The organism is Streptomyces sp. NPDC038135 (assembly GCF_055601245.1).
The window spans coordinates 576845-691624 of record NZ_JBVJXS010000001.1 but is presented as its reverse complement, the minus strand read 5'-3'; the positions used below and the strand labels follow the sequence as shown (position 1 = coordinate 691624).

Here is a 114780-nt window from a genome sequence, read left to right as displayed (position 1 = left end):
TGGCCGGGCGGACGGACGCCGGGGTGCACGCGCGCGGCCAGGTCGCGCACGTCGACCTGCCCGCCGAACTGTGGGCGGAGCACCGCGAGAAGCTGCTGAAGCGGCTCGCCGGACGGCTGTCCAAGGACGTCCGGGTGTGGCGGCTCAGCGAGGCGCCGGCCGGGTTCAACGCCCGGTTCTCGGCGGTCTGGCGGCGCTACGCGTACCGCGTCACCGACAACCCCGGCGGCGTGGACCCGCTGCTGCGGGGGCACGTCCTGTGGCACGACTGGCCGCTCGACGTGGACGCGATGAACGAGGCCGCGCGGGCGCTCGTCGGCGAGCACGACTTCGCCGCCTACTGCAAGCGGCGCGAGGGCGCGACCACGATCCGCACCCTCCAGGAGCTGAGCCTGGTGCGCGGCGCGGACGGGGTGGTCACGGCCACGGTCCGGGCCGACGCCTTCTGCCACAACATGGTGCGCTCGCTGATCGGCGCGCTGCTGTTCGTGGGGGACGGGCACCGGGGCCCGGAGTGGCCCGGCAAGGTGCTGGCCGCCGGGGTGCGGGACAGCGCCGTGCACGTCGTACGGCCGCACGGGCTGACCCTCGAGGAGGTCGGCTATCCCGCCGACGAGCTGCTGGCCGCCCGGAACAAGGAGGCCCGGAACAAGCGGTCGCTTCCGTCGGCGGGGTGCTGCTGAGCTACCGGTTCGCCGCCGCGGAGGCCTGTGCCTGGCCGCGGCGGTGGATCTGGTTGACGGTGAACTGGGCCAGGTCGTCGCCGGTGCGGAACACCTTGGTGTCCTTGGTGGTGACGTTCTTGCCGCCGGTGAAGCCGCTGATCGTGAAGTAGGCGTAGCGGCCGTAGGCGTTCGTGGTCGTCCGGCAGATCGCGGAGTCGCAGAAGTCCTTGATGCCCTTGCCCGCCAGGGAGTTCACCAGGCTCTTCTTGCTGCCGGCCTGGGACTTCACCTTCGTGGCCTGCGCCTCGTCGTCGAAGACCGCGACGCCGACCGTGACGGCGATGTCGCCGTTGGCGTAGCTCACCCGCATCAGCCGGGTGCAGCCGTTGGCGGTCAGGATCTTCGGCAGGTTGCCGCCGGTCGCCGAGGCGCAGTTCCTCGTGTCGGCGGTGGCGCCCTTCTTGTACACCGTCTGGCCCATGGTGAGCTGCGTGCCCGGGAACAGCGTCTCCGGGCTGAGCGGGGCGGTGTCCTTCTTGGCGCTGGCTATGAAGTCCTTCGGGTCCAGCGGCGGCGGGGCGCTGGTGGGCGCGAAGGACGGCGCGGTGGCCGAGCCGCTGGGCAGGGAGGCGCTGGCGGGCAGCCCGGTGGGCTTGCCGGAGGCGCCGTCGTCGCCGTTCGCGGAGACCACGGCCATGGCGACGGCCGTGCCGACGCCGATCGTGGCGAGCGCGCCGCCGCCGATGAACAGCAGCCGGCGACGCTTGTTCCGCGTCTCGGACGCCTCGGCGAGCGCGGCCCAGTCGGGGGTTCCGTCGTCACCGCCGCTGCTCCAGGGCTGCTGGGAATTAGGTTTCCAGGGATCCCACTGAGACTGGGGTCCCCCCTGCCCGTAACTCATGGGGCGCATCTTAGACGTGGGGCGGGCGATACTGGAGCGCGAGCGGCGGCATGCGACCTTTGTCCGTCGGCATGCCTCGTTTTGACCCGTCCGGGGGCGTCCAGGTAACCTGCTTCTTCGTTGTGTATTGGCTTGCTCATTCTCACGGGACGGGCCCTTACACCGGTCCACCGGGCCGATGACCAGCAACCCCACGTACGCGGTATGCGTCGCCGCAGTGGCTCAGGCTGTCGTGATCGTTTCGGTGACCTGTTCAGGACCATTCACTCGAAGCGAAGGCTACGAACCGTGCGTACGTACAGCCCCAAGCCCGGCGATGTGACGCGCCAGTGGCACGTCATCGACGCCCAGGACGTTGTTCTGGGCCGTCTCGCCACCACCGCAGCGACCCTCCTCCGGGGCAAGCACAAGCCGATCTACGCGCCGCACGTCGACGCTGGTGACTTCGTCATCATCATCAACGCCGACAAGGTGCACCTGTCGGGCAACAAGCGGACCCAGAAGATGGCGTACCGCCACTCCGGCTACCCGGGTGGTCTGCGCTCCGTCCGCTACGACGAGCTGCTGGACAAGAACCCGGAGAAGGCCATCGAGAAGGCCGTCAAGGGCATGCTCCCCAAGAACTCCCTGGGCCGTCAGATGCTCTCGAAGCTGAAGGTCTACAAGGGTGACGTGCACCCGCACGCTGCGCAGCAGCCGGTGCCGTTCGAGATCACCCAGGTCGCGCAGTAAGTCCGGCCACCCCCTAAGACTGACAGAGAATCTGAGGAGAATCGTGGCCGAGACCACTGCCGAGCAGCCGCTCGAAGAGCTTGACATCGACAGCTACACCACCGAGTCCGAGGTCCCCGTCGAGGGCGAGTACACCTCGGAGTCCATGGCCTCCCGCTTCGGCGAGCCCCAGCCGGCCGCCGGCCTGGGCCGTCGCAAGAACGCCATCGCCCGCGTCCGGATCGTCCCGGGCACCGGCAAGTGGAAGATCAACGGTCGCACCCTCGAGGACTACTTCCCGAACAAGGTGCACCAGCAGGAAGTCAACGAGCCCTTCAAGGTGCTCGAGCTCGAGGGCCGCTACGACGTCATCGCCCGTATCGCGGGTGGCGGCGTCTCCGGTCAGGCCGGTGCGCTCCGTCTCGGTGTCGCCCGTGCGCTGAACGAGGCCGACGTCGACAACAACCGCGGCCCGCTGAAGAAGGCCGGCTTCCTCAAGCGCGACGACCGTGCGGTCGAGCGCAAGAAGGCCGGTCTGAAGAAGGCCCGCAAGGCCCCGCAGTACAGCAAGCGCTAATCACCGCTGCCTGCTCGTACTCCGAACGCCCCGGCGGCACGCCTCTGTGCCGCCGGGGCGTTCGTTTATCCCAGCCCAAGGGCGTATAACGACACAAGACGCTCAAAGGCTTGTGTGATCGGATGTCGTGGCGTCTGCCATGATTCCCGGCAGCATGGACGCTTCCTCAGGAGGACAAGTGGGACGACTCTTCGGTACGGACGGCGTGCGCGGTGTCGCCAACGCGGACCTGACGGCCGAGATGGCGCTCGGCCTGTCCGTGGCGGCGGCCCACGTGCTGGCCGAGGCGGGCACCTTCGAGGGCCACCGGCCGACGGCCGTGGTCGGACGGGACCCGCGCGCGTCCGGGGAGTTCCTGGAGGCGGCGGTGGTCGCGGGCCTGGCCAGCGCGGGCGTGGACGTCCTGCGGGTCGGCGTGCTGCCGACGCCCGCGGTGGCGTTCCTGACCGGCGCGCTCGGCGCCGACCTCGGCGTGATGCTCTCCGCCAGCCACAACGCCATGCCGGACAACGGCATCAAGTTCTTCGCCCGCGGCGGCCACAAACTCGCCGACGAGCTCGAGGACCGGATCGAGTCGGTGTACGACTCCCACCGCCACGGCGAGCCCTGGGAGCGGCCCACGGGCGCCGGGGTCGGACGGGCCCGTCCGTACGACGAGGGCTTCGAGCGCTACGTCGGCCACCTGCTCGGCGCGCTGCCGAACCGGCTCGACGGCCTGAAGATCGTCCTGGACGAGGCGCACGGCGCGGCCTCGGGGGTCTCGCCGGAGGCGTTCTCGCGGGCCGGCGCCCAGGTCGTCACGATCGGCGCCGAGCCGGACGGGCTCAACATCAACGACGGCTGCGGCTCCACCCACCTGGAGAAGCTGAAGGCGGCCGTCGTCGAGCAGGGCGCCGACCTCGGCATCGCGCACGACGGCGACGCCGACCGCTGCCTCGCCGTGGACCACACCGGCGAGGAGGTCGACGGGGACCAGATCCTCGCCGTGCTCGCGCTGGCGATGCGGGAACGCTCCGAGCTGCGCTCCGACACCGTCGTCGCGACGGTCATGTCGAACCTGGGCTTCAAGCTGGCGATGGAGCGCGAGGGCATGCACCTGGTGCAGACCGCCGTCGGCGACCGGTACGTGCTGGAGGAGATGAAGGAGAAGGGCTACGCCCTCGGCGGCGAGCAGTCCGGCCACGTGATCATCCTCGACCACGCGACGACCGGCGACGGCACGCTGACCGGGCTGCTGCTGGCGGCGCGGGTCGCGCAGACCGGCCGTACGCTGCGTGAGCTGGCGTCGGTGATGGAGCGCCTGCCGCAGGTCCTGATCAACGTCCCGGACGTGGACAAGTCCCGGGTGAAGACCTCCGCCGACCTGGCCGCCGCGGTCGCCGAGGCGGAGCGTGAGCTGGGCGAGACCGGCCGCGTGCTGCTGCGTCCCTCGGGGACCGAGCCGCTGGTGCGGGTGATGGTCGAGGCGGCCGACATCGACCAGGCCCGCTCCGTCGCCGGACGCCTCGCCGACGCCGTGAAGTCGGCCCTGGGCTAGGCCCTGTCTGACAATTCCCGCCTGCCGCGCGACGCCATGCACGCGCTCTCGCCGCACCGGCCCCAGACCCGAGTACGTCCAGTACGCGGCCCTGGAGCCGGCCCGCCGAGAGCACGCACCTGACGCCGCGCGGCCGCCCTTCGGGCGACGGCGCGAATGGTCAGACAGGCCCTAGGCCCGTTCGGGGCCAGGGCCGTTCGGCGGCAAGGCCTCAGGACCGTCCGACGTTCGGCCGCTGCTGCCGCTGCCTGGCCCAGAACCACTTCTGGGTCAGCAGGGTCAGGATGCCGGCCAGGACGATGCCCAGCAGGTTCAGCAGGAGCTGGTTCGTGGAGCCGATCGTCTGGGCCGTGTCGCCGTAGGCGAGGGCCACGGCCGCGTTGGCGGCGGCGGGCACCGTCGTCACCGAGATGGCCACGCCGACCAGCGCGCCCGACTTGGCGGAGGTCAGGGACAGGGTGCCGGCGATCCCGGCCAGCACCGCCACGACGAACGAGAAGGCGTCGGGCGCGTAGACGAACGCCGTGTTGGGGCGCGCGCCCTCCAGCCCGGACCGGTGGAACAGCCCGACGGCGTCCATGAACAGGCTGAAGCCGACCGTGACCGCCATCGCCGCCGCGAAGCCCACGAGCAGCGCCGTCACCGAGCGCAGCGCCAGGCGCGGGCGGCGCTGCACCAGGGCCGTGCAGATGCCGGCCAGCGGACCGAACTCCGGGCCGACCGCCATGGCCCCCACGATCAGCACCGCGTTGTCCAGCACCACGCCGCAGGCCGCGATCATGGTGGCGAGGGTGAGGAACGCGACGTAGGTGACCGACAGGGTCGACTCCTCGTGCGTCGCCTCCGTCAGGTGCTCCCACAGCACCGCGTCCGCGGCCTCGCCGGGCGCCTCCTCCTCGGCCCGGTCGGCCCGCCGGGACAGCGAGAGGTCGATGTTCTCGACCGCGATGGAGCCCGTCCGCTCCAGGTCCAACTTCTGCAGCGCGCTGAGGAGTTCGTCGCCCGCCTCGCGGGCCACGTCGCACTGGACGACGTCCCCGGCCGGGTTCCGGGCGGCGCCCGGCAGCACGACGAGGTGGGCCGTGCCGACCGTCGTCTCGATCAGCCGCACCACCTCGTCCGTCGTGTCGGCCGGGGTGATCAGGCGCAGATGCAGCATGGCGCCTTTCTAACAGGCTTCCATGCACACGTCACATGGACACGTCGCCCCTAGAGCTTGCGCAGGCGCAGCCGCTGCACCTTGTGGTCGGCGCCCTTGCGGACGACGAGGGTGGCGCGGCCGCGGGTGGGCGCGATGTTCTCGACCAGGTTGGGCTTGTTGATCGTGCGCCACAGGGTGCGGGCGTAGTCGAGGGCCTCCTCCTCGGACACCTGGGTGTACTTGCGGAAGTACGAGTCCGGGTTCTGGAAGGCGGTCCGGCGCAGCTTGCGGAAGCGGCTGAGGTACCAGCTCTCGATGTCCTCGGCGCTCGCGTCGACGTACACGCTGAAGTCGAAGTAGTCGGCGAGACCGACCCGGGTGCGCCCGTCCTTGCCGGGCAGGGCGGGCTGCAGGACGTTGAGCCCCTCGACGATCAGGATGTCCGGGCGGCGCACGGTGAGCCGGCTGTCCGGGACGATGTCGTAGATCAGGTGGGAGTAGACGGGGGCCGTCACCTCGTCCTTGCCCGCCTTGATGTCGGCGACGAAGCGGGTCAGCGCCCGGCGGTCGTAGGACTCGGGGAAACCCTTGCGCGACATCAGGCCGCGCGACTCCAGCTCCCTGGTGGGCAGCAGGAACCCGTCGGTCGTCACCAGTTCGACGCGCGGGTGCTCGGGCCAGCGGGACAGCAGGGCCTGCAGCAGCCGGGCGACGGTGGACTTGCCGACCGCCACCGAGCCGGCGACGCCTATCACGAACGGGGTGCCGGACTGGGAACCCTGTTCGCCGAGGAAGGTGTTGAGCGCGCTGCGCAGGCCGTCCGTGGCGCCGACGTAGAGGTTGAGCAGGCGCGACAGCGGGAGGTAGATGTCCCGCACCTCGTCGAGGTCGATGACGTCGCCGAGCCCGCGCAGCTTCTCCACCTCCTCGGCGGTGAGCGGCAGCGGCGTCTTGTCCCGCAGCGCACTCCATTCGGCGCGCGTGAGGTCGACGTAGGGAGTCGCCTCCGGCCTGGACCGGTGGGCGCTCCTGGGCATCGGGGAGACCGGTGAGATCACAGTCCATTGTTAACGGAGTTTGAACAGGGCCGCGGGGTGGGGTACGTCACGTGCGGGCCCGGCCGCGGACCCGGGCCGGGCCTCCTGCCGCGGTGGGAATTTCTGATTTCGGGCACGCGGCGGCTCTTTCGAGAGGCCGGTCGCCCGTAGGCTGCGGCACATGTGCGGAATCGTGGGATACGTGGGGTCGCAGTCGGCGCTCGATGTCGTGATGGCCGGGCTGAAGCGGCTGGAGTACCGGGGCTACGACTCGGCGGGCGTCGCCGTGCTCGCGGACGGCGGGCTGGCCGCGGGGAAGAAGGCCGGGAAGCTGGTCAACCTGGAGAAGGAGCTCGTCGACCGGCCGCTGCCGGCGGGCACGACGGGTATCGGCCACACGCGCTGGGCCACCCACGGCGGTCCCACGGACGCGAACGCGCACCCGCACCTCGACAACGCGGGCCGGGTCGCCGTCGTGCACAACGGCATCATCGAGAACTTCGCCGCGCTGCGGGCCGAGCTGACGGAGCGCGGGCACGAGCTCGCGTCCGAGACGGACACCGAGGTCGTCGCGCACCTGCTGGCGGAGGAGTTCTCCTCCTGCGCCGACCTCGCCGAGGCCATGCGGCTGGTGTGCCGGCGCCTGGACGGCGCGTTCACGCTGGTCGCGGTGCACGCCGACGCGCCGGACGTGGTCGTCGGCGCCCGCCGCAACTCGCCCCTGGTGGTGGGAGTCGGCGAGGGCGAGGCGTTCCTGGCCTCCGACGTCGCCGCGTTCATCGAGCACACCCGCTCGGCGGTCGAGCTGGGCCAGGACCAGGTGGTGGAGCTGCGCCGGGACGGTGTCACGGTGACCGGCTTCGACGGCCGTCCCGCCGAGGTGCGTTCGTACCACGTGGACTGGGACGCGTCGGCCGCGGAGAAGGGCGGCTACGACTACTTCATGCTCAAGGAGATCGCCGAGCAGCCCAAGGCGGTCGCCGACACCCTGCTCGGGCGCATCGACGCGGCCGGCTCCCTGACGCTGGACGAGGTCCGGATCACGCCCTCGGAGCTGCGCGAGGTGGACAAGGTCGTCATCGTCGCGTGCGGCACGGCCTTCCACGCCGGCATGATCGCCAAGTACGCCATCGAGCACTGGACCCGCATCCCGTGCGAGGTGGAGCTGGCGAGCGAGTTCCGCTACCGCGACCCCATCCTCGATGGCCGCTCCCTGGTCATCGCCATCTCGCAGTCCGGCGAGACCATGGACACCCTGATGGCGCTGCGGCACGCGCGCGAGCAGGGCTCCAAGGTGCTGGCGATCTGCAACACCAACGGCTCCACCATCCCGCGCGAGTCGGACGCGGTGCTGTACACCCACGCCGGGCCGGAGGTGGCCGTCGCCTCCACCAAGGCGTTCCTCACCCAGTTGGTGGCGTGCTACCTGGTGGCCCTGTACCTGGGCCAGGTGCGCGGCACCAAGTGGGGCGACGAGATCAGCGCCGTCATCAGGGACCTGTCCCACATCGCGGGCGCGGTCGACCGGGTGCTGGAGACCATGGAGCCGGTACGGGCGCTCGCGCGGTCGCTGGCGGACAAGGACACGGTGCTGTTCCTGGGCCGGCACGTGGGCTACCCGGTCGCCCTGGAGGGCGCGCTCAAGCTCAAGGAGCTCGCCTACATGCACGCCGAGGGCTTCGCGGCGGGCGAGCTGAAGCACGGCCCGATCGCCCTGATCGAGGAGGACCTGCCCGTGGTGGTGGTCGTGCCGTCGCCGCGCGGCCGGTCGGTGCTCTACGACAAGATCGTCTCCAACATCCAGGAGATCCGGGCGCGCGGGGCACGGACCATCGTGATCGCGGAGGAGGGCGACGAGGCCGTGGTCCCCTACGCCGACCACCTGATCCGCATCCCGGCCACGCCCACGCTGCTGCAGCCGCTGGTGGCCACGGTGCCGCTCCAGGTCTTCGCCTGCGAACTGGCCACGGCCCGGGGCAACGAGGTGGACCAGCCGCGCAACCTGGCGAAGTCCGTCACGGTGGAGTGACCTGCCGACGGCCGCGCACCGGCGCCCCGTAGGGTCTGCCCCATGAGCATCATCGGGGTCGGTATCGACGTCGCCGAGATCGACCGGTTCCGGGCGTCGCTCGACCGGACGCCTGGACTGGCCGGCCGGCTGTTCGTCGACAGTGAGTTGCTGCTGCCCAGCGGGGAGCGGCGCGGCATCGCGTCCCTCGCGGCGCGGTTCGCCGCCAAGGAGGCGCTGGCCAAGGCGCTGGGCGCGCCGCCGGGCCTGCACTGGACCGACGCCGAGGTGTACGTCGAGGACAGCGGTCAGCCGCGGCTGCGGGTGAAGGGGACCGTCGCCGCGAAGGCGGCGGAACTCGGGGTGCGCTCCTGGCACGTGTCGCTGAGTCACGACGCCGGGATCGCCTCGGCCGTGGTGGTCGCCGAGGGCTGAGCGCCGCGGGCGGCTCCGTGGCGCGGGTGTGGCGGACGGCGTTCGCGGGGCACACTCGAACCCATGCGTACTGCGTACAACGTGGAGACGGTGAGGGCGGCCGAGCGGGAGCTGATGGCACGGCTACCGGAGGGCGCGCTGATGCAGCGGGCCGCCGCCGGGCTGGCCGCTGCCTGCGCCGACCTGCTCGGGCGGGTCTACGGCCGGCGGGTGGTGCTGCTCGTCGGCAGCGGGGACAACGGCGGGGACGCGTTGTACGCGGGCGCCCGGCTGGCGCGGCGGGGCGCGGGCGTCACGGCGGTGCTGCTGGCGCCGCCCGAGCGCACCCACCCGGGCGGTCTGGCGGCGCTGCGCCGGGCGGGCGGCTCCGTCACGGCGCCCGGCGGCGCCGAACGGTGGATCGCACGGGCCGACCTCGTGGTGGACGGCATCGTCGGCATCGGCGGCAGGGGCGGGCTGCGGCCGGAGGCCGAGGCCCTGGCGGACGCCGTCGAGCGGTCGGGCGCGGCCGTCGTCGCGGTGGACCTGCCGAGCGGGGTGGAGGCCGACACCGGGGAGGTGCGGGGCGCGGCGGTCCGGGCCGACCTCACCGTCACCTTCGGCACGCACAAGCCGGGGCTGCTGATCGACCCGGCGCGCGAGTACGCCGGAAGCGTGCGGCTGGTCGGCATCGGTCTGGTCCTGCCGCCCGTCGCCGAGCTGGAGGCGCTGCAACACGCGGACGTGGCCCGGCTGTTGCCGCGTCCGGCGGCGGAGAGCGACAAGTACCGGCGGGGCGTGGTCGGGATCGCCGCCGGGTCGGCGCGCTATCCGGGGGCCGCCGTGCTGGCCGTCTCCGGGGCGCTGCGCGGCGGGGCGGGCGCCGTGCGGTACGTCGGGCCGGCCGCGGACGCGGTGATCGCCCGGTTCCCGGAGACGCTCGTGTCCGACCGGGGCCCGGCGAAGGCCGGGCGGGTGCAGGCGTGGGTGGTCGGGCCCGGCGCCGGGGACGACGCGGCGACCGTGGCGGAGGTGCTGGACACCGACGTGCCGGTGCTGCTCGACGCCGACGGGCTGCGGCTGGCGGAGCGGGACGCGGTGCGCGGGCGTGCGGCGCCGACGCTGATGACCCCGCACGCGGGGGAGGCGGCCGCGCTGCTCGGGGTGCGCCGCGAGGAGGTCGAGGGGGCCAGGCTGGCCGCGGTGCGGGAACTGGCGGCGGTGTACCGGGCGACCGTGCTGCTGAAGGGGTCGACGACGCTGGTCGCCGACCCGCGGGGCGGCGCGGTGCGGGTGAACGCCACGGGCACGGGCTGGCTGGCCACCGCCGGGAGCGGTGACGTGCTGTCGGGGCTCGCCGGGTCGCTGCTGGCTACCGGGCTGCCCGCGCGGGACGCCGGGAGCGCGGCGGCGTATCTGCACGGCCTGGCCGGGCGGTTCGCCGCTTCGGGGGCGCCGGCCGGGGCCCACGACATCGCGGAGCGGCTGCCCGAGGCGTGGCGCGACGTGCGGGACGCCCTGGGCTGAGCCCCGCGACCGGGGGCCCGGCGCGCCGCCGGTGCGGCGCGCCGGCCCCTGTCGGTGTCCGGCTCAACGCACGGTGAAGGCCGGGGACTTGCCGGTGATCGGGGTGACGGTGCCGAGCAGGTTCCGCGCGTCGCCGCGGTACACGATCCGGTACGTGCCCGGGGCGGTGTCCTGCGGGATGTCCCAGGTGACGGTGACCTTGGAGGCGGCGACGCCGTAGCGCTCCCAGTGGAACCTGGTCGCCCAGTCGCCGTCGTCCGCCATCCGGCGCCAGGCGCCGCCGGGGTCCTGGCGCTGGATCTCCAGGTACGTGCCGCCCCGGTGCAGGTCGTTGCCCGGGTGGGCGCCGGCGAAGACGACCCGCGCCCGGTCGCCGGCCCGGTAGCCGTCCTGGGGCGTCTCCAGCACGTCCCCGAACGACTTGAGGACCGGCGGCGCGTCCAGCACCACGCCGGGCTGAAGAGCGAGGACCGTGCCGGACAGGTCCGGGGCCTCGGGGCCGAGGGGCAGCTCGGTGCCGTCGCGCAGCGCGGTGGCGAGAGCGGCCGCCGTCTGCTGCAGCGCCGGGAGCTGCCAGCGGCCGAACAGGGTGCTGCCGCCCTCGTACTGCTGGGAGTCGTACTCCTCCGGGGTGGTCAGGTAGTGGAAGTACGCGTTGGCGTATCCGGCGACCAGCACGTCCTCGAGGTCGGCGCCGACGATCTCCGCGACCGTGCGCCGCAGCCGCAGGCCCGCGCAGATGGTGACCTCGCCCGGGATGCCGACGAGGTACAGCCGGCCGATGCGCACCAGCATCACCGGCACCCGCTCCTGGACCCACGGGTAGACGCGGTTCATCTCGCCGATGGGCACGAAGACGTCCTTGGGCGCCTGCGCCTCCTTCAGCTCCGGCGAGACGGTGTAGATCACGGAGTCGGACACCGCGTCCCAGAAGGGGTTCTCGCCTTCCTGGAATCCCGGGAAGGCCGGCCCGTCCTCCATGCTCCCGGCGGCCATGGAGGCGCCGATGCAGGGCTTGGAGGTGCGGTGGGTCCGCCCGTCGCCGGTGAACTCGGGGCGCACCGCGACGTCGGAGAGGTCGACGTAGACCAGCCGGGAGTCCACCGGGCCGGTCAGCGTGACGCCCGGCTCGTGCAACTGCGCCGCGGCGGCCTCGTACTGCCGCAGCCCGCTGGCGTGGGTGTGGGCGAAGTCCTCCGGCGTGGTCGGGGGCGACAGGTCCAGGTTGGGGGACATGTCGCCGCTGTTGGTCTGCGCGAACGCCGAGACGAACGCCGGGGAGCCGTCGGCCAGGTAGTCGACGCCGTTGACCTCGCGCTCCCAGTGGTAGGCGGCGAACCCCTTGTTGTCCGCGCTGATCAGCCGGTTGTCCCCGGACATGCTGGTGCCGTGCACCGGGAACCAGTTGACGGCGCCCACCGCCCGGCCCTCCCGCTCCACCCGCAGCAGCGTGGTGTGCGGGTCGACGGCGTCCGGGAAGTGGTCGCGGTCGGCCTTCGGGTTGCGGTCGAAGGCCACCCGGGAGCGGTTGGCGCTGGCCCCGGTCAGGGTCCCGTGGCTGAGGACCAGGCCGGAGGGCGCCAGGTCGTCGTGGGCGCGCCGGGCGGCCTCGACTAGACCGTCCGCCACGGCCTCGAAGGTCTTGCGGTGGAACCCGAACGTGGTCGCGTTGTACAGCAGATGGTGCGAGTAGCCGCCGGGACCGGCGTGGGTGTGGGTGGCGGTGATGAGCACGTTCTGCTCGGTGTAGAGGTCGCCGTACCGCGCGGCGAGACGCCGCAGCACCTCCTGGTGCACGCTCTCGAAGATCATCGGAGAGTCCGCGACGATCAGCAGGACGCGCCGGCCGGTGGCCCGGTCCACCACCACGAACCCGCGGGCCCGCAGACGCGTGTGCAGCCCGGCGGCCTGCTGGTCGAACCGGCCGTAGCCCATCATGCCGACCTCGGCGACCTCGCCGGTGGCGTCGGCGACGCCCCGCCCGACGAGGTAGGCGGTGTCACCGCCGGACGGGGTGTCACCCGCGGACGCCGTGCCGTCGGCGGTCGCGGCGCCGGCCGGCGCCGGCCCGGCCAACTGGGCGCCGGCCAGGCCGAGGCCGGTGAGGGCTCCCGCGGCCAGGACGGTACGCCGGCTGCGGGCGGGGCGTTCCGTGGACATCTGCTGCTCCTCGGCTCGGTGGGGGGGTGCGAACGCGAAGTGGAGAACGGGAAGTGCCGAACACGCCGGGAAGGAACTTGAACAATGTTCAAGTTTTCCGTGCGCCATTGCTACACCTGCCGCCGCGGGCGCCGCAATACCCGTGCGGCAACCTCCACGCGGTCGCCGTGCCTTCGCTGCGACGCCCGCGCAGGACGGCCTTCGGCGGCCCTCCGGACGGTGCGCCCGGGGGCCGCCGCGGTCCTCTGAGACACTGGGGGCGCCATGAGTGAGACTGTTGCTGAGCCGACCGCGCCTCTGCGGGCCCGGGCCGAGATCGATCTGGCCGCCCTGCGCGCCAATGTGCGGGTCCTGCGGGCCCGGGCGCGGGGCGCGGCCCTGATGGCCGTCGTCAAGTCCGACGCGTACGGCCACGGGGCGCTGCCGTGTGCCCGCGCCGCCGTCGAGGCGGGCGCGACCTGGCTGGGCACGGCCACCCCGGAGGAGGCGCTCGCGCTGCGCGCCGCCGGCCTGGACACCCGCGTCCTGTGCTGGCTCTGGGTGCCCGGCGGGCCCTGGCGGCAGGCCGTCGAGGCGGACATCGACGTCTCCCTCAGCGGGATGTGGGCGCTGCGCGAGGTCACCGAGGCCGCCCGGCAGGCGGGCCGGCCCGCGCGGGTGCAGCTCAAGGCCGACACCGGGCTCGGACGCAACGGCTGCCAGCCCGCCGACTGGCCCGAACTGGTCGACGCGGCCCTGCGGGCCGAGGCCGAGGGCCTGCTCCGGGTCACCGGTCTGTGGTCGCACTTCGCCTGCGCCGACGAGCCGGGGCACCCGTCCATCGCCGCCCAGCTCACCCGTTTCCGGGAGATGGTGGCGTACGCCGAGGAGCGGGGCGTGTGCCCCGAGGTCCGCCACATCGCCAACTCCCCGGCCACGCTGACCCTTCCGGAGACCCACTTCGACCTCGTCCGGCCGGGCATCGCGATGTACGGCATCTCGCCCAGCCCGGAGATCGGCACCCCGGCCGACTTCGGCCTGCGCCCGGTGATGACGCTGAGCGCGTCGCTGGCACTGGTCAAGCACGTCCCGGCCGGACACGGCGTCAGTTACGGCCACCACTACGTCACCCCGGGCGCGACCACCCTCGGCCTCGTCCCCGTCGGCTACGCGGACGGCATCCCCCGGCACGCCTCCGGCACCGGCCCGGTGCTGGTGGACGGCAAGTGGCGGACCGTCGCGGGGCGGGTGGCCATGGACCAGTTCGTGGTGGACCTCGGCGGGGACGAGCCCGAGGCCGGCGCGCAGGCGGTGCTGTTCGGTCCCGGCGACCGCGGCGAGCCCACCGCCGAGGACTGGGCGCAGGCCTGCGGCACGATCGCGTACGAGATCGTCACCCGGATCGGAACGCGTGTTCCCCGCGTCCATGTGAACGGGGCCCAGGCGGGGTAACCCCTTCAGGGGGCGGATATCCATGCCCGGTTACTCCTGCCGCCGCCGGTAACACGGACACCACCGGCACCACCGGCACCACGGCACCAGCCCCGGCACCACCCGTTTCACCCACCCAGCGAACTGCAGTACGGCGAAGAGGAGCGGAAGTGAGCGAGAGCAGCGCGGAGGCCCTGGTGGACGCCGTCGCCTCGGCGGCCGCCGCCTCCGCGGCGGGGGCGGCCGGCAACTGGCGCAGGACGACCGGCATCGCCGGTGCCGCGATAGGCGTCCTGGCCGCGGGCGCGGCCGCCGGGGTGGCCGTCGAGCGGATGACCGTGGGCCGTGGGATGCGCCGCAGGGCCCGGCTCGTGCTCGACTCGGCCGGCCCCTACGGCACCCTGCGCGGCACCCCCGGCAAGGCGTACGCCGACGACGGCACGGAGTTGTACTACGAGGTCGACGACGTCGAGCCCGACCCGGGTCCGAACGTCTCCCCGCGCCGCCGCAGGCTCTTCGGCCGCAAGGCCCCCGCCCCCGTCACCGTTGTCTTCTGCCACGGCTACTGCCTCAGCCAGGACTCCTTCCACTTCCAGCGGGCGGCCCTGCGCGGGGTCGTGCGCACCGTGTACTGGGACCAGCGCAGCCACGGCCGCTCCGGACGCGGGGTGGCCCAGACCCAGGACGGCGTGCCCCTCACCATCGACCAGCTCGGCCGCGATCTGAAGGCCGTCCTCGACGCGGCCGTGCCGGACGGGCCGATCGTGCTGGTCGGGCACTCCATGGGCGGGATGACGATCATGGCGCTGGCCGCCCACTTCCCGGAGCTGATCCGCGACCGGGTCGTGGCCACCGCCTTCATCGGCACCTCCTCCGGACGGCTCGGCGAGGTCAACTTCGGGCTGCCGGTGGCCGGCGTCAACGCGGTGCGCCGGATACTCCCCGGAGTGCTGAGGGCGCTCGGGCAGCAGGCGGAACTGGTCGAGAAGGGGCGCCGGGCCACCGCCGACCTGTTCGCCGGGGTCATCAAGCGGTACTCGTTCGCGTCCCGGGACGTCGATCCCGCCGTGGAGCGGTTCGCCGAACGGATGATCGAGTCGACGCCGATCGACGTGGTCGCCGAGTTCTACCCGGCCTTCACCGAGCACGACAAGACCGAGGCGCTGCTCTGCTTCCGGGACTTCCCCGTGCTGGTGCTGGCCGGGGTGCAGGACCTGGTCACGCCCAGCGAGCACAGCGAGGCCATCGCCGACCTCCTCCCGGACGCCGAACTGGTGCTCGTGCCGGACGCCGGGCACCTCGTGATGCTGGAACACCCCGAAGTGGTCACCGACCGCCTGGCCGACCTGCTCACCCGCGCGGGCGCGGTGCCGGCAGGGGCTACCGTAAGTGGCTATGGAACAGCCAGCAGCACCAGCAGCACCGCACGACCCCGCTGAGACCCGGCTGACCATCACCTCTCCCGAGCAGATGCGGGAGCTGGGCCGCCGCCTGGCCAAGCTGCTGCGCTCGGGTGACCTGGTGATGCTCAGCGGCGAGCTGGGCGCGGGCAAGACCACGCTGACCCGCGGGCTCGGGGAGGGGCTCGGCGTGCGCGGCGCGGTCACCTCGCCGACCTTCGTGATCGCCCGGGTGCACCCCTCCCTGGGCGACGGGCCGCCGCTCGTCCACGTGGACGCCTACCGGCTCTCCGGCGGTCTCGACGAGATGGAGGACCTCGACCTCGACGTCTCCCTGCCCGACTCGGTGATCGTCGTGGAGTGGGGCGAGGGCAAGGTCGAGGAGCTGACCGACGAGCGGCTCCAGGTCGTCATCCATCGGGCCGTCGGCGACACGACCGACGAGGTCCGGCACGTGACGGTCACCGGGCTCGGGCAGCGGTGGGCGAGCGCGGACCTGGACACGCTCGCGGCCTGACGACGACCTCTTTCCGACAAGGCGTCGGTAACATATTGCGCAGGATGTCCCGGGCGTGGTCACATGGAGTCCCCGCTCGTGGTTAGGCATACCTAACCGCGTCCGCCCCCGCACGTGAGGAGGCGTCCATGTCCGCTTCTCGGTCCACGGAGCCGCCGGTCGAGCCGCCCGTGGCCGGCGGGGTGTCGATGCGTGAGCTGCTGGCGTCGTGCGAGGCCGCCCGCGCCGTCTCCCGGCCCCCGTGCGAGCCGGCCCCGTCCCGGCCGGAACACCCGGTGGGACCGGAGCGGCGCCGGGCCGCGTGACCGGCGTCCCGTAGCCGCGGGACGAGTGCCGCCGGGAGCGGCACGGGTGAGCGCGGCCGCGTCCGGCGAGCCGGTCCCGGCGGCGGCCCCGCGCACCTGCGGGCGCCGGGTGGTCCGCCCCGCGAACGTCAGCGGATCACCACCACGGGTACGCCGATCGTGGCGAATTTCCACATCGCCTCGCCGTCCTCGCGCCGCTCCCGGATGCCGCCCGTCTTCACGCCGTCCCCCGTGACGGGGTCCCCGCCCCGCACCGCCGCGCTGAAGCCGATCACCACCCCGTCCACGCTGGTGAACCGCACGACGTGCTCGATGGGCAGGCCGTCCGTGCCGGTGACCGCGTTCGAGCGGGACGTGACCCAGTACCTGCCCGCCGGTGGGTCCACGGTGCCGGGTCTCACCCCGAAGCTGCGCTGGACCCGGTTGTGGTCGTCGACCAGCCAGACTCTGTCGTCGTCCACCGAGTACACGACCCGTTCACCCGTTCCGGAACCGCTCGGCAGGGCGCCCGGGTGGAGCCGGTCGCGCGGCGCCTTCCCGGTCGCCGAGGCGGACGCCGCGTTCGGCCCGGGCCTGCCGCTCAGGTTCGGCGGGACGGTCGCCTGTGCCTGGTAGGTGAGGAATCCGACGACGCCGATGGCCACCGCGGTGAGGCCGGCCACGATCCCCGAGCTGGTCCCTGCCACGCGCGCCCACCTCTGTTTCGTGCCATATGTCGTACTTCGTACGAACCGTAGCAGTCGGTCACCGCCGCACCCGTACGGCGATGCGAGCGGCGCGAGCGCCGTAGGCTGTTCGCGTGCTCTTGCTCGCTCTGGATACCGCCACCCCCGCCGTCACCGTCGCGCTGCACGACGGAACGGACGTCATCGCGTCGTCGAGCCAGGTGGACGCCCGCCGGCACGGAGAGCTGCTGCTGCCGGCCGTCGACCGGGTGCTCGCCGAGGCCGGGCTCAAGCTTGAGGCCGTCACCGGCATCGTCGTCGGCGCCGGGCCCGGGCCGTACACCGGTCTGCGGGTCGGCCTGATGACCGCCGACACCTTCGGCCTCGCGCTCGGCGTCCCGGTGCACGGCCTGTGCACCCTGGACGGCCTCGCCTACGCCGCCGACATCGAGAAGGGCCCCTTCGTCGTGGCGACCGACGCCCGGCGCAAGGAGGTCTACTGGGCGACCTACGCCGACTCCCGCACCCGCCTGACCGACCCGGCCGTCGACCGCCCCGCCGACATCGCCGAGCGGGTCGCCGGACTGCCCGCGGTCGGCGCCGGCGCGCTGCTCTACCCGGACACGTTCCCGAGCGCCCACGAGCCGGAGCACGTGTCCGCCGCCGCCCTCGCCGCGCTGGCGGCCGAGAGGCTGGCCGCGGGCGAGGAGCTGCCGGCGCCGCGCCCGCTGTACCTGCGCCGCCCCGACGCGCAGGTCCCCAAGAACTACAAGGTGGTCACCCCGAAGTGACGGAACCTCGACTGCGTGAGATGCGCTGGTGGGACATCGACCCGGTCCTCGGGCTGGAACGGGAGCTGTTCCCCGACGACGCCTGGTCGAGGGGCATGTTCTGGTCCGAGCTGGCCCACGCCCGGGGCGGCGAGGCCAACCGGCGGTACCTCGTGGCCGAGGAGGACGGCCGGATCGTCGGGTACGCGGGCCTCGCGGCCTCAGGCGACGTGGGCGACATCCAGACCATCGCCGTCGCCCGCTCCCACCAGGGCACCGGCCTCGGCGGCCGCCTGCTGACCGAGCTGCTGAAGGCGGCCACCGCCTTCGAGTGCGCCGAGGTCATGCTCGAGTGCCGGGTCGACAACCTGGCCGCCCAGAAGCTCTACGAGCGCTTCGGCTTCGTGCCCATCGGCTTCAGGCGCGGCTACTACCAGCCGGGGAACGTCGACGCCCTGGTGATGCGCCTGACCACAGCATCCGACAGCGGCCCCGCCGCGGACTCACCCCCAGTACAAGGAACCGAGATCAATGGCTGACGAACCTCTCGTCCTCGGCATCGAGACCTCCTGCGACGAGACCGGCGTCGGCATCGTCCGCGGCACCACCCTGCTGGCGGACGCCGTCGCCTCCAGTGTCGACGAGCACGCCCGCTTCGGCGGCGTGGTGCCCGAGGTGGCCTCCCGGGCGCACCTGGAGGCGATGGTCCCGACCATCGACCGCGCGCTGAAGGAGGCGGGCGTCACCGCGAAGGACCTCGACGGCATCGCGGTCACCGCCGGCCCCGGACTCGCCGGCGCCCTGCTGGTCGGCGTCTCGGCCGCCAAGGCCTACGCCTACGCCCTCGGCAAGCCCCTCTACGGCGTCAACCACCTGGCCTCGCACATCTGCGTGGACCAGCTGGAGCACGGCCCGCTGCCCGAGCCGACCATGGCCCTGCTGGTCTCCGGCGGACACTCCTCGCTGCTGCTGTCCGAGGACATCACCTCCGACGTCCGCCCCATGGGCGCCACCATCGACGACGCGGCCGGCGAGGCCTTCGACAAGATCGCCCGGGTGCTGGACCTGGGCTTCCCCGGCGGTCCGGTCATCGACCGCTACGCCCGTGAGGGCGACCCGTCGGCGATCGCCTTCCCGCGCGGCCTGACCGGCCCGCGCGACCCCGCGTACGACTTCTCCTTCTCCGGTCTGAAGACCGCCGTGGCCCGCTGGATCGAGGCGCGGCGGGCGGCCGGCGAGGAGGTCCCGGTCCGGGACGTGGCCGCGTCCTTCCAGGAGGCCGTGGTCGACGTGCTGACCCGCAAGGCCGTCCGCGCCTGCAAGGACCAGGGGGTCGACCATCTGATGATCGGCGGCGGCGTCGCGGCCAACTCCCGGCTGCGCGTCCTGGCCCAGGAGCGCTGCGAGGCGGCCGGCATCCGGCTGCGCGTCCCGCGTCCCAAGCTCTGCACGGACAACGGAGCGATGGTCGCGGCCCTCGGCGCCGAGATGGTCTCCCGCAACCGCGCCGCCTCCGACTGGGACCTGTCCGCCGACTCCTCGCTGCCGGTGACCGACCCGCACGTGCCGGGGCAGAGCCATGCCCACGCGCACGAGACCGGCACGGAGAACCTGTACTCATGACGGTCGCCCTGATGTGGGAGGCCCGGGCGGCCGCGGGCCGGGGCGCGGAACTGCTGGCCTGGGCGCGTGCGCAGGACCTCGCAGGGGAGCCGCTGCGCCGGGAGACGTTCCGGGCCCCGCAGGACCGGGTGCTGGTCGTCACCTGGTGGGACGCGCCGTACGACGCCGAGCTGCCGGAACTGCCCGAACCGGACGGGGGGCTGGTGACGCGGGCGGTCCACCGGTGGCGGTTCGAGCGGGTGGACGGGGAAGCGGAAGGCTGAGGTGGCGCGCGGGCCCGATCCCGCGCTATGATCATCACACGCGAACGGCCGGAAACCCGGTCCGGACGCAGTGCGTTGGTGGTCCAAGGAAAGACGCCCCACTTCCTGTGGGGAGATGCAGGTGCAAGGCCTGCCCGGCGCTCCATCGAACACCCCGTCACCGGTTCTCCCGCGGCGGGGTGTTCGCGTTCACCCCGCCTCGGTCACCTCCACCTCGCAGCGCAGCGTCCGCTCGGGCCCGACCACCCGCACCGGACCGGTCAGCCGCAGCCGGGCGGTGTGCCGTACCTCCGCGCTGGACGGCCCGAGCCGCAGCTCCAGCGCGCCCGGCTCCACCACGCGGGCGCCGGTGCGGTCGGTGAAGGACGACAGGTCGGCGTGGAAGCGGAAGGTCAGCCGGCGGGACTCGCCGGGGGACAGCTCCAGTCGCCGGTAGCCGGTCAGCCGGACGTCCGGGCGGGTCACCGACGCCACCGGGTCGTGCAGATAGAGCTGGACCACCTCGGCGCCCGCCCGGTCGCCGGTGTTGCGGACGGTCAGCGAGAGGTCGTACGAGCCGTCCGTGCCGATCTCCGTGACGTCGCCGCCGGTGAAGCCCTCCCAGGCGAACGTCGTGTACGAGCGGCCGTGGCCGAAGGGGAACAGCGGGGTCGGGTCCAGATTGCTGACCTCGCCGGCCAGGCCCAGCGGGGGCTGGAGATAGGTCCAGGGCTGGCCGCCGGGCGCCCGCGGGACGCTCACCGGCAGGCGCCCCGAGGGGTTCACCCGGCCGGACAGGACGCCCGCGAGGGCCGGGCCGCCCTCCTCGCCCGGAAAGAAGGCCTGGACGGCCGCGCCCAGCCGGCCGTGCCAGCGGCCCAGTGCGTACGGGCGGCCGGTGAGCAGAACCAGGACGACGGGGACGCCGGTGGCGACCAGCGCGTCCAGCAACTCGCCCTGGACGCCCGGCAGCCGCAGGTCCGCCACGTCGCAGCCCTCGCCCGAGGTGCCCCGGCCGAACAGGCCCGCGCGGTCGCCGAGGACCGCCACGCACACGTCCGCCTCCGCCGCCCGGGCCACCGCCTCCGCGAAGCCCGAGGCGTCCGGGTCGGAGACCCCGCAGCCCTCGGCGAACGTCACCTTGGCGTCGGGGAGTTCGGCGCGCAGGGCCTCCAGGACGGTCGGGATCGGGATGCCGAGCGGCACCTCGGGATGGTGGGGGAGCACATGGGAGGGGAAGGAGTAGCAGCCGAGCATCGCCAGGGCGTCCGCCGCGCGGGGGCCCACCACCGCGATCCGGGTGTCGGGGGCCAGCGGAAGCAGCCCGTCGGGGTTGTCGAGCAGGACCACCGACTCCTGCGCCAGCCGGCCGGCCAGGGCCCGGTTGGGGGCCGAGTCCAGGTCGACCGGGCCGTCCGGCTCCGGCCGCCAGTCCTCGTCCAGCAGACCCAGCTCGCACTTCTGCAGCAGGACCCGCCGGGCCGCGCGGTCCACCAGCGACTCCGGGATCCGGCCCGCCCGCACCGCGCCGACGAGCGGGGCGCCGTAGCACTTCAGGGTGGGCAGTTCGACGTCGATGCCCGCCGCGAGGGCCAGGTGCGCCGCGCCGGCCTCGTCCTCCGCGACCCGGTGCTGGCTCTGCAGGAAGCCCACGCCGAAGTAGTCGGCGACCACCGTGCCGGTGAACCCCCACTCGCCGCGCAGGAGTTCGTCGAGCAGCCGGGGGTCGGCGGAGACCGGCACGCCGTCGGTCTCGGTGTAGGAGGCCATCACCGAGCGCGCCCCGCCCTCGCGCAGCGCCATCTCGAACGGCGGCAGGGTCACGTCCGCGAACTCCCGCACGCCCGCCCGTACGGGGGCGAGGTTGCGGGCGCCCACCGAGGAGGCGTACCCCGCGAAGTGCTTGAGGGTGGCGACCACCCCGGCCGACTCCAGACCGCGCACGTAGGCCGCGCCGACCGTGCCGACGAGGTACGGGTCCTCGCCGATCGTCTCCTCCACCCGGCCCCAGCGCGGGTCGCGGACCACGTCCAGCACGGGGGCGAGGCCCTGGTGGACGCCGACCGAGCGCAGGTCGCGGCCGATGTGCCGGCCCAGCTCGGCGACGAGCTCCGGGTCGAAGGACGCGCCCCAGGCGAGCGGCACCGGGTACGCGGTCGCGCCCCAGGCCGTGAAGCCCGCCAGGCACTCCTCGTGGGCGACCGCCGGGATGCCGAAGCGGCCCGCCCCGGCGATGCGGCGCTGGGCGCGGGCCAGCGCCTGCGCGCCCAGCGCCGGGTCCACGGGGGCGGTGCCGAAGGAGCGGGTCAACTGGCCGAGGCCGTGGGTGATCAGCTCGTCCCAGTCGTAGTCGGCGGTCATCTCGCGCTGCAGCGGGGCGACTCCGTCGCCGTCCGTGGCGGCGCCCACCCACACTCCGTAGAGCTGCGCGGTCTTCTCCTCGAGGGTCAGGCGGGAGAGCAGGTCGTCGACGCGCGCGGCGGCGGGCAGGGCGGGGTCGCGCCAAGGAGCGGTGGTCATGGAACTCCCGTCGGAAGGGTCGGGACGCCGGGCGGTACCCCGTTCGTCGGCACACTCTCGGGCTCTCGGGCGGTGGACTCTCGACTCCGCTCACGAATGTTTCGGAAAGGGCATCGAATGTTCCGGAAACCTATGGCGCGACAACACCTTCGTCAAGAGGTGCCGCAGGGATACGATCGCGGGCATGAAGCCTTCGAAGCCCGCAGAAACGCAGACGGCGACCCTCGCCGAAATCGCCAGGGAGGCCGGGGTCTCCGCTCCGACTGTTTCGAAGGTCCTCAACGGCCGGGCCGACGTGGCCCCGGCCACCCGCACCCGGGTCGAGGAGCTGCTGCGCGTCTACGGCTACCGCCGCCGGCGTGCCGAGGCCTCCCGTTCCCCGCTGATCGACCTGGTCTTCCACGAGCTGGAGAGCGCCTGGGCGATGGAGGTCATCCGGGGCGTGGAGAACGTGGCCCGGGACGCGGGGCTGAGCGTGGTGCTGTCCGAGTCGGCCGGGCGGCTCACCCCGGGCCGCACCTGGGCCGACCAGGTCGCCGCCCGCCGGCCGCACGGCGTGGTCCTGGTCCTCTCCCACCTCGACGAGTCCCAGCGCGCCCTGCTGACCAGCCGTTCCATCCCGTTCGTGGTGATGGACCCGGCCGGCGACCCGGGCCCGGACGTGCCCTCGATCGGCGCCACCAACTGGCAGGGCGGCCTCGCCGCGACCCGCCACCTGGTGGAGCTCGGCCACACCCGGATCGGCGCCATCAGCGGGCCGTCCCGGATGATGTGCAGCCGGGCCCGCGTCGACGGCTACCGGGCCGCGCTGGAGACGGCGGGCCTGCCGGTCGACCCCTCGCTCGTGGTCACCGGCGACTTCCACCACGACGCCGGCTACCGGCTGGGGCTGGAGCTGCTGCGCCGCCCGGACCGGCCCACCGCCGTCTTCGCCGGCAACGACCTCCAGGCGCTCGGCCTGTTCGAGGCCGCGCGGGAGCTGGGGCTGCGCGTCCCGGAGGATCTCAGCGTGGTCGGCTTCGACGATCTGCCGGTGGCCCGCTGGGTCGGGCCGCCGCTGACGACCGTGCGCCAGCCGCTGACCGAGATGGCCGAGGCCGCGGCCCGGCTGGTGCTGGAACTGGGCCGCGCGCAGGACGAGCGGGCGGCGACCCGGGTGGAGCTGGCGACCAGCCTGGTGGTGCGCAGCAGCACGGCGGCCCCGGCCGCCGGGTGATATGCGTGGCCGGAAGTTGACGTTTTGACCGGTGGGGCGTGCGCGCCCACACTCCTCCGAAGTCAATCGGTTGTACGGCCGAAACTTTCGGAGGCACCCCCCGCCATGAGAACCTCCAGAACCCCCCTTACGCGCCTGCCCGGCCGCCCTGGTCGCCGCCGCGGCCCTGCACACGGCCGGCGTCGGCACCGCCCGCGCCGCCGACCCGCCGCTGCGCGACCTCGCCGCGGCCAGTGGCAGGGTCACGGCTCTGACCCTTTCCGCCGCCCGTCGCGGACGGCCGGAGAAGTTCTCCGGAAGATTTTTCCGCGCGGCTGTCGATCCGGCCGTCTCCCGTTCGACGCATGGGTGAGCGGCGGGGAACGGCCCCGCCGCCCGGACCGAGGAGTCACCATGCCCCGTTACCTGTCGCTCGTGCGCATCGACGAGGCCTCCGCCCCCGCCGAGGGCCCCAGCGAGGAACTGATGCGGCGGATGGGCGAGCTGATCGAGGAGATCACCAAGGCCGGCGTCATGCTCGACACCGCCGGGCTCACCCCCTCCGCCCAGGGCTCCCGGGTGCGCTGGGAGGGCGGGAAGATCTCCGTCACCGACGGGCCCTTCACCGAGTCCAAGGAGGTCGTCGGCGGCTACGCGCTCATGCAGTGCAAGGACATGGCCGAGGCCGTGGAGTGGACCAAGCGGTTCCTGAAGACCCACGAGGAGTTCTGGACCGTCACCTGTGAGGTCCGGGAGATCGCCGAGGGCTGAGGCCGCTTGGCTCCGGCGGCCCGAGGGGTGTTGCATGGTGGGCTGTGGAAGCACAGCCCACCGCGGCACACGCCATCGAGACCGTCTTCCGGCTGGAGTCCCCGCGCGTCGTCGCCGGCGTCGCCCGGATCGTGCGGGATGTCGGCCTCGCCGAGGAACTCGCGCAGGACGCGCTGGTCGCCGCCCTGGAGCGGTGGCCCCGGGACGGCGTGCCCGACAACCCCGGCGCCTGGCTCATGGCCACCGCCCGGCACCGCGCCGTCGACCTGGTCCGGCGCCGCGAGACCTACGCCCGCAAGCTCGCGGAGGTCGGCCGGACCCTGCCGGACACGGTCCCGGCGCAAGAGCCCGCCGACCCGGACGGCATCGACGACGACCTGCTGCGGCTCGTCTTCACCACCTGCCACCCGGTGCTGTCGCCCGAGGCCCGCATCGCCCTCACCCTGCGCCTGCTCGGCGGCCTCACCACGGCGGAGATCGCCCGCGCCCACCTGGTCCCGGAGGCGACGGTCGCCCAGCGCATCGTCCGCGCCAAACGCACCCTCGCGACCCGCGGCGTCGCCTTCGAGGTGCCGTACGGACCCGACCGCGAGGCCCGCCTCGGCTCGGTCCTCGACGTCATCTACCTGATCTTCAACGAGGGCTACGCGGCCACCGCCGGCGACGACCTGCTGCGCCCCGGGCTCTGTGAGGACGCCCTGCGGCTGGCCCGGCTGCTGTCCGCCCTGATGCCCAAGGAACCGGAGGTGCACGGCCTGACCGCACTGCTGGAGTTCCAGGCCTCGCGCACCGCCGCCCGCACCGCCCCCGACGGCACCCCGGTCCTGCTGAAGGACCAGAACCGGCGCCGCTGGAACCGCATGCTCGTCACCCGCGGCATCGAGGCCCTCGCCCGCGCCGACGCCACCGCCGCCGGCGCACCCGGCCCCTACGCCCTCCAGGCGGCCATCGCCGCCTGCCACGCGCACGCGTACTCCTACGCGGAGACCGACTGGCGGACCATCGCCACCCTCTACGCGCTGCTCGCCGCCCGCGCCCCGTCGCCGGTCGTCGAGCTCAACCGCGCGGTCGCCGTGTCGATGGCCGAGGGACCGGCCGAAGCGCTCGGGCTCGTCGACGCCCTGGCCGCCGAACCCGCCCTGCGCGACTACCACCTGCTGCCCAGCGTCCGCGCCGACCTGCTGTCCCGCCTCGGCCGCACGGCGGAGGCCCGCGCGGAGTTCGAACGCGCCGCCTCCCTCACCCGCAACGAACGCGAACGCGCCCTGCTGCTGGCCCGGGCCGCGGAGGCCGGCTGAGGGCCCGGACGCGGCGCTCAGCGCGCCGGCCGGCCGACCAGCATCGTCGGGGCTCCCGCCACCCGGGTCAGGAAGACCGTGGCCGAGTGGGGGCCCTGCGGTTTGACCTTTCTGCGCAGCTCCTCCGGCTCGACCGCCGAGCCCCGCTTCTTCACGGTCAGGATGCCGACCTCGCGCTCGCGCAGCAGCGCCTTCAGCTTCTTGACGTTGAACGGGAGCCGGTCGGTGATCTCGTAGGCGGTGGCGTACGGGGTGCCGTGCAGCTCGTCGGAGGTGACGTAGGCGATGGTCGGGTCGATCAGACCACCGTCCAGATCCTCGGCCACCTCGGCGACCAGGTGGGCGCGGATCACGGCGCCGTCGGGCTCGTACAGGTACCGGCCCACCGGGCGTACCCCGGGGTCGGGCAGGCCCCGGCCGGGCAGGGTGCGCGGGCCCGGCAGCAGGGTGGCCCGCACGGTGCCGGGCGCCCCGGCGCCGAACCACAGCACCGCCTCCTTGACGTCCCCGCCGTCCGAGATCCACTCGGCCTCCGCCTCGGCCGGGATCGCCTCGTGCGGGACGCCGGGCGCGATCTTCAGGGCGGCCCGCGGCGCCTTCAGGGCCGCTCCGACGGCCCACGACAGCGGCGGCGAGTAGGCCTCGGGGTCGAAGACGCGGCCCCGGCCGCCGCGCCGGGCGGGGTCCACGAACACGGCGTCGTGGCCGCCCGTGTCCACGTCGGTCACGTCCGCCTCCCGCACCTCGATCAGCCCGGCGAGCCCCAGCGCCTCGGCGTTGGCCCGGGCCGCGGCCGCCGTCAGCGGGTCGCGGTCCACCGCCAGCACGCGGATCCCGGCCCGGGCCAGGGCGATCGCGTCGCCGCCGATCCCGCAGCACAGGTCGGCGACCGAGGTCACCCCCAGCCCCTTCATCCGCTCGGCGCGGTACGCGGCCACGCTCGCGCGGGTCGACTGCTCGACCCCGTTGGGCGTGAAGAACATCCGACCCGCGTCCTCGGCCCCGAACTTGGCCACCGCCCGCTGCCGCAGCCGCGCCTGGCCCAGCGCCGCCGACACCAGCTCGGCGGGGTGGTCCCGGCGCAGCCGGGTGGCGACGGCCAGTTCGTGCGCGGGGTCGGTGTCACGCACCTCGTCGAGCAGGGCGCGGCCTTCGGGGGTGAGGAGGAGGGCGAGGTCGTTCACCGGGTCATTGTGGGCCAGTCGGTGGATGGTGCGCCTCCTGCGGCGGTGTCGGGCCGGGTTCGGCGCCGGGGCCTGCGAGGATCCGACGCCATGCGAGAAGTAGTACAAAATGACAAAAAGCGGTCGTATGCCGGGCGTTCGTGCCTTCGGGGGGCCGCCCTCCGCTGCGGGGCGGCCGCCCTGGCCTCGGCCGCCCTCGTCGCCGGCTGCGGCTCCCCCGGCCAGAGTTCCGGCGCCCACCACGGACCCGGCCACGGCTCCGGCCAGGGCGGCCCCGCCCAGGCGCTCAGCCCCGAGGCGCGCCGCGCCGCCGAACAGGCCCGGCTGGCGGCCGCCGCCCGGCGCTGGAAGCTGGCCCGGGTGCCGCTCACACCCCCGGCTCCGCCGGCCGTCAAGCCGAAGATCACCCCGCGCGACGGCTTCGAGGTGGACGGCCAGGAGGAGGAGAACCTGCCCCCGGTCTTCACCACCGTCCCCACCGGCAAGAAGGTCGTCTTCCTCACCATCGACGACGGCGCCGAGAAGGACCCGGCGTTCCTGCGCATGATGAGCGACCTGAAGATCCCCTACTCGGCCTTCCTCAGCAACTACCTGGTGAAGGACGACTACGGCTACTTCCGCCGGATGCAGTCCGAGGGCCACACCCTCAACAACCACACCCTCACCCACCCGTATCTGCCCGGCCTCTCCTACGAGCAGCAGCGGGACGAGATCTGCGGCATGCAGGACATCATGAAGAAGCAGTTCGGCAAGGCGCCCACGATCTTCCGGCCGCCCTACGGCAACTACAACGGCGACACCCTGCGCGCCGCCAAGTCATGCGGGATCAAGTACGCGCCGATCTGGGACGAGGAGGTCTTCGTCGACCACTGGGAGTACCGCGACTGGGACCGCAGCCTGCACCCCGGCGACATCGTGCTCACCCACTTCCGCGGCCGCGACGACTGGGACGGCACGATGGTCGACGACATGCGCAGGTTCCTCGACAAGGTCACGCGCGAGGGATACGCCGTGGCGCGCCTGGAGGACTACCTGTGAGGCGCCGGGGGCGGCCGGCGGGCGGCCCGGTGCGAGCGCGGGCCGCCCCGGCGGCCGCGCTCGCCGCGGTCCTCCTGCTCGCCGGCTGCGCCCAGTCGGTCGACCCCATCGAGCGCCTGGGCAAGCGGGCGGCCCAGGGGGCCCGGCCGCCGAGCCCGGCCGCCGGCCAGGCGCACCGCCGCTGGGGCCTGGCCGCCCCGCTCGCCGTCCCGCCCAGCCACCCGGCCCGGCCGCCCGTCGCCCGCCGGGCGGACGCCCCGCCGCCGGTCGTGGACCACGTCGACACCACCGACCGGGTCGTCTTCCTCACCTACGACGACGGCGCCGGGCGGGACCCGCGGTTCGCCGACATGGTCCGCGAACTCCGGCTGCCGGTCAGCCTCTTCCTCGCCGACGGCGTGACGGACCCCGGCCACGGACGGTTCGCCCGGCTGCGCGCGGCCGGCGCCGCGATCGAGAACCGCGCCCCCGGCCACCCCGCGCTGCTCGGACTGCCCTACGCCGAACAGCGCGCCGAGATCTGCGGCCGGCGGGACAGGATCGGCTCCCGCTTCGGCGTCCGCCCCCGGCTCCTGCGGCCGCCCCGCGGCGCCTACGACACCACCACCCTGCGCGCCGCCGCCGCCTGCGGCGTCTCCGCCGTCGTCCTGTGGCGCGCCGCCCTCGGCCCCGACGGCGTCGTCCACCGCAGGGGTGCAGGGCGCCTGACCCCGGGCGACATCGTCCTCGTGGGCCCCGGCGAGGACGGCGGCCCCACCCTGACGGAACGCACCGCCCGCCTGCTGCGCCGCGCCCAGCGCCAGGGCCTGACGGTGGCCCGCCTCGAGGACTACCTGGCCTGACCACGCCCGCCCGGGGCACCCCCCACCGGCCCCGGCCGGCCGACGCGCCGCACCGCCATTGGCACTCCGCTTGACCGAGTGCTAATCGCGGTCATAGTCTCGGCTCTGGCACTCGGCAGATGAGAGTGCCAACCAGCGACGGGCAGGTCCGGCACCCGCGACGACGGATCCACCTGGTCGCCACCCCAGACAGTTAACCCCGTGAGATCTCCGAAGGGGGAGGTCGGACCGTGACGACCACCAGCTCCAAGGTTGCCATCAAGCCGCTCGAGGACCGCATCGTGGTCCAGCCGCTCGACGCCGAGCAGACCACCGCCTCTGGCCTGGTCATCCCGGACACCGCGAAGGAGAAGCCCCAGGAGGGCGCCGTCCTCGCCGTGGGCCCGGGCCGCTTCGAGAACGGCGAGCGCCTGCCGCTCGACGTCAAGGTCGGCGACGTCGTCCTGTACAGCAAGTACGGCGGCACCGAGGTGAAGTACAACGGCGAGGAGTACCTCGTCCTCTCGGCTCGCGACGTCCTCGCGATCATCGAGAAGTAAGTCACCTCGAGCACTTTTGATGCTTGACGCTGCGCCCCTGGCCCCCGCGACCACATAAGAGCCGGGCGCCCGGGGCGCAGTGCCTTTTTCACCCACAGATTTCCGAGAGGGCTCCCGCTGTCATGGCGAAGATCCTGAAGTTCGACGAGGACGCCCGTCGCGCCCTCGAGCGCGGCGTCAACAAGCTGGCCGACACGGTGAAGGTGACGATCGGCCCCAAGGGCCGCAACGTCGTCATCGACAAGAAGTTCGGCGCGCCCACCATCACCAACGACGGTGTCACGATCGCCCGTGAGGTCGAGATCGAGGACCCGTACGAGAACCTCGGCGCCCAGCTGGTGAAGGAGGTGGCGACCAAGACCAACGACATCGCTGGTGACGGCACCACCACCGCCACCGTGCTGGCCCAGGCGCTGGTGCGCGAGGGTCTGCGCAACGTCGCCGCCGGCGCCTCCCCGGCCCTGCTCAAGAAGGGCATCGACGCCGCGGTCAAGGCCGTCTCCGAGGACCTGCTCGCCTCGGCGCGCCCGATCGACGAGAAGTCCGACATCGCCGCCGTCGCCGCGCTGTCCGCCCAGGACCAGCAGGTCGGCGAGCTGATCGCCGAGGCCATGGACAAGGTCGGCAAGGACGGTGTCATCACCGTCGAGGAGTCCAACACCTTCGGTCTGGAGCTGGACTTCACCGAGGGCATGGCCTTCGACAAGGGCTACCTGTCGCCGTACTTCGTCACCGACCAGGAGCGTATGGAGGCCGTCCTCGACGACCCGTACATCCTGATCAACCAGGGCAAGATCAGCTCCATCCAGGACCTGCTGCCGCTGCTGGAGAAGGTCATCCAGTCGGGCGCCTCCAAGCCGCTGCTGATCATCGCCGAGGACGTCGACGGCGAGGCCCTGTCGACCCTGGTCGTCAACAAGATCCGCGGCACCTTCAACGCCGTCGCGGTGAAGGCCCCGGGCTTCGGCGACCGCCGCAAGGCCATGCTCCAGGACATCGCCACCCTCACCGGCGGCACCGTCATCTCCGAAGAGGTCGGCCTCAAGCTCGACCAGGTCGGTCTGGACGTGCTCGGCTCCGCCCGCCGCGTGACCGTCACCAAGGACGACACCACGATCGTCGACGGCGGCGGCAACTCCGGCGACGTCGCGGGCCGCGTCGCGCAGATCAAGGCCGAGATCGAGAACACCGACTCCGACTGGGACCGCGAGAAGCTCCAGGAGCGCCTCGCGAAGCTGGCCGGCGGCGTGTGCGTGATCAAGGTCGGCGCCGCCACCGAGGTGGAGCTGAAGGAGAAGAAGCACCGTCTGGAGGACGCCATCTCCGCGACCCGCGCCGCGGTCGAGGAGGGCATCGTCTCCGGTGGTGGCTCCGCTCTGGTCCACGCCGTCAAGGTCCTCGAGGGCAACCTCGACAAGACCGGCGACGAGGCCACCGGTGTCGCGGTCGTCCGCCGCGCCGCCGTCGAGCCGCTGCGCTGGATCGCGGAGAACGCCGGCCTGGAGGGTTACGTCATCACCTCCAAGGTCGCCGAGCTCGACAAGGGCCAGGGCTTCAACGCCGCCACCGGCGAGTACGGCGACCTGGTCAAGGCCGGCGTCATCGACCCGGTCAAGGTCACCCGCTCCGCCCTGGAGAACGCCGCCTCCATCGCCTCCCTCCTGCTCACGACCGAGACCCTGGTCGTCGAGAAGAAGGAAGAGGAGGAGCCGGCCGCGGCGGGCCACGGCCACGGCCACGCCCACTGAGGCACATCGGCGACGAGGCCCGGCACCCTTCGGGGTGCCGGGCCTCCCGCGTTCTCCGGCCCGAAAGCCCGCCGATCAGCTCGTCAGGGTGTCGAACATCCCCGGCTCGTACGAACCCCCGGGGTTGTGCACGATCACGTTCATCCGGGTGGACGCGTTGATCAGGGCGACCACGCAGACCAGCGCGCCGATCTGCTCGTCGTCGAAGTGCCTGCGCACCTCGGCCCACGTCTCGTCGGACACGCCCCGGTCGCCGAGCAGGGTGCCCTCCTCGGCGAGCGCCAGCGCGGCCCGCTCCGCCTCGGTGAACACGGTGGAGTGGCGCCAGGCGGCGACCAGGTGCAGCCGGAGCGCGGACTCACCGGCGGCCGCGGCCTCCTTGGTGTGGATGTCGACGCAGAAGCCGCAGCCGTTGAGCTGACCGACCCTCAGCTCCACCAGCTCCCGCAGGGCCTTCGGCAGCGTCGAATCCTCCAGAGCCAGCGACGTGCCGTAGAAGCGCTTGACGACCTTCGCGGCGGTCGGGCTGTCGAGCAGGTTGAAACGGGGTTCCATGGCCTTGTCCTCACTCGTGCGGTACCGCCGCGCGGATCGTTCGCGGCGTCCTGACGACCACGAGACGCCGCCCGCCCGGACCGTGTGACAGCCCCGGCGTGTGACGCGGTCCACCCGCCGTGGTGTCACACTCCGGCCGGTCGCGGCGTCTTGTGCGTGACACGGACGAGAGCCGACAGGGGAGTGGGCCATGACCGAGCAGAGCGCGCACACGGACGAGACCACCGGGCCGTCCGCCGGCCCGGACCCCGCCACGGAGACCTTCGTCGCGCACCGCAACCTGCTGTTCACCGTCGCCTACGAGATGCTCGGCTCGGCCGCCGACGCCGAGGACGTCCTCCAGGAGACCTGGCTGCGCTGGGCCGGCGTCGACCTCGGCGCGGTGCGCGACCGGCGTGCCTACCTGGTCCGCGTCACCACCCGCCAGGCGCTGACCCGGCTGCGCACGCTCCGCCGCCGCAAGGAGTCCTACGTCGGCCCCTGGCTCCCCGAGCCGCTGCTGACCGCGCCGGACGTGGCCGAGGACGTCGAGCTGGCCGACAGCGTCTCCATGGCGATGCTGCTGGTGCTGGAGACGCTGTCGCCGACCGAGCGCGCGGTGTTCGTCCTGCGCGAGGTGTTCGACCTGGGGTACGACGAGATCGCCGAGGCCGTCGACAAGAACCCGGCCGCGGTCCGCCAGATCGCCCACCGGGCACGGGCCCACGTGGCGGCCCGCCGTCCCCGCGAGGCCGTCTCCCCGGACCACGCCCGCGACGCGCTCGCGGCGTTCCGGCGGGCCGTCGAGACCGGGGAGCCGAGGGGCCTGCTCGACCTGATCGCACCGGACGTCGTCCTGCTGACCGACGGCGGCGGAGCCGTACCGGCCGCCCTGCGGCCCGTGGTGGGAGCCGCCGAGGTCATCCGGGTCCTGAACCGGATCGACACCGGGGTCTCCGTGCGACCGGCCCAGGTCAACGGCCACCCGGCCCTGCTCCTGCACCGCGGCGACGAACTCGACACCGTCATCGCCCTCCGCCTCGACGCCGGCCTCGTCACGGGCCTCTACGCGGTCCGCAACCCGGAGAAGCTGTCCCGGATCGGCCGGGAGACGGCGATCAGCCGGTGAGCAGCGGCGGGACGGGGGCGCCGGAGGCGCGCGCCGGCACGTGTGGGCCAGTACGTCACCTCGCCCGGGAAGCCGTCCGCCCCGACCCGCTCCGCCGGGGGACCGGCGAGGCGCCTGCCGCAGCACGGACAGGGGACGGCGTACGCCTCGGGCGCCCGCCCGTCGCTCTCCTCCCGCCCGCTCAGCGCCTGCCCGGGCCCGCGGGGCGGATCCGCCCGTAGGCCGCCCATCCGCGCACCGCGGCGGCGTCCGTGCCGCAGGCCAGCAGTCGCCAGGCCCGCGGTGTCCAGGCGAAGATCGCGTCCTGGTGGAAGCGGCGGCCGAGGTCACGCGCCGCGTGGTCGCTCAGGCCGACGAGGGCGACGCTCTCCTCACGGTGTGCGCCGCCCGCGTCGCCGCCCACGGCGGGCCACCAGGGGAGACCACGGCGGCGGAGCTCGTCGAGCAACCGGGACTGGGCGCGGCCGTTGTCGCGGTCCGACGCGGTACGGCCCAGCGGGTTCCACGCGGTCACCACGTGGATGGTGGCGCCGTCGGCCGCCGCCGGGAAGGCGCCCTCGGCCGTGCCCGAGGGGCGGGGTTCGACGCGGACGGTACGGTCCGGGAAGCGGATGTCGACGACCGCGGTCTCGTAGTGGATCCAGTTACGGGGCGCGCCGGCTGCGTCGATGTGCACAAGGGCCTCCTGAGGAACGAAGACCCCCTTGCCCGTCGCAGGGAGATCGGTGCTTGAACCCGGCCCGGCCGTGCTCGACCGGGCGGCCGGGCGGCAAGATCTCATGATCGCCGGCCCGGAGGCAAGGGGGTCGTGAAGATCTCGCGGTCGGTGCGAGCCCGGTGCTACCGCTCGACCGCCGCCTACTGCTCCAGCTCGTCCAGCGCCCCGAGCTGCTGCATGAGGCCGAGCTGGTCGTGCTGCCACCAGGTCTCGGTGATCTTGCCGTGGGCGTCGAAGCGGAAGAGGGTCATGCCGGTCATGGTGACCTGGCGGCCGGTCGCCGGGATGCCCAGGAAGTCGCCCGTGTGGGTCGCGTGCCAGGTCCAGCGCGCACAGGCCTGGTCGCCCTGGGCCAGCACGTCGTCGACGGTGAAGGCGAAGTCGAAGGCGGCGCGCCACATCCGGTACTCGCCGCGCACGCTGTCGAGACCGATGGTGTCCTGCGGGTTCACCGGGTCGTGGCTGTGGATGTCCTCGTCCAGCAGGTCGTTGAGCGGCGGCAGCTCGCCCTCGCTCTCCAGCGCCGCGAAGAGCCGCCGTACGGCGTCGAGGCCCAGCTGCTCGTCCCTGACGACGTCCAGGTCGGTGAACGTCGGGGTCTCGTCGCAGAGGGCGGCCATGTCCCGGAAGATCCTTCCGGTCTCCGGGAGGCTCGAGTTCCGCATCGCCTCCTCGTACGACGGGACCTCCACCACCTCGACGATGTGCGACGCGTCCGAGCGGTCCTTGGCGACCACCGCGTGCGTCGCCGTGCGCCGTCCCTTGCTCTGGGTGACCCAGTCGTCCATCAGCCGGTTCATCTCGTCCAGCCGGCTCGTCCTGCACTCGATGAGCTGTACGAAGGTCATGTCACCGCCTCCGGCCCCCCTGGTCGGGTACCGACCCGACCATCCTCCCACCGGATCGGCGGCGCCACCCGTGCTACTGGGGCCCGTACTTGCGGCCCGTCCGCGAGCTGACCCCGCCCAGCAGACCGCGCGGGGTGACCTTCACCAGCCCCATCAGCGCCTTGTAGCGCGGGTCCGGGATGGACACCGACTTCCCGCGCGCGAGGTCGGCCAGCGCCGCCGCGACCAGCTTGTCCGCGTCCAGCCACATCCAGCCTGGGATGTTGTCCGTGCCCATCCCGGCCCGCTCGTGGAACTCGGTGCGCACGAAGCCGGGGCACAGCGCCATCAGCCGGACCCCGCTGCCGGCCAGGTCCTTCGCCGCGCCCTGGGTGAACTGCACGACCCACGCCTTCGAGGCGCCGTAGGTGCCCCGGGGCAGGAAGGCGGCCACCGACGCCACGTTGACCACACCGCCCCGGCCGCGCTCGCGCATCGGCCCGGCGGCCGCAGCGGTCAGCCGCAGCACCGCCTCGCAGTGCACCTTGAGCATCCTCAGCTCGTCGGCCATGGGCACGTCGAGGAAGCGGCCCTTGTTGCCGAAGCCGGCGTTGTTGATCAGCAGGTCGACCGGGTTGCGCCGGTCACCGAGCCGGTCGGCCACCCGCTCGATGCCCTTGTCCTCGGCGAGGTCGGCGGTCAGCACCTCCACCTCGACGCCGTGCCGGTCGTGCAGCTCGGTCGCCTGCTCGCGCAGCCGCTTGGTGTCCCGCGCCACCAGGACGAGGTCGTGCCCGTCCGCCGCGAGGCGGCGCGCGAACGCGGCACCGATCCCCGCCGTCGATCCCGTAATCAGAGCCGTTGTCATGGCCCAAGCGTAGTGACCCGGAGCGGCCGCGTCCGCCGGCGGTGACGGCCGCTCAGCGGGCCCGGTCGGCGACGTACTTCCGGGCCGCGGCCAGGGTCTCGGCGTGCAGCGCCTCGCCGGCCGCGAGCAGCCCGGGCAGCAGTTCCCGCTCGGTGGTGACCGCGCGGAACTGCGTCGCCACGGTCACCCCGTGGTCCGGCCGGTGCAGGATCTCGACGGAGTCGCCCGCCCGTATCTCTCCCGGCTCGATCACCCGCAGGTAGGCGCCGGTCGCGCCCTTCCGGGTGAATCTCCTCACCCATCCCCGTTCGGCCAGATGGCCCTGGAAAGTGCGGCACGGGATGCGTCCGGAGGTGACTTCCAGTACGACCCCCGAACCGATCCGCCAGCGCTCACCGATCAGCGCCCCGGACACGTCCAGGCCGCCCGTCGTCAGGTTCTCGCCGAAGCAGCCGTTGGGCAGCGTCCGGCCCAGCTCGCGCTCCCACTCGTCGAGGTCCTCGCGCGCGAAGGCGTACACCGCCTGGTCGTCACCGCCGTGGTGCCGGGTGTCGCACACCGCGTCCCCGGCGACACCGCTCGCGCCGGTCCCCTTGGGGCCGGGCGCCGCCACCCGCACCGGCCCGTCGGCGGGCCGCTTGTCGATGCCCGTCAGGCCCTGCGGCTGGTCCGTGTACGGCACCGCCCGTGGGCTGCCCAGGTTGACCGAGAGAAGCTTCATGCCGGCACGGTACGGGAGCGGACCCCAAAGCGTCGACGCGATATCGGGTGCCGCACCCAAGCCCGGCTTATGCTTAGGAGGTGATCGAGGCCCGTCATCTCCGCGTCCTGCGCGCCGTCGCCACCACCGGCTCCTTCTCCGCCGCGGGGCGCGAGCTGGGCTGCACCCAGCCCGCCGTCAGCCAGCAGATGAAGGCCCTCGAAGGCTCGGTCGGCACCCCGCTGCTGGTCCGCAGCGGCCGCGAGATGCGGCTGACCCAGGCCGGCGAGGCCCTGGTCCGGCACGCCTCCGGCATCCTCGCCGGGCTCACCGCGGCCGAGGAGGAGGTCGCCGCGATCGCGGGCCTGCGTGCCGGCCGGGTCCGGCTCGTCTCCTTCCCCAGCGGCAGCTCCACCCTGGTGCCCACCGCCCTGGCCGCCCTGCGCGCCGCCCACCCGGGCACCCGCGTCTCCCTGGAGGAGGCCGAGCCGCCGAGATCCGTGGAGCTGCTGCGCGAGGGCGACTGCGACCTGGCGCTCGCCTTCCGCTACGAGGGCGCGGCGGTCGCCGAGGAGTGGGACGACCTCGTCGTACGGCCCCTGCTGACGGACCGCCTGGTCGCCCTGGTGCCCGAGCGGCACCCGCTCGCGCGCGCGGAGTCCGTCGGCATCGGGGAGCTGGCCCGGGAGCCCTGGATCGCGGGCTGCCCGCGCTGTCGCGGCCAGTTGGTCGAGGTGTGCGAGAGCGCCGGCTTCACGCCACGCATCGACTTCGCCACCGACGACTACCCGGCGGTGGTCGGCCTGGTGGGCGCGGGACTCGGGGTCGCCGTCCTGCCGCAGCTCGCGGTGGAGTCGGTACGGCCGAGAGGGGTGCGCACGGTGGGCCTGGAACCGGCGGTCCGGCGGCAGATCGTCGCCCTCACCCTGCCCGACCTGGCACAGGTGCCGGCCGTGGCGGCGACGCTGGAGCAGCTCGCCCGGGCGGCGGGGCGGGAGTAGGGGTACGGCGGCAGAGTCACGGGCACGCGGTCGGCGTGCCCGGTGGGGGGATGGGAAGCACCCGGTGGTCTGTGGGTGCAGAAACGTTTCCTTCAGTGATGAGGGGCGGTGTCGCCGCTGGTGGTCGAGGCCGCCACCAGACGGTTGCGGGCCCGCCCCATCAACTCCTCACGCTCGTCCTCGGTCAGGCCGCCCCAGACTCCGTACGGCTCGCGTACCGCCAGCGCATGCGCGGCGCACTCCGCACGGACCGGGCACCTCATGCAGACCTCCTTGGCCGAGTTCTCTCGAGCGCTCCGAGCCGCCCCGCGCTCGCCCTCAGGGTGAAAGAAGAGCGAGCTGTCCACTCCGCGGCAGGCAGCCAGCAGCTGCCAGTCCCACAGGTCCGCGTTCGGTCCGGGAAGGCGGGAGAAATCTGCCATTACGTGACCCCTTGTAGCCGTTCTGGGCGGATCCGGTGCCAACGACCGTACATCTCCGGTCTAAGGAGATGAAAATATGACTCATTGCGAATCTAGCTCCAGACACTGAGAAATGGGAGCAAAAGCGACTAAATGGGGCATAGGTTGTGATGAAAAGTTGAGAGTCCGTTGGGCATGTCTGCACCGTGTCGAGACCCTCACGTAGAGTGCCGAAGACGGCATGTAGCCCCGTAACTCTTTCGAGTGACCGTCGTTGAGAGTGCGGAGGCGGTTGAAAACACAAGCGCTCGGGCAGGCGTCCGAGGCGGTCGACCGCACAGGTGACGATTCCGTACCAGCCTGGAGGCTCAAGGTGACGCGCATCAGCTGCGGAGGGCGGTCATGACTTCCGTCCTCGTCTGCGACGACTCCCCGCTTGCCCGAGAGGCGCTGCGCCGCGCGGTGGCGACCGTGCCCGGCGTCGAGCGCGTGACCACGGCGGCCAACGGCGAGGAAGTCCTCCGCCGCTGGGGCGCCGACCGCTCCGACCTGATCCTGATGGACGTGCGCATGCCCGGCCTGGGCGGCGTCGAGACCGTGCGCCGCCTGCTGTCCGCCGACCCGGGCGCGCGCATCATCATGCTGACGGTCGCCGAGGACCTCGACGGTGTGGCCCTCGCGGTCGCCGCCGGCGCCCGCGGCTACCTGCACAAGGACGCCTCGCGCGCGGAGCTGCGCGCCACGGTGACGCAGGCCCTCGCCGACCCCACCTGGCGGCTGGCGCCGCGCCGTCTGCGCTCGGCGGAGATGGGCGCGGCGCCCACCCTCACCGCACGCGAGATCCAGGTGCTGGAGGGCATGAGCCACGGCCGCTCCAACGCCGAGATCGGCCGTGAGCTGTTCCTCTCCGAGGACACCGTGAAGACGCACGCCCGCCGCCTGTTCAAGAAGCTCGGCGCCTCGGACCGGGCCCACGCGGTGGCACTCGGCTTCCGCTGGGGACTGGTCCGGTAGCGCGCGCCGCGGCACACGGCCGCGGCCGGCCCCCGGCGGTCCCCGTCGGCATGCGGCGGACGGGCCGAAGCGCGGCCGGGGGCGAGGCGGTGCGGTGGCGGGACGGCGGGCGGGTGCGAGTGCCGCTCGGCGACCTGTCGGCAGCCGCCCGCGGCGCGGTCCGCTACCCGTGTCCGTGGCCGGAGGTCATGCGACCGAAGGGCGCGCAGCCGTTCGAGCGAGGCTGTTGTCCCGTCGTGTGCGTGGTGACTGTGGGTGACGGGTCCGGCCTCCGCCGGACTCCGGTGCCGGTCCTCCGGTCGCCTCCCCGGCGATCGGCCGGTCGGCCGCCATCCGCCGCGACGGCTCGGCCGCTCGCCGCCGGTCCGCCGACCGGGGTGCGAAGCGCGCGGGCACGGGCTGCCGGCGGGCGGTGGGAGGCGCGTGGACGGAGCCGGGCGAGGCGGTCCGCGGACGCCCGCTGCTCGTTTCGGCGCGGATGCCGCATCCTTGAGTTGTGGAGTCTCTCGGGGACGAGTCGGTCGAGCGGAAGGGGAGGGCGCAGGGGATGAGTGCCGGCGCACCTACTCATAACGCTTCGGTGCACAACCACGGGCACGATGCGACGGACCCATCGGCCGCAGGGCACCATGGACCGATGCGCGACGACGAGGCGGGCACGGCCCCTGGGGCGTTCGGTGCGCTCGTGCATCGCGCCGTCGACGGCGACGCCCAGGCCACGCACGACCTGCTCGCGCACGTCCACCCCCTGGCGCTGCGCTACTGCCGCACCCGGCTGTCCCGGCTGCCCGGCGACGCGCGCCACTTCGTGGAGGACCTCGCCCAGGAGGTCTGCGTCGCGGTGCTGCTCGCCCTGCCCCGCTACCGGGACACCGGCCGCCCCTTCGAGGCCTTCGTCTTCGCCATCGCCTCGCACAAGGTGGCCGATCTCCAGCGCGCCGCGATGCGCCACCCGGGCTCCACGGCCGTCCCCTCGGACGAGATGCCGGAGCGCCCCGACGACTCCCTCGGCCCCGAGGAGCGCGCCCTGCTCAGCAGCGACGCCGAGTGGGCCAAGAAACTGCTGGCCAACCTGCCCGAGAACCAGCGGGAGCTGCTCCTGCTGCGCATCGCCGTGGGCTTGACCGCGGAGGAGACGGGGCAGATGTTGGGAATGTCACCCGGCGCGGTCCGGGTCGCCCAGCACAGGGCGCTCAGCCGCCTGCGCGCGCTGGCCGAGCAGTAACCCCCCTGGACGGAGCCGTCGGAGCTCCCTCCGCTGAACGGGCACGCCCCCGTTCCCGTACGAACATACGAAGCCTGAAGCGGCGCCCTGACGTGGAATTTGCTAGCGAAGCTTGCCGTTAGCATGGACATCCGCACCGATCAAGGCCATTTGGGGAAGGTGTCATGACTGCAAACGTCGACGGAGTGCCCGGAAAATTCGCGACACTCGGGCTGACCTACGACGACGTGCTGCTGCTGCCGGGCGCATCCGAGGTGCTCCCCAACGCGGTCGACACCTCGTCCCGCATCTCCCGCAACGTCCGGGTGAACATCCCGCTGCTCTCGGCGGCGATGGACAAGGTGACCGAGTCCCGCATGGCGATCGCGATGGCGCGGCTGGGCGGCGTCGGCGTGCTGCACCGCAACCTCTCCGTCGAGGACCAGGTCAACCAGGTCGACCTGGTGAAGCGGTCCGAGTCCGGCATGGTCACCGACCCGATCACGGTGCACCCCGAGGCCACGCTCGCCGAGGCGGACGCGCTGTGCGCCAAGTTCCGCATCAGCGGTGTGCCGGTCACCAACCCCGCCGGCAAGCTGCTCGGCATCGTGACCAACCGCGACATGGCCTTCGAGAGCGACCGCACCCGCCGCGTGCACGAGGTCATGACCCCGATGCCGCTGGTCACCGGCAAGGTCGGCATCTCCGGCCCGGAGGCCATGGAGCTGCTGCGGAAGCACAAGATCGAGAAGCTGCCGCTGGTGGACGACGAGGGCGTCCTCAAGGGCCTGATCACGGTCAAGGACTTCGTCAAGGCCGAGAAGTACCCCAACGCCGCGAAGGACGCCGAGGGCCGGCTGCTCGTCGGCGCGGCGGTCGGCGCCAGCCCCGAGGCGCTGGAGCGCGCCCAGGCGCTGGCCGGGGCCGGTGTGGACTTCCTGGTCGTCGACACCTCGCACGGCCACAACAGCAACGCCCTGAGCTGGATGTCCAAGATCAAGTCGAGCGTGAACGTCGACGTGGTCGGCGGCAACGTCGCCACCCGCGACGGCGCCCAGGCGCTGATCGACGCCGGTGTGGACGGCATCAAGGTGGGCGTCGGCCCGGGCTCGATCTGCACCACCCGAGTCGTCGCCGGCATCGGCGTCCCGCAGGTCACCGCCATCTACGAGGCCTCCCTTGCGGCCCGTTCCGCCGGTGTCCCGCTGATCGGCGACGGCGGCCTGCAGTACTCCGGCGACATCGGCAAGGCGCTGGCCGCCGGCGCCGACACGGTGATGCTGGGCAGCCTCCTCGCCGGCTGTGAGGAGTCCCCGGGCGAGCTGCTCTTCATCAACGGCAAGCAGTTCAAGTCGTACCGCGGCATGGGCTCGCTGGGCGCCATGCAGTCCCGCGGCCAGGGCCGGTCGTACTCCAAGGACCGCTACTTCCAGGCCGACGTCACCGCCGACGAGAAGCTCGTGCCCGAGGGCGTCGAGGGCCAGGTGCCCTACCGCGGCCCGCTCGCCAACGTGCTGCACCAGCTCGTCGGCGGCCTGCGCCAGACCATGGGCTACGTGGGCGCCGCCACCATCGAGGAGATGGAGTCCAAGGGCCGCTTCGTGCGGATCACCTCGGCGGGTCTGAAGGAGAGCCACCCGCACGACATCCAGATGACGGTCGAGGCGCCGAACTACAGCAACAAGAAGTGACGCACGCGCGCGCGTGACGGGTATCGGCGGCGGCCCCGGAACCTCCGGGGCCGCCGTTGCCGTGCCCGTCGGCGATACTGGAAGACGCTGAACGCATCAGGGAAAGGCCAAGACGTGACTGAGATCGAGATCGGGCGCGGCAAGCGCGGCCGCCGGGCGTACGCCTTCGACGACATCGCCGTCGTCCCCAGCCGCCGTACGCGGGACCCGAAGGAGGTCTCGATCGCCTGGCAGATCGACGCCTACCGGTTCGAGCTGCCGTTCCTGGCCGCCCCCATGGACTCGGTCGTCTCCCCGGCCACCGCGATCCGCATCGGCGAGCTGGGCGGTCTGGGCGTACTGAACCTCGAGGGCCTGTGGACGCGGCACGAGAACCCGCAGCCGCTGCTCGACGAGATCGCCGAGCTGCCCGCCGAGCGGGCGACCCGCCGCCTCCAGGAGATCTACGCGGCTCCCGTCAAGGAGGAGCTGATCGGCGCCCGCATCAAGGAGGTGCGCGACTCCGGCGTGGTCACGGCGGCCGCGCTCTCCCCGCAGCGCACCGCCGAGTTCTCCAAGGCGGTCGTGGACGCGGGCGTGGACATCTTCGTCATCCGCGGAACGACGGTCTCCGCGGAGCACGTGTCGTCCTCGCACGAGCCGCTGAACCTCAAGCAGTTCATCTACGAGCTGGACGTCCCGGTGATCGTGGGCGGCTGCGCCACCTACACCGCGGCCCTGCACCTGATGCGCACCGGCGCGGCGGGCGTGCTGGTGGGCTTCGGCGGCGGCGCCGCGCACACCACGCGCAACGTGCTCGGCATCCAGGTCCCGATGGCGACGGCGGTCGCCGACGTGGCCGCGGCCCGCCGCGACTACATGGACGAGTCCGGCGGCCGGTACGTGCACGTGATCGCCGACGGCGGCGTCGGCTGGTCCGGCGACCTGCCCAAGGCGATCGCCTGCGGCGCCGACTCCGTGATGATGGGCTCCCCGCTGGCCCGCGGCACGGACGCGCCCGGCAAGGGCCACCACTGGGGCATGGAGGCCGTCAACGAGGAGCTGCCCCGCGGCCAGAAGGTCGACCTGGGCACGGTCGGCACCATCGAGGAGATCCTCACCGGCCCGTCCCACACCCCCGACGGCTCCATGAACTTCTTCGGCGCCCTGCGCCGCGCCATGGCCACCACCGGCTACAGCGAGCTGAAGGAGTTCCAGCGGGTCGAGGTGACGGTCGCGGACAGCCAGCACCGCCGCTGAGCCTTCTGAGCACCGCAAGGGCCGGCCGTCCAGCAGGACGACCGGCCCTTTCGTGTCTCCGTGCGCACCCGCAGCCGCGGTCCCGCCCCTCATGCCGCCGGCGCGCTCCTCTTCACAACCGGTGCGCCGCCCCCGTGGGGGCCGCGCCCCTGGTGTCCAGGAGGAGTTGCGCCTTCACCGACAGGCCCTGCAGGTCGTAGGTGCGGTGGTGCTGGAGCAGGATCGTCAGGTCGGCGTCGGCGACCGCCTCGTACAGGGCGTCGGCCCGCGGGACCGGGCGGTCGAGGACGCTCCACGCGTGCACGTACGGGTCGTGGAAGCTCACGGACGCGCCCAGCTCGGTCAGCCGCACCGCGATCTCGCGCGCGGGCGTGCCCTGGAGGTCGGCGATGTCGGGCTTGTAGGTGACGCCGAGCAGCAGCACGCGGGCCCCGCGCGCGGACTTGCCGTGCTCGTTGAGGAGGGTGGCGGCGCGCCGGACGACGTACTCGGGCATGCGGTCGTTGACCTGCTGGGCGAGTTCCACCATGCGCAGGGTGCGGGTCGCGTGGCCGGTCAGGTCCTGGGGGAGGCCGTGGCCGCCGACGCCCGGGCCCGGCCGGAAGGCCTGGAAGCCGAACGGCTTGGTCTCCGCGCAGCGCAGGACGTCCCACAGGTCGACGCCCAGCTCGTGGCAGAGCACGGCCATCTCGTTGACCAGCGCGATGTTCACGTGCCGGTAGTTCGTCTCCAGCAACTGCACCGTCTCCGCCTCGCGCAGCCCGCGCGCGCGGACCACCTTGTCGGTCAGCCGCCCGTAGAAGGCGGCGGCCGACTCGGTGCAGGCCGGGGTGAGGCCGCCGATGACCTTGGGCGTGTTGACGGGGTTGCGGTCGCGGTTGCCGGGGTCGACCCGGCTGGGCGAGTAGGCGAGGTGGAAGTCGCGTCCGGCGCGGAGCCCGGATCCCTCTTCCAGCAGGGGGCGCAGGAACTCCTCGGTGGTGCCGGGCAGCACGGGTGACTCCAGGATGACCGTGGTGTGCGGGCGGAGCCGCTGGGCGAGCGTGCGGGCGGCACCCTCCACCTGACCGAGGTCCATCCCGCCGTCGGCGCCGCGCGGAGTGGGCGCGCAGATCACCGCGGTGCGCACCCGGCCGAGCTGGGCCGGGTCGGTGCCCGGCAGGAATCCGGTGGAGCGCATCCGGCGCAGCTCGGCGGGGCTGAGCGAGCCGGCCTCGGGGCCGGTGGCGTACCCGATGGTCGGGATGCCTGCGGCGACGGCGGCCTGGGCGAGCGGCAGGCCGTACGGACCGAGTCCGATCACGGCGAGGTCTGCGGGCATGGGGCGTGGGCCGTCCTTCCCAGTAGCCGAAGCGGAACAGGTGCGCAACCGCTGTGAGCAGCATGTACGAGCGCACTGTCACACTAGGAGTAAATATGACCGTTATGTGGGATTGTGTTCGTGTGTCTCCCGGGTCGTTGCGCGGACGTTGTCCACAGGTCGCGGGCGCGTGGTGGCCGGTGCAGGACGAGCCGGTCAGAATTTGGGCATGAGGAGGGGGTGAACGGGCTTCGCCCACCGCGGGTGCGGCCGACGCGGAGCGAGACGTCCGACAGCGGGAGGCAGCGGTGAGGACAGCGACTCTGGGCCCGGAGCGGCGCGCCGAGGCACTGGCGGCGATGGCGGAACGCGAACTGGACGTGCTGGTGGTCGGCGGCGGAGTGGTGGGCGCCGGCACCGCGCTGGACGCCGTCACCCGTGGTCTGTCCACCGGCCTGGTCGAGGCCCGCGACTGGGCGTCCGGCACCTCCAGCCGGTCCAGCAAGCTCATCCACGGCGGCCTGCGCTACCTGGAGATGCTCGACTTCGCCCTCGTCCGCGAGGCGCTGAAGGAACGCGGCCTGCTGCTGGAGCGGCTCGCCCCGCACCTGGTCAAACCGGTGCCGTTCCTCTACCCGCTCCAGCACAAGGGCTGGGAGCGGGTGTACGCCGGGTCCGGCGTCGCGCTCTACGACGCGATGTCGATGGCCCGCGGGCACGGCCGGGGCCTGCCCCTGCACCGGCACCTGACCCGCCGTCACGCCCTGCGCGTCGCGCCGTGCCTGAAGAAGGACGCCCTGGTCGGCGCGCTGCAGTACTACGACGCCCAGATGGACGACGCCCGCTTCGTCACCAACCTGGTGCGCACGGCGGTGTCCTACGGCGCGCGGGTCGCCAACCGGGCCCGCGTCACCGGGTTCCTGCGTGAGGGCGAGCGGGTCGTCGGCGCCCGGGTGCAGGACGTGGAGGGCGGCGGGGAGTACGAGATCCGCGCCAAGCAGGTCGTCAACGCCACCGGTGTGTGGACGGACGACACCCAGGCCATGGTGGGGGAGCGGGGCCAGTTCCACGTCCGCGCCTCCAAGGGCATCCACCTGGTCGTGCCCAAGGACCGCATCCACTCCACCACCGGTCTGATCCTGCGCACCGAGAAGTCGGTCCTGTTCGTCATCCCCTGGGGCCGGCACTGGATCGTCGGCACCACGGACACCGGCTGGGACCTCGACAAGGCCCACCCGGCCGCCTCCAGCGCCGACATCGACTACCTGCTGGAGCACGTCAACTCGGTGCTCGCCGTGCCGCTCAGCCGGGACGACGTGCAAGGGGTGTACGCCGGACTGCGCCCGCTGCTGGCCGGCGAGTCGGACGCCACCAGCAAGCTGTCCCGCGAGCACACCGTGGCGCATCCCGCGCCCGGCCTGGTGGTCGTGGCGGGCGGCAAGTACACGACGTACCGGGTGATGGCGAAGGACGCCGTCGACGAGGCCGTGCACGGGCTCGACACGCGCGTCGCCGACTGCGTCACCGAGGAGATCCCGCTGCTCGGCGCCGAGGGGTACCGGGCGATGTGGAACGGCCGGGCGCGGATAGCCGCCCGCACCGGTCTGCACGTGGTCCGGGTGGAGCACCTGCTGAACCGGTACGGCTCCATGGCGGAGGAGGTCCTGGACCTCATCGCCGCCGACCCGACGCTGGGCGAGCCGCTGCGGGCCGCCGACGACTATCTGCGCGCCGAGGTCGTGTACGCCGCCTCGCACGAGGGCGCCCGGCACCTGGACGACGTGCTCACCCGCCGCACCCGCATCTCCATCGAGACCTTCGACCGGGGCACCCGCAGCGCCCGCGAGGCCGCCGAGCTGATGGCGCCCGTCCTCGGCTGGGACAAGGGCCAGATCGAGCGCGAGGTGGAGCACTACGAGAAGCGGGTGGAGGCCGAGCGGGAGTCCCAGCTCCAGCCGGACGACCTGACGGCGGACGCGGCCCGGCTGGGAGCGCCGGACATCGTGCCGCTGTAGCCGGAACCGGTGCGGCCGGAACCACCCGGACGAGTGAGCCGGGCCGGGATCTCCGCCGCCGGCCCGGCCGTTGTACCCGGTGCGAGGACGGATCCGGCGGCGCGCGGGGCGGGTCCGGGCGCCTGGTGCGCCGGGGTTCTGCGGGTGCCGGAAAGGATGTCGGAGAGCGGCCGGGGCGGGCTGGGAGGGGCGAGTGGGGCGCATGGTCTGACGCGGACTCAAGGTGACGGTGCGGCGGGTGTTCCGGTGTGCGCGGCCCCCGGCGCGGCAGTGGGCACCCTGGGCGTCGGGCACTTGTCGGGTGAGAGACAATGGAGGCTCTGTCAGGGCGGGTTGCATGAGGGGACGCATGTCGGAGGCGGAGCGGGCGGGAACATCCCGTCAGGAGACTCGTCAGGGCAAGAACGAGGGTCGTCTCCTCGCCGGGCGGTACCGGCTGGGAGACGTGCTGGGCCGCGGCGGCATGGGCACGGTGTGGCGCGCCGAGGACGAGACCCTCGGTCGCACGGTCGCCGTCAAGGAGCTGCGGTTCCCGTCGAACATCGACGAGGAGGAGAAGCGGCGTCTGATCACGCGCACCCTGCGCGAGGCCAAGGCGATCGCCCGGATCCGCAACAACAGCGCGGTGACGGTCTTCGACGTGGTCGAGGAGGACGACCGGCCGTGGATCGTCATGGAGCTGGTCGAGGGCAAGTCCCTGGCCGAGGTCATCCGTGAGGACGGCCTGCTGGAGCCCAAACGAGCGGCCGAGGTGGGCCTCGCCGTCCTCGACGTGCTGCGCTCCGCGCACCGCCAGGGCATCCTGCACCGGGACGTGAAGCCGTCCAACGTGCTGATCGCCGAGGACGGCCGGGTCGTGCTCACCGACTTCGGCATCGCGCAGGTCGAGGGCGACCCGTCCATCACCTCCACCGGCATGCTGGTCGGCGCCCCCTCCTACATCTCCCCGGAGCGCGCCCGCGGGCACAAGCCCGGTCCCGCGGCCGACCTGTGGTCCCTGGGCGGCCTGCTGTACGCGTCCGTCGAGGGTCTGCCGCCGTACGACAAGGGCTCGGCGATCGCCACGCTGACCGCGGTGATGACCGAGCCCCTGGAGGAGCCCAAGAACGCCGGCCCGCTCAGGGACGTCATCTACGGCCTGCTCAACAAGGACCCGGCGCAGCGGCTCGACGACGCCGGCGCCCGGACCATGCTCAACGCGGTGATCCACGCGCCGGAGCCCGAGCCGATGGACGCCACCCGTGTCGTCCCGCTGCCGGCGCAGCCCGGCGCCCCGGAAGGCAAGCCGGGCCAGGAGGCCGGGGAGAAGCTGCGCGGAGCCCTGCGCTCGGTCCGCAAGGCGGCCGGGGCGGCCACCGCGGCGGCGGCCGTGCGGGCGAAGAGCAACAGCGGGACGGCCGCTTCGGGTACCGGCGCCGCGGACACCGAGGGCGGTGCGGGCGCCGCGGAGCGCGGTCGGACCGGCGCCGCCGCGGGTGCGGGCGCCGGCGCCGGCGCGCGGGGGCGGCAGGCCGGCCCCGCCCAGGGCTCCCCGTCCGCGCCGAACTCCGATGCGACCAAGCCCAGTTCCGGGTGGCCCGTGGTGCCGCCGCCGGACCTGGACCTGCCGCCGCGGCCGGTGCCCAGAGCGCCGCTCACCGACGTGGTGCCCAGGCGGACCCTGGTGATCATCGCGGTCGTGGTCGCGCTGGCGGTGATCGGCACCGTACTGGCCGTCGTGTTCGGCGGCGGTGACGACAAGAGCGGCGACCGCGGCAGCGGCGCCAAGGCGGCGCCGAGCGCGAGTGCCTCCACCAAGGAGGACAAGAACACGGGCGGCGAGAGCAGCCCCGGCGACGGCGCCCGGACCGACGGGAGCGCCTCGGCCTCCGCGTCGTCCGGCTCGTCGTCGGACGACGGGGCGAGCGCGAGCGCCTCCGGCGACAGCGGGGACTCCGGCTCGTCCGGCTCGAAGGGCGGCGGCAGCGCGCCCGTCGCGTCGACCCACAAGGGCGGCCAGGGGTACTCGATCGGGCTGCCCAAGGGCTGGAAGTACGAGTCCACCGGACGGGCCGGGGACCGCTACACGGGTCCCGACGGACAGACGCTGCTGGTGGCTTGGACCAGCACGCCCAAGAACGACCCGGTGGCGGACTGGAAGAGCCAGGAGCGCTACATGGTGCGTTCCCAGTACCAGCGGATCCGCATAGAGAAGGTCGACTACCGCGACTGGAACACCGCCGACTGGGAGTTCACCTACTCCGACAACGGCACGCGGTACCGCACGATCGACCGCGGTTTCGTGGTGAACGGGCATCTCGGCCACGCGCTGATGTACACCGCCAAGGCCGGGAAGTGGCAGAGCGACCTGCGCAAGGACACCTGGCGGACGCTGACGAAGTCCTTCGAGCCCAAGTCGTGACATGACCGAGCCCGGTTCGGATCCGTGAGAATCCGTCATCCCCTCAATGCGGGTTGCCTCCGGCACGTATCGTGAATGGTTGCGGACCGTACGGAGCCGGATGCGGACGCGGAACGGACCGTAGTGGAACGGATCTGAACGACCAGGCGGCCGGGGGAGGCAACGTGGACGACTACGCGGGCCGGGTGCTCGCGGACCGCTACCGCCTGCCGCTGCCGCCGTCCGACGAGTACGAACTGACCGAGACCCGGGCGTTCGACACCTACAGCGGCCAGGAGGTGCTGGTCCGTCAGGTGCCGCTGCCCGAGGTCGTCGAGGCCGAGGTGCTCGACTCCGAGGGGCTGCCCGAGGGCTTCACGGCCCGCGAGCGCGGCGGCCGCCGCTCACCCGCCGCCCGCACGGCCACCCGCCGCCCGTCGGACCCCGCGGTGCGGCGCGCCGTCGAGGCCGCGCAGGCGGCGGCCCGCATCCCCGACCATCCGCGGCTCGACCAGGTCTTCGACGTGTTCGCCGAGGGCGGCTCGCTGTGGATCGTCAGCGAGTGGGTGGCCGCCCGGCCCCTGTCCGCGCTGCTGGCCGAGCAGCCGCTGGCGCCGTACCGGGCGGCCGAGGTCGCCTCCGACGTCCTCATGGCACTGCGCGTGCTGCACGCCCACGGCTGGACGCACCGCAACATCACCGCCCGCACGGTCCTCGTCTGCGACGACGGCCGGGTGATGCTGACCGGACTCGCGGTCGGCGCGGCGGAGGAGGCGCTGTGCGGGTACGACCCGGTGCCGGCCCAGGACGGGCCGCAGGACCCGCTCGGGCCGGCCGGTGACGGCGGCGGTACGGACGTCCGGGCCCCCGGCGGACACCTTCCCGGCGCCCCGGGCAGCTCAGGAAGTCAGGGGTTCGGCGGCGCGCCCGGGCCCGCCGAGCCGGTTCCGTCCCCCGACGCCGATCCCGAGGCCGCGCGGCGTGCCGCGATCCAGGCGCGGGCGGCCGGCGGGCTGCCGGTGCCGGGCGGTGCTCCCCCGGGGACTGTCGCGGTGCCGCCGTCCGGACGCCGGGCCCTGGAGAGCGGCGACGACGTCCGTGCCGCCCGCGCCGGGGCGATAGCCGCCTACCGCGCCGGCACCCGTGCCGCCGCCCGGGTGCAGGAGGCCCAGCAGAACGGCCGCGCCGCGCTGCCCGGCGCCCGTCCGCCCGCCGAGGGCGACACCGGGGCCGCGGGCGCGGCGCAGCAGCCGTACTCAGCCGGCCGGACCGCGATCCCGCCCGGCCGGACGGCCGACCCCCACGGCGCGCCCGGCACCGCCTGGCACGGCGCCGCACCCCGCACCGCCCCGGCCGGCGACCCGCAGCGACCGGGACTGCCGTCCGGCGACGACACGGCCTCCGGCTCGGGGCGCCTGCCGTTGCCCGGCCAGGCGCCCCCGCCCGGATACGGGAGCGCCGGCTCCGGCCAGTCGCCCGCGCCCACGTCGTACGGGGCTCCTGGCCCTGGTCAGCCATTCGCCTCTGGGCACGGGGCTTCCGGCCCCGGCGCCATGGTCCCGGGTCAGTCGTCCGCGCCCGGATACGGCGCACCCGGCCCCGGTCACGACGTCGCCCCGCGCGGCAACCCCTCCGCAGCGGGCTCCGGGTGGGACGACCCCGGGGCCGGGAGTGGCGCCGCGCGGCGTGGCCCCGGCACCGCGCTCGCCGCCGAGCGGGCCCGGCAGGTGCGGATGACCGTGGTCGGGCCGGTCACCGAGCGCTGGGCGCCGGAGCAGGCGGGCCCCGTGCACGAGAACTGGCAGTTGGCCGCGCCGATCGGGCCCGCCACCGACCTCTGGGCGCTGGGCGCGCTGCTCTTCCGCGCCGTCCAGGGACACGCCCCCTATCCCGAGGAGTCCACGGCCGAGCTGGTGCAGCTCGTGTGCGCGGAGCCGCCCGCCTTCGCCGAGGAGTGCGGGCCGCTGCGCCCGGTCGTGGAGTCGCTGCTGCGTCAGGACCCCACCGACCGGCCGGACTTCGAGGAGCTGAGCGGCTGGCTGCGCTCCCTGGTGCGCTCGGCGCCCGAGCCGGACGCCGGCGCCCATGTGGTGCCCGTGCCGCCCGCCGACCCCAACCGCCTGCCGATCGTCCGGCGGCGCGGCGAACTCGTACGGCGGCGGCGTGCCCGGGTGCCCGCCACCCATCCGCACGGGCGGCACAAACGCGCCGCCGAGCAAGCGCGTTCTCCCCGCAGCCTGGGCAGGCTGCTGCTCCTGCTGGTCTTTCTTCTGCTGGCCGGCGCGGTGGCGTACGCGATGCTGTTCATGCCCAAGCAGGGCGAGAGCGGCGCCGGCGGCGACCGCACCGGCAGCGCCGGTGAGGCGAGTCCGGCGCCCTCGCCCTCCGAACGGCCCTCATCCGCGGGGCCGTCCGATTCCGGTCCCTCGGCGTCCGCACCCGCCGCAGAGACCCAGACCGGCGGCGACCCCTCCGTCGCCGACGGGTTCACCCTGCGCAAGGACCCGGACGGCTTCCGCATCGCCGTCGCCAAGGGCTGGGATCGCTCACCGAAGAACGGCAGCGGCCAAGTCGTCTACTCCCACGGGGACTTCGAGCTGCTCGTCGTACCCGGACGGGACGGAACGGGCGGCTACGGCAGCGATCCGATGGTCTACCAGCGGGACAAGGAGCGCGAACTCCAGCCGTACCGGGACTCCAGCTGGGCCACGGCCACCGGCCTGCGGACCATCGAGGTCGGCGGACGGACCATGGCAGAGGGCCAGTTCACCTGGACCGACGGACAGGGCCGCGACCGGTACGTGCGCAACATGGCGATCCTGCTGAACGGCCGCTACCACATCGTCCAGGTCCGGGGCCCGGAGGCCGAGCGCGACGAGGTGACACGGCTGTACGAGCAAGCTACCGCGACGTACCGCTACACGGGTTGAGCGCCCCGTATACCGCCTGCGTGAAACGGTGTTGGGGTCCGCCCGCGCGCCGGAAGCGGTAACCGTCACAGGACTGTCACCTTGGTACCCCTCGTGTTCCCAGGGGGAGGGCCGGTCCTTAGTCTGACCCTGTCAATAGCATTGCGGGGCAACGTGAATCAGATGCAGGGCCTGCTCATAGCGGGCCGCTACCGGCTCGCCGATTCCATCGGCAGCGGCGGCATGGGCCGGGTGTGGCGCGCCCACGACGAGGTGCTGCACCGGCACGTCGCCGTCAAGGAGCTGACCGCGGCGCTCTACGTCTCCGACAGCGACCGGGCCGTCCTGCTGGCCCGCACCCGGGCCGAGGCGCGGGCCGCCGCACGCATCAACCACTCCGCCGTCGTCACCGTCCACGACGTACTAGAGCACGACGGCCGCCCGTGGATCGTGATGGAGCTGGTCGAGGGCCACTCGCTGGCCGACGCGGTCAAGGAGCGCGGCCGCATCGAACCCGCCGAGGCCGCGCGGATCGGCCTGTGGGTCCTGCGGGCCCTGCGCGCCGCGCACTCGGCCGGTGTACTCCACCGGGACGTCAAACCCGGCAACGTCCTCCTCGGCCGGGACGGCCGGGTCCTGCTCACCGACTTCGGCATCGCCCAGATCGAGGGCGACTCCACCATCACCCGCACCGGAGAGGTCGTCGGCTCGGTCGACTACCTCGCGCCCGAGCGGGTGCGAGGTCACGACCCCGGCCCGTCCTCGGACCTGTGGGCGCTCGGGGCCACGCTGTACACGGCGGTCGAGGGACGCTCGCCGTTCCGCCGGACCTCGCCGCTGAGCACCATGCAGGCGGTCGTCGAGGAAGAGGCGGAGGAGCCCCGCAACGCCGGTCCGCTCGGCCCCGTCATATCCGCCCTGCTGCGCAAGGAACCGGCCCAGCGGCCGGGCGCGAAGGAGGCGGAACGCATGCTCGCGGAGGCGGCGCAGGGCCGCCTGCCGCAGACCACGCAGGCGTTCGTACCGGCGCAGAGCCCGGGCACGCAGTCCGGTGCGCCGGGCAACACCGGCTACCCACCCGCCGGTTACCCCTCCGGAGGGGCCACGCGCGCTCACGTCCCCGGCGCACCGGCGGCCGGGGGCCGCTCCACGACCGGGGCGACGGCCGTGGCCCCCGCACCCGCGGGTCCGCCGGACCGGCCCAGGCGACGGCTGCGCACCCTCGCGCTGGTCGTCGCCGTCGCGGCCGTGTTCGGCGGCGCCGCGGCCGTCGCCTACCAGCAGTGGGGCGGATCGGAGCACGGCACCGGCGCGAGCGGGGGCACGGGCCGGCTCACCCCCTCGCCCTCCACCAGCCCCAGCTCCGGCGGCAGCGCCACGCCGGGCCCCGACGGTGTCCTGCCCGCCTCCTGGCAGGCGTACCCCGACCCGTGGGGCTTCACCGTCTACCTGCCCAAAGGCTGGTCGCGCCGGGTCGTCGAGGCGAAGGACGGCGCGGCCGACCCCGACCTCCGGCAGGTCGACTACACGCCCGACGGCGGCAAGCACTTCCTGCGCATCTCCATGGACACCAGCTCGGACTTCGCCAACGCCCTCGCGCACCAGAGGAACCTGGAAGGGCAGGTCCAGTCGCTCGTCAACTACCACCGGGTCACCATGAAGGCGAACACCTACCGCGACCGCGAGGGCGCGGTGTGGGAGATGACCTGGGACGCGCTGGCGAAGGACCCGCCCTACGTGGCCGGGCCCCGGCACGCCATCGAGGAGACGTACTTCTCGCGCGAGGGAACCGAGTACGCGATCTACATGTCGACGCCCGAGGCCGACTGGCCGCGGACCAGCAAGCAGTTCCAGTGGGTGCTGCGGAGCTGGCAGCCGCCGAGCACCGGCTGACCTGACCTGCCGACCCACTGATCGGCTGATCTGAATTGCCGCCGGCCGACCGGCCGACCGGCTCGGTCTCGGCACTCGGCACTTGGCCGATCACCGACCCGAACGGGTGCGGCCGGTGCGGCATGATGGGCCTCATGGGATCCGACGGGGACGACTTCCGCGTGATCGCGGGCCGTTACCGCCTCCAGGAGCGGATCGGACGCGGCGGCATGGGCGTCGTATGGCGGGCCAGCGACCAGGTGCTGGGCCGGCTGGTGGCGGTCAAGGAACTGGCGGCCGACGACTCCCTCCCGGACGACGACGCCCGCCGCCGCCGTGACCGCACCTTCCGTGAGGCGCGGGCGGTCGCGCAGTTACGGCACCCGCACATCATCGTCGTGCACGACGTCATCGAGCAGGAGGAGCGTCCGTACCTCGTCATGGAGTTGATCGACGGCGGCTCGCTCGCCGACCGCCTCACCAGGCACGGCCCCGTCGACGCCGCCGAGGCCGCCCGGATCGGCGCCGACCTGCTGAGCGCGCTGCGCGTCGCGCACGCGGCCGGCGTGCTGCACCGCGACATCAAACCCGCGAACGTGCTGCTGGAGTCCGGCACCGGCCGGGTGGTGCTGACCGACTTCGGCATCGCGCAGGTCGCGGGCGCCACCACGCTCACCGAGACCGGCTCCTTCGTCGGCTCGCCCGAGTACACCGCCCCGGAGCGGATGGCCGGCACCCGCACCGGGCCCGAGTCCGACCTGTGGTCGCTGGGCGCGCTGCTGTGCACGGTGCTCAGCGGCGAGTCCCCCTTCCGGCGGGACTCGCTCGGCGGCATCCTGCACGCCGTCGTCGCCGCCGAGATTCGGCCACCCGCCGAGGCCGAGCCGCTGCTGCCCGTCGTACGGGGCCTGCTGGAGCGCGACCCGGACCGGCGGCTGGACGCGGCGGACGCCGAGCGGATGCTGCGGGCCTTCCTGGAGACGGGCCGCACGCCGGCCGCCCCGGAAACGCCGGCGGCCGGCCGCACCCCCAGGCTCGTCGCCCGGGCGGCCCGCGCGGCCGGAGCGGGTCACCCGCCGGCCGAGCCCGACGCGCCGCGGGCGCCCGCCGACCCGCCGACGCCCGTACAGCCCCCGCCCGGCCGGCAGTCGTCGCGCGGTGTGCTGATCGCCGCGCTGCTGGTCGCGGCGGTGGCCGGGGCCGGTGTCTCGGCGGCGGCGCTGCTGCTGCACCGGGGCGACGGCGGCGGCCCGCCCGGTGGCCCGACCAGCAGCCCGGCGGCGCCGACGAGTCGCTCCGCGTCCCCGCCGGCCGGCAGCGCCTCGCCGTCCCGCGCGGGCACCGCGCCCGCTGCCTCCCGGCCGCACACCGCCCCCTCCGGCTACCGCACCGCGCGGGACCCGGCCGGCTTCTCGCTCGCCGTGCCGGAGGACTTCGACCGCGAACGGCAGGGCGAGCGCGTCTTCTACCTCTCCCCGGGGCAGACCTTCCGGCTCGGCGTCAAGGTCTCCCCGCCCGACGCCGGCGGGCCCGCCGCGGTGATGAGCCGGGCGGCGGCGGAAGGGGCCGGCACCAATCCGGGTTACCACGACGGCCGGGTCGTCGGGACCACGCACTCCGGGCACCCCGCCGCCCTCTGGGAGTTCACCTGGGACGGCTTCAGCGCGGCCGAGGGCCCGCGCCACACCTACGACCTGTGCTGGGAGGAGGACGGCCGGATGTACGACGTGTGGGTGTCGGCGCCGGTCGGACGGGTCCGGGAGGCCCGGGAGTACTTCGACGTCGCCGTGGACACCTTCTCGGTCACGACACGTTGATTCCCGCCCGGTCACGGCTTCGTGACCGGTTCGTGCTCCCTGTGGTGGCGGACGCCGGTGGCGCGATATGGATGGTCCATGAGCAGCGACGGGGGAGCCGGCCGTACGGCCGACGACACGACGAGTTTTGTTCTGCAACCGCCGAACCCGACGCCGGATCCGGTGCCGGGCGCACGGCCCGGTGCGGCGCCTCGGCCGGCTGCGGAGCAGGCGGCCCCGCAGAGCCCGCACCAGGCACCGGCCCCCGTGGCTCAGGACGGCACCGGACGGCTGATCGCCGGCCGGTACCGGCTGCTCGCCAAGCTCGGCCACGGAGGCATGGGCACGGTATGGCGGGCCAAGGACGAGACGGTGGACCGCGAGGTCGCGGTGAAGGAGCCCCGCGTACCGGACCACCTTCCCGAGCGCGAACGCGCCAACGCCTTCGAGCGGATGCGCCGCGAGGCCCGCGCGGCGGCCCGGCTCGACCATCCCGCCGTGGTCAACGTGTACGACGTCGCCGTGGTCGACGGCCGGCCGCGGATCGTGATGGAGCTGGTGCACGGCCGCTCACTGGGCGGCGCGCTCCAGGAGGGCACGCTGGACGCGCGCGAGGCGGCGCGGATCGGCCTCGAGGTGCTCGGCGCGCTGGAGGCCGCGCACGCGGCGGGCGTCCTGCACCGGGACGTCAAGCCGGACAACGTGCTGCTCGGCCGGTACGGCCGGGTCGTGCTCACGGACTTCGGCATCGCGCAGATCGAGGGCGAGACGAACCTGACCGACACCGGTGGCTTCGTCGGCTCGCCCGAGTACATCGCGCCGGAACGGGTGCTGGGGCAGCGTCCCGGTCCGGCGAGCGACCTGTGGTCCCTGGGTGTCGTCCTCTACACCGCCACCGAGGGCGTCTCCCCGTTCCGCCGCAGCAACACCCCGGCCACCCTGCAGTCCGTCCTCAACGCCACCCCGGCCGCGCCCGCCGCCGCGCGCGGCCCGCTGGCGGAGGCCGTCAACAGCCTGCTCCGCAAGGACCCTTCCCGCCGCCCGACGGCCGCCCAGGTCCGGGTGCTGCTGGAGGCGGCCGCCGACCCGCCGGCCCCGGAGCCCACCCAGCACGTGGCGTTCGCCGCGCCCACCACGCCCGCCGGCCGTGCCCCGCGCCCGGGACGCAAGGTCTGGCTGGGCCTGGGGACCGCCGTGGCCGCGGCGGCGGTGGCCGGGTACCTCGTCCTCGCCGACCCCTTCGCGGGACCGCTGCCGGACGGCTGGACGAAGCACACCGACGCCGGGCTCGGCGTCACCCTCGCCGTCCCCGCGGCCTACGAGACCGGTCACCCGGACAAGAACGACTCCGACCAGAGCTGGGTGTCGTACACGGACCCGAGCGGCGCCGTCTCGGTCGTGCTGGACCTGACCCGGAAGTCGGAGGACTCGCTCAACACGATCAAGAGCAACGCGGTGGCCCAGATGCACGCCGACGACGAGAAGTTCAAGAACGAGGGCGAGTACAGCCTCGACATGCCCAAGGGCGCGACGACGCACCCGGACGACGGAACCGAGTACCGCGGCAGACAGGCCGCCACGAACACCGTCGAGTACCAGACGGACGACTCCCAGCACCCGCGCCCGCGCGAGCTGCGGATCTTCTACTACCGCACCGGCTCCGGAGACCTGTACCGGCTCACCATCGGCTACCCGGGCAAGGGCGACCTCACCGACCGGGGCCGCGAGGTCGCCAGGACCGCGATCGCCAACCTGGACGTCAAGAAGCCCTGAGCGACGGCCGGATCGGGGCGCCGGACCGGTGTCCCTTCGACAAGGGCGTGGTGCGCACGGTACTCATGTGACATGAGTGGAGACGGCGAACTCCCGCCCGGCGCACGGCTGATCGGTGGACGCTACCGCCTTCTCGGACGCCTGGGCGCCGGGCCGGCCGGGACCGTCTGGCGGGCCCGGGACGAGCAGGAGCGGCGGGACGTCGCCGTCAAGGAGCCCGTGCTGCCGGGGCGTCCGGCCGACGACGAGGAGAGCCGGCGGATCGCGCACCGGCTGCACCGGGAGGCTCGGACCGCCGCCCGGCTGCGGCATCCCTCGGCCGTCGCCCTGCACGATGTCGTCCTCGACGGCGGACTGCCGTGGATCGTCATGGAGTTGGTGGAGGGCGAGTCGCTCCAGGAGGCCGTGCGGCGCGGGCCGCTGCCGCCCGCCGAGGCCGCGCGGATCGGGCTCGCCGTCCTCGGGGCGCTCAGGGCGGCGCACGCCGTGGGGATGGTGCACCGGGACCTCAAGCCCGCCAACGTCCTGATCGAGTCCGGTACCGGGCGGGTCGTCGTCACCGACTTCGGGATCGGGGACGGGCCGGCCGCGGACGTCCCCGCCGGGTTCGCCGCCCCGGAGCGGGCCTCCGGACGTGGCGCCGGGCCCGCCTCCGACCTGTGGTCCCTCGGCGCGCTGCTCGCCTCCGCCGTCGCGGGCGGCGACGCCGGCCCGCTGCGGCCGCTCCTGACCCGCCTGCACGCGCCGGACCCGGACGCGCGGCCGCCCGCGGAGGAGGTCGCGGCCGCCCTGAAGGCCTGCGCGACCGCACCACCCACCCGCCCGTCCCCTGCAAAGCCCGACGCGACCGTGCCGCCCGTCCGCCCGGCGCCTGCGGAGCCCGACGCGACCGTGCCGCCCGTCCGCCCGGCGCCTGCGGAGCCCGACGCGACCGTGCCGCCCCTCCGCCCGACATCCCGGAAGCCCGATGCGACCGTGCCGGCCGCCCGCCCGGCGCCTGCGGAGCTCGAGGCGACCGTGCCCGCCGTCCGCCCGCCCGGGAGCCCGATGTGACCGCCGTGCCGGCTGTCCGTGCGGCGCCTCCGGAGGCCGGCGCGACCATACCCGCCGTCCGTCAGGCGCCCTCAGAGCCCGATGTGACCGCACCGCTCGCCCGCCCGCCTGCGGAGCCCGATGCGACCGTGCCGGCCGCCCGCCCGGCGCCTGCGGAGCCCGATGCGACCGTGCCCGCCGTCCGCCAGCCCGGGAGCCCGATGTGACCGGCGTGCCCGCTGTCCGTGCGGCGCCTCCGGAGGCCGGCGCGACCACCCGCCGTCCGTCAGGCGCCCTCAGAGCCCGATGTGACCGCACCGCTCGCCCGCCCGCCTGCGGAGCCCGATGCGACCGTGCCGGCTGTCCGTGCGGCGCCTGCGGAGCCCGGTGAGACCGTGCGGGCTGTCCGGCCCTGCCTCCCGGGAGCCCGATGCGACCGTGCCGCCCGTCCGCCCGGCGCCCCCGGAGCCCGGCGCCACCGTGCCCGCCGTCCGCCCGGCGCCCCAGGAGCCGCCGCGAACCCTGGCGGCCGAACCGCGCCCCTGACCCGAATCGCGCCGCCCTCGCGCCGACTTCGTCGCTCCCCGGGCCGGGAAAACCACACTTCCGTTGATCATCACCCGACAACGAGCTGATCAGCGCGTTTGCTGCCAGTGATCACTGGCGGCGTGTGTGCACTCGGTGAATCCCCGTTACCGACGGGTACCCAAAGCCTCCGCCGCGGCATACCCTGCGCGTCATGACGGACTCGCAGGCCCCGGACATCACCGGTACCAACCCGCTCGCGCCCGCCCCCGAGGGCGTGCGCACCGCCGCCGACGTGGTCACCCCGACACTGGTGGCCCAGCTCACCAAGGGCGTCGTCGGCTCCGGCCGCACGGCCAACCACACTCCCTTCACCGGCGAGAAGCTGGCCGACCTGCCCGAGTCCACGCCCGAGGACGTACGAAAGGCCTTCGAGGCCGCCCGCGCCGCCCAGGCCGTGTGGGAGAGGACGCCCGTGCGGCAGCGCGCCGCCGTGCTGCTCCGCTTCCACGACCTGGTGCTCGAGCGCCAGGCCGAGGTGCTCGACCTCATCCAGCTCGAGACCGGCAAGGCCCGGCTGCACGCGCACGAGGAAGTGCAGGCCGTCGCCGTCGCGGCCCGCCACTACGGCCGCAAGGCCCCCGGCTACCTGCGGCCCAAGCGGCACACCGGCGCCGTGCCGACCCTGACCAAGGTCACCGAACTCCGGCACCCGCGCGGGGTCGTCGGGCAGATCGCCCCGTGGAACTACCCCCTGGAGCTGTCCGTCGGCGACGCGCTGCCCGCCTTCGCCGCCGGCAACGCGGTCGTCATGAAGCCGGACACCGAGACCTGCCTCACCGCGCTCTGGGCCCGAGACCTGCTCATCGAGGCCGGGCTGCCCGAGGGCGTCTTCCAGGTCGTGCTCGGCGAGGGCCCGGTCGTCGGCCCCGAGCTGGTCAGGCACGCCGACTACGTCTCCTTCACCGGCTCCACCCGCACCGGCCGCGAGGTCGCGCAGGGCGCCGCCGCCCGCCTGGTCGGCGTCTCCCTCGAACTCGGCGGCAAGAACGCCATGCTCGTGCTGGAGGACGCCGACATCGAGAAGGCCGCCGCGGGCGCCGTCCGGGCCTGCTTCTCCTCGGCCGGCCAGCTCTGCATCTCCATCGAGCGGCTGTACGTCCACGAGTCCGTCGCCGACGCCTTCCTGGAGCGCTTCGCCGCCCGCACCCGGGCCATGCGGCTCGGCAACTCCCTCGCCTACGGCGCGGACATGGGTTCGCTGGTCGGCGAGCGGCAGCTCAAGACCGTGGAGGGGCACGTCCAGGAGGCCGTCGCCAAGGGCGCCCGGGTGGTCACGGGCGGCGTGGCGCGCCCCGACATCGGCCCGTACTTCTTCGAGCCGACCATCCTCGACGGCGTAGAGGAGTCCATGGCCGTCTGCGAGGAGGAGACCTTCGGGCCCGTCGTCTCGCTGTACCGCTTCAAGACCGAGGACGAGGCGGTCGAACGCGCCAACTCCACGCCGTACGGACTGAACGCGTCCGTGTGGACGAAGTCCGCCCGGCGCGGCCTGGACGTCGCCTCCCGGCTGCGCACCGGCACGGTCAACGTCAACGAGGGCTACGCGCCCGCCTACGGCAGCGTCCAGTCCCCGATGGGCGGCATGAAGGACTCCGGCCTCGGCCGCCGCCACGGTTCCGAGGGCATCCTCAAGTACACCGAGGCCCAGACGGTGGCGAGGCAGCGGCTGCTGCCGATGGCGCCGTCGCTGGGGATGGACGACGCGCAGTACGCCCAGTTCATGAGCCGCAGCCTCCGCCTGATGAAGGCCTTCCGCTTCCGTTAGCCACGACCCCACCGCCAGCAAGCCCGTTCTCGACGAGGAGAGCACGTGTCGCAGGAGAAGTCTGTCCAGACCCGGGACGAGGACGGGTACGACTACGACGTCATCGTGATCGGTTCGGGGTTCGGCGGCTCGGTCTCCGCCCTGCGCCTCACCGAGAAGGGGTACCGGGTGGGCGTACTGGAGGCCGGCCGCCGCTTCACCCGCGACTCCCTGCCCAGGAACTCCTGGGACCTGAAGAACTACCTCTGGGCCCCGCGGCTCGGCATGTACGGCATCCAGCGCATCCATCTGCTGGGCAACGTGATGGTGCTGGCCGGCGCGGGCGTCGGCGGCGGCTCGCTGAACTACGCCAACACCCTCTACGTGCCGCCGAAGGCCTTCTTCGACGATCCCCAGTGGCGCGGCATCACCGACTGGCAGCAGGAGCTGAAGCCGTACTACGACCAGGCGCAGCGCATGCTCGGCGTGCGGCTCAACCCGACCATGACGCCGTCCGACGTGCACCTGAAGGCCGCGGCCGAGAAGATGGGCGTCGGCGACACCTTCCACCTGGCGCCCGTCGGCGTGTTCTTCGGCGACGGCAAGGACGCCGACGGCACGGCGCAGGGCCGGCCCGGCGAGCGGGTGGACGACCCGTACTTCGGCGGCGCCGGGCCCGCCCGCAACGCCTGCACCGAGTGCGGCGAGTGCATGACCGGCTGCCGGCACGGCGCGAAGAACACCCTCAACGAGAACTACCTGTACCTCGCCGAGAAGGCCGGCGCGGTGGTGCACCCGATGACGACGGTGGTGTCCGTCACCGACGACTCGCGCGGCGGCTACGCGATCGCGACGCTGCCGACGGACGAGAAGAAGAAGGGCAAGGGGCGGCTGTTCACCGCGCGCAGGGTCGTGGTCGCGGCCGGCACGTACGGCACCCAGACCCTGCTGCACCGGATGAAGGCCGGCGGCCAGCTGCCGCGTCTGTCCGCCCGGCTCGGCGATCTGACCCGCACCAACTCCGAGGCGCTGGTGGGCGCGCAGACCGACAACCGCCGCTACCGCAAGGCGACCGGCGAGCAGCGGGCCGACTTCACGCGCGGCGTCGCCATCACGTCCTCGATCCACCCCGACGACAGCACGCACATCGAACCGGTCCGCTACGGCAAGGGCTCCAACTCGATGGGCGGGCTGTCCATCCTCCAGGTCCCCTACGCCGAGGGCTCCTCGCGCGTCCTGGCCTGGCTGGCCAACGCCGCCCGCCACCCCCTCCTCGTCGCCCGCTCGCTGTCCAACCGGCGTTGGTCGGAGCGGACCATCATCGGGCTGGTGATGCAGTCGCTGGACAACTCGCTGACGACGTACCTGAAGCCCGGCGGGGTCGGCAAGGGCCTGCTCACCGCCCGGCAGGGGCACGGCGCCCCGAACCCCAAGCAGATCAAGGCCGCCTCCGAGGCCGCCACCGTGCTCGCCGAGGAGATCAACGGCTTCCCGGGCAGCAACGTCGGCGAGCTGATGGGCACCCCGCTGACCGCGCACTTCCTCGGCGGCTGCCCCATCGGCGACTCCCCGGAGACCGGTGTGATCGACCCCTACCACCGGCTCTACGGCCACCCCGGCATCTCGGTGGTGGACGGCGCCGCCGTCTCGGCCAACCTGGGCGTCAACCCGTCGCTGACCATCACCGCGCAGGCCGAGCGGGCCATGTCGTACTGGCCGAACAAGGGCGAGGAGGACCCGCGCCCGGCGCAGGGGGCGGCGTACGAGCGGCTGAAGCCGGTGGAGCCGCGCGAGCCGGCGGTCCCGGCGGACGCGTTCGGCGCGCTCAGGCTGCCGTTCCTGGGCATCCCGGCGGTGCCGCCGAAGAAGTAGGCCGGACCCGGAGACGCCGAGGGACCTGCATCCCCCTCCGAACGCAGGTCCCTCGTCTCTTACCGTCTACGTGATCCGGCAGCAGGTTTGATCCGCGAGGGCGGTGAATGGTTGCTTCCGGATTCACCGGAATTTTTGTGTCATGGATCACATTCGGTGGGAGTCTCCGGCCGGACACGACGAAGGGCACGACGAAGGGCCCCGCGGGACTCGAGCCGCGGGGCCCTCTCTTCGCCGGCACCGGCGCAAGGGCGCGCTGGTGCCCAGGAGCGGCGCCGGGGGGTCGCGCCGCCTGCTCATGTGTCCTGACCTGGTGTTTCCGCGGACGGCCCCGGGCGTCCCCGGAGCCGGCCGTTCTCTTGGGTGACCGGGCTGCTGTCCCCTGCCGTCCGGTCACTTCTCCGGAGCGAGGTCCCACGGTGTACGGCACGACCCGTACGCCTCATCGCTCCGGTGAGCCACGCGTGGTTCTGTCGGGCCCGCCCCTGGCTGGCACGGACAACCGGCTCAACGAAGCGGTGCGGGGGGCGGTCACGCGCCGTACGGGTGAGAACCGGCCCGAACTCAGATGCGACCCCGGCACAGCTCCAGCATGGTCATCGCCAGCGCGGTGCCCGGCTTGCCGAGCGCCTCGCGGTAGCGGCCGAGGATCTCCATCTCACGGGAGAGGTTCACCCGCCGGCCGCCGGAGGCGATCCGGGTCTCCTGGACGACGGTGGAGACGGCCATCCGCTCCTGGATGAGCCCGATGATCCGGTCGTCGAGCGCGTCGATGCGGGTACGGGCGTCGGTGATGGTCTGTTCCGCGGTGAGAGTGGTCATATCGGGGGCTCCTGGTGAAGGTGGCTGGCGGAGGCCCCGGAACGGCAGAACCCGGAGAAACGACAGGCGCCCCGGGCCTTGTCGGCCCGGGGCGCCTGGTAAGTCGCTTGGCGGTTCGCTCAAGCAGCACGACCATGGCAGCCGGCGGGCCGGGTGCCATAGGTAAAGAGGAAGGTCGAGTGCGCGAGCATGCGTCCAGTATGCCACGGTCCCGTCCGGGGGAGGCGTACCCGCCCGCACCGTTAGACTCGTTAGCACAGACCCCGCCCGACCACCAGAAGGCACCCCGTGTCATCAGCGACTTCGCCTGCCGCCTCCCCCGACACCGTCCTGGTCGTCGACTTCGGCGCGCAGTACGCCCAGCTCATCGCCCGTCGCGTCCGCGAGGCGCGGGTCTACAGCGAGATCGTGCCGAGCACCATGCCGGTCCAGGAGATGCTCGCCAAGAACCCCGCGGCGATCATCCTCTCCGGCGGCCCCTCGTCCGTGTACGAGGAGGGCGCCCCCCGGCTCGACCGCGCGCTCTTCGAGGCCGGTGTCCCCGTCTTCGGCATGTGCTACGGCTTCCAGCTCATGGCGCAGGTCCTCGGCGGCACCGTCGACAACACCGGCGCCCGTGAGTACGGCCGCACCGACCTGCACGTCTCCAAGTCCGGCTCCACCCTGTTCGAGGGCACGCCGGACGAGCAGCACGTGTGGATGTCGCACGGCGACGCCTGCTCCGCCGCCCCCGAGGGCTTCGCCGTGACCGCGTCCACCGACGTCGTCCCGGTCGCCGCCTTCGAGAACGACGAGAAGAAGCTGTACGGCGTCCAGTACCACCCCGAGGTCATGCACTCCACGCACGGCCAGCTCGTCCTGGAGCACTTCCTGTACCGGGGCGCGGGCCTCACCCCGTCCTGGACCACCGGCAACGTGATCGAGGAGCAGGTCACCGCGATCCGCGAGCAGGTCGGCGACCGGCGCGCCATCTGCGGTCTGTCCGGCGGCGTGGACTCCGCCGTCGCCGCCGCGCTCGTCGCGCGGGCCATCGGCGACCAGCTCACCTGCGTCTACGTCGACCACGGCCTGATGCGCAAGGGCGAGACCGAGCAGGTCGAGAAGGACTTCGTGGCCGCGACCGGCGTCAAGCTGGTCGTCGTGGACGCCGAGGAGCGCTTCCTGACCGCGCTCAAGGGCGTCTCCGACCCGGAGGAGAAGCGCAAGATCATCGGCCGCGAGTTCATCCGCGTCTTCGAGCAGGCGCAGGCCGAGATCATCGCCGACGAGGGCCCGGCCGTGGAGTTCCTGGTCCAGGGCACCCTGTACCCGGACGTGGTCGAGTCCGGCGGCGGCACCGGCACCGCCAACATCAAGTCGCACCACAACGTCGGCGGCCTGCCCGAGGACCTCGAGTTCAAGCTGATCGAGCCGCTGCGCAAGCTGTTCAAGGACGAGGTCCGGATGGTCGGCCAGGAGCTGGGCCTGCCGGAGGAGATCGTGCAGCGCCAGCCCTTCCCGGGCCCCGGCCTCGGCATCCGCATCGTCGGCGAGGTCACCAAGGAGCGTCTCGACCTGCTCCGGGACGCCGACGCCATCGCCCGCGAGGAGCTGACCGCGGCCGGCCTGGACCGCGACATCTGGCAGTGCCCGGTGGTCCTGCTCGCGGACGTCCGCAGCGTGGGCGTCCAGGGCGACGGCCGCACCTACGGTCACCCGATCGTGCTGCGCCCGGTCTCCTCCGAGGACGCCATGACCGCCGACTGGTCGCGGCTGCCGTACGACGTCCTCGGCCGCATCTCGACCCGGATCACCAACGAGGTCCGCGACGTCAACCGCGTCGTCCTCGACGTGACCTCCAAGCCCCCGGGCACCATCGAGTGGGAGTGATCCTCTCCCGCTGAGGATCAGGTCCGCCTGAGCGTGCGCACCGGCGCGCCGGGCCGCCAGACCTGGACGACCAGATGCGTGTCGTCCTCGACGAAGGTCCGCACGACCTCCGTCAACTCGGTGCGGAAGAGGTGGAACGGCTGCGGCGGTTCCACCTCTTTCACGTACGCGGCCTTGGTCACCCCGTCCCCGACCTCGTACGCCCGCCCGGCGATCCGTACGTCACCGCCGCCCATCGCGGTGCCCTCGCCCGGGTTCGCCTGCAGCGCGAAGCGCGGATCACGGCGCAGGTCCAGGGCCTTCCACGAGCCGGCCATCATGCCCAGCCACAGCTCGCCGCCCCGGAAGTCGGCCTCCAGGCCGGAGGTGCGCGGGGAGCCGTCCCGGCGCAGGGTGGCGAGGACGTGGTGACGGAAGGCGCTGAAGCGCCGCTCGGTGATCGCCGCGAGCTCGGGCGCGGCGGTGGTGAAGGCTGCCCAGTTCATGCCGGCCAGTCTCACCGGCAAAGCGGACACCCTCTGTCGGGTATCCGCCGCCCACGTCATCTTTACCAACCAGCGCTGCCCTTTTGCGCCGACCGGCGGTAACTTCCCGCCCGTACCGCAAACCCCCACGCTGGAGGACCCATGAACGGGCCCACGCCGCCCCCTCCGCTGCCCACCGATCAGCTGAGATTCGCCATGCCGCCGATGCACGACTCGGTGGAGGACGAACGCCGGCACCGCAAGGAGCGGCTCGCGGGCGCCCTGCGGGTCTTCGGGCGCTCCGGACTCGAGGACGGGGTGTCCGGGCACATCACCGCCCGCGATCCGGAGTACAGCGACTGCTTCTGGGTCAACCCGTTCGGGATGCCGTTCAAGCACGTCACCGTCGGCGACCTCGTGCTCGTCAACCAGGACGGGCAGGTCGTCGACGGCCGCTACCACGTCAACCAGGCCGCGTTCACCGTGCACGCCCAGGTGCACGCCGCCCGGCCCGACGTCGTCGCGGTCGCGCACTGCCACTCCGTGCACGGCAGGGCCGTCGCCGCGCTCGGCGACCTCATCGACCCCATCACCCAGGAGAGCTGCGCGTTCTACGAGGACCTGGCGCTGTACGACGCCTACACCGGCGTCAACGTCGACGCCGACGAGGGCCGCCGCATCGCCGGGGTGCTGGGGTCCCGCAAGGCTCTGGTGCTGCGCAACCACGGGCTGCTGACCGTGGGGAACTCGGTCGACGCGGCGGCCTGGTGGTTCCTGTCCCTGGAACGGTCCTGCCAGGTGCAGCTCATGGCCAAGGCGGCCGGCCGGCCGGTCCTCATCGACCACAAGCTGGCCGTGGCCACCCGCGAACAGCTCGGCGGCGACCTGGTGGCCTGGATCAACTACCAGCCCCTGTGGCAGGACGTCAGCCGCAGCGAGCCCGACCTGCTCGGCTAGCTCCCGGCCGTACGGGGGCCCCGGGAGCCGCGTCAACGCGGTGGCCCGGGGTTCACCCGGCATGACCCGGACCGGCGAACCCCGGACGGCCCGGGGTAGGGCACAATTCGCTGTCGTCGCAGGGGAGTTGCGCGGCCGGAAATGCGCACTATGGGTGGCTTCGGGTCGTGTCGAGAGGCAGTGCGGAAGGCGGGCGTCGGGCGTGGCGGTGCAGGAGGCCAGACAGAGCACGGGTGCCGACGGCGCCCATGAGGGCGGCTGTGCGTGCGGGGACTGCCCGCACGGGGCCCGGCAGGGGCACCGGCGGGCCGTCGCCGCGTTCCTGCGCGTCCGCGACGAGTTCGCGGCCGGACAGGGCCTGCCGCCCGCGGTGGCCCACTCGGCCTCCGCCTCCCGCCAGTGGGTGTCCGAGGAGCTGACCCAGCGGGCCGAGGAGGTCGCCGGGCGCGGCCGCGCCGAGGGCCAGGCGTGGCTCGCGCGGCTGTGGCTGCGGACGGTGTGCGCGGTGGGCGGAGCCGTCCTCGCCCTGCTGCTCGCCGAGTCGCTCACCGCGATCGGCGCGGGCTGGAGCAGCGCCCGGACCGCCGCCCTGCTCGCCGCCCTCGCCGTCGGCGGCGTGCTGGCGGCCGCCTCCTGGTGGCACCGGGCCCGCGGCGGGGTCCTGGCCCCGCTCATCGGCGAGGACAACCGCATGTCCACCTCCCGCACCGTGGCCGCCGGCTGGATCCTCCTCGCGACCTACTCCGTCCTGCTGCTCGCGGGCCGGCTGGCCGCCGCCTCCGGCCACACCGAACGCGACGCGCTGCTCGCCGGCCTGGACCTCGCGCGCGGCGCGGGCCTGGTGACCGTCCTCGGCGTGCTGTGCGGCATCGCCGTACTGGTCCGCCGGGTGGTCGGCCTGCGCATCCTCGCCCAGCGGCTGCAGAAGGTGCCGGCCCACCGGCCGCGCGCGGCCGACCTGCTGACCGACGACTCCGGCCGGGGCGCCTTCGCCGACATCCAGTACGTCGCCGTCAACGGCGTCGCCCTGCTGTTCGCCGCCGTCCGGCTGGCGCGCCGCCCCGACCAGCTCCCCGACCTGCCCTGGGGGCTCGCGGTCCTGGTACTGGTCTCTGCCGCGACCTACCTGGCCGGCAAGTACGCGGAGGGCGGCCGTCCGGTGATCCTCTCCGTGGTCCGCGCCCGTGAGCCCGGCGATCTGGACGGTCCGATCCGCACCGGCGACGACATCGAGATCCGCGGCACCGGCTTCGTCCCACCCGGCGCCCACGGTGCCGACCGGCTCTCCCGCACCGTCGTCCGGATCGGCGCCGTCGACGTCCACGTGCCCCTGGTCCCCGTCACCGGCGGCTTCCGCAACCCCACCGACACCGTCCTGACCGTCCCCGTGCCGGTCGAGGTGGAACCCGGCGCGGTGGAGGTGCAGGTGATCACCGCGGGCGGCGCCGCGACCAACCGGTGCGTCGTCCAGATCACGGAGTGAGGTCCGGGTCGGGAGCGGCCGGGTGAGCCGGTCCCTCCATTCGGTCCGGCCGTCCACCCGGATGCGAAGGTCGGAAGTCGGTAAAAGCGGTGAAAGCGTCGCGCAGAGGATTGAACGGTTCCCCCTTGTCATACGTATCGTCGATTGAGGGGTCCGGCACGGCGGGTGAGAGGCGGCTGGCAGCGATGACTCAGGGTATTCGGACGGACACCTACACGACCGATCTGCACGGCATGCGCGGCTGGCGGGACACCGCCACCCGGTACGCCCTCCTTCCGCTCCGGATCTACCTCGGCGTGACTTTCATGTACGCCGGCCTCAACAAGATCACCGACAGTGCCTTCCTCAAGTCCGGCGGAGCCGGGTCGATCGGCGACACCATGCGCGCGGCCCGCGGCTCCGCCGCCCTGCCGGCCCTGATCGACCTGGCGCTCAAGAACCCCGTCGGCTTCGGCTTCGCCATCGCCCTCGGCGAACTGGCCGTCGGCATCGGCACCCTCCTCGGACTCTTCGGCCGGCTGGCCGCCCTCGGCGGCGCGCTGATCTCGCTCAGCCTCTGGCTGACCGTGAGCTGGGCCTCGACGCCGTACTACTACGGCAACGACCTCCCGTACCTTGTTTGCTGGGTGCCGCTCGTGCTGGCCGGAGCCCCCTACCTCTCGGTAGATGCCCTGCTCAGGCGCAGGAAGCGGCGACATCTCTAGCACTTGGCCGACAGTCGAGCCCCTGGCACTCGCCGGGGGCTCTCTGTGTGTCCGGGAGCGCCCCAAGGGCTCAGAGATACCCGATCTCGCGAATATCCGGGCAGTCGCATAGACGCTGCTCAGGGCCCCCTCGTACGGTCATGGCAGACGCCCCAACAGGGGCCAGCCGAAGTGGAGTTCAGGTGGCACGCGAGGAGCTACAGCGACTGACCGGCAACGGCAACGGCACTTGTGGCCAGGACGACTGTCCGAACGTCTACCGCACTGCCAGCGGCTCGTTCGTCGTCCAGGGGGACGTGTCCCGAGCGTTCCAACCGTCCGAGTGGTTCAGGGGCTCGCCTGCAAAGCGAGTTACGTGGGTTCGATTCCCGCCACGTCGTTCGTTCGTCTCAGTTGACCGATAGCCCGCGCGTTGCGAAGGCCGGTTGCCTGGCCTGCCGCGTCCTCACCCTTGCAGCGGCCAGCCCGCACCTGACCACCGACCTCCACCAGGGCCAAGTTGACGGAACGTACTGCACGAGGCTCCCGGGCGTGCTGAGATTTCAGGATGAAGAAGCGTATTGCCGCTATATCGATCGGCACGATAGCCGCACTCCTCCTGCTCGGGACCTTCATCATTCTGCTATGGAAGGGCCCCTGGTGGTCAGATGGAGCGCACCTTGGGCGCGGTCTAACCCCCGGCGAGGGAGCAATTATCACGGGCTTCCGAACCACAGTCGTCGCCTTCGGTGCCGGCCTCCTTGCAGCGGGAAGCCTCGCGTACACCCACTTGAATCACAAACAGAGCCGCGAATCGTTTATCAAGTCTCAAGAAAACTTCACCGAGCAAGCGGAATTGACCAGAGAGTCGCTACGCCAATCGGAGACCAACGCTGCACGCCAGGCAGAAATTAGCCGGGAAGGGCAGGTGACAGAACGATATGTAGCCGCGATACATCTGATCGCTTCTGAGAATACGACTGAGCAGCTTGGAGGAATTTACTCGCTTGAAAGAATCATGCGCGACTCCGCGAAGGACCACAACACTGTCGTGGAGGTGCTAGCCGCTTTCATTAGACAACACGCCAAGCCGACACCCGACAACATCCACTCAGGCGACCCAGTGCAGGCAGCCCTTGACGTTCTAGCAAGGAGACCTGAACGCGAGGAACCGTTCGAGATCGACCTACGCCGAGTGACGCTTTCCGGATGCACCATCACTAACGCAGACTTGCGTAACGCCAACCTCTACCAGGCTCAATTGACTGACGTCGTTTTCCAAGAATGCAATCTATCATTTTCCGACATGACCCGAGCAACCATACTGAGGTGCCGATTCAATAAATGCCGGATAACAAGAGCCGAGCTGGACAATGCGACAGTAACTGAGACCTCGTTCCTCTCGGGGGAGGCGCACGAGCTATCTGCCGTGAACACGGTATTTACTAATTGCCGCTTCGCGCACATCGACCTGGAGAACGTCTATCTAGAGAGTGCCGCCCTTCACCACACAAATTTCCGTAGGGCCAATCTAGAGGGAGCCGATTTCGGCGATGCATGCCTGTTCGGAGTCCACTTTTCGCCGCGATCCAATCCGGGGCTGAACTCGCTGCTCGGAGCCCACATTTTCACATCAACAACCCTTCCTAACGAATTGCGCGGGAACTCCGAGATCGAAACGCGAGTTCGCAAGGTGGAGCAAGAATGGGACGACACGAGGCACAGCCACACCACGGCTTCCTGAGTGTTCGGGGACTGCTCACAGACGGCAAGAAGCAGGCGACGCCCTCTCGGGCGCGGCCTGCCTCCTTCCCCTACGTCTCAGTTGGCCGGTACTGGTGCGTTATCGTCGCCATCGTCCGGCCGGTCCGTCTCGGTCCTTACCAGTCATGCCGGAACTTCACCGGAGTGCTGTAGTCACTTTCAATAGACCAGTCGAGAACACTCTCGGACCCAGAAGGGTCCATTCCTCCCCGCCCCAATCCGTCGTCTGCGTATACCAGCTCCCTCTCCTGAGCCGGGAGTGTCAAACCGCGCTCTTGTGCCCGCCGCCTTTTCTCCCAGTATCGAGCCTCGTCTATGCTGCTGCTCTCGATCACTTGATAACCCCACCGTTGCCGAGGTATCGAGAAAGGCGCTCGCCCTCGGCATCCTGGAGCTTCTGCTCAGCAGTGCGAGTGTCTTCCCGCTCGGCCTTGGCCTTTGCGGCTCGGTCGGCGTAATCCTCCAGCTCGTCATCCGAAAGCTGAGCCTTCGACCACTTTCGAATACCGTCACCCGGAATGGTCACCGAGTGCAGATGATCGAGGGCCTTAGACGTAGTGATCGGATTCTCCTCCTGGGCATACGGATTCATGCCCCCTCGGCCAAGGTTTACCGGCTGGACGAAAGCCACACCATCGGAGTCGGTGAAGGCGTTGGGGAGCTTTCCGATGACAGCCTCACGAGAGGTGAGAGCCGTACGGAGGAGTTCCAGTGCCTTGACGGCATCCTGAGTGCGCTTGCTGATTTCCTTGTCAGCCCACTTCCGGTAAGAGTCCGAAGCGTAGAGATCGAGGTAGGCGGCATCCAGCTTGGCTCGGGTGTCGTGCGCAATTCGTGCACCGACTCGGATCGCATTCTCTAGCTTGTTCAGCTCCTTGTGTAGGGGAGCCAAATCCTCGTGCTCAACCGGGTCGGGGATATCGTCACCGGCCTCTACAGCGCGCGTAAGCCGAGCCTGGTAATCGGCTTCATCCTGATTGCGGCGAGAAACGGCACCCTGGAAGGCGACGGTCTGCACCTCCCAACCAGAGCTGTTTCGCTCAACGTATTCGAGTCGGTTAGTCAGCTCGGTACCGAGAGCCTTTACTTCAGCGGAATCGGTCTCGTGCTCACTGTAGGGATTCGGAAGGGCCGGGAACTCGAAGCCGGCTCGGTAAGTCGGATCACTCTTCTGCTTGAGTTCCTGCTCTAGCTGGTCAATGCGAGTTCGCTCATATGCAACATGCGCCATCGACACCGACTGTGCGCCATAAGTAAGGTCGGGAACGTCATTGAACGGCTCGGGCATGAAAGTGGTCATTGTCAGTTCTCCTTGATCTCAGCGGCCAGCGCCGCTACTCGTTCGTTCATCATCAGTTCGTTCTGTTCCTGCTTCGCCCGCTTACGGGTCTGCCTCTCTAGCTGGAGACGGCGGAGCCATCCTCGGGGACCTCGCTCGACAATCCCGAGACAGTCGCGGGTGAGAGCCTGCACGGCGATTACAGAGCCGTTTTGAGTTTGGACGTAGGCGAATCCCACCGGCATCCCGTTAGCCCCTGAGGGAAGCTCCTGGACGGCATAGCGGATCACTGGAGTCGAATAGGTCAGCTTGGCCGGTATCCGGTCCGAACTCTTCTCCAGATTCGGGGCCCGGTAGAACACTGCTCGGTTCCTCGTCTCCAGTAGGACGAACCCTGGCTTACTCGTCATCGTCGTATCCGTTCTCGTCGTTCATCATCTGCTGAACAAGTCGAATGGTGTCGGCATAGGTGTTCATGGTCTTAGCGCCCCACGCCTGCCCCGGACGAATGACATTCGAGCGTCCAGATTCGACCCCTGATGGCTGCGGCTTGTTGTGTTCAGTCATGTCACTTACTCCTATCGCTTTGTGCGTGTTCGCTTGTGCTGCGGCTCCCACTGCCGCATGAAGTTCTTGTGGCACTCCTTGCAGTGGTACTGAAGTCCATCGGGAGTACCGGACCGCTTGTAGAACTGGGTGCATGGTTTGTGCTGCGCGCACCGTGAACAAGTCTTCTTCATCAGATCACCTCCAATCTGATTCGGGCTGAATCTGTTTACTCACAAGAAAGGACCCCGACAGGAAGGAGCCACAACCTGTCGAGGTCATTTCTCGGAACATGCGCTGAACGTAACGGAGCCCAAATCCTCCTAGGAGAAGAAGGGGTTAGTCGAAGCCTTGAGAGAGGTTGAAGACGAAGATCCCTTCACCTTCTCTGAATAAACGCGACACCCGCAGCCGGCTGGGGGGCCTCAAAAAGAAATGTCCCCCAGCGGATCTAACTATCCACCGGGGGCATTTACCTGGCGCAGTAGGCGTCAGACGATCTCGTGACAGACGAGAGATGAGAGGCTGACGGGGCCCCTCACGCTCTGGCTAATAAACGCGACGGGGAAGGTTCCTGGACTTCCATACCTGTCGGGACTGCTCGTATTGGTCAACGCTCTTACCGCCCTCTGAGGGACTGCCAATCCACACAGCCTTTGGCTTGGGCTCACCCTTGGGCCGATAGCTCAGGTTCCGGTGTCTGCCAGCAGTGATCTCCCGTCGCTGTAGACGCCTGCGCCGGGCCTCTGCGTCCCTCTGGTGGCCAGGGCAGTACTTGCGGGGCCGACCGGCCTTACGCGGCTCCTGAGGGCCGTACAGGGCTTCCAGGCATCCACCCCACTGGCAGTGCTCCTGCACCTCAGGGGCCCGGGTGCTCTCCAGGGCGTAGCCGCTGTTCTCAGCCGTGCCCGACTGGAAGATGTCGGAGAGAGTCAGCTCCTCGTCCTCCTGGGCACAGAGCCAGTCGGCGGCCCCGTCGGTGCCCACCATGAACCGCAGCCAGGTAGCGCAATGGTCGCGCTGCTCCTGCCCGTGCTCGGGGTCGTTCTCGGCAAGCCACTGCTCGGCCGTCATTACGTTCATCATTGGTTGGCTCCTTCTGGTAATAGAGGCCAGCTCTGCCCGCTGGCCGATAAGGCATAACGGGAACCCCTAAGGTTCCCGTGCTACTGGAGAAGAGATATCCACCTAGCCGCCGTTTGGCGGCTGGCTGCTCGACCCTCAGTCGAGCTACCTCTATCTATCTCCGGGTGAGATTCCCTAGATGGAACTCCCTTGGTGGAGTTCCCTAGGTGTAGATCCCTAGATGGTGTGTCTGTGAGACACATGATGAGTATTAGGTGTCAGAGAGACACCTAATGGGATGCCCGCTGCTTCACTGCGTCCAGCTCGTGACTGTGGTCATGCCGAGGGAGAGTCAGCCAGTACTCATCTGCGATACCGGCCTTACTGTTCCCCTCCCTCACTCGGTAGACCCAGCCCTCCTCGCGGCCATATCTGAGAGCACGACTGATAGTCGAGCGAGACGCACATGTCACTTCCTCCAGGAGGGATTCACCAGGGTGGGCATTCCGGCCCGACTCGAAGTCGGTGAAGAATGAGAGAGCGGCAAGCGTGCCTTTGTAGGTGGCGGGGATATCTGGGCAGTTCCACAGTTCCCGTTCCCAGTCGTACCGCTTCACGGACCGGGGCCGGTTTGATTCAGTTGCAGTCTTTGGCTTGCTCGCTAGTACAGCTACCGACTCGACTTTTGCAGGTTGGGAGGCTGGCATAGATACGGTTTCAGCGTTCCAGTTAGAGCACGGGCTATTTGCAGAGCAGCCGAGAGGGTCTGTGCAGTCGAGCGAATGAGTGTTCATGGTGGGCTCCTTGGGCATAGAAAAAGGGGCCAGTCGAATTGACTAGCCCCTGACGGGTTCACGTTGTATTGGTTTATTTATTCGGCCGCCCACTCATGGCGAAGTGCGAGATATGAGCGGTGCATTTAGGTTGAGCCAAGCTACCTGGTGGCCTCATCGCTGATCATGTGAGCTACGGATACCGGTACCCCCAGACGTTGTAGGACCTCGAATATCTCGTGTCGGCTCTTCCCTTGCTTGACTAGAAGTTCAGATAGCTCGGCGGCTAGCGCGTCTCGGGACTCTCTCGGGTTCATCTGAGGGAATGGCATGCTCAACCTCCGTGTTCATGGCAATGCGCCGCGAGAGTCCCAGTTTTACGGCAGGCTAAAGCCCTGGCGGTTTGTCGGTCTGGCGAGTATGGGCATCGGCCCATCACTCGTTACATCGTTCCGGTCGACACCGGCGTTACGGGTTTCGCGGTGTGATCTGGGTCTCAGACTTAGTTAGGTGCCACAGTCCCTAACTAACTAAGTAAGTGCTGCAGGGGTGATTGTCCGCACCCGAAGACTCAAGGCAGGCCACGGGGTACGGTCGACGGCATGGAGACCACAGAGACAACCCATCGGATTGGGGACTGGACGGTGTCCGCCGTCTGGACAAAGACCAGCCGGTTCCCATCAGAGCTGCACATCACAACAGAGGAGCCAAGAGCCGCCGAGTACGGCATCACGGGGGCTCTGCTCCGGAACCTGGAACTCATCGAGCACCCCGACCCGCCAGAGGCTGGGGTGGCAATGGATGCGGCGCTTGATGCTTTGCGGGTAGTGCGTGCTCTTCGGGGCGAGGGAAAGGGGGCGGCAGATGACGACTATCTGAAGGCAATGGTCACTGCTTATGTTGCGATGAATAATGCCACTGCTACGACACCGATCGAGAAGATGTCATTCTTTCTTCCGTGTGATTCTCTCTCAATTGAAAAAGATTTGAAGGAAGCGATAAAGCGAGGATTCATCGGATAGGGGGAGGGGCCCCTCTTCCATGGTGATGAGATAACCCGGTCGGGTATTCGGTAAGACCCCTGGGGGTCGGCTCCAGAGTCGGCCCCCTCGGTGTGTCTGGAAGCGGTGCCATGCTGACCAGACTGCCGGTGCTCTAGATCGCCCCCTGCCGCCCTCTCAAGCCCCCCGGTCCGATAGCCGGCGCGGGCCCTGCTGGCCGTTCCTATGGGCCCTTGCGTCGCTCTGAGGCTTGGCTTTCACGCTGCTCGATCATCGGCCTTTCAAGCAGGCAGCTTCGCCACGTCTTTCGTTGCCAGTTCGAAGCCACGGTGATGCTTGTATTCCTCGGGCCGCCAACTTACGGCCGAACGCTCCAAGGCAGGCGACTTGAGAGCGTCATTGCATGCTCGCTTCGCTTGCTGATCGAGCGCAGAACATTGGTTGTGAATTTCTCGCGGCACTTGTGCTTGTGGGTGCCCAGGGGTAGGGGGGGTGTCCGGATATCCGCATTACGCCGATCGGGACGTCATATGGTCTGAGATCCTGTACGGGTTCTCGTGGGCCAACCAGGGCCTGAAGCGGCTCCCTAGAGAGGGTGTGACCACAATCACGGGCCCTTGGGATTGCTGGGCAAGAGGCACTTTAAGCGGCCTAGGGTCCACATTCTGGATTCCTTATTTTTGGTGCGGACACGAGAAAGGCCCCGACCGTGGTGCGATCGGGGCCTGTGGTACTGCTACTTCTGCTTAGTGCACTGTAAAAGGTTCCGTCAGGTTTCCTAGGTCTACCTCCGCTCCGAAATCGACAGTGTTCGAGACTCCTGGCTTATGGGGCTTGAGTTGAATCGTGATTCCAGCCTTCAGTAGATGTCGTGTTCTCTCGCTGTCGTTGCCCTCGTTCTGCCGCCACATGTCAGCGAATGTCTGACCAGTGGGCCGGAACTCATAACGATCCGGCTTGTCTCCCTCTGCTGACAGGGAGTCGTGTTCCTCGAACAATGCCGCAATCTCGGCTTCCGTGGATTGCTTGGCGAAACCGGCAGAGTTCCTGCCTCCCGGCCTAACCGACTGCTGTAGGTCCTGGACGTAGGTCTCAATCTCCCGGAGCCTCTGCGAGTTACTGGAGCCCTTCACGTACAGGCGCTCATGCATCGGGAATCCTCCGATGACTCCCAGGATCATTGTCTCTACGACCTCCCGAACCTTCTCGGCGCGGAACGAGTAACCCTTACCGCACGCCTTGCGATTGGCCGCAGCATTGCAGCGGTAGACCGGCTGCCCCTGTTGTCTCTCCGGGTTGAAGAGGTACAGGTTTCGTCCACAGCCGCCGCAGAGGACTACCCCACGATAGGCGGTCGTGTTCTTTGTGGTCCGCCGAGCAGCGCTGGGCCGACCTAGCATTTCCTCCTGGAGCTTCTGCCACTCCTCTTCAGAGAGGATCGGATCAGCCATCCTGATTTTTCCCTCAGCGGTGAGGATCGCTTGAGACCTCCCGTACTTCTTTCCGGGTACCTTCACTTCTTCGCACTTCCAGCCGAGGATGGTTTCAGACTGGAGAATAGATGTGATGGTCCGTGGTCGCCATACGGGAGTGTCAGCCCCCATTTCCTTACGGCGGTTGGACATGCGCTCTGCACCGGGAGAAGGAATGCCGTCTTTGTTGAAACGGTCTGCAATCTCCGAGTAGGGCTTCCCGGCCATAACTAGCCGGTGCATTTCCCTGATGACCTTTGCCTGGGACTCCCGGACCCGGAGGTACATCGCCCCGTCCTCGCGCCGGTATGTTTCGTATCCGTATGGAGGATTCCCCTTAGCCCAGACGTTCTTTGTTTTGGCGTACTTCTGGAAGCTCTTTACTCGGGTACTGATGTTCTGTGCTTCCATTTGTGCGATGGCTGCAAACAGATCGATGATGACATGCCGGAAGGGGCCCACCATGTCGAGTACCGGTTCCTGTACGGATACCAGAGACTTTCCGCCGTGATTCTCGGCCCACCGGATCATGTCTTGCATGTCTTCGACCTTGCGGACAAACCTGTCCATCTTCCAGAACAGAATTAGGTCGAATTCCGGTGCACGGTTGTTCAGCCATTGCCCGAGGTCGGGCCGCTGTAGTGGCGGGGTCTTGGTCGCCGATATGTGTGCGTCCTTGGCCACACCTACCTCGGTCCACCCCAGGTGTGCCCGCTCTGCGATGTGCCTCCGGCAGTCTTGAAGCTGCCGCTCCAGGGACGTACTGGCGTCCGTCTCGTTGCTGATCCTCAGGGCGATCAGGACCCGTACCGTCTTCATGAGGGGTGACCCTACAAGATCGATACGCCAGTGACCTCGCCTACCTGATGGCCTGGCTGCCCCTCGTCCTCGCCGGAGCCCCCTACCTCTCCCTCGACGCGGTCCTCAGGTCGCGCCGCCGTGCCCGGGCGGGCGGCTACCGCTGACCGCTGCGCGCGGCCTGCCGTCTGCGTACGCCCCGCGCCGCCGCCGTGCCGGCGCCGGCCAGGCAGAGGCCGCCCACCACCAGCGGGATGATCAGGAACCACGGGGCTTCCCACAGCCCGGCCGCGTCGCCGGCGTAGACCGCTCCGGCGGCGCTGAGGAAGAGCCCGGCGACCAGCTTCCCCGGCTGGAACTCATGACGCAGCACGGCTGACCTCCACCTGTCCGACGCCCACCCGCAGATCCAGGGTCAGCGTGCCGGCCTTCTTGCCGGACCCGACCGGTGCCAGGGTCACTTCCTCGTGCCTGCCCGGCTTCACGTCCACGTCCTTCCTGCTGTCACCGGGCAACCGGATGTCGCCCACGCCCACGTCGATGCTCATCCGCACGGTCGCGTCCCGGGGCAGGAGCACCTTCAGCTGCCCCGCGCCCACCTGGGCGTCGGTGGTCACCGTCCGCCCCTTGCCAGGGTGCACCCGCGTCAGGTCCAGGGTGCGGACGCCGGTGCCCGCGGAGTAGGCGGGCCGCACCTGCGCCGTCGCGGCCGGTCTCCAGGACGTCCGGTTCCAGTGGGTCGCTATGTCCTTCGGCAGGGCCGTGGCGCCCGCCAGCAGCCCCGCGGTGACGATCGCCAGGAGCACCGATCCGGCCCCCGTCCGGCCCAGGAACGCGCTGACCGCGATGCCGAGGCCGAAGACCACGAGCGCCCAGGCGAGGCCGGTCTGGAGACTGGTGCCCAGTGGGTGCGTGTCCCACGTCAGCCCGGCGCCCAGTCCGCCGGCCAGCAGGGCGCACAGGAACACCCAGCCGCCGATCCAGCGCGGGCCGCGAGGTCTCGGCGGCGCCGTCCGCGTCGGCCGGGCGGCGCCGGGGTGGGTCCAGGGGAGGCCGATGCCCAGGTCGACGGGGGCGATGTCCCGGTCGCGGGTGTCCGGAGGGCCCCACAGATATCCGGTGCCGCCGACGTGGGTGCCGTCCTTGACGATCGGGTCCCGCCACCAGGAGGCGTGGTGAATGGCGATGACCGGCGGCGCCTTGGCCTCCGGCGGGGCGTCCGCGGCGGCCTGCGCGGCGAGCGGATCCGGGTCGGGGGCGCCGCGGTGCCGCGACCAGTACCCGGCGCCGGCCAGCAGCAGGGAGAGCACCACGGCGAACGCCAGCACCCCGCCGTTCTTCAGCATGGTCAGGAAGATCCCGCAGCCGACCAGCGCGAACAGCACGGCGGCCAGCGCCTGCCCGTCGACCCGCCCGGTCAGCAGCTTGCGGACTTCGTTCTCCTCTTCCTCCTCGTACGGCACGAGCAGCCAGGCGAAGCCGTAGAAGATGAGACCGATGCCACCGGTCGCGGCCAGCACGGCCAGGGTGATCCGGAAGATCACCGGGTCCATGTCGGCCTGCCGTCCGAGCCCCGCGCACACGCCGGCGATCATCTTGTGCCGGCGGTCGCGCCGCAGGCGGCCCGGGGCCCCGGCGGTGTCCTGGTCCTCCGTCCGCTGCTCCGGCTCCCGCTCCGCCGTCGTCGTCCGCCCCGCGGCGCCGGTGCCGGCGGGTCCCTCAACTCCGGGCGCCTGCGTCCCTCCCGCCGCGGCGGGCGCGGCATCCGCCGGCCCGGTGCCCGGGGCCGGGCGCGGGCCGGAGCCGGGTCCCGTACCCGTCGCGGCGTGCTCGTGATCGGTCATGCGTCCATGGTGACGGTCCGTCCGCCGGCAGGGGAGTCGGGATGACCCTGGGCGAACCCTGAGATCGGCCCGGAGGAACGGCGGGAAGGCGTTCGGCGGCGGTCGGCCGCCCGCCGCGCACCGCCCGACCGTAGATCAGGGGAGTCTAGGGGGCGGACCCTGATGCTCCGCCCCCGCGGCCGTGTGACCATCGATGGCATGCCGGAAGCCGCAGCCTCGCCCCTCGACGACCCGCGGCCGCCGCGCAAGCTCTACCGCAGCAGCGACGGCCGCTGGCTGGGAGGAGTGGCGCGGGGCCTCGCCGGGCACCTCGGCCTGCCCGTCATCTGGGTCCGGCTCGCCTTCGTCGGCCTGTTCATGGCCAACGGACTGGGCGCGCTGCTGTACGCCGCGTTCTGGTTCTTCGTCCCGCTCGGCGTCGGCGGCGTCGGCGGCCACAAGCCGCCGCTGGTCGGCACCGAGACCTCGCCGGAGGGCCGCCGCAGACTGGTGGCCCGCAAGCCGGACAAGGGGCAGATGGTCGCCCTGCTCCTCATGGTCATCGTGTCCATGGTCTTCGTGGGCAGCGTCAACGTGACCAACGGGGCCAAGGCCTATCTCCTGCCCGCCGTGCTGGTCGCGGCCGGTGTCGCCCTCGTCTGGCGCCAGGCGGACAACGCCCGCCGGGCCCGCTGGGTCGAGGTCGGCAGCCGCCGGCGCACCCTCACCCTGCTGCGCGCGGGCGTCGGCGTCCTGCTGGTCACCGCCGGCGTCTCCGCCATCTTCGTCATGCAGGGCTCGGCCGCCCACCTCGGCGCGGTCCTCCAGGCCGCGCTCGCCGTCCTCGTCGGCATCACCCTGCTCGCCGGCCCCTACCTGGTCCGGATGACCCAGGACCTGTCCGAGGAACGGCTGATGCGCATCCGCGCCCAGGAGCGTGCCGAGGTCGCCGCCCACGTCCACGACTCCGTGCTGCACACCCTCACCCTGATCCAGCGCAACGCCGACAACGCCGGCGAGGTGCGCCGCCTGGCCCGGGCCCAGGAGCGGGACCTGCGCACCTGGCTGTACAAGCCCGAGGGCACCGGCAAGGACGAGGCGGACGAGCCCGACACGGTCGCCGAGGCGGTGCGGCGCAGCGCCGCCGAGGTGGAGGACAAGCACGGCGTGCCCATCGAGGTGGTCGTCGTAGGCGACTGCCCGCTCGACGAACGGACCGCGGCGCAGATGCAGGCCGCGCGCGAGGCGATGGTCAATGCCGCCAAGTACGGTGGCGAGGGCGGCGCCGTACAGGTGTACGCCGAGGTCGAGGGGAGGACGGTGTTCGTGTCGGTCCGCGACCGCGGCCCGGGTTTCGACCTCGACTCGATACCCGCCGACCGCATGGGTGTCAGAGAATCGATCATCGGCCGCATGGAGCGCAACGGCGGCACGGCCCGGCTACGGGCGGTGCCGGGCGGCGGCACCGAGGTCGAACTGGAGATGGAGAGGGCGGAGAAGACGTCATGAGCGACGCGACCGAGGCGAGCGGTACGGCGGGAGCGGCGGAACCGGCCGGGTCCGGCCCGGCCGGGAAGCGGCATGTGCGCGTGGTGCTCGTGGACGACCACCGCATGTTCCGCACCGGTGTCCAGGCCGAGATCGGCCAGACCGCCGAGACCGGGGTCGAGGTGGTCGGCGAGGCCGCGGACGTCGACCAGGCGGTCTCGGTCATCACCGCGACCCGGCCCGAGGTGGTCCTGCTCGACGTCCATCTGCCGGGCGGCGGTGGTGTCGAAGTGCTGCGCCGGTGCGCCGCGTTGACGGCGGACGCCGAGCGGCCCGTCCGCTTCCTCGCCCTGTCCGTCTCCGACGCCGCGGAGGACGTGATCGGCGTGATCCGCGGTGGCGCCCGCGGCTACGTCACCAAGACCATCACCGGCACCGACCTGGTCGACTCGGTCTTCCGGGTACAGGAGGGAGACGCGGTCTTCTCCCCGCGCCTGGCCGGGTTCGTCCTGGACGCCTTCGCCTCCACCGACGCCCCGCCGGTCGACGAGGACCTGGACCGCCTCACCCAGCGCGAACGGGAGGTGCTGCGCCTGATCGCCCGCGGTTACGCCTACAAGGAGATCGCCAAGCAGCTCTACATCTCGGTGAAGACGGTCGAGTCCCACGTCTCGGCGGTCCTGCGCAAGCTCCAGCTCTCCAACCGCCACGAACTGACCCGCTGGGCCACGGCACGCCGGCTGGTCTGAGCCGCCGCGCCGCCTCACGACACCCTGGTCGCCCCCGCGAACGGCATCTCGTCGACGGGGGCCACCCGGACCGGGGCCGAGGGGTTCGGGGCGTGGATCATGCGGCCGTTGCCGATGTAGATGCCGACATGGCTGATGCCGGAGTAGAAGAAGACCAGGTCGCCGGGCTGGAGCTGGGAGCGGGGCACCCGCCGGCCCGCGTTGATCTGGGCGTAGGTGGTGCGGGGCAGGGACACGCCCGCGGAGCGGTAGGCGGCCTGCACCAGCCCCGAGCAGTCGAAGGCGTTGGGCCCGGTCGCGCCCCAGACGTAGGGGCTGCCGAGCTTCTGGTAGGCGTAGGCGACGGCCGCGGCCGCGCGGGAGCCGGAGGCGGCGACGGACCCTGCCTGCTCAAGGGCCGCCCGGGTGTCCGAGGCGGAGCGCGAGGCGTGGCCGGCGCCGGCTCCCGCGCCGGCGATCCGTGACCGCTCCGCCGGAGTGAGCCTGGCCAGCAACCTGCGCGCCTCCCCGAGCTTCGCGGTGACGGTTTGCTTGTGCCGCCGTACCTCCGCCTGCCGCGACCGCAGTGACGTCAGCTCGGCGCGGGCGTCGCCGCGCAACTGCTCGATCTCGCGGAGCTGCTCCCGTACCCGGGTCACCGTCCCCGCCTGCCGGTCGCCCGCCCGCTCCGCGAAGGCGGCGCCGTCCAGGTACCGGTCCGGGTCGCTGGACAGCGCGAGCTGCCACGAGGGGTCGATCGCGCCGTCGCGGTACTGCGCCGCCGCCAGCGAACCGAGCTCGTCGCGCGCCGTGTTGAGCTTCTGCTGTCGGCGTGCGGCCTCGTCCCGCAGCGAGTTCAGCCGCCGCTGGGCCGCGTCCGCCTTCTCCTTCGCCCCGTCGTACTTCTCGGTGGCGGTCTCCGCCTCCCGGTACAGCCTGTCGACCTTGGCCTTCACCTGGGCCGGCGTCAGCTGCGGTTCGGCGTTGCCCGTGCCCTCGAAGGCCGCCGCGGTGGCCGCGCCCGCCAGGGCGAGGGTCACGGCCGTGCGGGCCGTGTTACCGCCGAGGGAGCGCTGTCGGGGCCTGCGGTGCGCTGCCACCTGGACCGTCACGTCCTTCCATGGGACCTCTGCGGCCGAGCGGTCGGGGTGTCCGGCGGCCGCCCGCACAGGGGAACGGACCACCGCCGGACCTTTCTCGGCGGAGGTGACCGGCGGCCGCCCCTGGCCCGGGCGGCGTGGGAAGCCGGTCACCTGGGGGAGGACGCTAGGCCGGACTGTGACAGGTTGGTAACGCACTGTACGGAAGTGGCCGAGACGGACCGGGGCGCGTCAGTCCGTGACCGCTCTGCCGGTCCATGGTTGCCGCCTTCACGCTGCGTAGTGACCGAAGCGCGCATTGAGGGGTTCACGGGGGCCCTGTGGTGCTATGGGGCGCATATATGCAAGATCAACTCACACGGAGCGCGGCTGTGGGCGGGCCCGGTGACCGGCCGCCCGGGGCCTCCTCATAGGCTCCGGGTCATGGACGTACTCATCCATCTCTTCGTCGGCCTGCACATCATCGGCATCGCCGCACTGCTCGGCGGTTTCCTCACCCAGATGAAGGCGATGGGCCAGGGCACGGCCCGGTTCGTCCCCGGGATGCTGCACGGCGCGTTCACCATGCTGGTCACCGGCGTGGCCCTGGTCGGGCTCAACGAGGCCGACGGCCACCACGTCGACTCCTTCAAGATCGGCGTGAAGCTGGCCCTGCTGATCGTGATCCTCGGACTGGTCTACGTCCAGCGCGACGTGGAGAAGGTGGACAAGCGCGTCTTCGGGCTCGTCGGCCTGCTGACCGTGGCGAACATCTTCATCGCCGTGCTGTGGACGTGAGACTCAGCGCGCCCTGACGAGCCCGGCGCGGCCCGCGAGCGCCGCGCCGGCCGCGACCGCCACCCACACCGCCACCGTCAGCCACACCAAGGCCTCGCCCGGCTGCCGCAGCCACCCGATGCCCATGACCGCGCCGACCGACAGGGCCGACGCAGCGGTCATGCCCAGCGAAAACACCGTCGACCACCGCCGCACGTCGTAACGCAGCCGCGGCCGGGCCACCTCGGCCGCCAGCAGGACCACACAGCACGCCAGGTCCAGTACCAGCAGCGCGACCGTGACGTTGCGGAGCACGCCCCGGTCGTCGTCGTTCCACAGGTACAGCCGCGCACTGTCGGCGGCCAGTAGCTTCGCCCCGGCCAGCGCCGAGATGGCGAGCGCCCCGCCCACGATCCAGTGGTCGCCGGCGCCCTCCAGCACCTGACGCGGATCGAAGCGCGCCAGCGCCAGGCAGTAGAGGACCAGGCCCAGCCAGAACAGCACCAGCGCGGCGCGCGCGAGCCAGGCCGTCGTCTCCGCCGCGGCCAGGGTGGCCGCCAGCACCGCGAGCCCCTGTGTGGCCACGCAACACAGGAACACCGCCCCCGGCATGCGCCGCTCCCAGTGCGGTACGACGAGAAGGAGCAGCACCGGCCACAGCACAACCGCCAGTGCCAGGGCGGCCTCGGCCAGGGTCTGCCGGCCGAGCAGCGAGAGCCGGGTGCCGAGCACGGTCGTGGCGGCCACGGTGGTGAGCGCGCCGGGGCTCTTCGCCTCGGCCATCCACCGCGGCCGCTGCGTCACCAGCCGCACGGTGAAGTCGGCGGCGAGCGCCGCCCAGGCGAGGCAGCCCAGCCACAGGAAGACGAGCGACACCGTCTCGGCACCGGTCAGATGCAGGGCCACCGACACGATGCCGCTCGCCATGACGGCCGCCCCCGCCGCCGGCGGACGCCCCGCCCACCACGTACGCACACCGGAGAAGCGGGGCATGGGCATGAGCCCGATGCTAGGCCGTGTCCGCAAAGTCGCGTCTGCGTCACGACGCCCGGCACGCACTCTCGCCGCACCGGCCGAAAGCCCGAGTACACCCAGTACGAGGGCATCCGGCCGGCACTCCCCCAGCCTTCGGCCGGGGGACCCCCAGAGCACGCACCGGACGCCGCGACGCCCGCCCTGCGGGCGAACGACGCGACTTTGCGGACACGACCTAGGGAGCGGGGCCGCCCGCGCTCGCGGGGCACGCGCGCGTGGAGCCCGAAAAGAGCACCGTCAGGCCGGCCGCACCACCCGGTGGACCACCGACTCGCCCGCCAGGTGCACCGGCTCCTCGCGCACGTACGCACCGGGGCGCGGGGCGTGGATCATCGTCCCGTCGCCCGTGCACAGGCCCACATGGCTGCTGTCGTGGTGGAAGAAGACCAGGTCGCCGGGGCGCGCTTCGTCGAGCGGGACGGCGGTGCCCATGGCGGCCTGGTCCCGCGCGGCACGCGGCAGGGCGACGCCGGCGGCCTTCCAGGCGGCCTGCGTCAGGCCGGAGCAGTCGTATGAGCCGGGCCCGCTGGCGCCGGAGACGTACGGCTTGCCGATCTGGGCACGGGCGAAGGCGATCGCCCTCTCTGCCTTGGTGACGGGGGCGTGCGGTACGACGGGCGGGGCGCTCGGCCGCCGCGCTGCGGACCGCGTCCGCTCCGGCGCCTGGGCCGGGACCGGAGAAGCAAGGACCGGAGGAGCCAGGACCGGGCCGGCGGCCGGTGCCGAAGCGAAGGCCTGAGCCGGGTCCGGAGCCGGGATCGCATCGAGCAGCGGGTCCGGAGCCGGGGTCGCATCGAGCAGCGGGTCCGGAGTGGGGATCGCATCGAGAATCGGACCCGCGGTCGAAGCCGGGGCCTGGAGCGCCAACGGATCCGTGGTGGAGGCCGGGGCCTGGAGTGGAGCCGGTGCCGGCATCGGTTCCGCGGCCGAAGCCGTCAGCCGGATCAGCAGCCCGCGCGCGGTGACGAGTTTGTGCTGGACGGCCGCCTTGGCCGTCCTCACGTCGTACGGTGCGGCGGTCGCCGGCGCCTCGTGAGCCCTGGGGGCCTTGCGCTCGGCGGCGCCCTTCACCCGGGAGGCCAGCCGGTTCATCAGCCGGTTCTGGGCGAAGTGGTCCTCCGGGAACTCCGCGAGGAGCGAACCGGCCGGCTCCGGAGCGGCGGCGAACGGAGCCAGCCCCTCGCGGGCCTTCGTGAACAGTCCCGGGCGCCGGACGGCCTCCGCGCGCGGGGCCTCGGCGCGAGCCCGCTGCACGGCCGAGGGCTCCTCGTCCGGGTCCGCCCTGCGGTACAGCTCGTCGATCTTCTTCTCGACCTCCTCCAGGCTCGGCCTGCCGTCGCCCGCGGAGGGGGCGGAGGTCGAGGCGGACGCGGCCGTCTGGGACAGGACGGCCACGGAGGTGAGGGCGGCGGTGGCCAGGACGGGGGTGCGGATGCCCGTCCCGCGGGTCCCCGGGGGACCCGGCTTGCGGTGCGACGCCAAGGCTGGCGACTCCTTCCAACGTGCCGCCTACCGGGTTAGCTGTCGGGTTCGGGCGGGTGGTTCGGAAGGGTTGCCCTACGGCGTCTTCCCGGGCGGGAGTCGGCCGATTCACCCCAGGATCGGTGGGTCCCCGGCTCCGGCCGCCGTGAAGGGCGCACCGGACTCGGCGGAGGCCGCGCGGCCCGGCGAGGTTCGCCGGTAGGGGTCGTGCGGCCTGACGGAAACCTAGCCAACTCGTGTGACTCCTGTGAAGGTTGCTGTGCCATATGTCCGATACATTTCCGTGACCCGGGGCCGGTTTCATACAGGCGTGACAAGGCGATCTCGCAGGGTGAGGAGTCCGGCCGGGTCCGCGGCACGCCGGCCGGCGCGCTCGACGCGGGTCCTGTCGCCGACCTCACGGCCGCCGGTTTTCCGGTGCCGGGACCGGTTGTCGGTGCGGCCCCCTAGACTCGTAGAGCGATGAGCAGCCTCTTTGACGACAGCTTCCTGGCGGACCTCCAGGCCCCTCGTGGGCACGCGGAGGAGCCCCCGCCGCCGCCCGAGGACGATCACGCTCCGGAGCCCCTTCCGGACGATCTGTTCGGCGGGAAGTTCGACGTGCCGCCGGACCGGGACGCGCACTACCGCGACGGCGCCCCGCGTCCCGTGACCGACCCGGACGCGCTGCTCCGGGGGCTGAACGACAACCAGCGCGCCGCGGTGGTCCACGCCGGCTCTCCGCTGCTCATCGTGGCCGGCGCAGGCTCGGGCAAGACCCGCGTGCTCACCCACCGCATCGCCCACCTGCTCGCCGCGCGGAACGTGCACCCCGGCCAGATCCTCGCGATCACCTTCACCAACAAGGCCGCGGGCGAGATGAAGGAGCGGGTCGAGCAGCTCGTCGGCCCGCGCGCCGGCGCGATGTGGGTGATGACCTTCCACAGCGCGTGCGTGCGCATCCTGCGCCGCGAGTCCAAGAGACTCGGCTTCACGTCGTCCTTCTCGATCTACGACGCGGCCGACTCCAAGCGCCTGATGGCCCTGGTCTGCCGCGACCTCGATCTCGACCCCAAGCGCTACCCGCCGAAGTCCTTCAGCGCCAAGATCAGCAACCTCAAGAACGAGCTGATCGACGAGGAGGACTTCGCCGCCCAGGCCACCGACGGCTTCGAGAAGACCCTCGCCCAGGCGTACGCGCTCTACCAGTCGCGGCTGCGCGAGGCGAACGCGCTGGACTTCGACGACCTGATCATGACGACGGTCAACCTGCTGCGCGCCTTCCCGGACGTCGCGGAGCACTACCGCCGCCGCTTCCGGCACGTCATGGTCGACGAGTACCAGGACACCAACCACGCCCAGTACGCCCTGGTCCGGGAGCTGGTGGGCACCGGGCAGCACGACGAGGACGTGCCGCCCGGCGAGTCGGACCTGCCGCCCGCCGAACTGTGCGTGGTGGGTGACGCGGACCAGTCGATCTACGCCTTCCGCGGCGCGACGATCCGCAACATCCTCCAGTTCGAGGAGGACTACCCGAACGCGACGACGATCCTGCTGGAGCAGAACTACCGCTCCACGCAGACCATCCTGTCCGCCGCCAACGCGGTCATCGAACGCAACGAGTCCCGCCGCCCGAAGAACCTGTGGACCAACGCCGGCCAGGGCGCGCGGATCACCGGCTACGTCGCCGACACCGAGCACGACGAGGCCCAGTTCGTCGCCGAGGAGATAGACCGCCTCACCGACGCGGGCGAGGCGAAGGCCGGGGACGTCGCCGTCTTCTACCGCACCAACGCGCAGTCCCGTGTCTTCGAAGAGATCTTCATCCGCGTCGGCCTGCCGTACAAGGTCGTCGGCGGCGTCCGCTTCTACGAGCGCAAGGAGGTCCGGGACGTCCTCGCCTACCTGCGTGTCCTCGCCAACCCCGAGGACTCGGTGCCGCTGCGCCGCATCCTCAACGTGCCCAAGCGCGGCATCGGCGACCGGGCCGAGGCGATGATCGACGCCCTCTCCCAGCGCGAGAAGATCAGCTTCCCGCAGGCGCTCAAGCGCGTGGACGAGGCCTATGGCATGGCCGCGCGCTCCACCAACGCGGTCAAGCGGTTCAACACGCTGATGGAGGATTTGCGGACCGTCGTGGAGTCCGGCGCCGGACCGGCCACCGTGCTGGAGGCCATACTCGAACGCACCGGTTACCTGGCCGAGTTGCAGAACTCCACCGACCCGCAGGACGAGACCCGCATCGAGAACCTCCAGGAACTCGCGGCGGTGGCGCTGGAGTTCGAGCAGGAGCGCGCGGAGGGCGAGGCGGGCACGCTCGCCGACTTCCTGGAGCAGGTCGCGCTGGTCGCCGACTCGGACCAGATCCCGGACGAGGAGGACGGCGACGGCGTCATCACCCTGATGACCCTGCACACCGCCAAGGGCCTGGAGTTCCCGGTCGTCTTCCTGACCGGCATGGAGGACGGCGTCTTCCCGCACATGCGCGCCCTCGGCCAGACCAAGGAACTGGAGGAGGAGCGGCGCCTGGCGTACGTGGGCATCACCCGCGCGCGGGAGCGGCTCTACCTCACCCGGTCGGCGATGCGCAGCGCCTGGGGCCAGCCGTCGTACAACCCGCCCTCCCGCTTCCTGGAGGAGATCCCGACCGCCCACCTGGAGTGGAAGCGGACCGGAGGGGCGGCGCCGATGTCCTCCGGACCCGCTGGCGGGGTCGCCGCGTCGCTGTCCTCCTCCCGCTCCCGTTCCGCGGCGTCGGGCGCGTCCGGGTTCGCCACCCGGCGCTCGGCCGAGAAGCCCGTGGTCGCCCTGGCCGTGGGGGACCGGGTCACGCACGACCAGTTCGGTCTCGGCACGGTCGTCGGGGTCAAGGGCACCGGCGGCAACGCGGAGGCGACGATCGACTTCGGCGACACCAAGCCGAAGCGGCTGCTGCTGCGGTACGCGCCCGTCGAGAAGCTCTAGGCGACCCGTCGGGCAGCCCCGGACGACAGGAGCCCCGCCGGCCGGGCGGGGCTCACGTCATTCTCCGGTTGCTTCGAGGCTCAGTTCGGGTCCAGCCCGTGGCTGCGCAGCCACGGCAGTGGGTCTATGGCCGCCCCGCCGGCCGGCCGGACCTCGAAGTGCAGGTGCGGGCCGGTGGAGTTGCCGGAGTTGCCGGAGTAGGCGACCGGCTGGCCGGCCTTGACCTCCGTACCGGAGGCGACGCGGTAGCTGGAGAGGTGGCAGTACCAGGTCTCCGTGCCGTCCTTCGCCGTCACGATCATCATGTTGCCGTAGGCGCTGTTCCACTTGGTGGAGACGACGCCGTCGGTCGCGGCCATCACCGTGGTGCCGTACGACACCGGGAAGTCGATGCCCGTGTGGACGGACATCCAGTTCACGCCCGCCTGGCCGAAGTAGGCGCTGAGCCCCTTCTGGGCGACCGGGATCGCGAACTTGGGCCGCAGCCGCTCCTTGAGCGCGGCCTCGGCGGCGGCCTTCTTCTTCTGCAGTTCCTGCTGGGTCTTGAGGTCGATGCGTTCCTGCGTTCGGCTGGCCCGGTCGGCGAAGTCGTCGGCGCCCGCGGAGAGGGTCCTGAGCTGGCTGTCCAGCTTGCTGTTGGCGACGGAGGGCTTGACCGACTGCGCGTCCGACGCGGTGGTCGAGGTCTCCTTGCCGTCGTCGGTCAGGCCGCCGACGGAGGCGGCGGCGATGCCGGCGACGCCCATCACACAGGCCGACGGCACCGCGATGGTCAGCAGCGCGGAGCGCTTGGGCGGTGTACGGCGACGGGAACGCGACGCGCTGCGGGAGCCCGCGCGAGGAGCGGGGATCGGAGCGGACTCCTCCTGGTCGTCGAGCAGAGCCGGTACGACGGGCAGCTCGCCCGTGTCGCCCGGCTCGCCGCTCCCGGCGGCCGCTTCCTCGTACTCGGCGGCCTCCGCGTACTCACCGAACTCGGCTGCACCGGTGTACTCGCCGCTGCCCGCGTACTCGCCGGCCTCGGTGTACTCGGCACTCTCGGCGTACTGACCGAACTCGCCCGTCTCGGCGGCCTGCTCGAACGGCTCGGCGGGATGGTCGTGCGGCGCGGCGAGCTGCTCGTGCGGTGTTCCGAGCTGGTCGTGCTGCACGGACGTGCCGTCGGAGTTCCACTGCGTGGCGTCGTACACGCCGGTGTCATAGGTCTGGGTGCCCCACTGCCACTGCTGGGTGTGGTCGGCGCCGGCGGACTGGTCGTGCTGCAGCCAGGTGTTCGCGTCCCACTGGCCGCTGACGTCGTTGCCCGTGGCCTGCGCGGGGACCGTCCAGGCGGTGGTGTCGTACGCGCCCGTGTCGTAGGCCTGGTGCTGGGCCGCGTACGGGTCGTACTGCGTGAACTGGAACTGGCCCGTGCCGGTCTGCCACTGCGTGCTGTCGTAGGCGCCCGTGTGCTGCTCGTCGCCCGGGAGGCTGCCGAACAGCGGGTCGGCGGCGAAGGCGCCGGTCCCGGCGGTGCCGGCCGTGAAACCGGTGGCGTCGTAGCCGCCGTACGTGGTGAGGTCGTCGTACTGGGCTTCCTGCGTTCCGTACGCGTAGTGCCCGGTGGAGGCGTCGGAAGCCGGGGTCGGGGTGGTCATGGTCCCCGACGGGTGACGGTCGTTCACCAACTTCTCTTTCGCCTCGACAACGGTGGCTGCCAGAGCAGTGCGGCGACTGTACCCGGCGGTACGCGGGCGCGACAATCGTCGGCCGGTTTCAGGGAGGCCGGAAACGGGCATTCGGCCGTGATTCGGGGGCCCGTGAACCCGAGTTTGGCTTTGTGTTCGAGGAATGTTCGATGCCGGATGACGCTGTGTCACCTGTGGAACGGCTGTGTCACGCCCCCCGCGCGGCCCCGGCTCACCCTTCCGGGGCGGCCTTTCTCACGCCACCGTCACTCCGCCGGTGAGCGGGTTCTCGACGGGCGCGTCCTCGAGGGCCTCACGTATCCCGGACGCCACGGCGGGGTGCACCGGCAGAGCGAGATGCCCGATGCCCGTCACCCGGACGTTGCGCACCTCCAGGTCGGGGTGGTCGATACAGGCCGATTCCAGGGGGTCCATCACGGAGTCGAGGTCGCTCCAGAAGCTGACGAACCGGGTGCGGCAACCGGGCGCCGGCCTGGTCAGCTCCTCGATCACCTCGGAGCCGGGGCGCATCTGCCGCACGATCGGGTGGGCGCTCGCCAAGGGCATGGCCCGGGTGCCGGAGTGCGGGGTGCCGAGGGTGACGAGCGTGCGCACCCGGAGGTCACCGCCCAGACACTGTGTGTAGTAGCGCGCGATGAGCCCGCCGAGGCTGTGGCCCACGATGTCGACCTGCGTGCTGCCGGTGCGCTCGCAGATCTCCTCGACGTGCCGGCCCAGCAGTTCGGCGGCGATGCGTATGTCGCACGTCAACGGAGAGTAGTTGAGTGACTCCACCCGCTGCCGGCCGCTGCGTGCCAGGCTGCGGCGCAGCAGGACGAAGACCGAGCGGTTGTCGATGAAGCCGTGCAGCAGCACCACCGGCGGTCCGGGCCTCTCCGGCAGCCGGGTGGTGCCGTCCCGGTCCCGGGCGGCGGCCGCGGGGCCGCGGCGCTCCTGGGTGAGGCCGGTCGGGTACAGCAGCAGGTGACCGGCCAGGATCGCCGCTTCCAGCGCCGTCGCCTTGAGCAGGGTCATGGAGAGATCGACCAGTCTGCCGGGCCACAGGCGCCGGTAGAGCGGGAGGACGAGCGGCAGTACCCCGGTGACCTTCATTGGCCGACCTCCAGTCGGCACGTGGGGGGCGGCTCGGTCCCCCGCGTGCCCTCATGTCCCACTATGTGATTTCCCCCTCCCCGCGCACCGTAAAACTGCCGGTTGCGGGATGCTGGCGATAACGTTCGTTCACTTCGCGACGGGTGGCGGGACGCGCCAAAAGTGCGGTACTTGTCGTTACGGACGGAAGCGATCGCTTCCGGGGTCGTCTGATGGAGGCAGTGATGGGTGTGGCAGCCGGTCCGATCCGGGTGGTTGTGGCCAAGCCGGGGCTCGACGGCCACGATCGCGGGGCCAAGGTCATCGCGCGTGCGCTGCGCGACGCCGGTATGGAGGTCATCTACACCGGACTGCACCAGACGCCGGAGCAGATCGTCGACACGGCGATCCAGGAGGACGCCGACGCGATCGGCCTGTCGATCCTCTCGGGCGCCCACAACACCCTCTTCGCCGCCGTGATCGATCTCCTCAAGGAGCGCGACGCCGAGGACATCCTCGTCTTCGGCGGCGGCATCATCCCGGAGGAGGACATCGCGCCCCTGAAGGAGAAGGGCGTCGCGGGGATCTTCACGCCGGGAGCGACGACCGGGGCGATCGTGGAGTGGGTACGGGAGAACGTGCGCCAGCCGGCCGCTTCCTGAGCCCGAGCCGCCGCAGACGCGCGGGGCCGTGAGGCTCCGGAGGCGTCGCCCCCGGAGCCCTTCGAAGCCGGACGGCTTCCCGGATCAGACCCCGGCGGGCCCGGGCGTGCCGTCCGAAGCCAGTTCCGCGGCCATCGCCGCCCGCAGCCGCAGGGTGGTGACGAGCCGCTGGAATGCCTCCGCCCAGTACCCCCCGGCGCCCGGTGAGGCGTCCTCCCGCTCGTCGGGTATCGCCAGCAGGCCGTCCAGACGGGTGACCTCCGCCGGATCGAGGCACCGCTCGGCCAGTCCCATCACTCCGCTGAAGCTCCAGGGATAGCTGCCCGCGTCCCGCGCGATGTCCAGGGCGTCCACCACGGCCCTGCCCAGCGTGGCGGCCCAGGGGACCGCGCACACCCCGAGCAGCTGGAACGCCTCGGACAGCCCGTGCGTCGCGATGAAGCCCGCCACCCACTCGGCCCGCTCACCGGCGTCGAGCGCGGCCAGCAGCTTCGCCCGCTCCGCCAGGGACACCGCCCCGGGCCCGCCGGCCTCGGGCGCCGACGGCGAGCCGAGCAGCACCCTCGACCACTCGGCGTCGCGCTGCCGCACCGCCGCCCGGCACCACGCGGCGTGCAGCTCGCCCTGCCAGCCGTCGGCCACCGGCAGCGCCACGATCTGCTCCGGGGTGCGCCCGCCGAGCCGCCCCGGCCAGGTGTCCAGCGGCGCCGCCTCCACCAGTTGGGACAGCCACCAGGACCGTTCCCCTCTTCCGGTGGGAGGTTTGGCCGCCACGCCGTCCCGTTCCATGCCCGGATCGCACTCGTGCGGCGCCTCCACGACGAGCGTGGGGGAGGCCGCCGTGCGGTCGACGGCCACACAGGCCGCGGCCCGCCCCGCCATACGACGGGCGAGTGCCGAGCCGGGCAGCGACGACAGCAGTTCCGCCGCCGTCGCCCGGACGTTGCGGCTGCGGTCGCCCAACGCCTGTTCGAGGAAGGGCTCGTCGTCGATCGACAGGCCCGCGCGCAGCGAGTCGAGGAACATCAGACGGTCCTCCGCGCGCTCCGTCGGCCAGGTCTCCTCCAGCAGTTCCCGCGCGAGGGCGGGCGTTGCGGCCCGCAGCGCGCCCAGCAGGGCGACCCGTTCGGCGAACAGCCCCTCCTGCCACAGCCGCCGCACCGCCTCGCCGTCCCCGGCGTCGGGCAGCGCCGTACCGCCACCCGGCGCCGCGCGCAGGGCGAACCGCCAGTCCGGGTTGAGCCGCGCCAGCCACAGCGCCCGCGGCCCGGCGAACGCCAGCGCCGCCGGCCGCAGGTCGGTGCGGCCCCGGGCGGCGTCCAGCAGTGCGGGCAGCGCCTGGGCGGGGGCCGCGTAGCCGTGGGCGCCCGCCGCCGCCAGCCACTGCGGGAGCAGTTCCATGAGGTCCGGCGAGCTGCCCCGCCGCCCGCCGCCCGCACCGCCGGAGCGGTCCGCCAGCAGGGTGGCGAGCCTGCGGGCCGCGGCCGCGGGCAGTGCCGGACGCGGGTCCTCGGGGGCGGGCTCCGGCCGCCGCGCGGCCCGTCCGGGCCGCAGGCCCGCGCGCCGCCGCACGGTCGCCACGGCAGCGGCGTCCAGCAGAGCCACGGGGGCCTCCCGCCCGGCCGCGACTGCCGGCGGCTGCCGCCGGTCGGTGCCGAGCAGGGCGGTCGTGACCAGTTCCTCCCAGGAGGCCTCGCCGTTCCGCGTGGCCGGCGTCGCGTCCATGACGTCCCCTTCCCCTTCCGTCACTGAGGGCGCTGCCCCGTTCTTCCGCCGGCGTGGTCCGGGCCCGGTCAGCACAGCGTCACCGGGTCGCCCGGACCCTCGGGCCACGCCGTCAGCGGGGTGAAGCCGCGGTGGCCGCACTCGCCGAAGACCCGCACGGGGGCGCCGCCGGACAGGGCGACCAGACGCCACAGACCCGGGCGGGCCCGGAACGCCTCGGTGAGCGGCAGCGCCGAGTCCGCCTCCGCGTCGGCCAGTTGCCAGGCGTCTCCCGCGTCCGCGTCCCGGGCGGGTACGACCCGGTCCAGCGTGACCGGGACCGAGTCCAGCCAGGGGTCCGCGCGCAGGGCCTCGCCGTAGCGCGCCGCGGCCTCGGTGGTGGTCCCGCCGGGCGGGCGCAGTGAGGCGGGTGCGGGCGGGGCGTACTGCTCGCCCAGGGCCGCCCGTACCTGACCGGCGCCGGGGAACACGGACAGGTCCGCGTCCAGCGCGAGGCCGACCGGCAGCGACAGCTCCGGTGCCCGGCCGGCCGCGCCGTAGGAGAGGAGCAGCCGGGTCAGGCCCGAGTCCGCGCCGTGCAGCCATATCCGGCGCGTCGTCAGTTTCGCGTCGGCCGTGTCGTACTGCGCCAGGACCAGCCAGCGGTCGCGCAGCGGCGGGCCGTCCGGCACGGCGGGCAGACCGAGCCGGGAGCGGACCGTGGCCGCGAGGTCGTCCGGCAGCCGGTCGTGGCGCAGCCAGCCCTGGTCGAGGAGATGCAGCAGGGCGCTCTCCTCCAGCAGCCGCGCCGGCCAGCCCGGACCGGAGGCCGGTATCGCCCCCAGCTCCCTCACCCGCGCCGCGAGTCCGGGCGCCTGCGCGTCGACCATGCGGGCCGCCGTCTCCTCCCACAGGCCGTACCCCGCCTGCTCGGCCGCGGCCAGACCGCCGCGCAGCAGGTCCGCGAGGCGCTGCTCCAGCTCCGTCGCGCCCGCCGTGACCCGCTCGGCGCGGCGCTCCGCCCGCCGCCGCGCCGCCTCCGGATCGGCGGACCCGGACGAGGGGCCGCCCTCGCCCGAGGCGCGCTTGTCCCGCGCCCGCTCGCGCCGGCCCGAGAGCCACTGCCCGGCCCAGTCCGGCGGCTCGGCCGCCCCCGGCACCGAGCCGTCGCCCTCCGCCCACAGCAGGAGCAGGCCGAGGGCGTGCTTGCACGGGAACTTACGGCTCGGACAACTGCACCTGTACGCGGGACCGGCGGCGTCCGCGAGGTCCACCACCGTCTGGTACGGCTTGCTGCCGCTGCCCTTGCACAGCCCCCACACCGTCCCCTCTCCGCTCCCCGCACCGGACCACGGCCCGGCCGTGCCCAGTCTGCTTCCCGCCTTGCGTGACGCGGCGTCAGGCGCCAGAGCCAGCACCTGGTCCGCGGTCCAGCGCACCCCCTGCTCAGTCATGGAAACGACGGTAGGTCCCGCCACTGACAATCGGCCCCGCGAGCACGTTCGTGCAGGTGAGAGCGATTGTCAGTGGTGTGGTGCACGGTTGGTGGCAGATCCGAACCGGCCGAGCTGGAGGGGGCCTCAGCCATGTCTGTGTCCGTGGAACCGATGTCCGTCGACGTGAGCGGGGAGCAGGACGCGCAGGCGTTGCGACCGCACGCCGAGCACGCCTTCGCCGCCGAACTCGCCGCGCTCGCCGCCCAGGACGACCGTCCGCGTCCGGCCCGCTGGAAGATGTCGCCGTGGGCGGTCGCGACCTACCTGCTCGGCGGCACCCTGCCGGACGGCACCGTCATCACGCCGAAGTACGTGGGCCCGCGCCGCATCGTCGAGGTCGCCGTCACCACCCTCGCCACCGACCGCGCCCTGCTCCTGCTGGGCGTGCCCGGCACGGCCAAGACCTGGGTGTCGGAGCATCTGGCGGCGGCCGTCAGCGGCGACTCGACCCTGCTGGTGCAGGGCACGGCGGGCACGCCCGAGGAGGCCATCCGCTACGGCTGGAACTACGCGCAGCTCCTCGCCAACGGCCCCAGCCGCGACGCCCTCGTGCCCAGCCCCGTCATGCGGGCCATGGCCGAGGGCAGGACCGCCCGGGTGGAGGAGCTGACCCGTATCCCGGCAGACGTCCAGGACACCCTGATCACGATCCTGTCCGAGAAGACGCTGCCGATCCCGGAGCTGGGCCAGGAGGTGCAGGCGGTCCGCGGCTTCAACCTCATCGCCACCGCCAACGACCGCGACCGAGGCGTCAACGACCTCTCCAGCGCCCTGCGCCGCCGCTTCAACACCGTGGTGCTGCCGCTGCCGGAGAGCGCCGACGCCGAGGTGGACATCGTCACCCGGCGCGTCGAGCAGATCGGCCGCTCCCTCGACCTGCCCGCCGCGCCCGACGGCATCGACGAGATCCGCCGGGTGGTGACCGTCTTCCGTGAGCTGCGCGACGGTCTGACCGCCGACGGCCGCACGAAGCTGAAGTCGCCGAGCGGAACGCTCTCCACGGCCGAGGCGATCTCCGTCGTGACCAACGGGCTGGCCCTGGCGGCCCACTTCGGCGACGGTGTGCTGCGCGCGGGCGACGTCGCCGCCGGCATCCTGGGCGCCGTCGTCCGCGACCCGGCGGCCGACCGGGTGATCTGGCAGGAGTACCTGGAGACGGTCGTGCGTGAGCGCGACGGCTGGAAGGACTTCTACCGGGCCTGCCGGGAGGTGAGCGCGTGAGCGACGCCTCGGCCCGGCACGGCGTGTACGGATCAGGACCGCTGCTGCTGGGCGTACGGCACCACGGGCCCGGCTCGGCGCGCGCGGTGCGGGCCGCCCTCGACGCCGCCCGGCCCGGCGCGGTACTCGTCGAAGGTCCGCCCGACGCCGACCCGCTGATCCCGCTGGCCGCCGACCCGGACCTGCGGCCCCCGGTCGCCATGCTCGCCCACGCCGTGGACGAGCCCGGCCGCTCGGCGTTCTGGCCGATGGCCGAGTTCAGCCCCGAGTGGGTGGCGATCCGCTGGGCCCTCGAGCACGACGTCCCGGCCCGCTTCATCGACCTGCCGGCCGCGCACACGCTGGCCTGGGACACCGGGGCGGAGGACCCGGCCGGCGCCGGGGACGGTGAGAGCTCGGAGCCCGACCTGAGCGTCGACCCGCTCGCGGTGCTCGCCGGGACCGCCGGTCACGATGATCCCGAGCGCTGGTGGGAGGACGTCGTCGAGCACCGGGGCGCCGGGCCCCGGGACCCGTTCGCGCCGTTCGCCGCGCTGGAGGAGGCCATGACCGCGCTGCGGGAGCGGTACGGCGTCGGGGGCCGGCAGCGCGACCTGGTGCGGGAGGCCCACATGCGGCTCCAGGTGCGCGCCGCGCGCAAGGAGTTCGGCCCAGCGGTGGCCGTCGTGTGCGGCGCGTGGCACGTGCCCGCCCTGCGGGAGCGGACCACCGTCACCGCCGACCGGGCCCTGCTCAAGGGGCTGCCCAAGGTCAGGACCGACCTGACCTGGGTGCCGTGGACGCACCGCCGGCTGGCCAGGTCGAGCGGCTACGGCGCCGGGATCGACTCGCCGGGCTGGTACGGGCACCTGTTCCGGGCGCCGGACCGCCCGGTCGAGCGCTGGCTGACCAAGGTGGCGGGGCTGCTGCGCGAGGAGGACCGGATGGTGTCCTCCGCGCACGTCATCGAGGCGGTGCGGCTCGCCGGCACCCTCGCGGCGATGCGCGGCCGCCCGCTGCCCGGCCTGAGCGAGACCACCGACGCCGTCCGCGCGGTGATGTGCGACGGCTCCGACGTACCGCTGGCGCTGGTGCACGACCGGCTGGTGGTCGGCGACCTGCTGGGCGAGGTGCCGGAGACGGCGCCCGCGGTGCCGCTGCAGCGCGACCTCGTCCGCGAGCAGCGCAGGCTGCGGCTGAAGCCGGAGGCCTTGGAGCGGGAGCTGGAGCTCGACCTGCGCAAGGAGACCGACGCCGGCCGCGGCCGGCTGCTGCACCGGCTGCGGCTGCTCGGCGTCGGCTGGGGCGAGCCGGCCGAGTCCCGGGGGAGCACGGGCACCTTCCGGGAGACCTGGCGGCTGCGCTGGGAGCCGGAGCTGTCGGTCCGGGTCGCCGAGGCGGGGGTGTGGGGGACGACCGTGCTCGCCGCGGCCACGGCGAAGGCCGAGGCCGACGCGCTCGCCGCGCGGGCCCTCGCCGACGTCACCGCCCTCGCCGAGCACTGCCTGCTCGCCGGGCTGCCGGACGCGCTGCCCGTGGTGATGCGGGCGCTCGCCGACCGGGCGGCCCTCGACACGGACGTCGGTCACCTCGCCCAGGCCCTGCCGGCCCTGGTCCGCTCCCTGCGCTACGGCGACGTGCGCGGCACCGACACCGGAGCCCTGGCCGGCGTCGCCGCGGGCCTCGCCGAGCGGGTCTTCGTCGGCCTGCCGCCTGCCTGCGCCGCCCTGGACGCGGACGCGGCCCAGGAGATGCGCGGCCATGTGGACGCCGTGCACACGGCCGTGGGCCTGCTCGCGGAGACCCTGGCCGGCAGCCCGGCCGCCGGTCACGGGGAGCTGCGCGGCCGCTGGCGCGCCGTGCTGCGGACCCTGGCCACGCGGGACACCGTGCCCGGAGTGGTGCGCGGACGGGCCGTGCGGCTGCTGCTGGACGACGGCGAGCTGGAGCCCGGGGAGGCGGCCCGGTTGATGGGCCTGGTGCTCTCCCCGGGCACTCCGCCCGACGAGGCGGCGGCCTGGATCGAGGGCTTCGCCGGGGGCGGGGGCGGCATGCTGCTGGTCCACGACGAACGACTGCTCGGCCTGGTCGACGCATGGCTGACCGGGGTCCCGGCGGACGCGTTCACCGACGTGCTGCCGCTGCTGCGGCGCACTTTCTCGGCGTACGAGGCCGGTGTGCGCAGAACTCTCGGCGAACTGGTGCGCCGCGGGCCGGGAGCGGACACCGCCCGCACGGCCCGGACGGCCGCCGTGCCCGGCTTCGCCGCCGAGCCGGACACCGTGCGCGCCGACGCCGTGCTGCCGGTGCTGCGGCTGCTGCTCGGCCCGGATGCGGCCGGCGGCACGACGAGAAGCGACGACGACTGCCTGACGGGAGTGGGCGCATGACCGGCGAACCCCTGCTGACCGAATCCGACCCGGCGCGGGAGCGGCTGCGGCGCTGGCGGCTGGTGCTCGGCGGCGACCAGGCCGACGGCACCGGGTACGCGCTGTCCGGCCGGGACGCGGCGATGGACACGACGCTCGCCGCGCTGTACGGCAAGGGCGACAGACCGCAGGGAGGGCGGGACCGTTCGGCGGGACTGGGCGCGTCGGCGCCGTCCGTGGCGCGCTGGCTGGGCGACATCCGCACCTACTTCCCGTCCTCCGTCGTCCAGGTCATGCAGCGCGACGCCATCGACCGGCTGGGGCTCGCGTCCATGCTGCTGGAGCCGGAGATGCTGGAGGCGGTCGAGGCCGACGTGCATCTGGTCGGCACGCTGCTCTCGCTCAACAAGGCCATGCCGGAGACGACGAAGGAGACGGCGCGGGCGGTGGTGCGCAAGGTGGTCGAGGACCTGGAGAAGCGGCTCGCCTCCCGGACCCGGGCCACCCTCACCGGCGCCCTCGACCGCAGCGCGCGCGTCAGCCGGCCGCGCCACCACGACATCGACTGGAACCGCACCATCGCGGCCAACCTCAAGCACTACCTGCCCGAGTACCGCACGATCGTGCCGGAACGGCTCATCGGGTACGGGCGGGCCGCGCAGTCGGTGAAGAAGGAGGTCGTCCTCTGCATCGACCAGTCGGGCTCGATGGCCGCGTCCGTGGTCTACGCGTCCGTCTTCGGCGCGGTGCTGGCCTCGATGCGGTCGATCGACACCCGGCTCGTCGTCTTCGACACGGCGGTCGTGGACCTCACCGACCAGCTGGACGACCCGGTCGACGTGCTCTTCGGCACCCAGCTCGGCGGCGGCACGGACATCAACCGGGCGCTCGCCTACTGCCAGGAGCGGATCACCCGGCCCGCCGAGACGGTGGTCGTGCTGATCAGCGACCTGTACGAGGGCGGCATACGCGACGAGATGCTCAAGCGGGTCGCCGCGATGAAGGCGTCCGGGGTCCAGTTCGTCACCCTGCTCGCGCTGTCGGACGAAGGCGCGCCGGCGTACGACCGGGATCACGCGGCGGCGCTCGCGGCGCTCGGCGCGCCGGCGTTCGCCTGCACGCCCGATCTGTTCCCGGAGGTGATGGCGGCGGCGATCGAGAAGCGGCCGCTGCCGATACCGGAAACCGCCTGACCCGGCAGGGAAAAAGGGACATGGCTACTCATTGGTAACAGGGGGCTTGCGCTACCTCGGGCGGTGCGTGCGAGGATCTACGCCGCCTTCTCCACGCCGACCCGAGGAAGCTCGCCTCTTGACCCTGACAGCAGCTCCGTTCGGGACCGCTGTGCGCGCGCTGCGCGCCGCGGCCGGGCGGCGTGCGCTCCAACTGGCGCTGCTGCTCGGCGGATTGCTGGCACTCGGCTTCCTCTGCGGGGAGCAGGCCCACGCGGCCGAGGGCACGCCCACCACCCCGGTGAGCTCGGTACTGCCGCGGACCGGGCACGAGGCCGCGCAGACCGCCGGGGCCGGGACCGTCACGGCGAGGCCCCGCACCGCGCCGGCCACCGTCACGAAGTCCCGCACCGCGCCGGCCACCGTCACGAAGTCCCACACCGCGCCGGCCGTCCAGTCCCTCACCGCGCCGGCCGCCGGGGCGGCGTCCGCCACCGCGCCGGTCACTGCCGCGAGGTCCCGCACCGCGCCGTCCGCCGACGCGGGAGCCGTCACCGGACGGGTCGTCAGCGTCGTGCGCGGGGTCACCGGCGGCACCGTCGTCGGACATGCCGTCACCTCGGTGGAGGCGGTCGCCGATCGCGTCGTCACGCCGGTGCGCACCGTCGTGCGCGAGACGGCCGGCACCCTCGACGAGGCGCGGTCCACGACACTGCCCGGGACATCCGCCCTGCCCGTGCCGGAGCTCCCCGGAGTAGCCGAGCTGCCCGTGCACCGACCGCCCGTGCCGGTCATCCCGGTGCCCGGGCCGGACCGGCACGGCAGCGTGGCACCGGCCGACGGACAGGCCGGCGGGCCCGCCACCGAAAGCGCCGGAAGCGCCGAGCGCACCGGGCACCGCACCGCGGCCCCCGCACGCCCGTCGGCGGCCGCCTACGGTCCGGACGCCGTGTCCGCCACCGCGCAGGCCCCGACGGCCCCGGCCCACACCCGCGCGCGCCACGCCCACGCCCCGGCCGGCGCTCCGGCCCAGCGGCCCACGCCGCCCGGGGCCCCGGACGGCGCCCTCGGCAAGCAGGCGGCCGAAGGCACCGCCTATCGGCACGGCGACGCGCACGCGATCGCCCTCGACGGCCGGGCGCCCCTGCGGCTGCTGCCCGGCGCCACCGCGCGCGTCGACGCGCCAGGGACCCGGGAACGGCACCGGGACATCCCTCTCTTCCCCGGCTAGGCACAAGGGCCGACCTCCGACCTGTCGCGCGGGGCGCAGCAGGTCTGCCCGCCGTCCGGGCGTGTTCTCCCGATCTCTCGGCGATCCCCGGACGGAAACCCCCAGCCGTTTCCGAAGGACTGACGCACGCAATGAACAAGAACATCCGCCGTTCCATAGTGATCGCCGCCGGTGTCACCGGCGCCTGGGCGCTGGGCTCGGCCGCGGCCAGCGCCGACGAGCTGTCCTCCCCCTCGGTCTCCGTGCCGGACACCGACACCAGCACCGGCACCCTGACCGGCGCGCTCACCGGCACCGTCGACGGCGTCCTCACCGACGTCACCGATGTCGCCGGCGCCACCGGTGTCACCGGCACCGTCTCCCGGCTGACGGACACGGCCGCCGACACCGTCGCGGGCACGGCGTCCGAGGCGCGCAAGCCGGCCGGGGCCGTCACGGACACCGCCGGCGAGGCCCGCCGTCGCGCCGGAACCACGACCCCGGCCGCCAAGCGGATCAGGGGCGACGAGGCCGTCAGGGGCGCGCAGGCCGCCCGCGCCGCACAGGACCGGGCCGAGGCGCACGCGCCGACCGCGCAGCACGCCCAGCACCTGCGGGAGGCGGGCGACGGGCTCCTCGGCGGCACCACCGCCCGGCCCGCCAGGGTGGCCGAGGTGGTCACCCCCGTCTCGGCCCCCGCCCCTCAGGGCGAGATCGACTACCTCTTCGGCCCGCTGTCCTCCTTCGCCCCCGAGGTGGAGGAGGCGCTGGCCGCCGCGCAGACCGGGCTCCGGACCACCGCGTCGGAGACCCGCCTGAGGGCCGGGGACACCGTCTCCGGCGTGCCCGCGCACGTCACCGGCACGGTCGCCGGCGCCCAGCGGCGGGTCACGGGCACCGTGGGGGCGGTTCCGGGCACTGTCGCCCCGGTCGTGGACGAGACGGCCGCCGCCGTGGTCCCGCCGGTGGCCTCCGCCGCCGTGCACGGTGTGCTGCCGGTCGCCGGGCAGGCCGTGGCGGGTGTCCTCCCCGCCGCCGGGCACGCGGTCGAGGGCGTGCACGGCACCGCCGCGGGCGCGGTGACGGACGTCCAGTACACCGCGACGGGCGCCGTGTCGGGTGTGCTGCCCACCGCCGGGTACGCGGTCGCGGGCGTCGGTGGCACCGCCACGGACGCCGCGGCGCACGTGCGCGCACTCGCCGCGGACGCCACGGCCGACCTGAACGGCGTCACGGGCGGCGCCGTGAACGGCGTCGACGGGACCGCCACGGGCGCGGTGGGCGGCGTGCGCGGTGCCGCCGGGTCCGCCGTGGCCGGAGTGGACCGCACCGCCGGCGGCGCCCTGGCCGACGTCCTGCCCGTGGCCGGCGGGGTCGTCGAGGGCGTGCCGCCGTACGCCACGGGGCTGGCCGGCCGGGTCGTCCAGGACACCGGGGACGCCGTGCTGCCGCCGGTCGCCGGGGCCGCCGTGCACGGGGTCGTGCCGGTCGCCGGGCAGGCCGTCACGGACGCGGGGGCGCTCGCGTACGGGGTGACCGGTGCCGTGGCGCCCTTCGCGTCCGGTGTCGTGGGCGCCGTGCCGCCGGCAGTCCAGGAGGCGACCGGGCAGGCCGGCGCCCTCGCGCACGGCGTGACCGGGCAGGTGCCGCCGTTCGCGGCCGGGGTCACCGGGTCCGTGCGGCCGGTGGTGGACCAGGTCACCGGGACGGTGCGGCCGGTCGTGGACGGCGTCGGCGGCAGTGCGAGCGGGCTGGCGTACGGCGTGGCGGGCGAGGCGGTGCCGTTCGCGGACGGCGTCGTCGGCGCGACCGGGCCCGTCACGCGGCAGGTGGGGCCCTTCGCCCAGGACCTCGGCTGGACCGCGCGGGTCACCGCCGGGCCGCTGGCCGCCCACGCCGTGGACGGCGCCGGGCGGGCCGCTGAGACCGTCACTCCGGGGTATGCGCACGGCCTGACCGACCAGTACGGCGTGCGGGCCTGAAGCCCGCGACCGACTCCGCGGAGCGGACCGGACCCGGACGGCCGAATCCCGTCGGCCCGTCCGGCCGGCCCTCCGCGGCACGGGGCGGGTGGTTCCCATTGGGGTGGGGACCGCCCGTCCAGGGCCCCAGCGGCCCGTTCGGGGGCCTCACCGGGTTCACCCCAGCCCGGTGAGGCCGCGCACATCCCTCCATCCTCGGCACGCGGTGCCAGCAAAACCGGCATCATGTGACAGGTATCACCGCTCAGGTGTGACCCTCGATTTAGGGACCCCCGGCAAGCGGCGATAACCTGCGAGACGGACATGCCGCGCGCTCGGACACCGTGTGCGCTTCCCTTGTGACACAGCGGACGTCACGTTGCCCTTCGCGGCACGCCCACGCATCCAACGAACCGCGAGATCACTGATAGGGACGGAAGCGCGTGGACCTGTTCGAGTACCAGGCGAGGGACCTCTTCGCCAAGCACGATGTACCGGTGCTGGCCGGTGAAGTCATCGACACGCCTGAGGCGGCGCGCGAGATCACCGAGCGGCTGGGCGGCAAGTCCGTCGTCAAGGCGCAGGTGAAGGTCGGTGGTCGCGGCAAGGCCGGTGGCGTCAAGCTGGCCGCCTCCGCGGACGAGGCCGTCGCCCGGGCGACGGACATCCTCGGCATGGACATCAAGGGCCACACGGTCCACAAGGTCATGATCGCCGAGACCGCTCCGGAGATCGTCGAGGAGTACTACGTCTCCTTCCTCCTCGACCGTGCCAACCGCACCTTCCTCTCCATCGCCTCCGTCGAGGGCGGCATGGAGATCGAGGAGGTCGCGGCCACCCGTCCGGAGGCCGTCGCCAAGATCGCGATCGACGCCATCGACGGCGTGGACGAGGCCAAGGCCCGCGAGATCGTCGAGGCCGCCAAGTTCCCGGCCGAGGTCGCGGACAAGGTCGTCAACGTCCTGATCAAGCTGTGGGACACCTTCATCAAGTCGGACGCCCTCCTCGTCGAGGTCAACCCGCTGGCGAAGGTCGCCTCCGGCGAGGTCATCGCCCTCGACGGCAAGGTGTCGCTCGACGAGAACGCCGAGTTCCGCCACCCCGAGTACGAGGAGCTCCACGACAAGGCCGCGGCCAACCCGCTCGAGGCCGCCGCCAAGGAGAAGAACCTCAACTACGTCAAGCTCGAGGGCGAGGTCGGCATCATCGGCAACGGCGCGGGTCTCGTCATGAGCACCCTGGACGTCGTCGCGTACGCCGGTGAGAAGCACGGCAACGTCAAGCCCGCCAACTTCCTGGACATCGGCGGTGGCGCCTCCGCCCAGGTGATGGCGAACGGCCTGGAGATCATCCTCGGCGACCCCGACGTCAAGTCGGTCTTCGTCAACGTCTTCGGCGGCATCACCGCCTGCGACGAGGTCGCCAACGGCATCGTGCAGGCCCTGAAGCTCCTCGAGGACCGCGGCGAGAACGTCAGCAAGCCGCTCGTCGTCCGTCTGGACGGCAACAACGCCGAGCTGGGCCGGCAGATCCTCACCGACGCCAACCACCCGCTGGTGCAGCGCGTCGACACCATGGACGGGGCGGCCGACAAGGCCGCCGAGCTGGCCCACGCCGCCAAGTAAGCACTCAGGACGAGGACACAACACACCATGGCTATCTGGCTCAACAAGGACAGCAAGGTCATCGTCCAGGGCATGACCGGCTCCACCGGCATGAAGCACACCAAGCTCATGCTCGGTGACGGCACCAACGTCGTGGGCGGCGTGAACCCGCGCAAGGCGGGTCAGTCCGTGGACTTCGACGGCACCGAGGTACCGGTCTTCGGCACCGTCAAGGAGGCCATCGAGAAGACCGGCGCCAACGTCTCCGTCATCTTCGTGCCGGAGAAGTTCACCAAGGACGCGGTCGTCGAGGCCATCGACGCCGAGATCCCGCTGGCCGTCGTGATCACCGAGGGCATCGCCGTGCACGACACGGCCTCCTTCTGGGCGTACGCCGGCAAGAAGGGCAACAAGACCCGCATCATCGGCCCGAACTGCCCCGGCATCATCACCCCGGGCCAGTCGAACGTCGGCATCATCCCGGGCGACATCACCAAGCCGGGCCGCATCGGCCTGGTCTCGAAGTCCGGCACGCTGACGTACCAGATGATGTACGAGCTGCGTGACATCGGCTTCTCGACGGCCGTCGGCATCGGTGGCGACCCGATCATCGGCACCACCCACATCGACGCCCTGGCCGCGTTCCAGGACGACCCCGAGACCGACCTGATCGTGATGATCGGCGAGATCGGCGGCGACGCCGAGGAGCGCGCGGCCGCGTTCATCAAGGAGAACGTGACCAAGCCGGTCGTCGGTTACGTCGCGGGCTTCACCGCGCCCGAGGGCAAGACCATGGGCCACGCCGGCGCCATCGTCTCCGGTTCGTCCGGCACCGCCCAGGCGAAGAAGGAGGCCCTCGAGGCCGCCGGCGTCAAGGTCGGCAAGACGCCGACCGAGACGGCGAAGCTGGCCCGGGAGATCCTGAGCGCCTGAGCTTCCTGACCGAGTGCCGGTAGGCCCGTCCCCGTGTGGGGCGGGCCTACCGGCGTTCGCGCCCGCCGTGCCGCGGGCGTGAGGGCGTCACCCGGCCAGGGGCGTCAGCCGTTGCGGGCCGCTGGTCTGCGAGCGGCGGAGCTTGTCGCGCAGTGCCTGCTCCTCGCGGGACAGGGGGCCCATCGCGGCGGGCGGCGGCACCCCCTGCACCGCCTGGGCCGGGGCGATGGGCGGCTCGTAATGGGTCGGCGCGGTGCGCAGGGTCAGCGCCGTGGAGCCGATGATCGCGACCGTGAAGGCGATGGCCGCGCGGGTCCAGAACACGTTCCGGCGTTCGCCGGTCGTCCGTACCGTCGTCGGTCTCGGCGGCTGCAGCCGTTCCGTCGAGGCGAGCTCGACCAGCCGCCGGTGCAGTTCGGCGGGGTCGGCCAGGTGCGGGACCCGCGCCGCCACCGCCTCCCGGGCGCGGGTCAGCCGGCCGGCCGCGGCGGGCGTGCTGGCCTCCGTCTCCGCCGCCGTCTCGGGCAGGTCGAGGCCGACGCCGTCGTACAGCACGAGGGTGCGCCGGTACGACGGCGGCAGTTCGAGCAGGGCGTTCAGCAGCGCGCGGTCGGCGGGGTCGGCCGGCGGGGGCTCGGGGGAGCGGTGGCGGGGGCGGAAGCGGTGCCAGGGGGAGAGGGCCCACTCGTAGGCCATCGCCCGCACCCAGCCCGCCGGGTCCCGGTCCTGGGCCACTTCCGGCCAGCGCTGCCAGGCGACCTGGAAGGCGTGCTCCACGGCCTCCCGGGCCAGCTCGCGGCGCCCGGTGAGCAGGTAGGTCTGCCGGACCAGGGCGGGGGCGCAGAACGCGTACAGCGCGTCGAAGGCCTGATCGGGCGTCAGCGCGGGCGGTGCCGCCGCCCCGTCGGCGTCCCTCCGGCCGGCCGCGGGTTCGGCGAGGGCGGCCAGCAGGCGGGTGTACGCCTCGCCCTCCCGGCCGCCGGGAGTGCTGCGGCCACGCTCCCAGGCGCGGAGCGTGGCGCGGCCGACGCCGATCCGCTCGGCGGCCTGAGCCTGTGTCAGCGCCGCCGCCTCACGCAGGCGTCGGCGTTCCTTCGGTGGTGGCAACGGGCTGGCCGGGCTTTCCGTCACAGAACACTCCTTCAGCCGAAAAAGTACATAAACATATATTGAGCGACACATCGGAGGTTCTGCTGTTACGACGGGAAAGCGCGTGTCGTTGGGAGCATGGCGGGCGTGACCCTGATGACCGATCGCCGACCGTCGTTGCCGCCCCTGCTGCACGGAATGCGCGACCGATCGCCCGGACTGGGCGCCGGCCTGCTGGGCGGCGCGGTCGCCGCCGCGCTCGGGCTCGGCTCGCTCGCCGTCCTCGTGCTGGCGCTGTGGATCAGCTCGCCGTACCCCGACAGCGGACCCGACGGCGCGCTGCACGTGGCCGCCGCGCTCTGGCTGCTCGGCCACGGCGTCGAACTGGTCCGCACCGACACGCTGTCCGGCGCGCCCCAGCCGGTGGGCGTGTCCCCGCTGCTGCTCCTCGCGCTCCCGGTGTGGCTGGTCTACCGGGCCGCGCGGGACGCCACGGACGCTTCGCCCGAGCCCGACGGCCCGCCTCCCGTCCCGGCGCGCACGGCGTGGACGGGCGTGGTCCTCGGCTACCTCGGCGTCGGCGCCGCCGCAGCGCTGTACTGCTCCGGCGGCGCACTGCGGCCCCAGTGGGGCTGGGTGACGGTGTGCCTGCCGCTGGTCGCCGCCGTGCCCGCGGCCGTCGGGGTGTGGACGGCGCACGGCTGCCCGCGCGGGCCCCTGCGCGCCCTGCTGCCCCTGTTGCCCGGGCCGGTACGACGGCTGCTGACCGGGGCGGACGCGTGGGCCCGGCTGGACGCGGCGGTACGGGCCGCCGCGGCCGGGACCGCGGTGCTGGTCGGCGGCGGGGCGCTGCTGCTCGGGGTGTCGCTGGTGCTGCACGGCGATGTGGCGCGCGCGTCGTTCCTGCAGCTCACGTCGGGCTGGACCGGCCGCTTCGCGGTCCTGCTGCTCGGCATCGCGCTGATCCCGAACGCGGCGGTGTGGTCGGCGTCCTACGCCCTCGGCCCCGGCTTCGTCCTCGGCGCCGGGCACCTGGTGCACCCCCTCGCCTCCGACCCCGCCCCGCTCCTGCCGCCGTTCCCGCTGCTCGCTGCGGTGCCGGACGCGGGCCCCGGGACCCGGTTGAACTGGGGCGCGGGCCTGGTGCCGGTGGCGGCCGGGGTGACGGTGGCCTGGTTCCTGGCGCGGGCGGCCGCCGGCCTGCGCCGACGGGAGGGTGCCGAGCGGCGGGCGGCGCCCTGGTCCGCGCTGCGGACGGCGGGGGCGCTGGTCGTGGCGGCGCTGCTGTGCGGAGCGGCCGTGGCGCTCCTCGCCGCGCTGTCCGGAGGCCGCCTGGGCGCGGCCGCGCTGGCCGACTTCGGCCCGGTGTGGTGGCAGGGCGGTCCGGTGGCCGCGGTGTGGGTCATGACGACCGGTCTGCCGGTCGCGCTGATCTCACGGGCCTGGCGGCTGTGGCGGGGCCGGGCGGGGGACACCGAGCCGGCCGGGCGGGCGGCGAAGGACACGGGGGCCGGGCGGGCCGCACCCGGGAACACCACCGAGGAGCCGGCCGGGGGTGCGACGCCCAAGCAGCCGAAGACCGGGAAGGCGGCGCGGACGGCGAAGGCGCCGGGCGGGGGGCGGCTGGAGGACGAGCTCTACGACTTCCTGCCCACCGACGACCCGTACCCGCCGGCCTGGCAGAACGACGACCTCTCCCGGGCGTCGCGCTGGGAAGCCCTGCGCGCGGCCGCCAAGCCCCCGCGGCAGTGGCCGCCCCTGGCGCCGGCGACGGACACCGGAGGCCCGACACCCGCCGAGCCACCAGCGCAGGACGACGGCCCCGGCCGTTCACCGGCGCCGGCCGCCGAGTCATCCACGCAGCAGCCCCTGCCCACGGCGACGGACGGGGCCCGGCCCACCGAAGCCGCACCCGCCCAGGACAAGGACCAAGTCCCGCCATCGGCGCAGACCGCCGCACCCTCGGAAGGGCCGACCCCGACTTCCCCGCCGCCGGACGAGCCCCGCCCCACCGGCGAAGCGGCTCCAGCCGACTCCCGCGCAGAGAAGGGCGAGTCGGCTTCGTCGTAGGCACAGGCGCCGAGCCGCCTCGCTCCGTGGGCCCCGGGTCACCGACCCGGACGTACGAGACCTCAGCCGTCCCCGACCCCGAGGACCCCGCGCAGCTCCTTCGGCAGGTGCTGCTCGCAGGACTGCTTGGCCTGGTGGGTCAGGGCGTCGCTGACGCAGGTGTAGTAGTCGCTGTAGACGAGCTGGACCGTGAAGGTCATGGCCACCAGCAGCAGGGCCAGGCCGGCCGTGACCAGGCCGCTGATCGCCGCAGTGGTCTGCGGGCGGGCGCCGGCCGCGGGGGCGGGGGCGTCCGGGCCGGGGTTGCGGGGCTTGGCGCGCAGGGCGCTGATGCCCCAGTACAAGGCCAGGGCGCCCAGCAGGAGCGCCACGTACGGCCAGCTGAACAGGGCGAAGAAGACGGCCCACATGCCGGACAGCAGGGCGTAGCGCGCACGGCGCTGGGCCGGGTCCGTCGGGTCCCAGCGCATGCCGGGGCCGGTCGGGCCGCCCGGTCCGGGGCCCTCGGGGCGGCTGCCGGGGCGCTCGCCGAAGCCGCCGGGGGAGCGGCCGGGCTGGCGGTCGCTCCACTGGCTGCCCCACCGGGAGTCGCCCTGCGAACCCGAGGAACCCTCCGGGTGGCGGGGCCGCCACGGCTGGTCCGGGGCGCCTTCCGGCGGCGGCGCGAACGGGTTGTCGTCCTGCCGCTCGCCGCCCTGCTCCTCGCCGTCCTTGCCGCCCGACGGCGCCTCGGGCGGCGAGGCCGGCCGCTCCCGGAGCAGCACGCCGGCACGCTCGCCTCGCTGGGCCCGGAGCGGCGGGAACGTGAGGAGTCGCAGGCTGCGATCGGGCATCAAAAGAGCGTCTTCCCCTAGGTGAGCGCGGTTGTCCGCGTTGAGCTTCCACCCCGTGAACGCACCGCACGGCGACCGCGTTCCCGGGGCTGCTCCTTCGTGATTCCCTCCGAACGCTACCTTCCGGCCCCGCCCCCGTCCCGAGGGGGCCTTCCGGAGTGCCGGTATCGTTGCTGGCGGTCGGCCGCTTCGTAGACTTCCCCGTATCCCGGGGCGCGAAGCATTGGTGCGAACGCACAAAGCGCCGGCCGGACATGTCGCTCACCGAGAAAGGGCCCCGCCGTGGCCGCCACCCCCGCTGGCCGAGCGGTCAAGCGCCTCGTCGTGCTGGTCTCCGGATCCGGCACCAATCTCCAGGCGCTCCTGGACGAGATCGAGCGCACCGGAGCCGAGGAGTACGGCGCGCGGATCGTCGCCGTCGGGGCCGACCGCGGCGGCGTCGAGGGGCTCGCCCGCGCCGAGCGGGCCGGACTGCCGACCTTCGTGTGCCGCGTGGGCGACCACGCGACCAGGGAGGAGTGGGACGCGGCCCTCGCCGAGGCCGTGACCGCGCACCGGCCCGACCTCGTGATCTCCGCCGGCTTCATGAAGATCGTCGGCAAGGAGTTCCTGGCGCGGTTCGGCGGGCGGTTCGTCAACACCCACCCGGCCCTGCTGCCCAGTTTTCCCGGGGCCCACGGCGTGCGCGACGCGCTCGCGTACGGCGCCAGGGTCACCGGCTGCACCGTCCACTTCGTCGACGACGGCGTCGACACCGGGCCGATCATCGCCCAGGGCGTGGTCGAGGTCCGGGACGAGGACGACGAGAGCGCGCTGCACGAGCGCATCAAGGAAGTCGAGCGAAGGCTGCTCGTCGAGGTCGTGGGGCGGCTCGCCCGCAACGGCTATCGCATTGAGGGACGAAAGGTAGTTATCCAGTGACCGCCACCGCCGAGAGCACCAAGCGGCCCATTCGCCGGGCGCTCGTCAGCGTCTACGACAAGACCGGCCTGGAAGACCTCGCGCGCGGCCTGCACGAGGCCGGTGTCGAGCTGGTCTCCACCGGCTCCACGGCCGGCCGTATCGCCGCCGCCGGCGTCCCCGTCACCAAGGTCGAGGAGCTGACCGGCTTCCCCGAGTGCCTGGACGGCAGGGTCAAGACGCTGCACCCCAAGGTGCACGCGGGCATCCTCGCCGACCTGCGGCTCGACAGCCACCGCGAGCAGCTCGCCGAGCTGGGCGTGGAGCCGTTCGACCTGGTCGTCGTCAACCTCTACCCGTTCCGCGAGACCGTCGCCTCCGGCGCCTCGGACGACGAGTGCGTGGAGCAGATCGACATCGGCGGCCCGTCGATGGTCCGCGCCGCCGCCAAGAACCACCCGTCGGTGGCCGTGGTGACCAGCCCGGAGCGGTACGCCGACGTGCTCGCCGCCGCGTCGGCCGGCGGCTTCGACCTCGCCACCCGCAAGCGGCTCGCCGCCGAGGCCTTCCAGCACACGGCCGCCTACGACGTGGCCGTCGCCTCCTGGTTCGCGTCCTCCTACGCCCCCGTCGACGAGTCGTCGTTCCCCGACTTCCTCGGCGCCACCTGGGAGCGCGCGCACACCCTGCGCTACGGCGAGAACCCGCACCAGCCGGCCGCCCTCTACGTCGAGGCCGGCGGCGCCGGGCTGGCGCAGGCCGAGCAGCTCCACGGCAAGGAGATGTCGTACAACAACTACACGGACACGGACGCCGCGCGCCGTGCCGCGTACGACCACGACGAGCCCTGCGTCGCGATCATCAAGCACGCCAACCCCTGCGGCATCGCGGTCGGCGCGGACGTCGCCGAGGCGCACCGCAAGGCGCACGCCTGCGACCCGGTCTCCGCGTACGGCGGCGTCATCGCCGTGAACCGGCCGGTCAGCAAGGAGATGGCCGAGCAGGTCGCGGAGATCTTCACCGAGGTCATCGTGGCGCCCGGCTACGAGGAAGGGGCCCTGGAGGCCCTCGCCAAGAAGAAGAACATCCGGGTCCTGAAGGCCCCGAACGGCCCGGCCGACCCGGTCGAGGTCAAGGCGGTCGACGGCGGCGTGCTGCTGCAGGTGACCGACCGGCTGCAGGCCGAGGGCGACGACCCGGCCAACTGGACGCTCGCCAGCGGCGAGGCCCTGAGCGAGGCCGAGCTGGCCGAGCTCGCCTTCGCCTGGAAGGCCTGCCGCGCGGTGAAGTCCAACGCGATCCTGCTCGCCAAGGACGGCGCCTCGGTCGGCGTCGGCATGGGCCAGGTCAACCGCGTCGACTCCTGCAAGCTGGCCGTCGAGCGGGCCGGCGAGGAGCGGGCCCGCGGCGCCTTCGCGGCCTCCGACGCCTTCTTCCCCTTCCCCGACGGGCCCGAGATCCTCATCGGCGCCGGTGTCCGGGCGATCGTCCAGCCGGGCGGCTCGATCCGTGACGAGCAGGTCGTGGAGGCCGCCAAGAAGGCGGGCGTGACCATGTACTTCACCGGTACGCGCCACTTCTTCCACTGAGCCCCGCGGGGCCACGAGAAGCGGCCTCCGGCCCCCTTCGTGGGGGCCGGAGGCCGCTTGGCGTTGCGGGCGCTCAGCTCACGGGTTGCGGATCACGATCGAGCCGCAGATCTTGTCGGCGAACGTCTGGCGCTTGGAGTCCCACGCGGGCCAGAGGTAACCGAGGTAGCAGGGCAGGCCGTCGATGATGTGGGCGAGCTGACGCACGAACGCCATGCCGCCGCCGAGCGGCTGGCCGGTGTCCTCCTTGAGCGTGCGGATGCCCAGGGCCTTCTTGCCGACGGTCTGGCCGGTCTTGCCCTCCTGGATCACCTGCCAGACGAGGACGCCGATACCGAGCAGGAAGCCGACCAGTGTCAGCACCGGGGCACCCGCCTTGGCGCCGATGACGGCGAGGGGGACGTAGGCGACCATGTAGATGATCATGTCGATCAGCTTGCTGAGGAACCGCTGGCCCCAGTTCGCGTACTGCGGCTGCATCCCGTAGCCGCCCTGCTGCGGGTAGCCCGGGTAACCCGGCTGCTGGGGGTAGCCGTAGCCCTGCGGGGGCACGCCCTGCGGGGCCTGGGGGTAGCCCGGCTGCTGCGGGTAGCCATAGCCCTGCTGCGGAGGGACGCCCTGAGGAGCCTGCGGGTAGCCCGGCTGCTGCGGGTGCCCGTAGCCCTGCTGCGGGTCCTGCGGCTGACCATAGGGGTTGTTGGGCGAGCCGAAACTCATGGCGGATTTCCTCCGTTGGATCTGCGGGGACGACGCGGAAGGAACGGAGGTACGTCAGGATCTGAGCGGTTTGCCCCCCAACCGGACCGCGATACTGCGCCGTTCATCGTCGTCGCGGAGGCGAGTTCTTGTCCAGCCGGATTCGCGATGCGTTGTGCAAGTGCAACATCGTCGATCATGTCCGGACATCCGCGGCCGCCGCCGGGGCCGTCCCAGGTGCCGGACGGCGGGGGACCCGGATTGGAACCGGGAGCCGGTCATCCGCGAGGATGGGTGCATGACCGCCCAGATTCTCGATGGCAAGGCCACCGCAGCCGCGATCAAGTCCGATCTGACCGCCCGCGTGGCGGCGCTGAAGGAGCGGGGCGTCACGCCCGGCCTCGGCACGATCCTGGTCGGGGAGGACCCCGGCAGCCAGAAGTACGTCGCCGGCAAGCACCGCGACTGCGCCCAGGTCGGCATCGCCTCCATCCAGCGCGAGCTGCCCGCCACGGCCACCCAGGAGGAGATCGAGGCGGTCGTCCGGGAGCTGAACGAGGACCCGGCCTGCACCGGTTACATCGTGCAGCTCCCGCTGCCCAAGGGCATCGACGAGAACCGCGTCCTGGAGCTGATGGACCCGGCCAAGGACGCCGACGGCCTGCACCCGATGAACCTCGGCCGCCTGGTGCTGAACGAGCCGGCTCCGCTGCCCTGCACCCCCAACGGCATCATCACCCTGCTGCGGGCCCACGGCGTCGAGATCAAGGGCGCCGAGGTCGTGGTCGTCGGCCGCGGCGTGACCATCGGCCGCCCGATGCCGCTGCTGCTCACCCGCCGCAGCGAGAACGCCACCGTGACCCAGTGCCACACCGGCACCCGTGACCTGTCCGCCCACCTCAGGCGGGCCGACATCATCATCGCGGCGGCCGGCTTCCCGCACCTGATCCGCGCCGAGGACGTCAAGCCGGGCGCGGCCGTGCTGGACGTCGGCGTCTCCCGCAACGCGGAGGGCAAGATCGTCGGCGACGTGCACCCGGACGTGACCGGCGTGGCCGCCTGGATCTCCCCGAACCCCGGCGGTGTGGGTCCGATGACCCGGGCGCAGCTGCTGGTCAACGTGGTCGAGGCGGCGGAGCGCAGTGCCGGCTGAGGACGACCGTACGGTGACCGGGCAGCCGACGGTCCGCGACGCGATCAGCGCCCCCGACGCCCAGGGGCGCCCGCGGCGCGTGACGCGCCGCTTCCCGCTGTTCACGCGGGACACCGCGCGCCCCGAGGGCGGCGGCCGGGCCGCCCCCGGTGACGCCCCGGCGCCCGCCCGGCAGTGGCCGGTGCTCGTCGTGCTGTCCGCCGTCGCGCTCGGCCTGCTGCTGACCGCGCTCGACGTGTTCCGCTACGGCACCCTGCTGATCGGCGTCGCCCTGCTGGGCGGCGCGGCCCTGCGCTGGGCGCTGCCGGGCGTCGGCATGCTCGCGGTCCGCTCGCGGTTCACGGACATCGTCACCTACGGCGTCCTGGGCCTCGCGATCGTGCTGCTGGCGATGACGGTCCAGCCCAACCCCTGGCTGAGCATTCCGTTCCTGAAGGACGTACTGCACTTCACGCTGACCAAGTAGCGCCACCGGCGCGGCCCCTGACGGGCCGCCCGGCGGCCGGCGCCGTGCGACGGCGGCCCGTCCCCTCCCCCGAGCAAGGACGGACCGCCGTCGGGACGTAAGCCTTCCCTGACGTGAAGGGCCAGTTCAACGGCTGTCCGCGCGCTGTGGCACGGAAGTGACCGTTCCGCTACGGTGTCGGCGCACTGCCACATGTGTGCGAGCCGTGTCGCTGACCCGGTGAATCGGCGCTACGTTACGAAGGCTCCGTGGAGGCGGGTGCGCGGCCGGTGAACCCGGTGCTCCCGTGCGCCCCCGCTCCGGGAACTGGGATCCTTGGTCGGCGCATCCCTGTGGGTAGGCCAGAACGATGTCGCGCCGGGAACGGACCGGACGGCGCGAGGGCCACGCGCGGGAACGGCGCGGGGAACCAACAGCACCAACCGGGGGGAAGAGGGGGAAGCACGATGCCTCGATGGAAAGCCTTGCCGGACGAGCTGGATCCGCAGATCAAGGAGTTCACGAGCCAGTTGCGGGCGCTCGTGGACCGCAGCGGCCTGAGCATCGCGGCGCTGGCGGACCGGACCGGCTACAGCAAGACGTCCTGGGAGCGCTACCTGGGCGGCCGGCTGCTCGCTCCCAAGGGCGCGATCGTGGCGCTCGCCGAGGTCACCGGAACCAACCCGGTCCACCTCACCACCATGTGGGAGCTGGCCGAGCGGGCCTGGAGCCGTGCGGAGATGCGGCACGACCGGACCATGGAGCAGATTCGTATCTCCCAGGCCCGCGCCGCACTGGGGGAGTTCGGCGGGGCCGAGGCGGAGGCCCGGGCGTCGGGCGGCACGCGGACGGCCCACCGGGGCGCCGGGGCCGGCGCGGCCCCGGGTGCCGCAACCGATCCCGCCGGCGCTCCGCCGCGGGTTCCGACCCAGCCGACGGCGTCCGACGCCGAGGACCGCGAGCGGGCGGCCCGTGGCACGGCCCCCGAGGTCAACTCCTGGGGTCTGGCGGGCTATGAGGGCCCGTCACGGGCGAGCGGCCGCCCGGGTACCCGCCCGGGTACACGCCCGGGTACGCGTCCGGTGACCCTGCCGGACGGCGCGGGCCACCAGCCGGTCGCGCCGCCCCCGTACGGCGGGCAGCGGCCGCCGGGCCCCGCCGACGGCCGTCCCGCCACGGGAGCGGGCGGCAGACGGCGGCTGACGGTGTTCCTCGCGGGCGCCGGCGCCCTCCTCCTCGTCGTCGCGGCCGT

The 114780-nt window shown here is 72.4% G+C and carries 95 protein-coding genes, 1 tRNA gene and 1 riboswitch (2 of these 97 only partly in view); of the genes, 63 read left to right on the top strand and 33 right to left on the bottom strand.

The genetic code is table 11. The features are described 5' to 3' along the window. Window positions 1-683, top strand: partial view of a tRNA pseudouridine(38-40) synthase TruA gene (gene truA, locus ACZ7JA_RS03180; protein WP_389303651.1) — the 3' portion only. Its footprint begins 172 nt before the window's first position; 683 of the gene's 855 nt are visible here — the last part of the coding sequence; the start codon falls outside the window, past its left edge; it ends in the stop codon at window positions 681-683. Window position 684: 1 nt separating this feature from the next. Here truA and ACZ7JA_RS03175 read toward each other — a convergent pair whose 3' ends face one another. Further along, entirely contained in the window at window positions 685-1566 is an 882-nt protein-coding gene (locus tag ACZ7JA_RS03175) for a hypothetical protein (RefSeq protein ID WP_351672006.1), read from the bottom strand. Window positions 1567-1854: 288 nt separating this feature from the next. Here ACZ7JA_RS03175 and rplM point away from each other — a divergent pair, with 288 nt between their 5' ends. The 3 genes from rplM to glmM all read left to right on the top strand — a co-directional run bounded on the left by rplM (window position 1855) and on the right by glmM (window position 4391). Next, window positions 1855-2298 (top strand): 50S ribosomal protein L13, encoded by a 444-nt coding sequence (gene rplM, locus ACZ7JA_RS03170; RefSeq protein ID WP_351672009.1) that lies wholly within the window; start codon window positions 1855-1857, stop codon window positions 2296-2298. Window positions 2299-2341: 43 nt separating this feature from the next. Beyond that, window positions 2342-2854, top strand: a complete 513-nt coding sequence (rpsI, locus tag ACZ7JA_RS03165; protein ID WP_004927169.1) for a 30S ribosomal protein S9 — start codon at window positions 2342-2344, stop codon at window positions 2852-2854. Between the two features lie 178 nt (window positions 2855-3032). Continuing rightward, a complete protein-coding gene (gene glmM / locus ACZ7JA_RS03160; RefSeq protein WP_389303656.1) occupies window positions 3033-4391 on the top strand; it encodes a phosphoglucosamine mutase in 1359 nt (452 codons plus the stop codon). A gap of 211 nt (window positions 4392-4602) precedes the next feature. Here glmM and ACZ7JA_RS03155 read toward each other — a convergent pair whose 3' ends face one another. After that, complete coding sequence (locus tag ACZ7JA_RS03155) at window positions 4603-5550, bottom strand: DUF389 domain-containing protein (RefSeq protein WP_389303658.1); 948 nt, start codon at window positions 5548-5550, stop codon at window positions 4603-4605. A 50-nt stretch (window positions 5551-5600) separates the two neighbouring features. Further along, on the bottom strand, window positions 5601-6569 hold the full coding sequence (coaA, locus tag ACZ7JA_RS03150; protein ID WP_351672157.1) for a type I pantothenate kinase: 969 nt from the start codon (window positions 6567-6569) through the stop codon (window positions 5601-5603). A gap of 181 nt (window positions 6570-6750) precedes the next feature. Here coaA and glmS point away from each other — a divergent pair, with 181 nt between their 5' ends. From glmS to ACZ7JA_RS03135, 3 genes are all read left to right on the top strand, one after another. Further along, window positions 6751-8598 (top strand): glutamine--fructose-6-phosphate transaminase (isomerizing), encoded by a 1848-nt coding sequence (gene glmS, locus ACZ7JA_RS03145; RefSeq protein ID WP_351672018.1) that lies wholly within the window; start codon window positions 6751-6753, stop codon window positions 8596-8598. Window positions 8599-8640: 42 nt separating this feature from the next. Further along, the gene (locus ACZ7JA_RS03140; RefSeq protein ID WP_351672021.1) at window positions 8641-9012 is read left to right on the top strand and encodes a holo-ACP synthase; all 372 of its coding nucleotides are present in this window, start codon (window positions 8641-8643) and stop codon (window positions 9010-9012) included. Between the two features lie 63 nt (window positions 9013-9075). Continuing rightward, on the top strand, window positions 9076-10518 hold the full coding sequence (locus ACZ7JA_RS03135; protein WP_470806992.1) for an NAD(P)H-hydrate dehydratase: 1443 nt from the start codon (window positions 9076-9078) through the stop codon (window positions 10516-10518). A gap of 63 nt (window positions 10519-10581) precedes the next feature. On the opposite strand, the gene ACZ7JA_RS03130 is transcribed toward ACZ7JA_RS03135, so the two are convergent. Further along, window positions 10582-12678: a neutral/alkaline ceramidase gene (locus ACZ7JA_RS03130; protein WP_470806990.1), complete on the bottom strand. Its 2097-nt coding sequence runs from the start codon at window positions 12676-12678 to the stop codon at window positions 10582-10584. Window positions 12679-12942: 264 nt separating this feature from the next. Here ACZ7JA_RS03130 and alr point away from each other — a divergent pair, with 264 nt between their 5' ends. From alr to ACZ7JA_RS03110, 4 genes are all read left to right on the top strand, one after another. Next, window positions 12943-14109: an alanine racemase gene (gene alr / locus ACZ7JA_RS03125; protein ID WP_470806979.1), complete on the top strand. Its 1167-nt coding sequence runs from the start codon at window positions 12943-12945 to the stop codon at window positions 14107-14109. 149 nt (window positions 14110-14258) lie between these two features. Continuing rightward, entirely contained in the window at window positions 14259-15527 is a 1269-nt protein-coding gene (locus ACZ7JA_RS03120) for an alpha/beta fold hydrolase (RefSeq protein WP_351672033.1), read from the top strand. After that, the gene (gene tsaE / locus ACZ7JA_RS03115; RefSeq protein WP_351672036.1) at window positions 15484-16005 is read left to right on the top strand and encodes a tRNA (adenosine(37)-N6)-threonylcarbamoyltransferase complex ATPase subunit type 1 TsaE; all 522 of its coding nucleotides are present in this window, start codon (window positions 15484-15486) and stop codon (window positions 16003-16005) included. Before ACZ7JA_RS03120 ends, tsaE begins: the two co-directional genes overlap by 44 nt. Window positions 16006-16133: 128 nt before the next feature. Continuing rightward, window positions 16134-16310, top strand: coding sequence for a hypothetical protein (locus ACZ7JA_RS03110; RefSeq protein WP_351672039.1), 177 nt, complete (start codon window positions 16134-16136; stop codon window positions 16308-16310). A 128-nt stretch (window positions 16311-16438) separates the two neighbouring features. Here the strand turns inward: ACZ7JA_RS03110 and ACZ7JA_RS03105 are convergent, their stop codons facing one another. Next, on the bottom strand, window positions 16439-16996 hold the full coding sequence (locus ACZ7JA_RS03105) for a hypothetical protein (RefSeq protein WP_351672042.1): 558 nt from the start codon (window positions 16994-16996) through the stop codon (window positions 16439-16441). Window positions 16997-17109: 113 nt separating this feature from the next. Here ACZ7JA_RS03105 and tsaB point away from each other — a divergent pair, with 113 nt between their 5' ends. From tsaB to ACZ7JA_RS03085, 4 genes are read left to right on the top strand one after another with little or no spacing between them, the layout of a single operon-like run. Next, window positions 17110-17766: a tRNA (adenosine(37)-N6)-threonylcarbamoyltransferase complex dimerization subunit type 1 TsaB gene (gene tsaB, locus ACZ7JA_RS03100; RefSeq protein ID WP_389303679.1), complete on the top strand. Its 657-nt coding sequence runs from the start codon at window positions 17110-17112 to the stop codon at window positions 17764-17766. 20 nt (window positions 17767-17786) lie between these two features. After that, window positions 17787-18284, top strand: a complete 498-nt coding sequence (gene rimI / locus ACZ7JA_RS03095; protein ID WP_351672159.1) for a ribosomal protein S18-alanine N-acetyltransferase — start codon at window positions 17787-17789, stop codon at window positions 18282-18284. Then, window positions 18277-19368 (top strand): tRNA (adenosine(37)-N6)-threonylcarbamoyltransferase complex transferase subunit TsaD, encoded by a 1092-nt coding sequence (gene tsaD / locus ACZ7JA_RS03090; protein WP_351672047.1) that lies wholly within the window; start codon window positions 18277-18279, stop codon window positions 19366-19368. The genes rimI and tsaD overlap by 8 nt, the downstream gene beginning before the upstream one ends. Then, window positions 19365-19631 (top strand): hypothetical protein, encoded by a 267-nt coding sequence (locus tag ACZ7JA_RS03085; protein WP_351672050.1) that lies wholly within the window; start codon window positions 19365-19367, stop codon window positions 19629-19631. Before tsaD ends, ACZ7JA_RS03085 begins: the two co-directional genes overlap by 4 nt. Before the next feature lie 189 nt (window positions 19632-19820). Here the strand turns inward: ACZ7JA_RS03085 and ACZ7JA_RS03080 are convergent, their stop codons facing one another. Continuing rightward, window positions 19821-22130 (bottom strand): beta-xylosidase/alpha-l-arabinosidase, encoded by a 2310-nt coding sequence (locus ACZ7JA_RS03080; protein WP_470806974.1) that lies wholly within the window; start codon window positions 22128-22130, stop codon window positions 19821-19823. A 184-nt stretch (window positions 22131-22314) separates the two neighbouring features. On the opposite strand from ACZ7JA_RS03080, the gene ACZ7JA_RS03075 reads away from it, so the two are divergent. The 3 genes from ACZ7JA_RS03075 to ACZ7JA_RS03065 all read left to right on the top strand — a co-directional run bounded on the left by ACZ7JA_RS03075 (window position 22315) and on the right by ACZ7JA_RS03065 (window position 25394). Further along, window positions 22315-23346, top strand: a complete 1032-nt coding sequence (locus tag ACZ7JA_RS03075; protein ID WP_351672056.1) for a LacI family DNA-binding transcriptional regulator — start codon at window positions 22315-22317, stop codon at window positions 23344-23346. A 393-nt stretch (window positions 23347-23739) separates the two neighbouring features. Further along, window positions 23740-24096: a YciI family protein gene (locus ACZ7JA_RS03070; protein WP_351672059.1), complete on the top strand. Its 357-nt coding sequence runs from the start codon at window positions 23740-23742 to the stop codon at window positions 24094-24096. A 44-nt stretch (window positions 24097-24140) separates the two neighbouring features. Continuing rightward, window positions 24141-25394, top strand: coding sequence for an RNA polymerase sigma factor (locus ACZ7JA_RS03065; protein ID WP_470806971.1), 1254 nt, complete (start codon window positions 24141-24143; stop codon window positions 25392-25394). Window positions 25395-25411: 17 nt separating this feature from the next. Here the strand turns inward: ACZ7JA_RS03065 and ACZ7JA_RS03060 are convergent, their stop codons facing one another. Continuing rightward, complete coding sequence (locus tag ACZ7JA_RS03060; protein ID WP_351672065.1) at window positions 25412-26578, bottom strand: THUMP-like domain-containing protein; 1167 nt, start codon at window positions 26576-26578, stop codon at window positions 25412-25414. 90 nt (window positions 26579-26668) lie between these two features. Between ACZ7JA_RS03060 and ACZ7JA_RS03055 the strand changes: the two genes are divergently transcribed. The 4 genes from ACZ7JA_RS03055 (at window position 26669) to groL (ending at window position 30745) form a co-directional block, all read left to right on the top strand. Next, window positions 26669-27616 carry a polysaccharide deacetylase family protein gene (locus tag ACZ7JA_RS03055; RefSeq protein ID WP_351672067.1) on the top strand — a complete coding sequence of 316 codons (948 nt, stop codon included), beginning with the start codon at window positions 26669-26671 and terminating at the stop codon, window positions 27614-27616. Between the two features lie 29 nt (window positions 27617-27645). Then, a complete protein-coding gene (locus tag ACZ7JA_RS03050) occupies window positions 27646-28458 on the top strand; it encodes a polysaccharide deacetylase family protein (protein ID WP_470806967.1) in 813 nt (270 codons plus the stop codon). A gap of 230 nt (window positions 28459-28688) precedes the next feature. Then, on the top strand, window positions 28689-28997 hold the full coding sequence (gene groES / locus ACZ7JA_RS03045; RefSeq protein WP_020132158.1) for a co-chaperone GroES: 309 nt from the start codon (window positions 28689-28691) through the stop codon (window positions 28995-28997). A 122-nt stretch (window positions 28998-29119) separates the two neighbouring features. Beyond that, complete coding sequence (gene groL, locus ACZ7JA_RS03040) at window positions 29120-30745, top strand: chaperonin GroEL (RefSeq protein WP_351672073.1); 1626 nt, start codon at window positions 29120-29122, stop codon at window positions 30743-30745. 75 nt (window positions 30746-30820) lie between these two features. Here the strand turns inward: groL and ACZ7JA_RS03035 are convergent, their stop codons facing one another. After that, window positions 30821-31300: a carboxymuconolactone decarboxylase family protein gene (locus ACZ7JA_RS03035; protein ID WP_351672076.1), complete on the bottom strand. Its 480-nt coding sequence runs from the start codon at window positions 31298-31300 to the stop codon at window positions 30821-30823. Between the two features lie 190 nt (window positions 31301-31490). Between ACZ7JA_RS03035 and ACZ7JA_RS03030 the strand changes: the two genes are divergently transcribed. Further along, window positions 31491-32408 carry an RNA polymerase sigma-70 factor gene (locus tag ACZ7JA_RS03030; RefSeq protein WP_470806964.1) on the top strand — a complete coding sequence of 306 codons (918 nt, stop codon included), beginning with the start codon at window positions 31491-31493 and terminating at the stop codon, window positions 32406-32408. Between the two features lie 181 nt (window positions 32409-32589). Here ACZ7JA_RS03030 and ACZ7JA_RS03025 read toward each other — a convergent pair whose 3' ends face one another. From ACZ7JA_RS03025 to ACZ7JA_RS03010, 4 genes are all read right to left on the bottom strand, one after another. Continuing rightward, entirely contained in the window at window positions 32590-33084 is a 495-nt protein-coding gene (locus ACZ7JA_RS03025; protein ID WP_351672082.1) for a DUF3293 domain-containing protein, read from the bottom strand. Window positions 33085-33266: 182 nt separating this feature from the next. Further along, the gene (locus ACZ7JA_RS03020; protein WP_470806962.1) at window positions 33267-33974 is read right to left on the bottom strand and encodes an ester cyclase; all 708 of its coding nucleotides are present in this window, start codon (window positions 33972-33974) and stop codon (window positions 33267-33269) included. A 73-nt stretch (window positions 33975-34047) separates the two neighbouring features. Beyond that, window positions 34048-34821 carry an SDR family NAD(P)-dependent oxidoreductase gene (locus tag ACZ7JA_RS03015; protein ID WP_450750849.1) on the bottom strand — a complete coding sequence of 258 codons (774 nt, stop codon included), beginning with the start codon at window positions 34819-34821 and terminating at the stop codon, window positions 34048-34050. A gap of 52 nt (window positions 34822-34873) precedes the next feature. After that, window positions 34874-35542, bottom strand: coding sequence for an MOSC domain-containing protein (locus ACZ7JA_RS03010; RefSeq protein WP_389303706.1), 669 nt, complete (start codon window positions 35540-35542; stop codon window positions 34874-34876). An 80-nt stretch (window positions 35543-35622) separates the two neighbouring features. Between ACZ7JA_RS03010 and ACZ7JA_RS03005 the strand changes: the two genes are divergently transcribed. Continuing rightward, window positions 35623-36522 carry a LysR family transcriptional regulator gene (locus tag ACZ7JA_RS03005; RefSeq protein WP_351672094.1) on the top strand — a complete coding sequence of 300 codons (900 nt, stop codon included), beginning with the start codon at window positions 35623-35625 and terminating at the stop codon, window positions 36520-36522. A gap of 92 nt (window positions 36523-36614) precedes the next feature. Here the strand turns inward: ACZ7JA_RS03005 and ACZ7JA_RS03000 are convergent, their stop codons facing one another. Next, window positions 36615-36944, bottom strand: coding sequence for a WhiB family transcriptional regulator (locus ACZ7JA_RS03000; protein ID WP_199211640.1), 330 nt, complete (start codon window positions 36942-36944; stop codon window positions 36615-36617). A 381-nt stretch (window positions 36945-37325) separates the two neighbouring features. Between ACZ7JA_RS03000 and ACZ7JA_RS02995 the strand changes: the two genes are divergently transcribed. From ACZ7JA_RS02995 to ACZ7JA_RS02980, 4 genes are all read left to right on the top strand, one after another. Then, a complete protein-coding gene (locus tag ACZ7JA_RS02995) occupies window positions 37326-37937 on the top strand; it encodes a response regulator transcription factor (protein WP_003948568.1) in 612 nt (203 codons plus the stop codon). A 637-nt stretch (window positions 37938-38574) separates the two neighbouring features. Beyond that, window positions 38575-39162: a sigma-70 family RNA polymerase sigma factor gene (locus ACZ7JA_RS02990; RefSeq protein ID WP_351672097.1), complete on the top strand. Its 588-nt coding sequence runs from the start codon at window positions 38575-38577 to the stop codon at window positions 39160-39162. Between the two features lie 164 nt (window positions 39163-39326). Further along, window positions 39327-40832 carry an IMP dehydrogenase gene (guaB, locus tag ACZ7JA_RS02985; protein ID WP_351672100.1) on the top strand — a complete coding sequence of 502 codons (1506 nt, stop codon included), beginning with the start codon at window positions 39327-39329 and terminating at the stop codon, window positions 40830-40832. 114 nt (window positions 40833-40946) lie between these two features. Further along, a complete protein-coding gene (locus ACZ7JA_RS02980; RefSeq protein WP_351672103.1) occupies window positions 40947-42071 on the top strand; it encodes a GuaB3 family IMP dehydrogenase-related protein in 1125 nt (374 codons plus the stop codon). A gap of 112 nt (window positions 42072-42183) precedes the next feature. On the opposite strand, the gene ACZ7JA_RS02975 is transcribed toward ACZ7JA_RS02980, so the two are convergent. Continuing rightward, the gene (locus tag ACZ7JA_RS02975) at window positions 42184-43392 is read right to left on the bottom strand and encodes a nucleotide sugar dehydrogenase (RefSeq protein WP_389303711.1); all 1209 of its coding nucleotides are present in this window, start codon (window positions 43390-43392) and stop codon (window positions 42184-42186) included. Window positions 43393-43679: 287 nt separating this feature from the next. Here ACZ7JA_RS02975 and ACZ7JA_RS02970 point away from each other — a divergent pair, with 287 nt between their 5' ends. The 9 genes from ACZ7JA_RS02970 (at window position 43680) to ACZ7JA_RS02930 (ending at window position 61352) form a co-directional block, all read left to right on the top strand. After that, the gene (locus tag ACZ7JA_RS02970; protein WP_470806959.1) at window positions 43680-45386 is read left to right on the top strand and encodes a glycerol-3-phosphate dehydrogenase/oxidase; all 1707 of its coding nucleotides are present in this window, start codon (window positions 43680-43682) and stop codon (window positions 45384-45386) included. Window positions 45387-45735: 349 nt separating this feature from the next. After that, window positions 45736-47787 (top strand): serine/threonine-protein kinase, encoded by a 2052-nt coding sequence (locus tag ACZ7JA_RS02965; RefSeq protein ID WP_450750845.1) that lies wholly within the window; start codon window positions 45736-45738, stop codon window positions 47785-47787. Between the two features lie 164 nt (window positions 47788-47951). Beyond that, entirely contained in the window at window positions 47952-50696 is a 2745-nt protein-coding gene (locus tag ACZ7JA_RS02960; protein WP_470806958.1) for a protein kinase, read from the top strand. 162 nt (window positions 50697-50858) lie between these two features. Continuing rightward, on the top strand, window positions 50859-52568 hold the full coding sequence (locus tag ACZ7JA_RS02955) for a serine/threonine-protein kinase (RefSeq protein WP_470807139.1): 1710 nt from the start codon (window positions 50859-50861) through the stop codon (window positions 52566-52568). A gap of 134 nt (window positions 52569-52702) precedes the next feature. Then, window positions 52703-54364, top strand: coding sequence for a serine/threonine-protein kinase (locus ACZ7JA_RS02950; RefSeq protein ID WP_470806956.1), 1662 nt, complete (start codon window positions 52703-52705; stop codon window positions 54362-54364). Window positions 54365-54442: 78 nt separating this feature from the next. Further along, entirely contained in the window at window positions 54443-56116 is a 1674-nt protein-coding gene (locus ACZ7JA_RS02945) for a serine/threonine-protein kinase (RefSeq protein WP_470806954.1), read from the top strand. Window positions 56117-56188: 72 nt separating this feature from the next. After that, on the top strand, window positions 56189-57169 hold the full coding sequence (locus ACZ7JA_RS02940; protein WP_470806952.1) for a serine/threonine-protein kinase: 981 nt from the start codon (window positions 56189-56191) through the stop codon (window positions 57167-57169). A 718-nt stretch (window positions 57170-57887) separates the two neighbouring features. After that, window positions 57888-59501 carry a succinic semialdehyde dehydrogenase gene (locus tag ACZ7JA_RS02935; protein ID WP_470806950.1) on the top strand — a complete coding sequence of 538 codons (1614 nt, stop codon included), beginning with the start codon at window positions 57888-57890 and terminating at the stop codon, window positions 59499-59501. A gap of 45 nt (window positions 59502-59546) precedes the next feature. After that, window positions 59547-61352 (top strand): GMC family oxidoreductase N-terminal domain-containing protein, encoded by a 1806-nt coding sequence (locus ACZ7JA_RS02930; protein WP_470806949.1) that lies wholly within the window; start codon window positions 59547-59549, stop codon window positions 61350-61352. A gap of 564 nt (window positions 61353-61916) precedes the next feature. Here the strand turns inward: ACZ7JA_RS02930 and ACZ7JA_RS02925 are convergent. Beyond that, window positions 61917-62174, bottom strand: coding sequence for a chorismate mutase (locus ACZ7JA_RS02925; protein ID WP_351672133.1), 258 nt, complete (start codon window positions 62172-62174; stop codon window positions 61917-61919). Between the two features lie 288 nt (window positions 62175-62462). On the opposite strand from ACZ7JA_RS02925, the gene guaA reads away from it, so the two are divergent. Beyond that, a complete protein-coding gene (guaA, locus tag ACZ7JA_RS02920) occupies window positions 62463-64043 on the top strand; it encodes a glutamine-hydrolyzing GMP synthase (RefSeq protein WP_351672136.1) in 1581 nt (526 codons plus the stop codon). 17 nt (window positions 64044-64060) lie between these two features. Here guaA and ACZ7JA_RS02915 read toward each other — a convergent pair whose 3' ends face one another. Further along, a complete protein-coding gene (locus ACZ7JA_RS02915) occupies window positions 64061-64528 on the bottom strand; it encodes a pyridoxamine 5'-phosphate oxidase family protein (RefSeq protein ID WP_470806947.1) in 468 nt (155 codons plus the stop codon). A 141-nt stretch (window positions 64529-64669) separates the two neighbouring features. On the opposite strand from ACZ7JA_RS02915, the gene ACZ7JA_RS02910 reads away from it, so the two are divergent. From ACZ7JA_RS02910 to ACZ7JA_RS02890, 5 genes are all read left to right on the top strand, one after another. Continuing rightward, on the top strand, window positions 64670-65464 hold the full coding sequence (locus ACZ7JA_RS02910; protein ID WP_389303737.1) for a class II aldolase/adducin family protein: 795 nt from the start codon (window positions 64670-64672) through the stop codon (window positions 65462-65464). A 202-nt stretch (window positions 65465-65666) separates the two neighbouring features. Further along, entirely contained in the window at window positions 65667-66947 is a 1281-nt protein-coding gene (locus tag ACZ7JA_RS02905) for a hypothetical protein (RefSeq protein WP_351672143.1), read from the top strand. A gap of 185 nt (window positions 66948-67132) precedes the next feature. Next, the gene (locus ACZ7JA_RS02900; protein WP_470806944.1) at window positions 67133-67651 is read left to right on the top strand and encodes a DoxX family protein; all 519 of its coding nucleotides are present in this window, start codon (window positions 67133-67135) and stop codon (window positions 67649-67651) included. Between the two features lie 292 nt (window positions 67652-67943). Further along, window positions 67944-68031, top strand: a tRNA-Cys gene (locus tag ACZ7JA_RS02895). A 167-nt stretch (window positions 68032-68198) separates the two neighbouring features. After that, a complete protein-coding gene (locus ACZ7JA_RS02890) occupies window positions 68199-69374 on the top strand; it encodes a pentapeptide repeat-containing protein (RefSeq protein ID WP_470806943.1) in 1176 nt (391 codons plus the stop codon). Window positions 69375-69725: 351 nt separating this feature from the next. On the opposite strand, the gene ACZ7JA_RS02885 is transcribed toward ACZ7JA_RS02890, so the two are convergent. The 4 genes from ACZ7JA_RS02885 to ACZ7JA_RS02870 all read right to left on the bottom strand — a co-directional run bounded on the left by ACZ7JA_RS02885 (window position 69726) and on the right by ACZ7JA_RS02870 (window position 72305). Continuing rightward, complete coding sequence (locus tag ACZ7JA_RS02885) at window positions 69726-70694, bottom strand: hypothetical protein (RefSeq protein WP_470806941.1); 969 nt, start codon at window positions 70692-70694, stop codon at window positions 69726-69728. Between the two features lie 2 nt (window positions 70695-70696). Further along, window positions 70697-71035, bottom strand: coding sequence for a hypothetical protein (locus ACZ7JA_RS02880; protein ID WP_470806939.1), 339 nt, complete (start codon window positions 71033-71035; stop codon window positions 70697-70699). A gap of 37 nt (window positions 71036-71072) precedes the next feature. Beyond that, window positions 71073-71240 (bottom strand): hypothetical protein, encoded by a 168-nt coding sequence (locus ACZ7JA_RS02875; RefSeq protein WP_470806938.1) that lies wholly within the window; start codon window positions 71238-71240, stop codon window positions 71073-71075. 528 nt (window positions 71241-71768) lie between these two features. Further along, complete coding sequence (locus tag ACZ7JA_RS02870) at window positions 71769-72305, bottom strand: hypothetical protein (protein ID WP_470806937.1); 537 nt, start codon at window positions 72303-72305, stop codon at window positions 71769-71771. Window positions 72306-73659: 1354 nt separating this feature from the next. On the opposite strand from ACZ7JA_RS02870, the gene ACZ7JA_RS02865 reads away from it, so the two are divergent. Next, the gene (locus tag ACZ7JA_RS02865) at window positions 73660-74079 is read left to right on the top strand and encodes a hypothetical protein (protein ID WP_470806936.1); all 420 of its coding nucleotides are present in this window, start codon (window positions 73660-73662) and stop codon (window positions 74077-74079) included. A gap of 725 nt (window positions 74080-74804) precedes the next feature. Here the strand turns inward: ACZ7JA_RS02865 and ACZ7JA_RS02860 are convergent. Then, window positions 74805-76349, bottom strand: a complete 1545-nt coding sequence (locus ACZ7JA_RS02860; protein ID WP_470806935.1) for a recombinase family protein — start codon at window positions 76347-76349, stop codon at window positions 74805-74807. A 5-nt stretch (window positions 76350-76354) separates the two neighbouring features. Here ACZ7JA_RS02860 and ACZ7JA_RS02855 point away from each other — a divergent pair, with 5 nt between their 5' ends. Further along, the gene (locus tag ACZ7JA_RS02855; RefSeq protein WP_470807143.1) at window positions 76355-76495 is read left to right on the top strand and encodes a hypothetical protein; all 141 of its coding nucleotides are present in this window, start codon (window positions 76355-76357) and stop codon (window positions 76493-76495) included. Here ACZ7JA_RS02855 and ACZ7JA_RS02850 read toward each other — a convergent pair. After that, window positions 76486-76701 carry a hypothetical protein gene (locus ACZ7JA_RS02850; protein WP_351672147.1) on the bottom strand — a complete coding sequence of 72 codons (216 nt, stop codon included), beginning with the start codon at window positions 76699-76701 and terminating at the stop codon, window positions 76486-76488. The two genes, ACZ7JA_RS02855 and ACZ7JA_RS02850, sit on opposite strands and share 10 nt — an antisense overlap. Further along, on the bottom strand, window positions 76688-78172 hold the full coding sequence (locus tag ACZ7JA_RS02845) for a PspC domain-containing protein (protein ID WP_470806934.1): 1485 nt from the start codon (window positions 78170-78172) through the stop codon (window positions 76688-76690). Before ACZ7JA_RS02845 ends, ACZ7JA_RS02850 begins: the two co-directional genes overlap by 14 nt. Before the next feature lie 198 nt (window positions 78173-78370). Between ACZ7JA_RS02845 and ACZ7JA_RS02840 the strand changes: the two genes are divergently transcribed. Both ACZ7JA_RS02840 and ACZ7JA_RS02835 read left to right on the top strand, forming a co-directional pair. Further along, window positions 78371-79660: an ATP-binding protein gene (locus ACZ7JA_RS02840; protein WP_389303743.1), complete on the top strand. Its 1290-nt coding sequence runs from the start codon at window positions 78371-78373 to the stop codon at window positions 79658-79660. Continuing rightward, the gene (locus tag ACZ7JA_RS02835; RefSeq protein ID WP_389303745.1) at window positions 79657-80388 is read left to right on the top strand and encodes a LuxR C-terminal-related transcriptional regulator; all 732 of its coding nucleotides are present in this window, start codon (window positions 79657-79659) and stop codon (window positions 80386-80388) included. Before ACZ7JA_RS02840 ends, ACZ7JA_RS02835 begins: the two co-directional genes overlap by 4 nt. 14 nt (window positions 80389-80402) lie before the next feature. On the opposite strand, the gene ACZ7JA_RS02830 is transcribed toward ACZ7JA_RS02835, so the two are convergent. Further along, entirely contained in the window at window positions 80403-81467 is a 1065-nt protein-coding gene (locus tag ACZ7JA_RS02830; protein WP_351672163.1) for a C40 family peptidase, read from the bottom strand. Between the two features lie 423 nt (window positions 81468-81890). On the opposite strand from ACZ7JA_RS02830, the gene ACZ7JA_RS02825 reads away from it, so the two are divergent. After that, window positions 81891-82244 (top strand): hypothetical protein, encoded by a 354-nt coding sequence (locus ACZ7JA_RS02825; protein ID WP_470806933.1) that lies wholly within the window; start codon window positions 81891-81893, stop codon window positions 82242-82244. Window positions 82245-82247: 3 nt separating this feature from the next. Here ACZ7JA_RS02825 and ACZ7JA_RS02820 read toward each other — a convergent pair whose 3' ends face one another. Together ACZ7JA_RS02820 and ACZ7JA_RS02815 are read right to left on the bottom strand one after the other, a co-directional pair. After that, the gene (locus ACZ7JA_RS02820; RefSeq protein ID WP_470807137.1) at window positions 82248-83216 is read right to left on the bottom strand and encodes a tellurite resistance/C4-dicarboxylate transporter family protein; all 969 of its coding nucleotides are present in this window, start codon (window positions 83214-83216) and stop codon (window positions 82248-82250) included. Window positions 83217-83495: 279 nt separating this feature from the next. Beyond that, complete coding sequence (locus tag ACZ7JA_RS02815) at window positions 83496-84740, bottom strand: C40 family peptidase (protein WP_470806932.1); 1245 nt, start codon at window positions 84738-84740, stop codon at window positions 83496-83498. A gap of 8 nt (window positions 84741-84748) precedes the next feature. Then, window positions 84749-84919: riboswitch (cyclic di-AMP (ydaO/yuaA leader) on the bottom strand. A gap of 283 nt (window positions 84920-85202) precedes the next feature. Here ACZ7JA_RS02815 and pcrA point away from each other — a divergent pair. After that, on the top strand, window positions 85203-87683 hold the full coding sequence (pcrA, locus tag ACZ7JA_RS02810) for a DNA helicase PcrA (protein ID WP_470806931.1): 2481 nt from the start codon (window positions 85203-85205) through the stop codon (window positions 87681-87683). Between the two features lie 80 nt (window positions 87684-87763). Here the strand turns inward: pcrA and ACZ7JA_RS02805 are convergent, their stop codons facing one another. Both ACZ7JA_RS02805 and ACZ7JA_RS02800 read right to left on the bottom strand, forming a co-directional pair. Further along, entirely contained in the window at window positions 87764-89347 is a 1584-nt protein-coding gene (locus ACZ7JA_RS02805; protein ID WP_470806929.1) for a M23 family metallopeptidase, read from the bottom strand. Between the two features lie 258 nt (window positions 89348-89605). Continuing rightward, on the bottom strand, window positions 89606-90463 hold the full coding sequence (locus ACZ7JA_RS02800; protein ID WP_351670318.1) for an esterase/lipase family protein: 858 nt from the start codon (window positions 90461-90463) through the stop codon (window positions 89606-89608). Between the two features lie 224 nt (window positions 90464-90687). Here ACZ7JA_RS02800 and ACZ7JA_RS02795 point away from each other — a divergent pair, with 224 nt between their 5' ends. Beyond that, the gene (locus tag ACZ7JA_RS02795; protein ID WP_358935494.1) at window positions 90688-91104 is read left to right on the top strand and encodes a cobalamin B12-binding domain-containing protein; all 417 of its coding nucleotides are present in this window, start codon (window positions 90688-90690) and stop codon (window positions 91102-91104) included. Window positions 91105-91188: 84 nt separating this feature from the next. Here ACZ7JA_RS02795 and ACZ7JA_RS02790 read toward each other — a convergent pair whose 3' ends face one another. Both ACZ7JA_RS02790 and ACZ7JA_RS02785 read right to left on the bottom strand, forming a co-directional pair. Then, a complete protein-coding gene (locus ACZ7JA_RS02790) occupies window positions 91189-92829 on the bottom strand; it encodes a DUF5691 domain-containing protein (RefSeq protein WP_470806927.1) in 1641 nt (546 codons plus the stop codon). 68 nt (window positions 92830-92897) lie between these two features. Beyond that, a complete protein-coding gene (locus ACZ7JA_RS02785) occupies window positions 92898-94262 on the bottom strand; it encodes an SWIM zinc finger family protein (protein WP_389445972.1) in 1365 nt (454 codons plus the stop codon). A 132-nt stretch (window positions 94263-94394) separates the two neighbouring features. On the opposite strand from ACZ7JA_RS02785, the gene ACZ7JA_RS02780 reads away from it, so the two are divergent. From ACZ7JA_RS02780 to sucD, 7 genes are all read left to right on the top strand, one after another. Then, window positions 94395-95525, top strand: coding sequence for an ATP-binding protein (locus ACZ7JA_RS02780; protein ID WP_389303756.1), 1131 nt, complete (start codon window positions 94395-94397; stop codon window positions 95523-95525). Then, the gene (locus tag ACZ7JA_RS02775) at window positions 95522-97894 is read left to right on the top strand and encodes a DUF5682 family protein (RefSeq protein WP_470806925.1); all 2373 of its coding nucleotides are present in this window, start codon (window positions 95522-95524) and stop codon (window positions 97892-97894) included. Before ACZ7JA_RS02780 ends, ACZ7JA_RS02775 begins: the two co-directional genes overlap by 4 nt. Continuing rightward, window positions 97891-99066: a VWA domain-containing protein gene (locus ACZ7JA_RS02770; RefSeq protein WP_470806924.1), complete on the top strand. Its 1176-nt coding sequence runs from the start codon at window positions 97891-97893 to the stop codon at window positions 99064-99066. Before ACZ7JA_RS02775 ends, ACZ7JA_RS02770 begins: the two co-directional genes overlap by 4 nt. Before the next feature lie 118 nt (window positions 99067-99184). Beyond that, window positions 99185-100276 carry a hypothetical protein gene (locus ACZ7JA_RS02765; RefSeq protein WP_470806923.1) on the top strand — a complete coding sequence of 364 codons (1092 nt, stop codon included), beginning with the start codon at window positions 99185-99187 and terminating at the stop codon, window positions 100274-100276. A gap of 131 nt (window positions 100277-100407) precedes the next feature. Continuing rightward, on the top strand, window positions 100408-102237 hold the full coding sequence (locus tag ACZ7JA_RS02760; protein ID WP_470806921.1) for a hypothetical protein: 1830 nt from the start codon (window positions 100408-100410) through the stop codon (window positions 102235-102237). A 422-nt stretch (window positions 102238-102659) separates the two neighbouring features. Further along, complete coding sequence (gene sucC, locus ACZ7JA_RS02755; RefSeq protein ID WP_351670291.1) at window positions 102660-103841, top strand: ADP-forming succinate--CoA ligase subunit beta; 1182 nt, start codon at window positions 102660-102662, stop codon at window positions 103839-103841. Window positions 103842-103868: 27 nt separating this feature from the next. Beyond that, complete coding sequence (gene sucD / locus ACZ7JA_RS02750) at window positions 103869-104753, top strand: succinate--CoA ligase subunit alpha (protein WP_351670289.1); 885 nt, start codon at window positions 103869-103871, stop codon at window positions 104751-104753. Window positions 104754-104840: 87 nt separating this feature from the next. Here the strand turns inward: sucD and ACZ7JA_RS02745 are convergent, their stop codons facing one another. Next, entirely contained in the window at window positions 104841-105884 is a 1044-nt protein-coding gene (locus ACZ7JA_RS02745) for an RNA polymerase sigma factor (protein WP_351670287.1), read from the bottom strand. Between the two features lie 96 nt (window positions 105885-105980). Between ACZ7JA_RS02745 and ACZ7JA_RS02740 the strand changes: the two genes are divergently transcribed. Then, complete coding sequence (locus ACZ7JA_RS02740; RefSeq protein WP_470806920.1) at window positions 105981-107912, top strand: cell division protein PerM; 1932 nt, start codon at window positions 105981-105983, stop codon at window positions 107910-107912. Between the two features lie 62 nt (window positions 107913-107974). Here ACZ7JA_RS02740 and ACZ7JA_RS02735 read toward each other — a convergent pair whose 3' ends face one another. Continuing rightward, window positions 107975-108745: a hypothetical protein gene (locus ACZ7JA_RS02735; protein ID WP_470806918.1), complete on the bottom strand. Its 771-nt coding sequence runs from the start codon at window positions 108743-108745 to the stop codon at window positions 107975-107977. 282 nt (window positions 108746-109027) lie between these two features. Between ACZ7JA_RS02735 and purN the strand changes: the two genes are divergently transcribed. Continuing rightward, window positions 109028-109666, top strand: coding sequence for a phosphoribosylglycinamide formyltransferase (gene purN, locus ACZ7JA_RS02730; protein ID WP_351670278.1), 639 nt, complete (start codon window positions 109028-109030; stop codon window positions 109664-109666). Next, complete coding sequence (gene purH, locus ACZ7JA_RS02725) at window positions 109663-111234, top strand: bifunctional phosphoribosylaminoimidazolecarboxamide formyltransferase/IMP cyclohydrolase (RefSeq protein ID WP_351670275.1); 1572 nt, start codon at window positions 109663-109665, stop codon at window positions 111232-111234. The genes purN and purH overlap by 4 nt, the downstream gene beginning before the upstream one ends. 78 nt (window positions 111235-111312) lie before the next feature. On the opposite strand, the gene ACZ7JA_RS02720 is transcribed toward purH, so the two are convergent. Then, a complete protein-coding gene (locus ACZ7JA_RS02720; RefSeq protein ID WP_351670272.1) occupies window positions 111313-111951 on the bottom strand; it encodes an RDD family protein in 639 nt (212 codons plus the stop codon). A 277-nt stretch (window positions 111952-112228) separates the two neighbouring features. On the opposite strand from ACZ7JA_RS02720, the gene ACZ7JA_RS02715 reads away from it, so the two are divergent. The 3 genes from ACZ7JA_RS02715 to ACZ7JA_RS02705 form a co-directional block, all read left to right on the top strand. Next, a complete protein-coding gene (locus ACZ7JA_RS02715) occupies window positions 112229-113083 on the top strand; it encodes a bifunctional methylenetetrahydrofolate dehydrogenase/methenyltetrahydrofolate cyclohydrolase (RefSeq protein WP_401131804.1) in 855 nt (284 codons plus the stop codon). Next, window positions 113073-113549: a DUF3017 domain-containing protein gene (locus ACZ7JA_RS02710; RefSeq protein WP_351670268.1), complete on the top strand. Its 477-nt coding sequence runs from the start codon at window positions 113073-113075 to the stop codon at window positions 113547-113549. Before ACZ7JA_RS02715 ends, ACZ7JA_RS02710 begins: the two co-directional genes overlap by 11 nt. Before the next feature lie 464 nt (window positions 113550-114013). After that, window positions 114014-114780: the 5' portion of a helix-turn-helix domain-containing protein gene (locus tag ACZ7JA_RS02705; protein WP_470806916.1), read on the top strand. It continues 424 nt past the right edge of the window; only the first 767 of its 1191 coding nucleotides appear in the window; the start codon lies at window positions 114014-114016; its stop codon lies off the right edge, out of view.

Bases quoted from the DNA above. Each gene is read 5' to 3' on its own strand.
- ACZ7JA_RS03175 (WP_351672006.1), bottom strand. From the start codon at position 1,566: ATGAGTTACGGGCAGGGGGGACCCCAGTCTCAGTGGGATCCCTGGAAA.
- ACZ7JA_RS03155 (WP_389303658.1), bottom strand. From the start codon at position 5,550: ATGCTGCATCTGCGCCTGATCACCCCGGCCGACACGACGGACGAGGTG.
- coaA (WP_351672157.1), bottom strand. From the start codon at position 6,569: ATGCCCAGGAGCGCCCACCGGTCCAGGCCGGAGGCGACTCCCTACGTC.
- glmS (WP_351672018.1), top strand. From the start codon at position 6,751: ATGTGCGGAATCGTGGGATACGTGGGGTCGCAGTCGGCGCTCGATGTC.
- ACZ7JA_RS03140 (WP_351672021.1), top strand. From the start codon at position 8,641: ATGAGCATCATCGGGGTCGGTATCGACGTCGCCGAGATCGACCGGTTC.
- ACZ7JA_RS03135 (WP_470806992.1), top strand. From the start codon at position 9,076: ATGCGTACTGCGTACAACGTGGAGACGGTGAGGGCGGCCGAGCGGGAG.
- ACZ7JA_RS03130 (WP_470806990.1), bottom strand. From the start codon at position 12,678: ATGTCCACGGAACGCCCCGCCCGCAGCCGGCGTACCGTCCTGGCCGCG.
- alr (WP_470806979.1), top strand. From the start codon at position 12,943: ATGAGTGAGACTGTTGCTGAGCCGACCGCGCCTCTGCGGGCCCGGGCC.
- tsaE (WP_351672036.1), top strand. From the start codon at position 15,484: ATGGAACAGCCAGCAGCACCAGCAGCACCGCACGACCCCGCTGAGACC.
- ACZ7JA_RS03110 (WP_351672039.1), top strand. From the start codon at position 16,134: ATGTCCGCTTCTCGGTCCACGGAGCCGCCGGTCGAGCCGCCCGTGGCC.
- rimI (WP_351672159.1), top strand. From the start codon at position 17,787: ATGCGCTGGTGGGACATCGACCCGGTCCTCGGGCTGGAACGGGAGCTG.
- tsaD (WP_351672047.1), top strand. From the start codon at position 18,277: ATGGCTGACGAACCTCTCGTCCTCGGCATCGAGACCTCCTGCGACGAG.
- ACZ7JA_RS03085 (WP_351672050.1), top strand. From the start codon at position 19,365: ATGACGGTCGCCCTGATGTGGGAGGCCCGGGCGGCCGCGGGCCGGGGC.
- ACZ7JA_RS03080 (WP_470806974.1), bottom strand. From the start codon at position 22,130: ATGACCACCGCTCCTTGGCGCGACCCCGCCCTGCCCGCCGCCGCGCGC.
- ACZ7JA_RS03075 (WP_351672056.1), top strand. From the start codon at position 22,315: ATGAAGCCTTCGAAGCCCGCAGAAACGCAGACGGCGACCCTCGCCGAA.
- ACZ7JA_RS03070 (WP_351672059.1), top strand. From the start codon at position 23,740: ATGCCCCGTTACCTGTCGCTCGTGCGCATCGACGAGGCCTCCGCCCCC.
- ACZ7JA_RS03055 (WP_351672067.1), top strand. From the start codon at position 26,669: ATGCGAGAAGTAGTACAAAATGACAAAAAGCGGTCGTATGCCGGGCGT.
- groL (WP_351672073.1), top strand. From the start codon at position 29,120: ATGGCGAAGATCCTGAAGTTCGACGAGGACGCCCGTCGCGCCCTCGAG.
- ACZ7JA_RS03035 (WP_351672076.1), bottom strand. From the start codon at position 31,300: ATGGAACCCCGTTTCAACCTGCTCGACAGCCCGACCGCCGCGAAGGTC.
- ACZ7JA_RS03030 (WP_470806964.1), top strand. From the start codon at position 31,491: ATGACCGAGCAGAGCGCGCACACGGACGAGACCACCGGGCCGTCCGCC.
- ACZ7JA_RS03020 (WP_470806962.1), bottom strand. From the start codon at position 33,974: ATGACCTTCGTACAGCTCATCGAGTGCAGGACGAGCCGGCTGGACGAG.
- ACZ7JA_RS03015 (WP_450750849.1), bottom strand. From the start codon at position 34,821: ATGACAACGGCTCTGATTACGGGATCGACGGCGGGGATCGGTGCCGCG.
- ACZ7JA_RS03010 (WP_389303706.1), bottom strand. From the start codon at position 35,542: ATGAAGCTTCTCTCGGTCAACCTGGGCAGCCCACGGGCGGTGCCGTAC.
- ACZ7JA_RS03000 (WP_199211640.1), bottom strand. From the start codon at position 36,944: ATGGCAGATTTCTCCCGCCTTCCCGGACCGAACGCGGACCTGTGGGAC.
- ACZ7JA_RS02995 (WP_003948568.1), top strand. From the start codon at position 37,326: ATGACTTCCGTCCTCGTCTGCGACGACTCCCCGCTTGCCCGAGAGGCG.
- ACZ7JA_RS02990 (WP_351672097.1), top strand. From the start codon at position 38,575: ATGCGCGACGACGAGGCGGGCACGGCCCCTGGGGCGTTCGGTGCGCTC.
- guaB (WP_351672100.1), top strand. From the start codon at position 39,327: ATGACTGCAAACGTCGACGGAGTGCCCGGAAAATTCGCGACACTCGGG.
- ACZ7JA_RS02975 (WP_389303711.1), bottom strand. From the start codon at position 43,392: ATGCCCGCAGACCTCGCCGTGATCGGACTCGGTCCGTACGGCCTGCCG.
- ACZ7JA_RS02965 (WP_450750845.1), top strand. From the start codon at position 45,736: ATGTCGGAGGCGGAGCGGGCGGGAACATCCCGTCAGGAGACTCGTCAG.
- ACZ7JA_RS02955 (WP_470807139.1), top strand. From the start codon at position 50,859: ATGCAGGGCCTGCTCATAGCGGGCCGCTACCGGCTCGCCGATTCCATC.
- ACZ7JA_RS02950 (WP_470806956.1), top strand. From the start codon at position 52,703: ATGGGATCCGACGGGGACGACTTCCGCGTGATCGCGGGCCGTTACCGC.
- ACZ7JA_RS02945 (WP_470806954.1), top strand. From the start codon at position 54,443: ATGAGCAGCGACGGGGGAGCCGGCCGTACGGCCGACGACACGACGAGT.
- ACZ7JA_RS02940 (WP_470806952.1), top strand. From the start codon at position 56,189: ATGAGTGGAGACGGCGAACTCCCGCCCGGCGCACGGCTGATCGGTGGA.
- ACZ7JA_RS02935 (WP_470806950.1), top strand. From the start codon at position 57,888: ATGACGGACTCGCAGGCCCCGGACATCACCGGTACCAACCCGCTCGCG.
- ACZ7JA_RS02925 (WP_351672133.1), bottom strand. From the start codon at position 62,174: ATGACCACTCTCACCGCGGAACAGACCATCACCGACGCCCGTACCCGC.
- ACZ7JA_RS02915 (WP_470806947.1), bottom strand. From the start codon at position 64,528: ATGAACTGGGCAGCCTTCACCACCGCCGCGCCCGAGCTCGCGGCGATC.
- ACZ7JA_RS02910 (WP_389303737.1), top strand. From the start codon at position 64,670: ATGAACGGGCCCACGCCGCCCCCTCCGCTGCCCACCGATCAGCTGAGA.
- ACZ7JA_RS02900 (WP_470806944.1), top strand. From the start codon at position 67,133: ATGACTCAGGGTATTCGGACGGACACCTACACGACCGATCTGCACGGC.
- ACZ7JA_RS02890 (WP_470806943.1), top strand. From the start codon at position 68,199: ATGAAGAAGCGTATTGCCGCTATATCGATCGGCACGATAGCCGCACTC.
- ACZ7JA_RS02885 (WP_470806941.1), bottom strand. From the start codon at position 70,694: ATGACCACTTTCATGCCCGAGCCGTTCAATGACGTTCCCGACCTTACT.
- ACZ7JA_RS02875 (WP_470806938.1), bottom strand. From the start codon at position 71,240: ATGACTGAACACAACAAGCCGCAGCCATCAGGGGTCGAATCTGGACGC.
- ACZ7JA_RS02870 (WP_470806937.1), bottom strand. From the start codon at position 72,305: ATGATGAACGTAATGACGGCCGAGCAGTGGCTTGCCGAGAACGACCCC.
- ACZ7JA_RS02865 (WP_470806936.1), top strand. From the start codon at position 73,660: ATGGAGACCACAGAGACAACCCATCGGATTGGGGACTGGACGGTGTCC.
- ACZ7JA_RS02860 (WP_470806935.1), bottom strand. From the start codon at position 76,349: ATGAAGACGGTACGGGTCCTGATCGCCCTGAGGATCAGCAACGAGACG.
- ACZ7JA_RS02845 (WP_470806934.1), bottom strand. From the start codon at position 78,172: ATGACCGATCACGAGCACGCCGCGACGGGTACGGGACCCGGCTCCGGC.
- ACZ7JA_RS02840 (WP_389303743.1), top strand. From the start codon at position 78,371: ATGCCGGAAGCCGCAGCCTCGCCCCTCGACGACCCGCGGCCGCCGCGC.
- ACZ7JA_RS02835 (WP_389303745.1), top strand. From the start codon at position 79,657: ATGAGCGACGCGACCGAGGCGAGCGGTACGGCGGGAGCGGCGGAACCG.
- ACZ7JA_RS02825 (WP_470806933.1), top strand. From the start codon at position 81,891: ATGGACGTACTCATCCATCTCTTCGTCGGCCTGCACATCATCGGCATC.
- ACZ7JA_RS02820 (WP_470807137.1), bottom strand. From the start codon at position 83,216: ATGCCCCGCTTCTCCGGTGTGCGTACGTGGTGGGCGGGGCGTCCGCCG.
- pcrA (WP_470806931.1), top strand. From the start codon at position 85,203: ATGAGCAGCCTCTTTGACGACAGCTTCCTGGCGGACCTCCAGGCCCCT.
- ACZ7JA_RS02800 (WP_351670318.1), bottom strand. From the start codon at position 90,463: ATGAAGGTCACCGGGGTACTGCCGCTCGTCCTCCCGCTCTACCGGCGC.
- ACZ7JA_RS02795 (WP_358935494.1), top strand. From the start codon at position 90,688: ATGGGTGTGGCAGCCGGTCCGATCCGGGTGGTTGTGGCCAAGCCGGGG.
- ACZ7JA_RS02790 (WP_470806927.1), bottom strand. From the start codon at position 92,829: ATGGACGCGACGCCGGCCACGCGGAACGGCGAGGCCTCCTGGGAGGAA.
- ACZ7JA_RS02785 (WP_389445972.1), bottom strand. From the start codon at position 94,262: ATGACTGAGCAGGGGGTGCGCTGGACCGCGGACCAGGTGCTGGCTCTG.
- ACZ7JA_RS02780 (WP_389303756.1), top strand. From the start codon at position 94,395: ATGTCTGTGTCCGTGGAACCGATGTCCGTCGACGTGAGCGGGGAGCAG.
- ACZ7JA_RS02770 (WP_470806924.1), top strand. From the start codon at position 97,891: ATGACCGGCGAACCCCTGCTGACCGAATCCGACCCGGCGCGGGAGCGG.
- ACZ7JA_RS02760 (WP_470806921.1), top strand. From the start codon at position 100,408: ATGAACAAGAACATCCGCCGTTCCATAGTGATCGCCGCCGGTGTCACC.
- sucD (WP_351670289.1), top strand. From the start codon at position 103,869: ATGGCTATCTGGCTCAACAAGGACAGCAAGGTCATCGTCCAGGGCATG.
- ACZ7JA_RS02740 (WP_470806920.1), top strand. From the start codon at position 105,981: ATGGCGGGCGTGACCCTGATGACCGATCGCCGACCGTCGTTGCCGCCC.
- ACZ7JA_RS02735 (WP_470806918.1), bottom strand. From the start codon at position 108,745: ATGCCCGATCGCAGCCTGCGACTCCTCACGTTCCCGCCGCTCCGGGCC.
- ACZ7JA_RS02720 (WP_351670272.1), bottom strand. From the start codon at position 111,951: ATGAGTTTCGGCTCGCCCAACAACCCCTATGGTCAGCCGCAGGACCCG.
- ACZ7JA_RS02715 (WP_401131804.1), top strand. From the start codon at position 112,229: ATGACCGCCCAGATTCTCGATGGCAAGGCCACCGCAGCCGCGATCAAG.